The 113,947-nt window shown below is 62.8% G+C and carries 99 protein-coding genes and 11 tRNA genes (2 of these 110 cut by a window edge); 66 read left to right on the top strand and 44 right to left on the bottom strand.

All coding sequences use genetic code 11. The features are described 5' to 3' along the window. The 6 genes from CLU88_RS06885 to CLU88_RS06860 all read right to left on the bottom strand — a co-directional run. On the bottom strand, window positions 1-1,565 hold the 5' portion of the coding sequence (locus tag CLU88_RS06885; RefSeq protein ID WP_158235582.1) for an ATP-binding protein. 742 nt of this gene lie to the left of the window's left edge; 1,565 of the gene's 2,307 nt are visible here — the first part of the coding sequence; it begins with the start codon at window positions 1,563-1,565; its stop codon lies off the left edge, out of view. Window positions 1,566-1,645: 80 nt separating this feature from the next. After that, window positions 1,646-2,158 (bottom strand): hypothetical protein, encoded by a 513-nt coding sequence (locus CLU88_RS06880; protein WP_233205391.1) that lies wholly within the window; start codon window positions 2,156-2,158, stop codon window positions 1,646-1,648. Window positions 2,159-2,282: 124 nt separating this feature from the next. Further along, window positions 2,283-3,620, bottom strand: coding sequence for an argininosuccinate synthase (gene argG / locus CLU88_RS06875; protein ID WP_099655950.1), 1,338 nt, complete (start codon window positions 3,618-3,620; stop codon window positions 2,283-2,285). A gap of 27 nt (window positions 3,621-3,647) precedes the next feature. Continuing rightward, complete coding sequence (locus tag CLU88_RS06870; RefSeq protein ID WP_099655949.1) at window positions 3,648-3,965, bottom strand: pyrimidine/purine nucleoside phosphorylase; 318 nt, start codon at window positions 3,963-3,965, stop codon at window positions 3,648-3,650. Between the two features lie 146 nt (window positions 3,966-4,111). Then, the gene (locus tag CLU88_RS06865; protein WP_099655948.1) at window positions 4,112-4,774 is read right to left on the bottom strand and encodes a glycine zipper 2TM domain-containing protein; all 663 of its coding nucleotides are present in this window, start codon (window positions 4,772-4,774) and stop codon (window positions 4,112-4,114) included. 172 nt (window positions 4,775-4,946) lie between these two features. Beyond that, the gene (locus tag CLU88_RS06860) at window positions 4,947-5,330 is read right to left on the bottom strand and encodes an arsenate reductase (RefSeq protein WP_099655947.1); all 384 of its coding nucleotides are present in this window, start codon (window positions 5,328-5,330) and stop codon (window positions 4,947-4,949) included. A 46-nt stretch (window positions 5,331-5,376) separates the two neighbouring features. Here CLU88_RS06860 and folC point away from each other — a divergent pair, with 46 nt between their 5' ends. From folC to CLU88_RS06800, 12 genes are all read left to right on the top strand, one after another. Continuing rightward, window positions 5,377-6,702 (top strand): bifunctional tetrahydrofolate synthase/dihydrofolate synthase, encoded by a 1,326-nt coding sequence (gene folC / locus CLU88_RS06855; RefSeq protein WP_099658700.1) that lies wholly within the window; start codon window positions 5,377-5,379, stop codon window positions 6,700-6,702. Between the two features lie 23 nt (window positions 6,703-6,725). Beyond that, entirely contained in the window at window positions 6,726-7,517 is a 792-nt protein-coding gene (locus tag CLU88_RS06850) for an SPOR domain-containing protein (protein ID WP_099655946.1), read from the top strand. A 24-nt stretch (window positions 7,518-7,541) separates the two neighbouring features. Further along, complete coding sequence (locus CLU88_RS06845; RefSeq protein ID WP_099655945.1) at window positions 7,542-8,036, top strand: CvpA family protein; 495 nt, start codon at window positions 7,542-7,544, stop codon at window positions 8,034-8,036. Window positions 8,037-8,110: 74 nt separating this feature from the next. Continuing rightward, complete coding sequence (gene purF, locus CLU88_RS06840) at window positions 8,111-9,616, top strand: amidophosphoribosyltransferase (protein WP_099655944.1); 1,506 nt, start codon at window positions 8,111-8,113, stop codon at window positions 9,614-9,616. A 104-nt stretch (window positions 9,617-9,720) separates the two neighbouring features. Continuing rightward, complete coding sequence (gltX, locus tag CLU88_RS06835; RefSeq protein ID WP_099655943.1) at window positions 9,721-11,133, top strand: glutamate--tRNA ligase; 1,413 nt, start codon at window positions 9,721-9,723, stop codon at window positions 11,131-11,133. A gap of 61 nt (window positions 11,134-11,194) precedes the next feature. Continuing rightward, window positions 11,195-11,270, top strand: a tRNA-Ala gene (locus CLU88_RS06830). 37 nt (window positions 11,271-11,307) lie between these two features. Beyond that, window positions 11,308-11,383 (top strand) — tRNA-Glu (locus tag CLU88_RS06825). 50 nt (window positions 11,384-11,433) lie between these two features. Then, window positions 11,434-11,510, top strand: a tRNA-Asp gene (locus tag CLU88_RS06820). 53 nt (window positions 11,511-11,563) lie between these two features. Then, window positions 11,564-11,639, top strand: a tRNA-Ala gene (locus tag CLU88_RS06815). 37 nt (window positions 11,640-11,676) lie between these two features. Next, window positions 11,677-11,752, top strand: a tRNA-Glu gene (locus tag CLU88_RS06810). Between the two features lie 50 nt (window positions 11,753-11,802). Next, window positions 11,803-11,879: transfer RNA gene (locus CLU88_RS06805), tRNA-Asp, on the top strand. 198 nt (window positions 11,880-12,077) lie between these two features. Continuing rightward, on the top strand, window positions 12,078-14,960 hold the full coding sequence (locus tag CLU88_RS06800) for an EAL domain-containing protein (RefSeq protein ID WP_099655942.1): 2,883 nt from the start codon (window positions 12,078-12,080) through the stop codon (window positions 14,958-14,960). Between the two features lie 216 nt (window positions 14,961-15,176). Here CLU88_RS06800 and CLU88_RS06795 read toward each other — a convergent pair whose 3' ends face one another. The 5 genes from CLU88_RS06795 to CLU88_RS06775 form a co-directional block, all read right to left on the bottom strand. Further along, window positions 15,177-15,935: a 3-hydroxyacyl-CoA dehydrogenase gene (locus tag CLU88_RS06795; protein ID WP_099655941.1), complete on the bottom strand. Its 759-nt coding sequence runs from the start codon at window positions 15,933-15,935 to the stop codon at window positions 15,177-15,179. 160 nt (window positions 15,936-16,095) lie between these two features. Then, a complete protein-coding gene (locus CLU88_RS06790; RefSeq protein ID WP_099655940.1) occupies window positions 16,096-17,148 on the bottom strand; it encodes an extracellular solute-binding protein in 1,053 nt (350 codons plus the stop codon). A gap of 147 nt (window positions 17,149-17,295) precedes the next feature. Continuing rightward, window positions 17,296-17,715 carry an RNA-binding S4 domain-containing protein gene (locus CLU88_RS06785; protein WP_099655939.1) on the bottom strand — a complete coding sequence of 140 codons (420 nt, stop codon included), beginning with the start codon at window positions 17,713-17,715 and terminating at the stop codon, window positions 17,296-17,298. A gap of 24 nt (window positions 17,716-17,739) precedes the next feature. Next, on the bottom strand, window positions 17,740-19,197 hold the full coding sequence (locus CLU88_RS06780) for a sensor histidine kinase (protein ID WP_099655938.1): 1,458 nt from the start codon (window positions 19,195-19,197) through the stop codon (window positions 17,740-17,742). Between the two features lie 31 nt (window positions 19,198-19,228). After that, window positions 19,229-19,918, bottom strand: coding sequence for a response regulator transcription factor (locus tag CLU88_RS06775; protein ID WP_099658699.1), 690 nt, complete (start codon window positions 19,916-19,918; stop codon window positions 19,229-19,231). 190 nt (window positions 19,919-20,108) lie between these two features. Here CLU88_RS06775 and CLU88_RS06770 point away from each other — a divergent pair, with 190 nt between their 5' ends. From CLU88_RS06770 to CLU88_RS06715, 12 genes are all read left to right on the top strand, one after another. Beyond that, entirely contained in the window at window positions 20,109-21,065 is a 957-nt protein-coding gene (locus CLU88_RS06770) for a tripartite tricarboxylate transporter substrate binding protein (protein ID WP_099655937.1), read from the top strand. 86 nt (window positions 21,066-21,151) lie between these two features. After that, window positions 21,152-21,670 (top strand): tripartite tricarboxylate transporter TctB family protein, encoded by a 519-nt coding sequence (locus CLU88_RS06765; protein ID WP_099658698.1) that lies wholly within the window; start codon window positions 21,152-21,154, stop codon window positions 21,668-21,670. Window positions 21,671-21,682: 12 nt separating this feature from the next. Continuing rightward, window positions 21,683-23,197, top strand: a complete 1,515-nt coding sequence (locus tag CLU88_RS06760; protein ID WP_099655936.1) for a tripartite tricarboxylate transporter permease — start codon at window positions 21,683-21,685, stop codon at window positions 23,195-23,197. 405 nt (window positions 23,198-23,602) lie between these two features. Continuing rightward, the gene (locus tag CLU88_RS06755; RefSeq protein WP_099655935.1) at window positions 23,603-24,364 is read left to right on the top strand and encodes a DUF2325 domain-containing protein; all 762 of its coding nucleotides are present in this window, start codon (window positions 23,603-23,605) and stop codon (window positions 24,362-24,364) included. A 268-nt stretch (window positions 24,365-24,632) separates the two neighbouring features. Beyond that, window positions 24,633-26,171: a sigma-54-dependent Fis family transcriptional regulator gene (locus CLU88_RS06750; RefSeq protein ID WP_099655934.1), complete on the top strand. Its 1,539-nt coding sequence runs from the start codon at window positions 24,633-24,635 to the stop codon at window positions 26,169-26,171. 169 nt (window positions 26,172-26,340) lie between these two features. After that, window positions 26,341-27,543, top strand: a complete 1,203-nt coding sequence (locus tag CLU88_RS06745) for a substrate-binding domain-containing protein (RefSeq protein ID WP_099655933.1) — start codon at window positions 26,341-26,343, stop codon at window positions 27,541-27,543. A gap of 269 nt (window positions 27,544-27,812) precedes the next feature. Next, window positions 27,813-28,589: an ABC transporter ATP-binding protein gene (locus CLU88_RS06740; protein ID WP_099655932.1), complete on the top strand. Its 777-nt coding sequence runs from the start codon at window positions 27,813-27,815 to the stop codon at window positions 28,587-28,589. Further along, the gene (locus CLU88_RS06735; protein WP_099655931.1) at window positions 28,586-29,317 is read left to right on the top strand and encodes an ABC transporter ATP-binding protein; all 732 of its coding nucleotides are present in this window, start codon (window positions 28,586-28,588) and stop codon (window positions 29,315-29,317) included. The genes CLU88_RS06740 and CLU88_RS06735 overlap by 4 nt, the downstream gene beginning before the upstream one ends. 103 nt (window positions 29,318-29,420) lie before the next feature. Next, complete coding sequence (locus CLU88_RS06730; RefSeq protein ID WP_099658697.1) at window positions 29,421-30,404, top strand: branched-chain amino acid ABC transporter permease; 984 nt, start codon at window positions 29,421-29,423, stop codon at window positions 30,402-30,404. Between the two features lie 12 nt (window positions 30,405-30,416). Continuing rightward, window positions 30,417-31,490: a branched-chain amino acid ABC transporter permease gene (locus CLU88_RS06725; protein ID WP_099655930.1), complete on the top strand. Its 1,074-nt coding sequence runs from the start codon at window positions 30,417-30,419 to the stop codon at window positions 31,488-31,490. 88 nt (window positions 31,491-31,578) lie between these two features. Continuing rightward, window positions 31,579-33,711 carry a D-(-)-3-hydroxybutyrate oligomer hydrolase gene (locus CLU88_RS06720; protein WP_099655929.1) on the top strand — a complete coding sequence of 711 codons (2,133 nt, stop codon included), beginning with the start codon at window positions 31,579-31,581 and terminating at the stop codon, window positions 33,709-33,711. 69 nt (window positions 33,712-33,780) lie between these two features. After that, the gene (locus CLU88_RS06715; RefSeq protein WP_099655928.1) at window positions 33,781-34,656 is read left to right on the top strand and encodes an alpha/beta fold hydrolase; all 876 of its coding nucleotides are present in this window, start codon (window positions 33,781-33,783) and stop codon (window positions 34,654-34,656) included. Window positions 34,657-34,684: 28 nt separating this feature from the next. Here the strand turns inward: CLU88_RS06715 and CLU88_RS06710 are convergent, their stop codons facing one another. The 8 genes from CLU88_RS06710 to CLU88_RS22960 form a co-directional block, all read right to left on the bottom strand. After that, complete coding sequence (locus CLU88_RS06710; RefSeq protein ID WP_099655927.1) at window positions 34,685-34,939, bottom strand: DUF2789 family protein; 255 nt, start codon at window positions 34,937-34,939, stop codon at window positions 34,685-34,687. A 146-nt stretch (window positions 34,940-35,085) separates the two neighbouring features. Then, complete coding sequence (locus CLU88_RS06705; RefSeq protein ID WP_099655926.1) at window positions 35,086-36,732, bottom strand: MFS transporter; 1,647 nt, start codon at window positions 36,730-36,732, stop codon at window positions 35,086-35,088. After that, complete coding sequence (locus tag CLU88_RS06700; RefSeq protein WP_099655925.1) at window positions 36,719-37,123, bottom strand: DoxX family protein; 405 nt, start codon at window positions 37,121-37,123, stop codon at window positions 36,719-36,721. The genes CLU88_RS06705 and CLU88_RS06700 overlap by 14 nt, the downstream gene beginning before the upstream one ends. Before the next feature lie 149 nt (window positions 37,124-37,272). Then, the gene (locus CLU88_RS06695; protein WP_199173427.1) at window positions 37,273-39,171 is read right to left on the bottom strand and encodes an amidohydrolase; all 1,899 of its coding nucleotides are present in this window, start codon (window positions 39,169-39,171) and stop codon (window positions 37,273-37,275) included. Window positions 39,172-39,353: 182 nt separating this feature from the next. Next, a complete protein-coding gene (locus CLU88_RS06690; RefSeq protein ID WP_099655924.1) occupies window positions 39,354-39,626 on the bottom strand; it encodes a DUF1427 family protein in 273 nt (90 codons plus the stop codon). A gap of 14 nt (window positions 39,627-39,640) precedes the next feature. Beyond that, a complete protein-coding gene (locus CLU88_RS06685; RefSeq protein ID WP_099655923.1) occupies window positions 39,641-40,294 on the bottom strand; it encodes a hydrolase in 654 nt (217 codons plus the stop codon). Between the two features lie 167 nt (window positions 40,295-40,461). Continuing rightward, window positions 40,462-41,187, bottom strand: coding sequence for a pirin family protein (locus CLU88_RS06680; RefSeq protein WP_099655922.1), 726 nt, complete (start codon window positions 41,185-41,187; stop codon window positions 40,462-40,464). 16 nt (window positions 41,188-41,203) lie between these two features. Beyond that, entirely contained in the window at window positions 41,204-41,359 is a 156-nt protein-coding gene (locus CLU88_RS22960) for a hypothetical protein (protein WP_158235581.1), read from the bottom strand. Between the two features lie 10 nt (window positions 41,360-41,369). Between CLU88_RS22960 and CLU88_RS06675 the strand changes: the two genes are divergently transcribed. After that, the gene (locus tag CLU88_RS06675) at window positions 41,370-42,290 is read left to right on the top strand and encodes a LysR family transcriptional regulator (RefSeq protein WP_099655921.1); all 921 of its coding nucleotides are present in this window, start codon (window positions 41,370-41,372) and stop codon (window positions 42,288-42,290) included. Window positions 42,291-42,382: 92 nt separating this feature from the next. On the opposite strand, the gene CLU88_RS06670 is transcribed toward CLU88_RS06675, so the two are convergent. Then, a complete protein-coding gene (locus CLU88_RS06670; RefSeq protein WP_099655920.1) occupies window positions 42,383-42,625 on the bottom strand; it encodes a glutaredoxin in 243 nt (80 codons plus the stop codon). A gap of 131 nt (window positions 42,626-42,756) precedes the next feature. On the opposite strand from CLU88_RS06670, the gene CLU88_RS06665 reads away from it, so the two are divergent. The 6 genes from CLU88_RS06665 to CLU88_RS06640 all read left to right on the top strand — a co-directional run bounded on the left by CLU88_RS06665 (window position 42,757) and on the right by CLU88_RS06640 (window position 47,512). Continuing rightward, complete coding sequence (locus CLU88_RS06665; protein ID WP_099655919.1) at window positions 42,757-43,317, top strand: lipocalin family protein; 561 nt, start codon at window positions 42,757-42,759, stop codon at window positions 43,315-43,317. 101 nt (window positions 43,318-43,418) lie between these two features. Further along, window positions 43,419-43,592, top strand: a complete 174-nt coding sequence (locus CLU88_RS06660; RefSeq protein WP_099655918.1) for a DUF2256 domain-containing protein — start codon at window positions 43,419-43,421, stop codon at window positions 43,590-43,592. Then, entirely contained in the window at window positions 43,589-44,905 is a 1,317-nt protein-coding gene (locus CLU88_RS06655; RefSeq protein WP_099655917.1) for a DASH family cryptochrome, read from the top strand. Before CLU88_RS06660 ends, CLU88_RS06655 begins: the two co-directional genes overlap by 4 nt. After that, on the top strand, window positions 44,902-46,452 hold the full coding sequence (locus tag CLU88_RS06650; RefSeq protein ID WP_099655916.1) for a cryptochrome/photolyase family protein: 1,551 nt from the start codon (window positions 44,902-44,904) through the stop codon (window positions 46,450-46,452). The genes CLU88_RS06655 and CLU88_RS06650 overlap by 4 nt, the downstream gene beginning before the upstream one ends. Window positions 46,453-46,472: 20 nt before the next feature. Further along, entirely contained in the window at window positions 46,473-46,817 is a 345-nt protein-coding gene (locus CLU88_RS22715) for a hypothetical protein (RefSeq protein ID WP_143225954.1), read from the top strand. Then, a complete protein-coding gene (locus CLU88_RS06640; RefSeq protein ID WP_099655914.1) occupies window positions 46,814-47,512 on the top strand; it encodes an SDR family NAD(P)-dependent oxidoreductase in 699 nt (232 codons plus the stop codon). The genes CLU88_RS22715 and CLU88_RS06640 overlap by 4 nt, the downstream gene beginning before the upstream one ends. A gap of 111 nt (window positions 47,513-47,623) precedes the next feature. Here the strand turns inward: CLU88_RS06640 and map are convergent, their stop codons facing one another. Next, window positions 47,624-48,424: a type I methionyl aminopeptidase gene (gene map / locus CLU88_RS06635; protein ID WP_099655913.1), complete on the bottom strand. Its 801-nt coding sequence runs from the start codon at window positions 48,422-48,424 to the stop codon at window positions 47,624-47,626. Beyond that, complete coding sequence (locus CLU88_RS06630; RefSeq protein WP_099655912.1) at window positions 48,424-48,699, bottom strand: ParD-like family protein; 276 nt, start codon at window positions 48,697-48,699, stop codon at window positions 48,424-48,426. Before CLU88_RS06630 ends, map begins: the two co-directional genes overlap by 1 nt. Window positions 48,700-48,834: 135 nt before the next feature. Between CLU88_RS06630 and CLU88_RS06625 the strand changes: the two genes are divergently transcribed. Continuing rightward, complete coding sequence (locus CLU88_RS06625) at window positions 48,835-49,227, top strand: YkvA family protein (RefSeq protein WP_099655911.1); 393 nt, start codon at window positions 48,835-48,837, stop codon at window positions 49,225-49,227. A 102-nt stretch (window positions 49,228-49,329) separates the two neighbouring features. Next, entirely contained in the window at window positions 49,330-49,974 is a 645-nt protein-coding gene (locus CLU88_RS06620) for a glutathione S-transferase family protein (RefSeq protein WP_099658695.1), read from the top strand. 92 nt (window positions 49,975-50,066) lie between these two features. Here CLU88_RS06620 and CLU88_RS06615 read toward each other — a convergent pair whose 3' ends face one another. Further along, window positions 50,067-50,948 carry a LysR family transcriptional regulator gene (locus CLU88_RS06615; RefSeq protein ID WP_099655910.1) on the bottom strand — a complete coding sequence of 294 codons (882 nt, stop codon included), beginning with the start codon at window positions 50,946-50,948 and terminating at the stop codon, window positions 50,067-50,069. Between the two features lie 195 nt (window positions 50,949-51,143). Between CLU88_RS06615 and CLU88_RS06610 the strand changes: the two genes are divergently transcribed. The 4 genes from CLU88_RS06610 (at window position 51,144) to CLU88_RS06595 (ending at window position 53,948) form a co-directional block, all read left to right on the top strand. Continuing rightward, window positions 51,144-51,842, top strand: coding sequence for a class I SAM-dependent methyltransferase (locus CLU88_RS06610; RefSeq protein ID WP_099655909.1), 699 nt, complete (start codon window positions 51,144-51,146; stop codon window positions 51,840-51,842). A gap of 114 nt (window positions 51,843-51,956) precedes the next feature. Beyond that, a complete protein-coding gene (locus CLU88_RS06605; RefSeq protein WP_099655908.1) occupies window positions 51,957-52,526 on the top strand; it encodes a hypothetical protein in 570 nt (189 codons plus the stop codon). Between the two features lie 209 nt (window positions 52,527-52,735). Continuing rightward, on the top strand, window positions 52,736-53,074 hold the full coding sequence (locus CLU88_RS06600; RefSeq protein ID WP_233205390.1) for a hypothetical protein: 339 nt from the start codon (window positions 52,736-52,738) through the stop codon (window positions 53,072-53,074). Window positions 53,075-53,198: 124 nt separating this feature from the next. Further along, window positions 53,199-53,948 (top strand): alpha/beta fold hydrolase, encoded by a 750-nt coding sequence (locus tag CLU88_RS06595; RefSeq protein ID WP_233205389.1) that lies wholly within the window; start codon window positions 53,199-53,201, stop codon window positions 53,946-53,948. A 37-nt stretch (window positions 53,949-53,985) separates the two neighbouring features. On the opposite strand, the gene CLU88_RS06590 is transcribed toward CLU88_RS06595, so the two are convergent. Beyond that, complete coding sequence (locus CLU88_RS06590) at window positions 53,986-56,505, bottom strand: Lon protease family protein (RefSeq protein ID WP_099655907.1); 2,520 nt, start codon at window positions 56,503-56,505, stop codon at window positions 53,986-53,988. A gap of 169 nt (window positions 56,506-56,674) precedes the next feature. Next, entirely contained in the window at window positions 56,675-57,790 is a 1,116-nt protein-coding gene (gene hemH, locus CLU88_RS06585) for a ferrochelatase (protein ID WP_099655906.1), read from the bottom strand. A 60-nt stretch (window positions 57,791-57,850) separates the two neighbouring features. On the opposite strand from hemH, the gene CLU88_RS06580 reads away from it, so the two are divergent. From CLU88_RS06580 to CLU88_RS06565, 4 genes are all read left to right on the top strand, one after another. Next, window positions 57,851-58,591: an HAD family hydrolase gene (locus CLU88_RS06580; protein WP_099655905.1), complete on the top strand. Its 741-nt coding sequence runs from the start codon at window positions 57,851-57,853 to the stop codon at window positions 58,589-58,591. A gap of 81 nt (window positions 58,592-58,672) precedes the next feature. Beyond that, window positions 58,673-59,521, top strand: coding sequence for a DUF2189 domain-containing protein (locus CLU88_RS06575; protein ID WP_099658692.1), 849 nt, complete (start codon window positions 58,673-58,675; stop codon window positions 59,519-59,521). Continuing rightward, the gene (locus CLU88_RS06570) at window positions 59,518-59,730 is read left to right on the top strand and encodes a DUF2788 domain-containing protein (RefSeq protein ID WP_099655904.1); all 213 of its coding nucleotides are present in this window, start codon (window positions 59,518-59,520) and stop codon (window positions 59,728-59,730) included. The genes CLU88_RS06575 and CLU88_RS06570 overlap by 4 nt, the downstream gene beginning before the upstream one ends. Window positions 59,731-59,888: 158 nt before the next feature. Next, window positions 59,889-61,214: a hemolysin family protein gene (locus CLU88_RS06565; RefSeq protein ID WP_099655903.1), complete on the top strand. Its 1,326-nt coding sequence runs from the start codon at window positions 59,889-59,891 to the stop codon at window positions 61,212-61,214. Between the two features lie 34 nt (window positions 61,215-61,248). Here the strand turns inward: CLU88_RS06565 and CLU88_RS06560 are convergent, their stop codons facing one another. The 10 genes from CLU88_RS06560 to hpnC all read right to left on the bottom strand — a co-directional run bounded on the left by CLU88_RS06560 (window position 61,249) and on the right by hpnC (window position 75,417). After that, entirely contained in the window at window positions 61,249-62,283 is a 1,035-nt protein-coding gene (locus CLU88_RS06560) for a tripartite tricarboxylate transporter substrate-binding protein (RefSeq protein WP_099655902.1), read from the bottom strand. Window positions 62,284-62,313: 30 nt separating this feature from the next. After that, entirely contained in the window at window positions 62,314-63,765 is a 1,452-nt protein-coding gene (locus CLU88_RS06555) for a sensor histidine kinase (RefSeq protein WP_099655901.1), read from the bottom strand. A 9-nt stretch (window positions 63,766-63,774) separates the two neighbouring features. Next, complete coding sequence (locus CLU88_RS06550; RefSeq protein ID WP_099655900.1) at window positions 63,775-64,440, bottom strand: response regulator; 666 nt, start codon at window positions 64,438-64,440, stop codon at window positions 63,775-63,777. A 220-nt stretch (window positions 64,441-64,660) separates the two neighbouring features. Continuing rightward, on the bottom strand, window positions 64,661-65,665 hold the full coding sequence (locus CLU88_RS06545; RefSeq protein WP_099655899.1) for a tripartite tricarboxylate transporter substrate binding protein: 1,005 nt from the start codon (window positions 65,663-65,665) through the stop codon (window positions 64,661-64,663). Between the two features lie 134 nt (window positions 65,666-65,799). Continuing rightward, window positions 65,800-69,216, bottom strand: a complete 3,417-nt coding sequence (locus CLU88_RS06540; RefSeq protein ID WP_099655898.1) for a PAS domain-containing protein — start codon at window positions 69,214-69,216, stop codon at window positions 65,800-65,802. A gap of 268 nt (window positions 69,217-69,484) precedes the next feature. Next, window positions 69,485-70,846: a hydroxysqualene dehydroxylase HpnE gene (hpnE, locus tag CLU88_RS06535; RefSeq protein WP_099658691.1), complete on the bottom strand. Its 1,362-nt coding sequence runs from the start codon at window positions 70,844-70,846 to the stop codon at window positions 69,485-69,487. After that, the gene (gene hpnD / locus CLU88_RS06530; RefSeq protein ID WP_099658690.1) at window positions 70,846-71,685 is read right to left on the bottom strand and encodes a presqualene diphosphate synthase HpnD; all 840 of its coding nucleotides are present in this window, start codon (window positions 71,683-71,685) and stop codon (window positions 70,846-70,848) included. Before hpnD ends, hpnE begins: the two co-directional genes overlap by 1 nt. Before the next feature lie 110 nt (window positions 71,686-71,795). After that, window positions 71,796-72,692 (bottom strand): amino acid ABC transporter substrate-binding protein, encoded by an 897-nt coding sequence (locus tag CLU88_RS06525; protein ID WP_233205388.1) that lies wholly within the window; start codon window positions 72,690-72,692, stop codon window positions 71,796-71,798. Between the two features lie 105 nt (window positions 72,693-72,797). Then, on the bottom strand, window positions 72,798-74,198 hold the full coding sequence (locus CLU88_RS06520) for an L-serine ammonia-lyase (RefSeq protein ID WP_099655896.1): 1,401 nt from the start codon (window positions 74,196-74,198) through the stop codon (window positions 72,798-72,800). A gap of 316 nt (window positions 74,199-74,514) precedes the next feature. Then, a complete protein-coding gene (gene hpnC / locus CLU88_RS06515; RefSeq protein WP_099655895.1) occupies window positions 74,515-75,417 on the bottom strand; it encodes a squalene synthase HpnC in 903 nt (300 codons plus the stop codon). Between the two features lie 404 nt (window positions 75,418-75,821). On the opposite strand from hpnC, the gene CLU88_RS06510 reads away from it, so the two are divergent. The 13 genes from CLU88_RS06510 (at window position 75,822) to CLU88_RS06450 (ending at window position 88,482) form a co-directional block, all read left to right on the top strand. Then, window positions 75,822-77,039 (top strand): efflux RND transporter periplasmic adaptor subunit, encoded by a 1,218-nt coding sequence (locus CLU88_RS06510; protein ID WP_099655894.1) that lies wholly within the window; start codon window positions 75,822-75,824, stop codon window positions 77,037-77,039. Window positions 77,040-77,047: 8 nt separating this feature from the next. Next, window positions 77,048-80,221, top strand: coding sequence for an efflux RND transporter permease subunit (locus tag CLU88_RS06505; protein WP_099655893.1), 3,174 nt, complete (start codon window positions 77,048-77,050; stop codon window positions 80,219-80,221). Between the two features lie 105 nt (window positions 80,222-80,326). Then, window positions 80,327-80,413 (top strand) — tRNA-Leu (locus CLU88_RS06500). Between the two features lie 75 nt (window positions 80,414-80,488). Continuing rightward, entirely contained in the window at window positions 80,489-81,799 is a 1,311-nt protein-coding gene (gene tig, locus CLU88_RS06495; protein ID WP_099655892.1) for a trigger factor, read from the top strand. 120 nt (window positions 81,800-81,919) lie between these two features. Beyond that, on the top strand, window positions 81,920-82,528 hold the full coding sequence (gene clpP / locus CLU88_RS06490; protein WP_099655891.1) for an ATP-dependent Clp endopeptidase proteolytic subunit ClpP: 609 nt from the start codon (window positions 81,920-81,922) through the stop codon (window positions 82,526-82,528). 95 nt (window positions 82,529-82,623) lie between these two features. After that, on the top strand, window positions 82,624-83,889 hold the full coding sequence (clpX, locus tag CLU88_RS06485) for an ATP-dependent Clp protease ATP-binding subunit ClpX (RefSeq protein ID WP_099655890.1): 1,266 nt from the start codon (window positions 82,624-82,626) through the stop codon (window positions 83,887-83,889). 129 nt (window positions 83,890-84,018) lie between these two features. Beyond that, window positions 84,019-86,445 (top strand): endopeptidase La, encoded by a 2,427-nt coding sequence (gene lon, locus CLU88_RS06480; protein ID WP_099655889.1) that lies wholly within the window; start codon window positions 84,019-84,021, stop codon window positions 86,443-86,445. An 83-nt stretch (window positions 86,446-86,528) separates the two neighbouring features. After that, window positions 86,529-86,604: transfer RNA gene (locus CLU88_RS06475), tRNA-Gly, on the top strand. Between the two features lie 54 nt (window positions 86,605-86,658). Then, window positions 86,659-86,732 (top strand) — tRNA-Cys (locus CLU88_RS06470). Window positions 86,733-86,867: 135 nt separating this feature from the next. After that, window positions 86,868-86,943, top strand: a tRNA-Gly gene (locus tag CLU88_RS06465). A gap of 152 nt (window positions 86,944-87,095) precedes the next feature. After that, a tRNA-Leu gene (locus CLU88_RS06460) sits at window positions 87,096-87,188 on the top strand. A gap of 13 nt (window positions 87,189-87,201) precedes the next feature. Next, on the top strand, window positions 87,202-87,834 hold the full coding sequence (locus tag CLU88_RS06455) for a DUF6806 family protein (protein ID WP_099655888.1): 633 nt from the start codon (window positions 87,202-87,204) through the stop codon (window positions 87,832-87,834). A gap of 123 nt (window positions 87,835-87,957) precedes the next feature. Continuing rightward, complete coding sequence (locus tag CLU88_RS06450) at window positions 87,958-88,482, top strand: M48 family metallopeptidase (RefSeq protein WP_099655887.1); 525 nt, start codon at window positions 87,958-87,960, stop codon at window positions 88,480-88,482. An 87-nt stretch (window positions 88,483-88,569) separates the two neighbouring features. Here the strand turns inward: CLU88_RS06450 and murI are convergent, their stop codons facing one another. After that, the gene (gene murI, locus CLU88_RS06445; protein WP_099655886.1) at window positions 88,570-89,463 is read right to left on the bottom strand and encodes a glutamate racemase; all 894 of its coding nucleotides are present in this window, start codon (window positions 89,461-89,463) and stop codon (window positions 88,570-88,572) included. A gap of 185 nt (window positions 89,464-89,648) precedes the next feature. Continuing rightward, window positions 89,649-91,217 (bottom strand): fumarate hydratase, encoded by a 1,569-nt coding sequence (locus CLU88_RS06440; protein WP_099655885.1) that lies wholly within the window; start codon window positions 91,215-91,217, stop codon window positions 89,649-89,651. Between the two features lie 178 nt (window positions 91,218-91,395). Between CLU88_RS06440 and fumC the strand changes: the two genes are divergently transcribed. Then, entirely contained in the window at window positions 91,396-92,799 is a 1,404-nt protein-coding gene (fumC, locus tag CLU88_RS06435) for a class II fumarate hydratase (RefSeq protein ID WP_099655884.1), read from the top strand. Window positions 92,800-92,876: 77 nt separating this feature from the next. Here the strand turns inward: fumC and CLU88_RS06430 are convergent, their stop codons facing one another. Beyond that, window positions 92,877-93,476, bottom strand: coding sequence for a TIGR00645 family protein (locus tag CLU88_RS06430; RefSeq protein ID WP_099655883.1), 600 nt, complete (start codon window positions 93,474-93,476; stop codon window positions 92,877-92,879). A gap of 188 nt (window positions 93,477-93,664) precedes the next feature. Here CLU88_RS06430 and acs point away from each other — a divergent pair, with 188 nt between their 5' ends. Beyond that, window positions 93,665-95,659, top strand: coding sequence for an acetate--CoA ligase (acs, locus tag CLU88_RS06425; RefSeq protein WP_099655882.1), 1,995 nt, complete (start codon window positions 93,665-93,667; stop codon window positions 95,657-95,659). A gap of 552 nt (window positions 95,660-96,211) precedes the next feature. Then, complete coding sequence (locus CLU88_RS06420) at window positions 96,212-96,670, top strand: LapA family protein (RefSeq protein WP_369803875.1); 459 nt, start codon at window positions 96,212-96,214, stop codon at window positions 96,668-96,670. Between the two features lie 97 nt (window positions 96,671-96,767). On the opposite strand, the gene CLU88_RS06415 is transcribed toward CLU88_RS06420, so the two are convergent. Next, window positions 96,768-97,073 carry a c-type cytochrome gene (locus tag CLU88_RS06415; protein ID WP_099655880.1) on the bottom strand — a complete coding sequence of 102 codons (306 nt, stop codon included), beginning with the start codon at window positions 97,071-97,073 and terminating at the stop codon, window positions 96,768-96,770. A 116-nt stretch (window positions 97,074-97,189) separates the two neighbouring features. On the opposite strand from CLU88_RS06415, the gene CLU88_RS06410 reads away from it, so the two are divergent. The 3 genes from CLU88_RS06410 (at window position 97,190) to CLU88_RS06400 (ending at window position 100,780) form a co-directional block, all read left to right on the top strand. Next, window positions 97,190-97,432 carry a TIGR04438 family Trp-rich protein gene (locus tag CLU88_RS06410; protein WP_099655879.1) on the top strand — a complete coding sequence of 81 codons (243 nt, stop codon included), beginning with the start codon at window positions 97,190-97,192 and terminating at the stop codon, window positions 97,430-97,432. 168 nt (window positions 97,433-97,600) lie between these two features. After that, entirely contained in the window at window positions 97,601-99,460 is a 1,860-nt protein-coding gene (gene ilvD / locus CLU88_RS06405; RefSeq protein ID WP_099655878.1) for a dihydroxy-acid dehydratase, read from the top strand. A gap of 204 nt (window positions 99,461-99,664) precedes the next feature. Next, on the top strand, window positions 99,665-100,780 hold the full coding sequence (locus CLU88_RS06400) for an ISAs1 family transposase (RefSeq protein ID WP_099655172.1): 1,116 nt from the start codon (window positions 99,665-99,667) through the stop codon (window positions 100,778-100,780). A 131-nt stretch (window positions 100,781-100,911) separates the two neighbouring features. Here CLU88_RS06400 and bfr read toward each other — a convergent pair whose 3' ends face one another. The 4 genes from bfr to CLU88_RS06380 all read right to left on the bottom strand — a co-directional run bounded on the left by bfr (window position 100,912) and on the right by CLU88_RS06380 (window position 105,706). Further along, window positions 100,912-101,388, bottom strand: a complete 477-nt coding sequence (bfr, locus tag CLU88_RS06395) for a bacterioferritin (protein WP_099655877.1) — start codon at window positions 101,386-101,388, stop codon at window positions 100,912-100,914. Between the two features lie 183 nt (window positions 101,389-101,571). Next, window positions 101,572-104,016: a TonB-dependent receptor gene (locus CLU88_RS06390; protein ID WP_233205387.1), complete on the bottom strand. Its 2,445-nt coding sequence runs from the start codon at window positions 104,014-104,016 to the stop codon at window positions 101,572-101,574. A gap of 239 nt (window positions 104,017-104,255) precedes the next feature. Next, the gene (locus tag CLU88_RS06385) at window positions 104,256-105,215 is read right to left on the bottom strand and encodes a FecR domain-containing protein (protein ID WP_099655876.1); all 960 of its coding nucleotides are present in this window, start codon (window positions 105,213-105,215) and stop codon (window positions 104,256-104,258) included. 14 nt (window positions 105,216-105,229) lie between these two features. After that, the gene (locus CLU88_RS06380) at window positions 105,230-105,706 is read right to left on the bottom strand and encodes a sigma-70 family RNA polymerase sigma factor (protein ID WP_099655875.1); all 477 of its coding nucleotides are present in this window, start codon (window positions 105,704-105,706) and stop codon (window positions 105,230-105,232) included. A gap of 192 nt (window positions 105,707-105,898) precedes the next feature. Here CLU88_RS06380 and lgt point away from each other — a divergent pair, with 192 nt between their 5' ends. After that, window positions 105,899-106,720, top strand: coding sequence for a prolipoprotein diacylglyceryl transferase (lgt, locus tag CLU88_RS06375; protein WP_099655874.1), 822 nt, complete (start codon window positions 105,899-105,901; stop codon window positions 106,718-106,720). A gap of 212 nt (window positions 106,721-106,932) precedes the next feature. Here the strand turns inward: lgt and CLU88_RS06370 are convergent, their stop codons facing one another. Then, complete coding sequence (locus CLU88_RS06370) at window positions 106,933-107,379, bottom strand: hypothetical protein (protein ID WP_099655873.1); 447 nt, start codon at window positions 107,377-107,379, stop codon at window positions 106,933-106,935. Window positions 107,380-108,026: 647 nt separating this feature from the next. On the opposite strand from CLU88_RS06370, the gene CLU88_RS06365 reads away from it, so the two are divergent. The 5 genes from CLU88_RS06365 to CLU88_RS06345 form a co-directional block, all read left to right on the top strand. Continuing rightward, on the top strand, window positions 108,027-108,695 hold the full coding sequence (locus CLU88_RS06365) for a GntR family transcriptional regulator (RefSeq protein ID WP_099655872.1): 669 nt from the start codon (window positions 108,027-108,029) through the stop codon (window positions 108,693-108,695). After that, window positions 108,692-110,191, top strand: coding sequence for a malonyl-CoA decarboxylase (locus tag CLU88_RS06360; protein ID WP_099655871.1), 1,500 nt, complete (start codon window positions 108,692-108,694; stop codon window positions 110,189-110,191). Before CLU88_RS06365 ends, CLU88_RS06360 begins: the two co-directional genes overlap by 4 nt. 81 nt (window positions 110,192-110,272) lie before the next feature. Further along, window positions 110,273-111,286, top strand: a complete 1,014-nt coding sequence (locus CLU88_RS06355; protein WP_099655870.1) for a tripartite tricarboxylate transporter substrate binding protein — start codon at window positions 110,273-110,275, stop codon at window positions 111,284-111,286. A 286-nt stretch (window positions 111,287-111,572) separates the two neighbouring features. Then, window positions 111,573-112,379, top strand: coding sequence for an enoyl-CoA hydratase/isomerase family protein (locus CLU88_RS06350; RefSeq protein ID WP_099655869.1), 807 nt, complete (start codon window positions 111,573-111,575; stop codon window positions 112,377-112,379). 275 nt (window positions 112,380-112,654) lie between these two features. Continuing rightward, window positions 112,655-113,947, top strand: the 5' portion of a protein-coding gene (locus CLU88_RS06345) for a malonyl-CoA synthase (protein ID WP_099655868.1). Its footprint extends 261 nt past the window's final position; the window shows 1,293 of its 1,554 coding nt (coding positions 1-1,293); the start codon lies at window positions 112,655-112,657; its stop codon lies off the right edge, out of view.

The following is a 113,947-nucleotide window of genomic DNA, read 5'->3' as shown; positions in this document are numbered from 1 at the left end:
GGCATATGCAGATCCATCAGCACCAAGTCTGGCGGCTTTTTCTGAATCTCAAGACAGGCCTGTTCTCCGTTTTCTGCAAATCTTGGGTGGTGCCCCATGCTGATGAGCAGCGCTCCCATGTACTTTCGATTGACCATCTGGTCATCGGCTACCAGGATGTCCAGCCCCGTCAGCTCTGGTTGTAACGGTGCTGGCAGTTCGCTGGGCTGTGTGGCTGTATTGGGTGGGGCAGCCTCCTGCAAGGGGAGTGTGACGGTGAATGTGCTGCCATGGCCCTCCGCGCTCTGGACTGTGATGTCGCCCCCCATGCGCCGAGCCAGGTTGCGAGAAATTTCCAGCCCCAGGCCTGTTCCCCCGAAACGCCGGGATGTGCTTGCATCTCCTTGGGTGAACCGCTCGAATAAGCGGGCCAAGGTCGCTGCATCCATACCGATGCCCCGGTCAGCTACTTCCAGCTGAAACAGGTAAATACCTTCGGTGCCCGCTGTGGCTTGAGGGGCTCGTCCTATTTTCACCGTCACTGCGCCGCTGTCACTGAACTTGATGGCGTTGGTCACCAGGTTGAGAACAATCTGCTTGAGGCGGGTGCCGTCGGCTTCCACCCATGTGGGAAGGTCTGCCGCTGTGTGGATGGCAAAGCCCAGCCCTTTTTGGCTTGCCAGTGGGCGCATGAGTTGATCAATGCTGTCTACCAAGGGCTGCAGTGGGATGGCGATGGGGTGGATACCCATCTTGCCGGACTCCATGGCAGAGACGTCGAGAATGTCATTCAGCAGGGACAGCAGGTGATCTGCCGAGTTGCGGGCTGTGTAGACATATTCCCGCTGGCTGCCGTCCAGGCGCGTGCGCTCCAGCAGCGTCAACATGCCCAAAACGCCATTGAAGGGGGTGCGCAATTCATGGCTCATGTTGGCCAAAAACTGGCTTTTCCCTCGGTTGGCTTCTTCTGCTGCATTGTTCGCAGCCCGAAGGTTATCTGTCAGCGTCTGCAGGGCAATGCGTTCTTGCTCTTGCCTGGTCTGGCGCCACGCCAAGGCACCTGCAGCGAGTAGCAGAAGGACCAGCTGGGCAAAGATCAGAGCCATGATTTGCTGACCTTGGGTGAGCATGGTGGACTCTTGCTCTTCCAGTAGCCCTGCGATATGGCTCGTGGCCGCCATCGTCAATTCCTGCACATCCGGCCCCAGTTCATTGAGCTCGGCAAGCAGTGGGCGCAGCTCGTGCGGTTGAGGGCTATGACCGTTCTGTAGCAGCCGATCCACTTGCGTCACCAAAGCCTCAAGCCGGGGCATGACTTTGGTGTACTCCTCCCTCTCTTGCAAGGCCGTGGTACTTGGCGTGTCGTGCATCAGCTGAAAGCGACTGGCAAAAATATCGCTGCGCAGCCGCAACTCATCCAGGGCCAGGGGTGGTTTGCTCCGTGAAGCCAGCTCCATCGACTGCCGAAGGCGCAGAAACTCGCGTTCCAATTGGAACGTGAGTGCAGTGATCGAGTCGCTGCGCAAATCCCCACTTTTGCGAATGGCTTGCTGTTGCGTGAGCTGCAGCACAAGCAAAACAGCCATGGCTGCTGCCATCAATATGGTGCCCAGCGCAAGCCACAACAGGTAACGCTGGTTGGTGCGGCGAGCTGGCATCGATGGGATCAGTCGACTTTGATGGATTGCAGCTGCCAGGCAGAGCGGCCGTAGTATTTGGATGACTTCAGCTCTGGCTTGGAGTCAAACGGGTAGATGATGAACAGCGGCCCCTTGGTGCGAACAGAGATGGGCATGTCGTCGATGCGGTGGGCGATGATGACATCGAACAACGCCGCATCTTCAGCGGGGATGGTCGTTTTGTAGTCGTTCAAGGCCAAGGCTGTCAGCGTTTTTCCGCTGGACTTTACAGCTCCCAGTACATCGCGGAGGAGGGGGCCTGTGAACTTGGTGGGGTTTTTGTCCCAAGGCGTCTTGGTCACAAAAGTCTGCTGGGGCAGTTTTTGCAGCATGTCCAGGTCAAATACCGCTGTGTTCTCCCGGTTGGCATCGTCAATTTTTCCTGAAATGGTCAGAATGACTTCGCCGGAGGGAGGCTGTAGGGCCCAGACAGGCATCGCAATGAATGACGCCGCTGCAATTTTTATGAACCATCTAGACAGCAAAGAAATGGACTGCATGGCTGACCTCCAATGAGTGGAATGAAATGTGATCAATATTTTATGGCAAAAATGATTTAAATGATTATTTTGGGCAAAAAAACGCCCTCAAAATGAGGGCCGTTTTTTAGGTGCAATCACCGCGTTATTTTTGTCCCGAAGTCAGGGTCAGCAGATCGTTTTGTGAACCTGGCAGCAGCAGCCCTGCTCGAGAGTAAACGCCCAGCTTGTCGCGGGTGTCCGAAATGTCCAGATTGCGCATAGTCAACTGACCGATGCGGTCGAGTGGGGAGAACGGCGCATCTTCCACCTTTTCCATCGACAAACGTTCTGGAGCGTAGGTGAGGTTTGGGCTTTCGGTGTTGAGCAACGAATAGTCGTTGCCACGGCGCAGTTCCAGCGTCACCGTGCCGGTGACGGCGCGAGCCACCCAGCGCTGGGCTGTCTCACGCAGCATGATGGCTTGCGGGTCGAACCAGCGGCCTTGGTACAGCAGTCGGCCTAGCTTGAGGCCGTTCATGCGGTATTGCTCAATGGTGTCTTCGTTGTGAATGCCTGTGACCAGGCGCTCATAGGCAATGTGCAACAGTGCCAGGCCCGGGGCTTCGTAGATACCGCGACTCTTGGCTTCAATGATGCGGTTTTCGATCTGGTCACTCATGCCCAGGCCATGCCGTCCGCCGATGCGGTTGGCTTCCAGAATCAGATCGACAGGGTCGCTGAATTCCACACCGTTGAGAGCAACTGGCTGGCCTTCCTCAAAGCGCACCGAAACCTCTTCGCGCTTGACTTCGACTTCGTCTTTCCAGAAAGCAACCCCCATGATCGGGTTGACGATGCGGATGCCGCTGTTCAGGAACTCCAGATCCTTGGCTTCATGCGTGGCACCCAGCATGTTGCTGTCGGTGCTGTAGGCTTTTTCCGCGCTCATCTTGTAGCCAAAGCCAGCCTTGGTCATGAACGCGGACATTTCAGCACGACCGCCCAGTTCGTCGATGAACAGTTGGTCTAGCCAGGGCTTGTAGATTCTCAGAGACGGGTTGGTCAGCAGACCATAGCGATAGAAGCGCTCAATGTCATTGCCCTTGAAGGTGGAGCCATCTCCCCAAATGTTGACATCGTCTTCCTTCATGGCCGCCACCAGCATGGTGCCGGTGACGGCACGGCCCAAGGGGGTGGTGTTGAAGTAAGTCAGACCACCTGTGGAGATGTGGAACGCGCCAGCCTGGAGGGCTGCAATCCCCTCATGGGCCAATTGCAAGCGGCAATCGACCAAGCAGGCCTTTTCGGCGCCATATTCCATGGCTTTACGAGGAATAGCGTCGTAGTCCGGCTCATCGGGCTGTCCGAGGTTTGCGGTGTAGGCGTAAGGGACTGCGCCCTTAAGCTTCATCCAGTGCAGGGCCGCACTGGTATCGAGGCCGCCTGAAAAGGCGATGCCGACTTTTTGCCCTGTCGGCAGATTTTGAAGAATGGTGGCCATGTGCTGGGGGGGTTGCGGTTGCAGGATTTAGCCGAAGTGGCAGATGTAGTGGTACGACTCGGTGACGCGGATGTCAAACTTCGAGTTGCCAGGGATGCTGAATTTCTCGCCTGGATTGGATGGAATCCAAGTGTCCGTCCCGTCCAGCTTGTATTCGCAGGAGCCAGCGACGCATTCCATGATTTCTGGTGCGCCGGTATTGAACGTCAACGTGGCTGGCAGCACCACGCCCACCGATTTTTTGGTGCCATCTGCCAGGGTGATGCCGTGGCTCACGCACTTACCGTCAAAGTACACATTGGCCTGGGTGTTGACGGTCACACCGTCGATAGTTTGGGTGGTCATGGTCGTGTGTGCAAAAAGAATTCAACTTTTGATTTTAGGCCAGAGGGCCTATGGAGCGATTCGTTTCAGGTACCACCCAACTCAAACTCTCGTGAGGCCATGAAAAAAGAGCCCCTCAGGGCTCTTTGGTTTGTCCCAAATCGGAGTTATCTCCAATAAGGGTTGCCATGATGCGGCGGGTAGTAAGGGCGGCGGCCATCGATGTAGCCATACTCGATAACCGTGACGGGCGGCGTTACGTAGGCTGCTGGTGCGGGGTAGGTGGAAGTGACGACACCAGGCTGCACATAGGTGTTGCCTGATCCATATTGGCTGTAACCGCTGGGCTGTGTGGAATAGCTTTGACCGTTTTGCGGTTGCACACTCAAGGGAATCCAGGCACCGGGGTCATTTTGCGTACGGGTGGTGTACTGGCGGCCTGCGTACTCGTAGAGCACGTTGTAGCCCACAGTGCGGTTCTCGTAGTAGGTCTCAGTGGTGCAGCGCTGCACATTTTGGTATTGGGGTTGGCCGCTTCCCTCAATCTGGTTGCCAAGCACTGCGCCACCAATCACGCCCAATGCGGTGGCTGCCGTTCTGCCATGGCCCTTGCCGATGGCATTGCCTGCAGCCCCGCCTGCGATAGCGCCCATAACGGCACCCGCGCCCGTATTGCGTGAGCCGCTGTATACAGTCTCGTTGCCGCACACCTGTTGTGGTATGCCGACTTGCTGAACGATGGGGGTGGAAGAGAGGACGCGTCCCTGCTCTTGTGCGAACGCAGGGAGTGCGCAGATTACAAGTGCTGTAACGATGGCGGTTTTTTTCATGGGAAGCTCCTGTCTGTGAGCACATACAACGCACGATGCGCTCAAAAAGTTTAGTGCCGCCCCGTCGTTTTGAGGGCTAGAAATGTGAAGTTAGGTAAAAACCATGTGATTTTTCACATTTCACTACGCAATAGCCACCAGCCACGGCGCTTGCAAATGGCCGGGCCCCACTTCACTTGGCGCCGGGTTGAATGTGTTTCATCCAAGTCTCTGGCGAAAAACCGACTGTAAGTTGCGCCTCGGTTTCGCTACCCCATTCGACGATTGGGCGTTTGATCAGGCTGGTGTTTGCTTGCATCAGGGCCAGTGCATGCTCCAGTTGGCCAGCACTTTCCTGTTGGGTAGGAGTGAGTCCGCGCCAAGTGGTTCCCTTGCGGTTGAGTACCTTGTCCAGGCCAGCAGCGCTGCACCAAGTGGCAAGTCGCTCTGCGGATACCCCCTTCTTTTTGAAGTCGTGGAACTGGTGCTCAAGGCCATGGGTGGTCAGCCAAGCCCTGGCTTTTTTGACTGTGTCGCAGTTTGGAATGCCGTACAGGGTGATTTGAGGTTGTTTCATGGGTAAATCATGCCCCATGCACAGGCTGGGCGACAATTGGCTGCGTATGCACACCATTCCCCAAACACTGGAAGGCTGGCTCCGTCATTGCGAGCAGCTGCACCCCGTCGGTATCGATATGGGCCTGGAGCGCGTCCGTGAGGTTGCGCACCGGATGTCGTTGAAATTTGAGTGTCCTGTCATTACCGTGGCAGGCACCAATGGCAAGGGTTCCACCTGCGCCATGCTGGAGGCAGTTGCACTCCAGGCAGGCTACCGCACGGGGGTTTACACCTCACCCCACTTGGTTCATTTCCAGGAGCGGTGTCGTGTCCATGGGGAAATCGTGGGTGCCAATGATTTGCTGGCCCATTTTGAGGCGGTAGAAGCCGCTCGCACGATGGGCGGAAGTGAGATATCTCTCACCTACTTTGAATTCACGACCTTGGCGATTTTGCGGTTGATGAGCCATGCCCTGCTGGATGTTGCCATCCTGGAGGTAGGCCTGGGCGGGCGTCTGGATGCGACCAACATCATTGATGCCGACTGCGCCATCATCACCAGCATCGATATTGATCACATCGAGTACCTGGGGCCGGACAGGGAAACGATTGGTCGTGAAAAAGCCGGAATCATGCGCACCGGTCGCCCTGCCATCGTGAGTGACCCGATGGCTCCTCAGAGTGTGGTCGATCATGCGAGGGAGATTGGGGCTGATCTTTGGCGCGTCGGCCATGATTTCAACGTAGCCGGCGACAAGCAGCAATGGAGTTGGGCGGGAAGAGGGCGCCGGTATGCCGGGTTGGCCTACCCTGCCTTGAGAGGCGCCAATCAATTGGTCAATGCAGCGGGGGTGTTGGCTGCCTATGAGGCTCTCAGGGAGCGGCTTCCGGTGACTGCGCAAGCGGTGCGCAATGGCATGGCGATGGTTGATTTGCCGGGGCGTTTTCAAATTGTTCCTGGTCAGCCCACGTTGGTGTTGGATGTTGCTCACAATCCGCACTCTGTAGCGGCGCTCACGGCCAATTTGGATGCAATGGGTTACTTTCCTGTGACCCACGCGGTGTTTGGTGCCATGGCTGACAAAGACCTGGGTCCGATGCTGGCCAAAATTGGGCCATTGGTGGATCGCTGGTATTTCACAGGTCTTCCAACGCCCCGGGCATTGACGGGGGCGGAGCTGTTGCAAAAATGGAATGCCGTGCAGATGGTCGCGGGTGGTCGCAAGGATGTGTCATCTAGCGCGTTCGCGGATCCGCTGCATGCCCTGCAGGCCGCTGTCGATGCGGCAGACCCGGCTGATAGAATTGTGGTCTTTGGCTCGTTCTACACAGTGGGCGGGGTTCTTGTGAACGGAACTCCTCGCCTGAACGCCAAACATCTGGGCGCATAAGGTCCACACGAGTCTTTTTCCCCATGGCATTTTTCAAGTTTCGGTGGCCCGGTCAAAGTGATCCAGCCGACAAACCGACCAAACGCAGCCGTTCTCCCCAGGCCGAGAGCATCGAAGTGATGCGGCGCCGCGCCCGGCATCGCTTGATGGGGGCGGCTGTGCTGGTGTTACTCGGGGTTGTGGGTTTCCCCTTGTTGTTTGACACGCAGCCAAGGCCTATCCCTGTAGACGTTCCCATAGAAATTCCTGATCGCGGCAAAGTGGCGCCTTTGGTGGTGCCGGTGCGGCAAAGCGATGCCGATCAGGCGAAGCCCAGCAATGTTGCGGCGTCTAGCGGTGCTCAAAGCCGAGCAGGTGCGGAGCGGGTGGCCGCGAGTGCCACACTGGGCGATGGTGAGGAAATTGTTGCTTCCAGCCACAGCAGCCGTAGTGCACCCAAGGCTAGCTCTGCCGCCTCTCCTGCACCGAAGCCTGAGGCGAAGAGCGCGGGTGCTACGGCGGTCAAACCAGCCAAGACCGAAGACGGGGCGCGAAGCAAGCCTGCAGCAGAGGTGCGGCCGCCTGCAGCGCCCGATCGCACGGATGATGAGCGTTTCATTGTTCAGGTCGGTGCTTTTGCCGATGCCGACAAGGCGAAAGAGGTGCGCCTCAAGCTGGAGCGTGCGGGGCTCAAAACATACACCCAGGTCGTCGATGCCAAAGATGGAAAAAGAACCCGTGTCCGTGTAGGTCCTTACGCCAGCCGTGCGGAGGCGGACAAGGCTGCTGCGCGCATCAAGGGACTGGATTTGTCGGCCTCTGTGCTGACGTTGTAAGTCTGTTCGGTCGCTGATTGCTTCATGCATGCTCTGGATTGGATTTTTGTCGGCATATTGACGGCCTCGTTGCTGATCGGCGCGTGGCGTGGTCTGGTGTTTGAGTTGCTCTCCTTGGCAGGGTGGGTGGCAGCGTTTTTTGTGGCGCAGTGGTTTGCCGCGGATGTGGGGCGCATGCTGCCTATTGCAGATGCCGATAGCGCCCTGAGCTATGCCAGTGGGTTTGCCGTTGTGTTCATTGCTGCGGTGTTTGCTTGTGGATTTATTGCGTGGCTCGCCAAGAAGCTGGTGGAGGCGATTGGACTGCGCCCAGCAGACAGGGTTTTAGGGGCTGGATTCGGCTTGGCACGCGGCGGTGTGCTGCTGCTGGCCGTTGCTGTGTTGGTGGGCTTGACGCCTTTGCGTGATGAACCTTGGTGGGCTGCTTCTTTGTCGGCACCTGTGTTGAGTGAGGCGCTCGGTGTTTTAAAGCCTGTGCTGCCGCAGAAATTTGGAAGCCTGCTTCCTTTGTCGGAATGAGCGAGTGCGTGCCTGCAACTCGCCCATGAAAATTGCTTTGTGCAGAACCCTCTGCAATCGGATGGAATAAAACTATGTGTGGAATCGTTGGTGTTGTCAGTACTGCGCCGGTCAATCAACTGATCTATGACGCTTTGTTGCTTTTGCAGCACCGTGGGCAAGATGCTGCTGGCATCGTGACCCAGCAAGGCCGCAAATTTTTTATGCACAAAGCCAAGGGCATGGTGCGCGACGTATTCCGCACTCGCAACATGCGCGCCTTGCCTGGCAATGTGGGTTTGGGTCAGGTGCGCTATCCCACAGCGGGCAATGCCTACAGTGAAGAAGAGGCACAGCCCTTTTACGTCAATGCACCTTTCGGCATTGTGTTAGTGCACAACGGCAATTTGACCAATGCGCAGACCTTGCGCACAGAGCTGTTTCAGACGGACCATCGGCACACCAATACCGAGAGCGACTCCGAGGTGCTGCTCAATGTTTTTGCCCATGAGCTGGAGCGCGCGACTCGAGGTGTGCCACTGCAACCCGAGGATGTTTTTACCGCAGTACGTGCTGTGCACCAGCGTATCAAGGGCTCGTATGCCGTGATCGCGTTGATTGCAGGTCACGGATTGTTGGCGTTCCGAGATCCCCATGGCATTCGTCCCCTGGCGATGGGCCGAAGCCAGGACGGAACGGTGATGGTGGGCAGCGAGTCTGTGGCGCTGGAGGGCACCTCGCAGGTGTTCGAACGCAACATTGAACCTGGCGAGGCGGTTTTCATCACCCTGGACGGTACGGTGCACTCGCGTCAGTGCGCTCAGGCACCACAGTTGAATCCTTGTATTTTTGAGTTTGTCTATTTGGCCCGGCCTGACTCGGTGCTGGATGGAATTTCCGTCTACCAAGCGCGCCTGAATTTGGGTGAGGCTCTTGCCAAGCGGGTGGTCTCTACCGTGCCGCCCAATGAGATTGACGTGATCATTCCCATTCCTGAGTCGAGCCGCCCCAGCGCCACACAACTGGCCCATTTGCTGGGCATTCCGTACCGCGAAGGTTTTGTGAAAAATCGCTATGTGGGACGTACCTTCATCATGCCGGGGCAAGGTATCCGCAAAAAGTCAGTGCGCCAAAAGCTCAACGTGATCGGTAGCGAGTTCAAAGGCCGCAACGTGCTGTTGGTGGATGACTCTATCGTTCGTGGTACCACCTCGCGCGAAATCGTTCAAATGGCGCGCGATGCCGGCGCCCGCAAGGTGTATCTGGCCAGTGCAGCCCCCCCGGTGCGTTATCCCAACGTGTACGGCATCGATATGCCCACCAGCAAGGAGTTGGTGGCCCACGGTCGCACGGTCGAAGAGATTCGCCAGGCCATCGGCTGTGATGCGCTGATTTACCAGGATGTGGAAGCTATGAAGCGGGCCGTGGGGTCGCTCAATAGCGCCATCTCCGGCTTTGATGCATCTTGCTTTGATGGCGTATACGTCACAGGCGACATCACTGCAGAAGACATTGCGCGCCTCAATGAAGGTCGCGTGGGGGCTGAGGAGGGGGAGGAGGACACCTCTCGGCTTGCTTTGCCCAACGCCCAGGAAGCCTGATCTCCCTTTGGCCGCCCTTCCTTTATTGGGTGGCCGAGCCCTTTGATTTATTGATTTACCCCTGAGCTGCGCGGCACACTTCGCGTTGGCTCACCCCTATTGCCATGACAGAAACCAACGTTGCGCGCGTGCGCACCCGCTTTGCTCCTTCTCCCACTGGGTTTATCCATTTGGGAAATATTCGCTCTGCGCTGTACCCCTGGGCGTTTGCGCGCGCCACTGGTGGGGATTTCATTTTGCGCATCGAAGATACAGACGTGGAGCGCTCCAGCCAAGCGGCGGTGGACGTCATCCTGGAGGGCATGCAGTGGCTGGGTATGGAGCCCGACGAGGGGCCGTTCTATCAAATGCAGCGCATGGACCGTTACAAGGCCGTGCTGGCCCAAATGCTGGCGAAAGGGGATGTATACCCTTGCTACATGAGTGTGGCCGAGCTGGATGCACTGCGTGAGGGCCAGATGGCTGCCAAGGAAAAGCCCCGTTACGACGGTACGTGGCGCCCTGAGGAAGGCAAAACACTGCCTGCGATCCCTGAAGGTGTTCAGCCTGTGCTGCGGTTTCGCAATCCCAAAGATGGCGTGGTTGCTTGGGATGACAAGGTCAAAGGTCGCATCGAGATCCGCAACGACGAACTCGACGATTTGGTGATTGCACGCCCCGATGGCACCCCCACTTACAACTTTTGCGTCGTAGTGGACGATATCGACATGGCAATTACCCACGTGATCCGAGGCGATGACCACGTGAACAACACGCCGCGCCAGATCAATATCTTCCGTGCTTTGGGGGCTGAGCCGCCGGTGTATGCGCATTTGCCTACCGTGCTCAACGAGCAGGGCGAGAAGATGAGCAAGCGCAATGGCGCCAAGCCAGTGACGCAGTACCGCGACGAAGGGTATCTGCCCGAGGCCATGATCAATTACCTGGCCCGCCTGGGCTGGAGCCATGGCGACGATGAAATTTTCAGCCGTGAGCAGTTTTTGCAATGGTTCAACCTGGACCATCTGGGCCGCAGTGCAGCACAGTTTGACGATGCCAAGCTGCGCTGGGTGAACGCGCAGCACATCAAGACAACCGCAGACGAGGCGTTGGCCGTTTTGGTGGCAGAGCAGTTGGTTCAACGCGGCATTGATCGGTCGGCACTGGACGACGGTCGCTTGCCTCGCATTTGTGGTTTGTTCAAGGACCGTTGCGACACCACCGCGGCTCTGGCGGACTGGGCCTTTGTCTTTTATGGCGATGTCAAGCCGCAAGCTGCTGAAATGGAGCAGCATGTGACCCCCGCCATTTTTGCGGCCCTGGATTCCCTGGCTGCAGCCCTGGCTGCTTGTGCATGGGACAAGGCTTCCATCAGTGCTGCGTTCAAAGCCACGTTGGCAGAGCAGGGCCTCAAGATGCCTCAACTGGCCATGCCAGTGCGGGTGTTGACCGTGGGTACCGCCCATACGCCTTCTGTGGACGCCGTGCTTGAACTGGTTGGCCGCGAAAAAGTTCTCGCACGTTTGCAAAACCGCTAAATATCTGTATATAATTCAAGGCTGTGATGACGATGACTTAGATTTAAGTCAAAGCCATTAAGGGGGTATAGCTCAGCTGGGAGAGCGCTTGCATGGCATGCAAGAGGTCATCGGTTCGATCCCGTTTACCTCCACCAAATTTGTCAGTATCAGTTCGGTTAGTTCCAAGGTTTTGACCCCATCGTCTAGAGGCCTAGGACATCACCCTTTCACGGTGAGTACCGGGGTTCGAATCCCCGTGGGGTCGCCAAGTTGTAGCGCTTGGCTTGTGTCAGAGATACAAGCAAAAGCTATCTACCAGGAGTGGTAGTTCAGTTGGTTAGAATACCGGCCTGTCACGCCGGGGGTCGCGGGTTCGAGTCCCGTCCACTCCGCCAAATCCAGGGCCTGAAGTCATTCAGGCTGGGTCTTCAAGCAATTGAAGTTCCGTGGGGGTATAGCTCAGCTGGGAGAGCGCTTGCATGGCATGCAAGAGGTCATCGGTTCGATCCCGTTTACCTCCACCAAATTTGTCAGTATCAGTTCGGTTAGTTCCAAGGTTTTGACCCCATCGTCTAGAGGCCTAGGACATCACCCTTTCACGGTGAGTACCGGGGTTCGAATCCCCGTGGGGTCGCCAAGTTGTAGCGCTTGGCTTGTGTCAGAGATACAAGCAAAAGCTATCTACCAGGAGTGGTAGTTCAGTTGGTTAGAATACCGGCCTGTCACGCCGGGGGTCGCGGGTTCGAGTCCCGTCCACTCCGCCAAGCATAAACCGCTGTAGTCGAAAGGCTGCAGCGGTTTTTTTATGCCTTGATGAATGACTTAACTGACCCGCAGGCCACGAAAGCCGCGCTTGAACCGTATGGTTGTGGCCAGGTTTGTTACAAGTGGTGAGGCCTGTGCAAGAATCGTCTGCATGCCACCGCACCACTCAGGTGCCTCTCAGAGACCATCAGGCGCCCATGAACCTTCTTCGGTTGCAGATTCACCCACAACACTTGGCCAGCTTCAAAGCGGTAGCCCCGGTGCTCTACCTGTTGACGGGTGGAGTGATTGCAGCCTGGGCCTATTTTTCGGTGGCAACTCCACAGCGTGTGGGCCATTACCTCACATTGCACCAAGTGCTGGAGACGCTGTCCATTGCCGTGTCGGCGTTGGTGTTTGCGGTGGGGTGGAAGGCGCACAGCCTGAATCCCCAGCGGAACGTCCTTCTTCTGGCCTGCGGCTTTTTGGGGGTGGCGGTCTTGGATTTTTCGCACATGCTGTCCTTTGCCGGCATGCCGGACTACATCACGCCCAATTCGGTGGCCAAGGGGATCAATTTCTGGTTGCCCGCCCGGTATTTGGGGGCGTTGACGCTCCTGGGTGCAGTCGCGTTGCATTGGCGCGAGCCGGGTGATGTTGCCGATCCAGGCCCTGGCAGGTTTGCGGTGGTGGCCTTGGTCTTGGCCGTGGTGGCTGTTGTCCATGCCATCGTTTTCTGGTTTCCGCAGTGGTACCCGCAGACTTACGATGCCCAAGGGCTGACGCGGTTCAAGATCGCCTCCGAATACGGTGTGGTCGCCTTGTATGCAGTGTCGCTGCTGCTGTTGCTTCGCTGGGCGCGGGAGCGTGCCGCCTTTGATGTGGCCAGGTTGTTTGCTGCCGTGTGGGTGATGGCCCTGAGCGAGTTCTTTTTCACGTTCTACGTCATCGCGACCGACCCCTTCAATCTGCTGGGCCATTTGTACAAGGTGGTGGGGTACTACTACCTCTATCGGGCCATCTTTGTGGGCACCATCGAGGCGCCATACCGGGTGCTCAAGCAGTCCGACAAAGCCATGCGCGCCGTGCTGGATGCGGTGCCCGACCTGATGTTTGAAGTGACCCGCGATGGCCGTTACGTACAGATCCATACGCGCCAGCCCGAGTTGCTGCTGATGCCGGCCAGCGAGGTGGTGGGCCGGTCGATCCACGACATCCTGCCCCCAGCAGCGGCGGCCGTGGCGCAGGCTGCGATCGATGCGGCGGCTGAGCACGGCCTGGCCCGTGATTTTCAGTATGTGCTGGACTTGCCGGATGGCCCGCACTGGTTTGAGTTGTCCGTGGCGCGCAAGGTGATGGACGATGAAGCAGACGATCACTTTGTGGTGCTGTCGCGTGACATCTCCCAGCGGGTGCAGATGCTGGACACCTTGCGCAAGTTGCGCCATGCCGTGGAGCAGGCGCCCAACTCCATCTTCATTGCAGGCGCCGACGGCAACATCGAATACGTGAACCCTGCATTCACCGCCACGACGGGCTACAGCCCCGAGGAGGTGATTGGCCGCAACCCACGCCTGCTGAGCGCGGGCGCCACGCCTGCGAGTGTGTATGCCGACCTGTGGGCCCATTTGACCTCTGGCCGTCCGTGGCGCGGTGAGTTTGTAAACCGCCGCAAAGGTGGCGGCGAGTACAACGAGTCCGCCATCATCTCGCCCCTGCTGGACGAGCAGGGCCACATCACCCACTACCTGGCTGTGCAGGAGGACGTGACAGAACGCCGGCGTGACGAGGAGCGGATTCGCAAGCTGATCAACTTTGATGCGCTGACCGGCCTGCCCAACCGCACGATGTTCGCCTCTCGGTTCAGCCAGGCTCTTGCATTGACGCAGCGCAGCGGCCATCAGTTGGCCCTGTTGTACCTGGATCTGGACCACTTCAAGAACGTGAACGACTCGCTGGGCCACCAGGTGGGCGACGGGCTGCTGATCGAGATTGCGCAGCGCTTGCAGTCGGTGGTGCGCGACGAAGACACGGTGTCCCGGCAGGGTGGGGACGAGTTTGTCATCGTGCTGCCGCTCACCGATGCCCAGCAGGCCGCCCACGTGGCCGATGGGCTGCAAGCGCAGGTGCGGCGCATCTGTAAGCTGCAGCACCACGAGTTGGTGGTGACATCGTCGATAGGGATTGCGATGTACCCAGAGGACGGCAGCGACTTTGAAACCCTGGCCCAGCGTGCCGATGTCGCCATGTTCCGTGCCAAAGAATCTGGGCGCGATACCTACCGTTTTTTCTCGGCAGACATGCAGGCGCAGTCGCTCCGGGTGCTGAAGATCGAGAACGCCCTGCGCAGTGCCCTGGTGCACGGGCAACTGACGCTGCACTACCAGCCGCAAATCCGGCTGAAGGACCATCAACTGGTGGGGGTGGAGGCCTTGCTGCGGTGGACTCACCCTGAGTTGGGTGCCGTCGGCCCGGCCGAGTTCATCCCGGTGGCTGAAAGCAGCGGCCAGATTCTGGGCATGGGCGAGTGGGTACTGCGCACCGCGCTGGCCCAGGCGCGGCAATGGCGCGATGCGGGCCACACCGAGCTGGTGGTGGCGGTGAACCTGTCGATGGTGCAGTTCCGTCACCCGGGCCTGGTGGACGTGGTGAGCCGGGCATTGGTTGACAGCGAGGTGCCGCCGCAGATGCTGGAGCTGGAGCTGACCGAGGGCATTGCCATGGATGCGCCAGAACAGGTGATTGCCATCGTGCAGCAGCTGTATGACCTGGGCGTGCAGCTGTCCATCGACGACTTTGGGACCGGGTACTCGTCGTTCAGTTACATCCAGCGCCTCAAGGTGCACAAGCTCAAGATCGACCAGTCATTTGTGCGCCACCTGGGCGACGACCCTAGTGCGCCCCACATCGTGCGCGCCATCATTGGCCTGGCGCAAAGCCTGGGCCTCGAGACCATCGCCGAGGGCGTGGAAACGGCCGCGCAGAGCGACGTGCTTTTGGGCTTGGGTTGCGACACGGGGCAGGGTTACCACTTCAGCCGCCCCGTGCCAGCGGCCGCCTTGGAACAGCTTTTGGCGCGAGGCCACTCAGTCGTGGGGTAAGGGAGGCGGGGCATGGGCAAGCTCCTGGCCAAAATAGAACCGCCGCGTTGTCAGCGCGGCGGGCGGTGGTACCAGCCGAGTGTTCAGCGTGGCGCGAAGCCTCGCCAAGCAGCGTTTTGGCGGGTTTGATGCCAAATATGCCCCCTGCGCGCGAGGAATAAGCGTGAGGTGCTATTAAATATATAGCGTTTGTATGCCCTGATTCCTTGGCCTGGCTCAACGAGGGGCCAAGCGAATCGCACCATCCAGGCGGATCACTTCGCCGTTGAGCATGTCGTTTTCAAAGATGTGCAAAGCGAGTTTGGCGTAGTCTTCCGGCGTGCCCAGGCGGCTGGGGAAGGGGACGCCTGCGGCCAGCGCATCCTGCACTTCCTGGGGCATGCCGAACAGCATGGGGGTGCCAAAGATGCCGGGGGCGATGGTCATGTTGCGTATGCCGTTGCGCGCCAGGTCGCGGGCGATGGGCAGGGTCATGCCGACGATGCCGCCTTTGGATGCGGAGTAGGCGGCTTGGCCAATTTGGCCGTCGTAGGCTGCCACGCTCGCCGTGGAGATCATCGCGCCGCGCTCGCCAGTCACTTCGGGGGTGTTTTGGGACATGGCCTGGGCGGCCAGCCGGATCATGTTGAAGCTGCCCAGCAAATTCACCGTGATGGTCTTGCTGAACAAGGCCAGCGAGTGCGCGCCATTTTTGCCCACGGTTTTTTCCGCAGGGGCAATGCCGGCGCAGTTGACCAGCCCCATCAGCTTGCCCAAGGACACGGCTTTGTCCACCACGGCCTGGCCGTCGGCTTCGCTGCTGACATCGCAGCGCATGAAGGTGCCGCCAATGTCTCGCGCCACGGCTTCGCCTTTGTCCGCCTGCATGTCCGCAATCACCACGGTGCCGCCGCGCAGCGCCAGCATGCGTGCCGTGCCTTCACCCAGTCCCGAAGCGCCGCCGGTCACGATGAATACTTTGCCTTTGATCTCCATGAGCCATCTCCTTTGTGAATTACGTTAACGTAAACGTCAATTATCCTTCAGGCGCATTCTCAAACCCCAAAACTCTTTGTCTTTGGTGCTTGCATTGCGCTTGCGGGCACAAAAAAGCCCGGCAGAGCCGGGCTGATAGAACTGGGAGGATGCCCTCAGATCACTGGAAGCCGACGCGGTCCAGCATCTGTTGAACCTTGGTCACGTTCGCACCCACGGCGCTGATCGGGATGGTTTCGCTCTTGAATGGCGCGCCACCGGTCATGGCCTTGAGGGCGGGGTTGTCCAGCGTCACGCCCTTGACGGTAGGCCACTCGTTGTTGCCATTGGCAAAGTAGTTCTGGGCTTCTGGGCTGGCCAGGTATTCCAGGAACTTGACGGCGTTGGCCTGGTTCTTGGAGTAACGTGCCACGGCGCCGCCAGCGATGTTCATGTGCGTGCCCCAGGAGGATTGGTTGGGGAACACGACCCCCACCTTATTGACCACAGTCACGTCCTCGGGCTTGTTGGATCGCATCATGCGGGCCAGGTAGTAGGTGTTGGTCACGCCGATATCGCACTCACCAGCGGCCACGGCTTTGATCTGGTCGGTGTCACCACCCTTGGGGGGGCGTGCCAGGTTGGCCACCATGCCCTTGAGCCAGGCTTCGGCCTTTTGCTCGCCCATGTGCTCGGTGACGGCGCCGAACAGGCTCAGGTTGTAAGGGTGCGAGCCCGAGCGAATGCACAGCTTGCCCTTGTTCTTGGGGTCACCCAGAGACTCGTAGGTGTCCACATCGGTCTTTTGCACCTTGACCTTGTTGTAGACGATCACGCGTGCGCGGGTAGACAGGCCAAACCACGAAATGCCGCCGTCGGCTGCAGGCGTGCTGCGCAGGTTGGCAGGAATCGCGTCGTTGAGCAGCTTGGACTGGATGGGCTGGAACAGGCCATCCACTTCGCCCTTGTACAGGCGCGCAGCGTCCACCAGCAGGATGACGTCGGCTGGCGAGGCTGTGCCTTCGGCCTTCAGGCGCGCCAGGATGCCTGCATCGTCAGCATCCACACGGTTGATTTTGATGCCAGTGGCTTTGGTGAAGCCGGTGTACAGGGCCTCGTCGGTCGAGTAGTGGCGTGCGGAGTAGAGGTTCACCACTTGTTCTTGGGCCAATGCGGCGCCCGCAGTGGCGGCCAGTGCGCAGGCGGTCAGCAAGGCTTTCACGGTCTTCGACATGGAATGCTTCTTTCGGGGTTGTAACCCTCGGATGATAAAACAAACGCGAATTATTCTTAATAAAACCCGTGTGGCGCGAGGGTGTCAGGCAGCTTTGAACAGGTTCTTAGACGCTGCAGCTGCTTTGATCTGCGTGAGGCTGGGCGCTCACTCGTCGATGGATGCGCTCCAGCGGCTGCCCCAGTCCTGGGCACGCTCGATGTTGCGCCGGTCGCGTTTGGTGGGGCGCCCGTCTTGCAGGGTGGCAGCGGGCTCGGGCGCCAAGCGCCTTTGTTCTGCCGCCTGCTCGCGGGCCGCGATGCTTTCCACCGTCTCTTCGTACAGCAGCTGGGCCACAGGGGCAGGGCCCCGGGCACCGCTCAGCGCTCGCACCAGCACCGTGCGGGCCACGGGGCCTTGGCGCAAAGCCACGGTGTCGCCGCAGCGCAGGTCGCGCGCGGGCTTGGCCTGCTGGCCGTTCACGGTCACGCGGCCTTTGCTGATTTCTTCGGTCGCCAGGCTGCGGGTTTTGTAAAAGCGCGCGCACCAAAGCCATTTGTCCAGGCGCATCGTTTCGGTCACATTCATGGGGGTGGATTGTGCCGCGTTGCCTTATTCGCTGCCGTGGGGGATGGTGGGGTGGCCCGCGTCTGGCTGCGGCCGCGCCAGCGGCAGGCGCACCACGGCGTCCAGCCCCAGCACCCTGGTTCCCTGTTCGCGATTGGTCAGCGCAATGCTGCCTTCCAGCGCCTGCACGATCTCCTGGCAAATGGCCAGGCCCAGGCCACTGCCGCTGCGCACATCACCGGCAGAAAATGGCTGAAAGAGCCGTGATGCCAACTCCGGCTCAATCCCTGGGCCGTGGTCGCTGATGGTGAGTGCGGTGTGGTGTGCGTCGCTGCGCAGGTCCACCGTCAACTCGCTGCCGGGCGGCGCGTGGCGCACGGCGTTGTGCAGCAGGTTGCGGGTCAGCTCGCGCAGCATCCACTCATGGGCGCGCACGGGGGCCGCCTCGGTTTGGATGCCAAAGTCCAGGTCGCGTTGTGCGATCAGGGGCGAGATCTCCAGCGCTACGGTGCGCAGCACCTCGTCCAGCCGGGTGATGGGCGGCTCGCTTTGCTGGCGCAGTTGCTCCACCTTGGCCAGGGCCAGCATCTGGTTGGCCAGTTGGGTGGCGCGGTCCACGGTGTCGCTGATTTCATGCAGGGCCTGCTCGGCAGGCATGTCACCGCGCAGGGCCGATTGCACCTGGGTTTTGAGCACGGCCAAGGGGGTGCGCAGCTGGTGCGATGCATCGCGCACAAACCGCTTTTGGTGGCGCAGCAGGTGGCGCAGCCGCTGCATGACCTGGTTGGTGGCGGCAATCAGGGGCTGCAGTTCGCGTGGGGCTGTGGGCGCGGCGATGGGGCTCAGGTCACCTTCGCCACGGGCCTGCAGTTGCAGGCTCAGGTGCCGCACCGGGCGCGTGGCGCGTTGCACGACCCACAGCACGGTGAAGGCGATCACCGCAATCAGCAGGGCTTGCCGCAGCAGGGTCTTCCACAGAATCTGCAGCGCCAACGTCTCGCGCACTTCCAGCGTCTCGGCCACCTGGATCACGGCCATGCCGCGCCCTTCGGCGCTGGCCACAGGCTGCAGCAGCACGGCCACCCGCACGGGCTGGTCGCGAAAGACATCGTCGTAAAAATCCACCAGCGCGGCGTAGGGCGGCTTCAGAGGGATCTTGCCGCGCCACTCGGGCAGGTCGTCAAAGCCCGAGATCACCTCGCCGCTTTGGGTCGATACGCGGTAGAACATGTGGCTTTGGTTGTCGGCCTCAAACGCCTCCAGTGCAGAGTAGGGCACGATGGCCCGGATGTGGGCGTCGTCGTCAAAGCCCTCCACATCCAGCTGCTCGCTGATGCTTTTGGCCGATGCCAACAGCGTGCGGTCGTAAGCGGTGTTCAGCGAGGCCAGCGTCTGGTGGTAGAGGCTGTAGGTGTTGAAGCTGATGAACGCCACCACCGGCAGCAAAATGCCCAGCAGCAGCCTGCGGCGCAGCGAGTGGGTGGCTTGCAGCGGCTCGGTCATGCAGGGCGCTTTCTTTTCTTCTCTTGCCGTCTCAGGCCTGTGCATCGGTGCGCAGCAAATAGCCCAGCCCGCGCAGCGTCATCAGCGTCAGCCCCGTGCCCGCCAGCTTCTTGCGAAGCCGGTACACCACCACCTCAATGGCTTCGTACTGCACATCCAACTGGCCCGGGAAGACCAGCTCGTACAGCCGCTCCTTGGTCACGGCATGGCCGGGCTGGGCCAGCAGGGCGTGCATCAGGGCCAGCTCGCGCGGGGTCAGCTCCATCACCTCGCCATTCAGGTACAGCGCACCGCTGTCCTTGTCATAGCGGATGGCGCCGATTTGTGTGGTGTTGCCGCCCACCGGGGTGGCGCCTGGGTCGGCGCTGCGCCGCACCAGGGCGCGCAGGCGGGCCTCCAGCTCATCCAGGTCAAAGGGCTTGGGCAGGTAGTCGTCCGCCCCGGCATTGAGGCCCATGACGCGGTCGCCCACGGTGCCCCGGGCGGTGAGAATCAGCACCGGTGTGCGCAGGCCCAGGGCGCGGGCGCGTTGCAGCACTTGCAGCCCGTCCAGGCCGGGCAGCGTCAGGTCCAGGATCACGGCGTCCGGCACCCGGCCCACCCATTGGGTGAGAGCGGCTTTGCCGTCGCCCACCGCTGCCACCTCCATGCCGCGGCGCGTTAGCGCCCGCTGCAAGGTGGTCTGCATGGTGGGGTCGTCTTCTACAAGGAGCAATTGCATGCGCGGCACCATAGCACCGACTGGGCCGTGGTTTCCAGAGTTTTCAAGGGGAAATGCCGGATTGCGACACCCAGGCTGGGGCGCGGCAGCGCCATCGCCGTATGGGTGTTTTCCCTGAGTTCGCAGACAGCCTTTTGACAGGCAGCGCGCGCATCATCCCAGCATTCGCTAACCGTTCCAGGAGACACCGATGCGTCGCGATACTTTCCTCAAGTCTTTGGCCGCCCTGGCCGCCGCTGGCAGCCTGCCAGTGTCGGCGCAGACTGCCGCTTTGAAAATGATGATCCCCGCCAACCCCGGTGGCGGCTGGGACACCACGGGCCGTGCCCTGGGCAAGTCCATGCAAGAGGCGGGCGCTGCCTCCTCGGTCTCGTATGACAACAAGGGCGGCGCTGCGGGCGCCATCGGTCTGGCGCAGTTCGTCAACTCCAGCAAGGGTGATCCAAACGCCCTGATGGTGATGGGCGCTGTGATGCTGGGCGGCATCATCACCGGCAAGCCACCCGTGGGCCTGGACAAGGTCACCCCCCTGGCGCGCCTGACCAGTGAATACAACGTGTTTGTGCTGCCTGCCAACTCGCCCTTCAAGACCATGAAGGACGTGGTCGAGCAGCTCAAGAAAGACCCCGGCAGCGTGAAGTGGGGTGGTGGCTCGCGTGGCTCCACCGAGCACATTGCCGCCGCCATGATTGCGCGTGAAGTGGGCGTGGACCCCGCCAAGATCAACTACGTGGCCTTCCGTGGGGGTGGCGAGGCAACGGCCGCCATCCTGGGTGGCAACGTCACCGTCGGCGGCAGCGGCTACAGCGAGTTTGCCGAGTACATCTCGGCGGGCAAGATGCGCGCCGTGGGCGTCACATCGGCCACCCGCCTCAAGGGCGTCAATGTGCCTACGCTCAAGGAGCAAGGCATCAACGTGGACATCGGCAACTGGCGCGGCGTGTATGGCGCCCCTGGCATCACGGCCGAGCAGCGCAAGGCCCTGATCGATGCCCTGGCCAAGACCTTCAAGCACAAGGCCTGGCAAGACGCCATGGACAAGAACGGCTGGACCCCCGCGTGGCTGGCGGGCGACGAGTTCTCCAACTTCGTGGACGCTGAGTTTGCCAGCCTGCGCGCCACGATGGCCAAGTCCGGAATGATCTAAAGCGAGGTAGGGCTGCAGCGGCTTTGCGTCTGTCCTGATGGGGCGGGCGCAGCGCCGCTGTGCCAGTTGGTGCGAAGGAAAAAATCATGACACAACAACATTCATCGCGCTCCAAGCCGTTGCAGACCCTCATTGGCGTAGGCATTGTGGCGCTGGCGGGGTTGCTGGCCTGGGGGGCCAGTTCTGTCAGCTCCGAGGCAGGCTACGGCGGCGTGGGGCCCAACTTCTTTCCCTGGGTGGTGGCCATCGTGCTGCTGATCTGCGGGGTGCTGTGCGTGGTGCACGCGCAGACCGGCGGCTTTCGCGAGCTGGAAGACGGCTCGGGCGACGAGCGTGCGCACTGGAAGGGCTTCATCTGGGTGTCTGCCGGGTTGCTGCTCAATGCACTGCTCATCACCACCCTGGGCTTCATCCTGAGCTGCGCCCTGTGCTTCGTGCTGTCGGTGCGGGGCTTCAAAAGCTCGGAGGGCGAGTTGGACCTGCGCCTGCAAGCCTGGATCAAGGACTCGGCCATTGGCATCGCCGTAGCGGCGCCGGTGTACTGGATGTTTACGCAACTGCTGGCCATCAACCTGCCCGGCCTCACAAACACGGGGTGGCTGTAAAGCCAGCACGCTATGGATACGCTCAATCTCTTGATGCAGGGGTTCATCACCGCTGCCACTCCCATCAACCTGCTGTGGGCCTTTGTGGGCTGCATCATCGGCACCGCCGTGGGGGTGTTGCCAGGCATTGGTCCCGCAGTGGCCGTGGCCATGCTGCTGCCCATTACCGTCAAGGTCGAGGCCACGGCCTCCATGATCTTCTTTGGCGGCATTTACTACGGCGCCATGTATGGTGGCTCCACCACCTCCATCCTGCTGAACACGCCGGGTGAGGCGGGCTCCATGGTCACGGCCATGGAAGGCAACAAGATGGCCAAGCATGGCCGCGCCGGCGCCGCGCTGGCCACGGCAGCCATTGGCTCGTTTGTTGCGGGCACCATCGCCACCATCCTGGTTACCTTCTGCGCACCCCTGGTGGCCGAATACGCCATCCGCCTGGGCCCCCCTGAATACTTCATGCTGATGGTGCTGGCCTTCACCACCGTGAGCGCGGTGCTGGGCAAGAGCACGCTGCGTGGCATGGTGGCACTGTTTGTCGGCCTGGCCATGGGCCTCATCGGCATCGACCAGATTACAGGCCAGGCCCGCTACACCGGTGGCGTGCCTGAGCTGATGGACGGCATCGAGGTGGTGCTGATTGCGGTGGGCCTGTTTGCCGTGGGCGAGGCGCTGTACAACGTGATGTACGAAGGCAAGGCGGACGAAACCCAGAACCGCCTGACCAGCACCCACATGACCAAGGAAGAGTGGAAGCGCTCCTGGCCCGCCTGGCTGCGCGCCACGGCCATTGGCTTTCCTTTTGGTACTGTGCCTGCGGGCGGCAGCGAGATTCCGACCTTCCTGAGCTACGCCGCTGAAAAGAAGCTCAGCAAGCACAAGGAAGAGTTTGGCACCACCGGCGCCATCGAAGGCGTGGCAGGCCCCGAGGCTGCCAACAACGCGGCCATCACGGCCACGCTGATTCCGCTGCTCACGCTGGGCATTCCCACATCGAACACCACGGCCATCTTGCTGGGCGCGTTCCAGAACTACGGCATCCAGCCCGGCCCGCAGCTGTTTGATACCAACGGTGCGCTGGTGTGGGCGCTGATCGCGTCGATGTACATCGGCAACGTGATGCTGCTGATCCTGAACCTGCCCCTGGTGGGCTTGTGGGTCAAGCTGCTGAACATCCCGAAGTCGTACCTGTACGCGGGCATTCTGGTCTTCTCCACGCTGGGCGTGTACGGCATGCGCCAAAGCGCGTTCGACCTGGTGCTGCTGTACGCGATTGGCCTCTTGGGCGTGGTGATGCGCCGCTACGACTTCCCGGCCGCACCGGTGGTGGTGGGCATGATCCTGGGCCCCCTGGCCGAGGCACAAATGCGCAATGCCGTGTCGATTGGCGAAGGCAAGTGGACGATTTTCCTGGAGCGCCCAGGCTCGGTCACGCTGATCGTCATCGTGCTGGCCGTGCTGATCGTGCCGCGCCTGCTGCGCCGCTGGGCGGCCAAAAAAATCCAGGCGGTGGAGGCCAGCGCAGGCTGATCTTCCTTTCACTGCCGCTGCCCAGGTGCATCGGACGAGTGACCCCTGAGGGTGTGCGGCGATGTCTGCACACCCTTTTTTCATGGGCGCGGACAAAGTAGCAGAAGGACGGGAATAGGGCGGGTGCGCGTGGGTACAGCGCAGAGCAGGGCAATGGCCCGCGATTCGCTTTGCAAACATGCAGTACGAGTGGGCAGGCGCGGGGATGTGCCCTATGGGCTGAGCCGCAGTGCACAGCCAAGGTGCTGCGGGGTGGGAGGAGAACCGGGCCACCCACCCCCATCACGTTGGCTTCGCAAGCAGGCATCGGGGGGTGGTCCCCCGATGCCCTCCCACCAGGTACTTGCTTTCACGCCGCAGATTGTACTCTAAAATGCGAATCGTTCTTATTTGCAAGGATGGCGCATGCACTCACTATCGCAAGAGTTTCTGGCCCTGTGCCGCCAACTGGGCGAAGCGCAGACCCGTTGCAGCGCCGCCATGGCCGCGCAGGCTGCCGAGCTGGAGCGGCTGCAGCGCGACGTGGTGCGATTGCGCGCGGCCGTCATCGTGCGCGACACGCGGCTGGAGCAAGCCCGTGCTGCGCTGGAAGAGGCCCGGCAGGCCCAGCCACCCGGATTGCCCCGGCGCAAAGAGATAGCACGGCACATCCGCACCCTGGCCGAGCGGGTGGCCATGCTCTCACGCGAATGTTTGCGCTGGCGCTTGCAAGCCGTGGTGGGGGCAGGCGGGGAGAAGGGGGCAGGCTTGTTGGCCGATGCGCCTGTGGCGAGCCCGACAGCGGCAGCCACCCTTGCAGGCCGGCCCCAAGCAAGCCACAGCGCCGCGCCCGCGCAGCCTGATCTGGACGAAAGCCTGGCCGCCGCGGACCTGGTGATCTGCCAGACCGGCTGCATCAGCCACGACGAATACTGGCGCGTGCAAGACCATTGCCGCCGCACGGGCAAGCCCTGCATTCTGGTGGACCAGGCCAGCCCGGCGCCTGGTGTGCATGTGCTGCAGCAACCCGTGGTGGTGCTGCGCATGGCCCAGGGCCTGAGGGCTGTGCGCGGCGTGCCAGGCTGGGGGCCGCCCGGCGACCTGCCCGTGGGAGAGCACGCAGCGCTGCAAACCCCCCTCGACTCCAAGGCCACCTCTGCCGAGGTCTTGGAACGGGTTCATAAGTAAAAAGGCCTGATTGGCGACCTGCCTCAGACGCCTTCTCGTCCCCACCCGTTCGGGCTGAGCTTGTCGAAGCCTTGCACGCACGCGGCAAGCCCTGGCTTCGACGGGCTCAGCCCGAACGGATGGAGTGGTGTCTGAGGCAAGTAGCTAATCAGGTAAAAAGGCCCCTGGCGCTTATCCATAAAGCGCTAGCAGCTATATTTTTGGTAGCAAATCGCCATCCCATGCGCGGCATGGCAATGGCCCACGGGCCCCGCGCTACCATCGCCCCATGCCCCCGCTCAAAGACGACACCCCCGCACTGCCGCTCGATGCCCAAGGCATTCTGGAACTGGCGGCGCGCTCTATGTTCCAGCTGTTTTCCAGCGTCAGCCAGGGCATGCTGCTCATTGACCTGAGCGGGCGCATTGTGTGGATCAACGAGGGCTACCTGCGCTTTCTGCCTGACCTGGGGTTTTCGTCCGTCGACCAGTTTGTGGGCCGCATGGTGGAGGACGTGATCCCCAACACCCAGATGCACCGCGTGCTGGCCACCGGCCAGCCCGTGCTGGTGGATTTGCTCACCAACCATGCGGGCACTTTTGTGGTCAGCCGCATTCCGCTGCGCGACGAGGCCGATCGCGTGATCGGAGCCATCGGCATCGTGCTGTTTGACCACCCTGAGACCACGTTGCAGCCCCTCATCAGCAAGTTTGCGCTGCTGCAGCGCGACCTGGACGACGCCCGGCGCGAGCTGGCCAGCCAGCGCAGCCGCACGCTGGTGGGGGCGGGCCTGGGCGACGGGCAGCGCCGCGCCAAGTACACCTTTGCCAGCTTCATTGGCTCGAGCCCTGCGGCCGCCGAGGTCAAGCGCCAGGCACGGCGCGCGGCGCAGTCCAGCAGCCCGGTGCTGCTGCTGGGCGAGACGGGCACGGGCAAAGAGCTGCTGGCCCACGCCATCCATGCTGCATCGAGCCGTGCCAGTGGCCCCTTTGTCAGCGTCAACATCGCAGCCGTGCCCGACACGCTGCTCGAAGCCGAATTCTTTGGCGTGGCCCCCGGCGCCTACACCGGTGCCGATCGCAAGGGGCGCGACGGCAAGTTCAAGCTGGCCGATGGCGGCACGCTGTTCCTCGACGAAATTGGCGACATGCCGCAAAGCCTGCAGGCCAAGCTGCTGCGGGCGCTGCAAGAGGGCGAGATCGAGCCGCTGGGCAGCAACAAGCTCGTGCCCTTCAATGTGCGCATCCTCGCCGCCACCTCGCGCGATCTGGCCGCGCTGGTGCGCGAGGGCAAGTTCCGCGAAGACTTGTTCTACCGCCTGCATGTGCTGCCGGTGCGGGTGCCGCCCCTGCGCGTGCGGCGCAGTGACATCCCCGCGCTGGTCGAATCCCTGGGCGAAGACCTGGCCCTGCGCAACGGCACACCGCCGCCCGAGCTGCAGCCCGACGCCCTGGCCCTGCTGGCGGGCCAGCCCTGGCGCGGCAATATCCGCGAGCTGCGCAACGTGCTGGAGCAGGCGGTGATGCGCAGCGACTCCAGCACCGTCGACGCCGCCCAACTGGCCCGCGTGCTGCGCGAGGCGGGCGTGGAGCCCGCCGCCCCGGCGCCCGTGGCCGAGCTGAGCAGCGCCACCGCACTGGAGTCCGACGACGACGCCCGCTACCTGCGCCCCCTGGCCGAGCAGGTGGCAGAGCTGGAGCGCCGCGCCATTGCCGCCACGCTCAAGGCCAATGGCGGCAACAAACTGGCCACCGCACGGCAGCTGGGCATCTCGCGGGCCACGCTGTATGAACGTCTGGAAAACCCTGATCTAAAAACAGACAGTTGACTGAATTTCAGTCGTTGATTTGTCTGAATATTGATCATATGGGTGAAGTGATCGTGGCCACTCTGGTGCGGGCCCCAATCAAATCAACCACTTGCGCGCCCCTGTGCAATCCGCGCTCGCTGGCACGCCATGTGCACTACAGCCTGCATAACCACAGGAGACAACCGCCATGCAACGCCGCACCCTGGTCACTGCCGCCGCCACCGTTACCGTTCTCGCTGCCAGCCTGGCCGCCCCCGCCTGGGCCCAGTCGGGCGAAATCCGCATCGCCCACATCTACAGCAAAACCGGCCCGCTGGAGGCCTACGGCAAGCAGACGCAGACCGGCCTGCTGATGGGCCTGGACTACGCCACCGGCGGCACCATGCAGGTGGGCGGCAAGAAGATTGTGGTGATCGAGAAAGACGACCAGGGCAAGCCCGACCTGGGCAAGAGCCTGTTGGCCTCCGCCTACTCGGACGACAAGGCCGACATTGCCGTCGGCCCCACCTCCAGCGGCGTGGCGTTGGCGCTGCTGCCTGTGGCCGAGGAATACAAAAAGATCTTGCTGGTGGAGCCCGCTGTGGCCGACGCCATCACCGGCGACAAGTGGAACAAGTACATCTTCCGCACCGGCCGCAACAGCAGCCAGGACGCTATCAGTAACGCTGTGGCGGTGGACAAGGCGGGCACCACCATCGTCACCCTGGCGCAAGACTATGCCTTTGGTCGCGACGGCGTGAAGGCCTTCAAGGAAGCCATCAAGAACGCCAAGCTGGTGCACGAGGAATACCTGCCGCAAAGCACCACCGACTTCACCGCTGGCATCCAGCGCGTGGTCGACAAACTCAAGGACCAGCCCGGCCGCAAGGTGGTGATGGTGATCTGGGCTGGCGGCACGCCGCCCTATGCCGCGCTGGCCGCGCAAGAGCTGTCCAAGCGCTTTGGCATTGACGTGGCCACGGGTGGCAACATCCTGCCCGCCATGGCCAGCTACAAGGCCTTCCCTGGCATGGAAGGGGCCACGTACTACTACTTCGGCATCCCCAAGAACCCCGTGAACGAGGCGCTGGTCTCGGCCCACTACAAGCAGTTCAAGGCCCCGCCAGACTTCTTTACCGCCGGGGGCTTCTCCTCGGCCATGGCGCTGGTCACCGCCCTCAAGGCCACCAACGGCGAGACCAACACCAACAAGCTCATCCGGGCCATGGAAGGCATGAGCTTTGACACGCCCAAGGGCAAGATGACCTTCCGCAAGGAAGACCACCAGGCCCTGCAGAGCATGTACCACTTCAAGATCAAGGTGGACCCGGCCTTTGCCTGGGGCGTGCCCGAGCTGGTGCGCGAGATCAAGCCCGAAGAGATGAACGTTCCCATCCGGAACAAGAGGTGAGCATCCCCCTGAGCGGCTTTGCCGCTTCCCCCTTCTCTCGTTTCGCTGCGCGAAGCGGGAAGGGGGACGCCACCAGCGCGGCGGGGCGGTGCGGCCGGCTCAGGCCCTTGCGCGGTGGCCGCTGACATCGGCCGTGCTAAGTGCAGTCATCGTGCTCGATTGCTGCGAATTTGATAGCTGCTAGCGCTTATTAGATAGGCGCCACGGGCTGTTTTGACCTTGATTTTTGTGTTGGCCTGTCGTTTGCCACTCCACCACCTGCTGCCTTCATGCTTGCAACCCACAACCTGACCATCCGCTTTGGCGGCCATGTGGCGGTCAATGGCGTGACCTGTGCCTTTGCGCCGGGCACGCTCACCGCCATCGTCGGCCCCAATGGCGCGGGCAAGACCACGTACTTCAACCTCATCTCGGGCCAGCTCAAGGCCAGTGCGGGCAGCGTGCAATTGGGCGGGCGTGACCTGACGGCGCTCAGCCCCTCGGCTCGCACCCGGGCTGGGCTGGGCCGGGCGTTTCAGCTCACCAACCTGTTCCCCAGCCTGAGCGTGCTGGAGAACGTGCGCCTGGCCGTGCAGGCCACGCAGGCCGGCTCGCACCGCCGGGGGCTCAACCTGTGGAGCATCTGGAGCGACCACCGCCAGCTCACCGAGCGGGCGCAGCACATTCTGCAAACCGTGGCCCTGTTCGAGCGGCGCGAGACCCCCGTGGCCAGCCTGCCGCATGGCGATCAGCGCAAGCTGGAAGTGGCCTTGCTGATGGCGCTGGAGCCACAGGTCTACATGTTTGACGAGCCCACCGCAGGCATGAGCCACGACGAGGCCCCGGTGATCCTGAACCTGATCCGCGAGCTCAAAAAAGACAAGACCAAGATCATCTTGCTGGTGGAACACAAGATGGACGTGGTGCGCGAGCTGGCCGACCGCATCATTGTGCTGACCAACGGCACGCTGGTGGCCGACGGCGCTCCGGCCGAGGTGATCGCCTCGCCCGTGGTGCAGGAGGCGTACCTGGGCGTCTCCAAGGATGAGCAAAAGGAGGCCGCATGAGCAGCACCGCCAACCTCCTGGAACTCAAAGGCGTTCACACGCACATCGGGGCGTACCACATCCTGCACGGCGTGGACCTGGCCATCCCCAAGGGCCAGCTCACCATGCTGCTGGGCCGCAACGGCGCGGGCAAGACGACCACGCTGCGCACCATCATGGGCCTGTGGCAGGCCTCGCAGGGCAGCGTCCACTTCAATGGGCGTGACATCACCCGCCTGCACACGCCGCAGATAGCGGGGCTCAACATTGCCTACGTGCCCGAGAACATGGGCATCTTTGCCGACCTGACGGTGAAGGAAAACCTGCTGCTGGCCGCACGCAAGGCCAGCAACGCAGCGCAGATGGACGCCGCGCGGCTGCAATGGATCTTCCGGCTGTTCCCGGCCGTGGAGAAGTTCTGGAACCACCCCGCGGGCAAGCTCAGCGGCGGACAAAAGCAGATGGTGGCCGTGGCCCGCGCCATCATCGAGCCGCGTGACCTGCTCATCGTGGACGAGCCCAGCAAGGGCCTGGCCCCCGCCATCATCAACAACATGATCGAGGCGTTCGACCAGCTCAAAAAGAGCGGCGTGACCATCCTGCTCGTCGAGCAGAACATCCACTTTGCCAAACGCCTGGGCGACAACGTCGCCGTGATGGACAACGGCCGCGTGGTGCACGCAGGCAGCATGGCCGCGCTGGCGGCCGACGAGGCGTTGCAGCAGTCGCTGCTGGGGCTGTCGCTATGAATTACAAGCGAAATATGCCTCCAGCGCTTATGGATAAAGCGCAAGCAGCTATCAAAAAAATAGTGAATCAAAACCAACCCGGAGGCCACGCATGACCGCCCGCATGACTGCTAGCGATTTCGACTGGAAGCCCCTGGCGCTGGTGCCGCTGCTCGCGCTCGTCACGCTGCCGCTGGTGGGCTCGCCCAGCACCTGGCTCACGCTCACGGTGGCGGGGCTGGCCATGGGCATGATCATCTTCATCATCGCCTCGGGCCTCACGCTGGTGTTTGGGCTGATGGACGTGCTCAACTTTGGCCACGGCGTGTTCATTGCGCTGGGCGCTTTCGTAGCCACCAGCGTGCTGGGCGCGATGGGCGACTGGACGGGCTCTGACCAGCTGTGGCGCAACATGGTGGCGGTGCTGCCCGCCATGCTGGTGGCCATGGCAGTGGCCGGGGCGCTGGGCCTGGCGTTTGAGCGTTTCATCGTGCGGCCCGTGTATGGCCAGCACCTCAAGCAAATCCTCATCACCATGGGCGGCATGATCATTGGCGAGGAACTCATCAAGGTCATCTGGGGCCCCCAGCAAATCCCGCTGCCGCTGCCGGGCGGCATGCGCGGCTCGCTGCTGCTGGGCGATGCCGCCATCGAGAAATACCGCCTGGTCGCCGTGGCCGTGGGCCTGGTGGTGTTTGGCGTGCTGGCCTGGACGCTGTCGCGCACCAAGGTCGGCCTGCTCATCCGCGCCGGTGTGCAAGACCGCGAGATGGTCGAAAGCCTGGGCTACCGCATTCGCCGCCTGTTTGTGGCGGTGTTTGTGGTGGGCTCGGCCCTGGCGGGGCTGGGCGGCGTGATGTGGGGCCTGTACCAGCAAAACGTGGTGCCGCAGATGGGCGCGCAGGTCAACGTGCTGATCTTCATCGTCATCATCATCGGCGGCCTGGGCAGCACGGGCGGGGCGCTGATTGGCGCGCTGCTGGTAGGGCTCATGGCCAACTACACCGGCTTTCTGGCCCCCAAGGTGGCGCTGTTTTCCAACATCGCGCTCATGGTCGCCATCTTGCTGTGGCGTCCGCAGGGTGTCTATCCCGTCACGAACCGTTGAGGAGCCGCAAGCATGTTGAACCGACTTCTCTCTGGTGACTACCCCCGCAGCAAGGTGCTCGCAGCCATCTTGCTGGCCGTGCTGCTGGGCCTGGCGTTGGCGCCGTTTCTGTTTCCTGGCGTCAAGGCGCTGAACGTGGCGGCCAAGGTGCTGGTGTTTGTGGTGCTGGTCGCCAGCTTTGACTTGCTGCTGGGCTACACCGGCATCGTCAGCTTTGCGCACACCATGTTCTTTGGCATTGGCGCCTATGGCATTGCCGTGGCCACCACGCGCATGGGGCCCACCTGGTCGGCCCTGCTGGTGGGCGTGGGCGGGGCGCTGCTGCTGTCGCTGCTCTTGTCGCTGGCGGTGGGGCTGTTCTCGCTGCGGGTGCGGGCCATCTTCTTCGCCATGATCACGCTGGCCGTGGCTGCGGCGTTCCAGACGCTGGCCTCGCAGCTGTCCGACATCACCGGGGGCGAAGACGGCCTCACCTTCAAGGTGCCCGAGGTGCTGTCGCCCAGCTTCGAGCCGTTTGATGATCCGTTTCTGGGCGTGGCCATCGATGGCCGCCTGATCTGCTACTACCTGCTGTTTGTGGCCGCCGTGGTGCTGGTGCTGGCGCTGCTGCGCATCGTCAACTCGCCCTTTGGGCGGGTGCTGCAGGCCATCCGCGAGAACGAGTTCCGCGCCGAAGCCATTGGCTACCGCGTGGTGGTGTACCGCACCACGTCCAGCGTGCTGTCGGCCCTGTTTGCCACACTGGCGGGCTGCATGCTGGCGCTTTGGCTGCGCTACAACGGGCCAGACACCTCGCTCAGCTTCGAAATCATGATGGACTGCCTGCTCATCGTCGTCATCGGCGGCATGGGCACCATCTACGGCTCGGCCATTGGCGCCGTATTGTTTTTGGTGGCGCAAAGCTATCTGCAAGACCTGCTGCGCGTAGGCAGCGAGGCCGCCGCGGGCTGGCCCTGGCTGGCCGCCTTGCTCTCGCCAGACCGCTGGCTGCTGTGGCTGGGCGTGCTGTTTGTGCTTTCGGTCTATTACTTCCCCACCGGCGTGGTGGGGCGCTTGCGCGCTGCGGCGGCGCGCAGGCCGGGATGAGGGTGCGGAGTTTCTGACTTCGCGGCTCCATGACTTCTTGAATCGGTGTGATGGTCGTGCAACAAAAACCAACCCTGGAGACAAGCGCATGAAAACCTGTGTTCGCCCGTTCCTGCCTGCGGCTGTGGCCGCTGCTGTGTTGGCCGCCTGCGGCGGCGGTGGGGGAGATGGCAGCAACGCCATCCCCAACACCAAGCCCACGTACCTGGGGACCATCCAGGCCACGGCTTACGACGGCACCACCGACGACCTGCTCACCGCCGGCCTGGGTAAAACCGGCCTGGCCGCAGCGGCCGCTCCGGCGTATGCCGACCCCCTCAAGCCCACGGCGGCCGAGCTGCGCCGCACCACCATCCACACCAACTACCGCGCCTTGCTCGACATGACGGCGGCAGGTGGCTACGGCAGCCTGTATGGCCCCAATGTCGATGCGCAGGGCAACATCACCGCCAGCGAGGGCAAGGTGGCGGGCACCGAATACATCGCCTTTGCCGACGATGGCAGCGGGCGGCAAAACGTCACCCTCATGGTGCAGGTGCCCGCCAGCTTCAACCCGCAAAAGCCCTGCGTCATTACGGCCACGGCATCGGGCTCGCGTGGGGTGTATGGCGGCATCAGCACGGGCGAGTGGGGCCTCAAGCGCGGCTGCGCCGTAGCCTACTCAGACAAGGGCACAGGTGCGGCCCCGCACGACCTGCAAAACGACACCGTGCCGCTGATCGATGGCACCCGTGCCACGGCCACGGCGGCGGGCAAGAACGCCGCGTTCAACGCGGGCCTCTCGGCCAGTGAACTGGTCGCCTTCAACGCCGCCACGCCCAACCGCTTTGCCTTCAAGCACGCCCATTCGGGCCAGAACCCCGAGAAAGACTGGGGCCGCAGCACGCTGCAGGCGGTGGAGTTTGCGTACTACGTGCTCAACGAGCGCTTTGGCGCGCTGGACAACGGGGTGCGCATGAAAACGCTCACTCCCGCCAACACCATCGTCATCGCGTCCAGCATCTCCAACGGCGGGGGCGCGGCCATTGCGGCGGCAGAGCAAGACACCCAGGGCCTGATCAGCGGCGTGGCAGTGTCTGAGCCCGCCGTAGAGCTGCCCGCCAACCCCGGCGTGACGGTGCAGCGCGGCAGCAGCGCCGTGGCCGTGACCGGCAAGACGCTGGTGGACTTCACCACCTATGCCAACCTCTACCAATCCTGCGCGGCGCTGGCGCCTTCCATCAGCAGCTCGCCCTATGCAGTTGCCTTTGGCGCGGGCTTTGCGGCCAGCGCCTTGCCCATTGCGCCCAACCGGTGCTCCGCCTTGGTGGCGGCGGGCTTGCTGACGGGCAGCACCCCCGCCGCGCAGGCAGAGCAGGCGCTGCAAAAGCTGCGCGACTATGGGTGGGAGGCCGAGTCGAGCGACTTGCACGCATCCCTGGCTGCGTTTGAAGTGGCCCCGGCTGTGGCGGTCACCTTTGCCAACGCGCTCTCGCGCGCCAGCGTGAAGGATCACCTGTGCGGCTACAGCTATGCCGCCACCACATCCACCGGCGCCGTGGGGCCGCTGGCGCCCGCAGCGCTGGCGGGCATGTTTGCCACGGGCAATGGGGTGCCGCCTTCCAGCGGGGTGCAGCTCATCAACAACAACGGCAAGCTGGGGGCAGGGCGCGACTTTTTGTCGGTGTCTGCCAGCGGCCTGGCCGACTGGAACACCGCCGGTGCGCTGTGCCTGCGCAACCTGGTCACCGGCACCGATGCCGCCGCGCAAAAGCTGCAAGCCGGGGTGGATGAAACCCGCCGCAACGGCAACCTGCGCGGCAAGCCCGCCATCATCGTGCACGGCCGCGCCGATGCGCTGCTGCCCGTCAGCCACACCTCGCGGCCTTACGCTGCCCTCAACCGCAAGGTGGAGGGCAGCGCCAGCAAGCTGCGCTATGTGGAGGTGACCAACGCCCAGCACTTCGACAGCTTCATCGGCCTGCCCACCGTGCTGCCCGGCTACGACACCCGCTATGTGCCCCTGCATGTGTACCTGAACCGCGCCCTGGACGCCATGTACGACCACTTGGCCAGCGGCAAAACACTGCCAGCCAGCCAGGTGGTGCGCACGGTGCCACGCGGCGGCACGCCCGGCAGCGCCCCGGCCATCACCACGGCCAACCTGCCTCCTATGGCGGCCACACCGCTCGCCGGTGATGCCATTGCCATCACGGCGGGGGCCATCGCCATCCCCGACTAGGCGCCCACGCAGGGCACGGCTCCAGCAGGGCCGTGCCCGGCAGTTTGTCCCGTTTCACAGGCCATCACCATGTCTCCCATCTCCCGCTACGCCACCTGTGCTGGCTACGAAATCCACTACACCGAATGGGGCCCGCCGGGCGCCCCGGTGGTGATGGCCTGGCATGGCCTGGCGCGCACCGGGCGCGACATGGACGACCTGGCCGCGCACCTGGCAGACCGCTACCGCGTCATTTGCCCTGACACCATCGGCCGGGGCCTGAGCCAGTGGAGCCGCCAGCCGCTGCAGGAGTACCGCCTGGCGTTTTACGCCCGCATCGCTGCCGACCTGTTCGACCAGCTGGGCATTGAGCGTGCGCACTGGGTAGGCACCTCGATGGGCGGGGCCATTGGCACCGTGTGCGCTGCGGGCGTGTGGGAGCCCGCCTTGCGGGGCCGCATTGCCAGCCTGCTGCTCAACGACAACGCCCCCCGCCTGGCCGATGCCGCGCTCGAGCGCATCAAGGCCTATGCGGGCCAGCCGCCCGCGTTTGACACCGTGGCCGAGCTGGAGGCATTCTTTCGTCAGGTGTACCAGCCCTACGGCTGGCTCAGCGATGCGCAGTGGCGGCGGTTGACCGAAACATCGACCCGCCGCCTGCCCGATGGCCGCGTGACCCCGCACTACGACCCGGCCATGGTGCAGCAGTTCACCCACCATGAGAACGACTACCTGATCTGGGACCACTACGACCGGCTGGACATTCCGGTGCTGTGCCTGCGCGGCGCTGATTCAGACCTGGTGCTGCCCGATACGGTGGCAGAGATGCAGCACCGAGGCCCCGGCGCCAAGGGCCTGCTGCAGGTGGTGGAGGTGCCTGGCTGTGGGCATGCACCCGCTTTGAATGTGCCTGCACACTACGTGCTGGTCGATGGGTTTTTGGCGCGTGCAGAAGGTCAGCCTTAGCCCGCCTTCTGGACCCTCATCAACCTGTTTACCCCTTGGTTACGCCAAGCCCGCAGCCCAGAGCCTGGCTCAGCTGCTCGGCCGGAATGGCCCAGTCGGCGTCGGCCGCAATCGCTTCGCGCAGAAACTTGGCTTGAGCGGGCGTCCACACGGCGACGTCGGGCAATGTGAAGTTGACTGCCGTGGTGCGGTGTGTGGCGATGAAGGTGGTCATTGATGCCTCGTCCGACGGCAGGCCCAATTGGTCAAACAGGTCGGACATGGTGTGGATTCCGGTTTCCATGGAGGTTCTCAATCGCTGAAAAGAAGTGAATGGGGTGGTGCAAGCTCCTTGTCCCTTGCGGGCGGGCTTGCGGCAAAGCTTGCCCGTGCGTGCAGTGGGGCAGGGTGGTATTGCAGCACAGCCGTGCTGCGTGTTGTGTAGGACGGTCACGGTGTTGCGGCACTTGCGGCGTGCAGTGCCAGGTAGTGGTGCACCACCGGCCCGCCGGGGCCTTGGTGAAAGCGTTGGGCTGCCGCCTGCAGGTCTGCGTCGGCCTGCGAAACGCGGGTGTGCTGGCGCATGTGCTCGGCCCAGGACTCCACCAAAAACCATTCCATGACCCGGCCTGGCTCTCCCGTGTGCTCCGCGATGCCCCAGGCATAGGCGCCGTCGCGGCGGCGCTCTTCCCCCACCGCCTGCATGGCCTGTGCAAAGGCGGCCTTGTCGTGGGCCGCGATGCGGTACTCGATTTGCACCATCACCGGGCCCCGGTCATGGGGTACAGGTTCGGCCACCAAAGGCTCCGGCCAGTGGTTGGAGGGCTGCAAATCGGCCTCCCCCCTGGGCAGGCGCAAGCGGTGCGCGGCAAAGGCCACCACCACCAGCCCTGCAGCCCCCATCCACAGGGCAGTGGCCAGTCCTGCCTGGCCTGCCATCAGTCCCCAGCCCAGGCTGCCCGCTGCCATGGCACCGTTGAACACCATGAGGTAGATGGCCAGCCCCCGCCCGCGCACCCAGTTGGGCAGCACCGACTGGGCCACGCCATTGAGGGTCGTCAGCGCCACGATCCAGCCTGCGCCCAGCAGCAGCATGAGCCCAACGGCAGCCCACTGGGGCGGCGCAACAGCCAGCACCGCCATCACAGCGGCGGTCAGTGCCGATGCGCCCAGCAGCAGTTGGTCTGCATCCCAGCGCTGGCGCAATCTGGGCAGCAGCACGGCGCCTGCAATGGCACCTGCACCCACCGCGCCCAGCAGCACGCCATAAAACCCGGCGCCGCCGCCCAGCATGCGCCGCGCCACCAGGGGCAGCAGGGCCCACACTGCGCTGGCAAAGCCAAAGAACACGGCCGCACGCAGCAGCACCACATGCAGATCGCGGCTGGCACGGGCAAAGCGCAGCCCCGCACGGAAGGCCCCGAAGAAATGCTCGTCCAGCCCGCTGGATGCGGCGGGGGTGCGCTTCCACCACCACAGTGCACCGATCACAAACACATAGCTCAGCAAGTCCACCCCGTAGGCCATGGCCGCCCCAAAGCTGGCCAGCAGCAACCCGCCGGCGGCAGGGCCTATAGAGCGTGCAATGTTCACACCCAGCGAGTTCAGTGCCACGGCGCCTTTGAGCTCGCTGCGCGGGACCAACTCCGGCACGATGGACTGCCAGCTGGGTCCCATGAGTGCCGCGCCCATGCCGCCCACAAACGTCAGGGCCACCAGCCACTCCACGGTGAGTGTGTGGGTGGAGGCCAGCATCAGCAGCGTGCCGCTCACCGATGCCAGCAACACCTGCACCGCAATGAGAAAACGCCGCCGGTCCAGAATGTCAGACAACACCCCCGCAGGGATGGCCAGCAAAAACACGGGCAAGGTGGCGGCGGTCTGAATCAAGGCCACTGCTGCTGGGCTGGACGTCAGCTCCGTCACCATCCACGCGCTGGCCACGTCGCGCATGAAGCTGCCAATGTTGCCAAGCACCGTGGCAGTCCACAGCACGGCAAACACCGGAAAGCGCAGTGCCGCAAAGGCAGTGCCGGGTTGCTGTTGAGAGGTTGCTCCCGCGTGCGGCGGCGGCTTGTGGGAATCATGGGGTGGCATGGTTACCTCGCAGGTCTTGCCAGGCCACCAGCACAAAGCCACCGACCAGGCCCAGGTGCTCAAAAAAGGAATTGGTCGCCATGAAGCGCTCCTGCCCTGGGGGCAGTTCCCAGAAGCGCAGTGCCAGCATCGTGGCCAGCAAGGTGAAGCAGCCCAGGGCCAGCGCACCCAGCCAGCGCCACCGGCCAACCAGAATCAGCACCGAGGCACCCAGCTCCAGTGCTATCACCAGCACCGCGAACAGCGGCGCAGGCACCAGCCCGAAGTGCTGCATCTCAGCCATGGCACCGGAAAAGGAAGTGAGCTTGGTCAGGCCTCCCTGCAGATAGGCAGCGCACAGGCCCAGATAGCCCACAAAGCGCATGGCAGCGCTGCCGAAGACAGGGCGCATCACGGTCGCCAGACGTTCCTGAACGCCGTATGAGGATGTAGTCATTGCATTTCTCCTTGGAGTCTTGTGCCGTCATGCGCCGTCCTGCGTCCCCCGCTCAAAGAGCGTGAGGGGGACGCCGCGCCGTAGCTCAGGGAGGTCCTTTTGTTTTAGGCCATCCAGCAAGAGCAGCCCAGTGCCCCAAAGAAGCTCTTCGGATCAGAGGACGGCACGTTGGATGCCCACGCGTCGGCATGGTTGTGGCCGTGCATCCCGCAGCTGGTGCTGCAGCCGCAAGCCGCTGCCATGTTGCGATAGCGCACCGGGTTGAGCGAGTTCTTGCCCGCCCCTTCCGGATCACCCCAACCGGCATAGCCGCCGAACAGCCTGGTCGGCGACCAGTCGGGCATGGCCGGGGGCAGTGGGTTGTCGTCATGCCGGGCAAACTCGCCCTCGCCGTAGACCACTCGGCCACCGACCACTGTGAGGTGTGAGGTCAGGAACGAGATCTCGTCTTCCGACACCTTGAAGAAGTCCTTGCTGGGCACGATGAAGTCGGCCAGTTGGCCCACGGCAATGCGGCCACGCCTGCCCTCTTCGTTGCTGAACCAGGCCACGTTTTCGGTCCACATGCGCAGGGCCGTCTCGCGGTCCAGCAGGTTGCGCTGTGGATACAGCTGTGTGCCGCCCAGTGTCTTGCCGGTAATCATCCATGACAGCGAGACCCAGGGGCTGTAAGAGGCGACGCGCGTGGCATCGGTACCGGCCGAAACCTTGACACCCTTTTCCAGGATGCGCTTGACCGGGGGCGTGGCTTCTGCTGCCCGGGCGCCGTAGCGCTCGATGAAGTATTCGCCCTGGTATGCCATGCGGTGCTGCACTGCTATGCCGCCTCCCAGCGCCGCAATGCGGTCTATCGACTTGTCGGAGATGGTCTCTGCATGGTCGAAGAACCAGTTGATGCCTGTGAGTGGCGTATCGCGGTGCACCTTCTCGAACACATCCAGTGCCCGCGAGATGGTCTCGTCATACGTTGCATGCAGGCGCCAAGGCCATTTGTTCTGGACCAGTACGCGCACGACCTCCTCCAGCTCGCCTTCCATCTGCGGCGGCATGTCGGGGCGTTCCACGCGGAAGTCCTCAAAGTCGGCTGCCGAGTACACCAGCATCTCGCCCGCGCCGTTGTGGCGGAAATAGTCGTCACCCTGCTTGTACTTGACTGAAGACGTCCATTTGAGGAAGTCCTCTTTCTCCTGCTTGGGCTTTTGCGTGAACAGGTTGTAGGCCAGGCGCACGGTGATCTGGTTGGCGTCGGCCAGCTTCTGGATCACCTCGTAATCGTCGGGGTAGTTCTGGAAGCCGCCGCCCGCGTCGATCACGCCGGTCACGCCCAGGCGGTTGAGCTCGCGCATGAAGTGGCGTGTGGAATTGACCTGGTAGTCGAGTGGCAGCTTGGGGCCCTTGGCGAGGGTGGCATAGAGGATGGTGGCGTTGGGCTTGGCCAGCAACAGGCCGGTGGGGTTGCCGCTTGCGTCGCGCACGATCTCGCCGCCAGGAGGCGCCTGCGTGTCCTTGGTGTAGCCCACGGCACGCAGTGCCGCGGCGTTGAGCAGTGCGCGGTCGTACAGGTGCAGCAGAAACACCGGCGTGTCGGGTGCGATGGCGTTGATCTCCTGCAGCGTGGGCAGGCGCTTTTCAACGAACTGATGCTCGGTAAAGCCGCCCACCACGCGCACCCACTGCGGCGCCGGGGTGGCCGCCACCTGGCGCTTGAGCATGTCCAGCGCATCCGCCAGCGAGCGCACGCCGTCCCAGCGCAGCTCCATGTTGTAGTTGAGCCCGCCGCGCACCACATGGGTGTGGTTGTCGAACAGACCCGGCAGCGCGCTTTTGCGCTGGAGGTCGATGCGCCGGGTGCGGTCTCCGGCCAGCGCCAGAATTTCCTGGTCATCGCCCACGGCCACGAAGCGGCCCGCCTTGACTGCGACGGCGCTGGCCGTGGGTTTGCTGCGGTCCAGCGTGGTGATCTGGCCGTTAAAGAAGACGGCGTCTGGATAAGAATCGGACATGGCAGTGGCTCCTTGGTGTTCGGCTGCAGAGGCGTTGCGCCCCAATAGACTACCCAGTGCCACTGTCGTCGCGGCGCCCAGGATGTTTCGACGGGATGTCATGGGTTTCTTTCGTGGAATGCCGGTGCGCTGCTGCCGCTGCAGCAGCGCACGCAAGGCATGGCGTATGGATGACCAGGCGGTCAGGCCTGCTTGTCCTCGGTGGGTGTTGCTGGCGCTTGTCGGCCTGGCAGGTGGCCCAGCACGGAAGCCGTTGCCCTGGTCTCATGGCACGCGGTGCTGAAGGTGCTCCCGCCCAGCAACTTCTTGCCCACCGGAATCACCTGCTCACCCACCAGCATTCCCAGCAGCCCCAGCAGGGCGATGAGCGGTGGAGCAGGCGAGCGCACGTTCAAGAGGCTGTAGATGACGCCGACCAGCAGGCCGGCAGCGGCAGACAGGAGGTATGTCTTCACGGCCGGCCCTCTTATCAGCCTTCGTGGGCGTTGAACATGGTCTTGGCGTAGTTGATGCCAATGCCGTAGGCGCCGCCCACCTTCTTCGCAATGCCAGTCGTCAGGTCGTAGGTCTCGCCACGGGCCCAGTCGCGCTGCAGCTCCAGCAGGTATTGCAGCGATGTCATGGGCTGTGCACCCGCTTGCACCATGCGCTCCACGGCGCGGTTGTGGGCTTCCACAGACACGTCGCCACAAGCATCGGTGATCACATACACCTCAAAGCCCTGGTCTAGCGCGGAGAGGGCCGGGCCCACGATGCACACGCTGGTCCACAGGCCTGCCAGCACGATGCGTGGCTTGCCGATGCGATTGACTTCGGCGATGACAGCGGCATCTTCCCAGGTGTTCATGGACGTGCGGTCCAGCATTTTCTGGCCGGGGAAGGGTGCTGTGATCTCGTCAAACATGGGGCCCGAAAAACTCTTTTCTGCCACCGTGGTCAGGATGGTGGACACCCCAAAGCCTGCTGCAGCCTGGGCGACCAGCGAGGCATTGGTGCGCAGGTTTGCCGCGTCAATTGAATGAGTGGCAAAGGCCATTTGCGACTGGAAGTCGATCAGGATCAGCGTGTGGTCCTTGGGGCTGAGCAAGCGTGCGCCGGGGGTGGCTTGGGCGGTAATGGTCATGGTGAAACTCCCTGGTACAAATGAATGGAACGTGAAGAAAGAATGGCCTGGGCAGGACCGGGCTGAGCCCGGACTGTCGGCCGTATCGCCCCCCGGCATTCACTGATGCGGTGCCAGGGGCCGAATGGTGTTTTGTCGCGCTGCGAGGCTTGCCTCGCGGCGTGGCGTCAGTGCGGCATGGTGGGCAATTCCAGCGGGCGCAGGTCAAAGACAAGCACCTCTGCATCCTGGCCGTTGGCAAAGTGCAAGGCTTGGGCATTGCGAATGCGTGCCCCGTCGCCTTCCTCCAGGCGCTCACCGTTCACCTCCAGGCTGCCACGTGCCACATGCACATACACATTGCGGTCAGGGCCCACATCCAGGCTAGCGGCTTCTTCGCCATGGAGCAGCGCTGCGTACACCCTGGCGTCCTGGTGCACGGCCAGCGATCCTTGTTCGCCTTCGGGCGAGATGATCAGGCGCAGTTGGCCACGCTTTTCTGCTTCACTGAAGTGCACCTGCTGGTAGCGCGGTGCCACCCCGGTGGTTCCGGGAGCGATCCAGATCTGCAGAAAGTGCACGCCGTCTTGCTTGGAGTGGTTGAACTCGCTGTGGCGCACCCCGGTGCCTGCGCTCATCATTTGCACGTCGCCGGGGCGGATCACCGAGCCTGTGCCCATCGAGTCCTTGTGCTCCAGGGCCCCTTCCAGCACATATGAAAAGATTTCCATGTCGCGGTGGGGGTGGGTGCCAAAACCCTGGCCTGGCGCCACCCGGTCATCGTTGATTACCAGCAGGTCTGAAAAGCCCTGTTGCTGTGCATCGTGGTAGTGGCCAAACGAAAACGTGTGGCGTGAACGGAGCCAGCCGTGGTTGGCGTTGCCGCGTTGGTGGGATCTGCGGATGTCGAGCATGGTGCAATTCCTTTCTTCAGGTTCGATGAAATTCACACTGGCGTTCCAGTTGGCTTTGCGCCGTTTCAGCGTGTATTTCGTGTTGCGATGGAGAAAGTATCTGGCTTTTGATCCGGGTCAAGGTTGAAACGTTTTGGTATTCATCATCGATAATTTCGATGATGTAAATCAAGGAAATTTCCATGTTGAAACTGACGCTGGAAGCCATCGAATTGGTCGATGCCATCGCTCGCTACGGTTCGTTTGCGGGGGCCTCAGAGCACCTGCACAAGGTGCCCTCCACCATTTCTTACAGCGTGAGCAAGCTTGAGGATCAGTTAGGACTGGCGCTGTTTGTGCGCAATGGCCCGCGCGTCACCCTCACGGCTGCGGGGCAGGAGATGCTGAAAGAAGGGCGCTGGCTGCTGGTGTCGGCGCGGCAGCTGGAATCGCGCATGAGGCAGATCGCTACGGGGTTTGAATCGGAAGTACGCCTGGTGCATGACTCGCTCATCCCCACCAGCGCCTTCAATCAGGACATCTGCGCTTTTGAAGACCTGAACTGCGGCACCCGTTTGCGCATTGGCTGTGAGGCCATGACTGGCACCTGGGAGGCATTGAGAGATGGGCGTGCTGACCTCATCGTGGCTGCCGGCGAAGGCCCTGCAGGCGGTGGCTACAAAGCCGTGGCTGTGGGTACGCTGGCCTTTGTCTTTTGTGTGGCACCCACACACCCGTTGGCCCGTCCGGGCCGGCCAGACCGCCCGTTGCGCCGCAGTGATTTGCTGGAGCACACCGCCGTGGTGGTAGGCGATGGGGCCCGTTCGCTCACGGACCGCACGGTGGGATTGCTCTCAGGCCAGCGGCGAATCACGGTGCCATCGATGCAGGCCAAGATTGCCTGCCAGGTCGCAGGGCTGGGCCATGGCTTTGTGCCCAAAGCTTGCGTGCAAGCAGAGCTGGAAGAGGGGGTTTTGGTGGAGGTGGCGGTGGAAGAACCCCGCGCCGAGGAAACGTTTTGGCTGGCCTGGAAGTCTGGCACCCCCGGCGAGGCCTTCAAATGGTGGTGCCAGCGCCTGAGTCGCCCGTTGCTGCCCGGCATCTTGCCGCGCAGCCTGCGCTGAGGGCGATGCTGCGGGGCCACCAGGCCGTTTAAGGTGGAGAGCCCGGCACGCTCTGCGGCGTCTTTAGCGGCATCAAGGTGCCAGGCTGTCTGTCAATGCCCCAGTTGCTTGAGTGCCGCTTGCAGGCCGGTGAGCCCACCCACACGCTGGTCGTTGATGAAGACCTGCGGCATTTGCCGCACGGCGGGGCCGCACTTGGCGTAGAAGGCCAAGCGTTCGGCTTCGTCATCGATCTTGATTTCTTCATAGGGCAGCGAGCGCGCCTTCAGCAGGCTCTTGGCCGATTCGCACTGGGGGCAGGCGGACTTGGAGTAGACGGTGATCTTGAGGGTCATGGGCCTGATTTTAGGTGCTGGCCTGTGTTGGCGGCTGGCACGCTGGCAGTGCCCGTTGGCCCTTTGGGGACGCCTGCAGTGGATTGGGTATACCATTTGGTTTGTTTTGTGACTGATTGGTTTTTATACCCATGCACTCCCTTTTTCTACGGCGCACAGTCCTGGTGGCCGCGCTGGGCACCGCTGCTGTGCTGGCAGGTTGCGCATCCATTCTGCCGCCCCAGGGCATCAATCCCGTCACCCCGTTTGACTTGGCCCGCTACGAAGGCCGTTGGTACGAGGCAGCGCGGCTCGATCACTCATTTGAACGCGGCATGGCCGACGTGAGTGCGACCTACCAGCGCCAGGCCGACGGAAGCGTGCGTGTGATCAACCGGGGTTTTGACACTGCCAAGAACGACTGGCGTCAGGCCATAGGCAAGGCCCTGTTCACGGGCGATGCAAGCACCGCCTCGCTCAAGGTCTCTTTCTTTGGCCCGTTCTACGGCGGCTACCACGTGGCCGCGCTGGATGCTGACTACCAATGGGCGCTGGTGGTGGGGCCAGACCGCAGTTACTGCTGGATTCTGTCGCGCAGCAAACAGCTGGCCCCTGCTGTGCGTGAGCAGCTCATCGCCCAAGCGCAGGCGCTGGGCATTGATACGCAAGCCCTGATCTGGGTCACGCACGACCGCACCGATCCACAACCGTAGCGGCCAGGCCAGCGGCTGAGCGCTGCCAGCCACTGCAGCCCCCTATGCCCTGGTGCTCTCGGTGGCAGAGCGCCCCCCCGCCACCCTTTGGACTTTGACCCATGCGCATGCGCAAAAAATCAGACCTCCCGCAAAAGACCTGCCAACACTGCGGCTTGCCTTTCATGTGGCGCAAGAAGTGGGAGAAGGTGTGGGACGAGGTGAAATACTGCTCAGACCGCTGCCGCCGCGAACGCAAACGCACCGACAAGTCCGCAGGGGAGGGCGCTGCATGAGCTCCGTGCTGTTCTGGTTTCGCGACGACCTGCGTTTGCACGACCAGCCGGCGTTGCAAGCGGCACTTGCCAGCGGCGCCACCCACCTGCTGCCCGTGGTGTGCCGGCCTGCGCCCGACGAGGCCACGCCCTGGGGCTTTGCCCGCGTGGGCGCGCACCGCCGCGCCTTTACCGCTGCAGCGCTGCGCGGTCTGCAAGGGCAGATGCTTACATTGGGCAACCCACTGCTCGTCTGCCAGGCCCCGCCTACCACGGCTTTGCCGCCACTGGCCCAGGCCGTGGGGGCCACCACCGTGGTGTGCGAAGACATTGCTGCCCCTTACGAGCAGGCCGAGGTGGCCGCACTGCGCGCCGCTGGTTTGCAGGTGCGCACTGTGTGGCACAGCAGCCTATTGCCCCCTTCGCTTATGCCGTGGTCGGTCGATCAACTGCCGGGCGTGTTCACCACCTTTCGCCAAAAGGTCGAGAGCGCAGGCATCACCCCCGCCGCGCCATTGCCCGCACCCACCCAACTGCTGCCTCCGCCCGATGTTTCTGCATCGGTATTGCAAGCCATGGGGGCAGGGCAGGGCGCAGCAGCCATCCGGCAACCCGCGCCGCCACAGTGCAGCGATGCCCGCTCGTCCTTTCCCTACGGCACCCCCACCTGTGATGGCAGCGAGGCCGCTGCGCTGGCCCATCTGGCGCAGTACCTGGCCCGCAAGCTGCCCCACGGCTACAAGGCCACGCGCAACGGACTCACGGGGCTTCATTACTCCAGCAAGTTTTCGCCCTGGCTGGCCACGGGTGCGCTGTCTCCGCGCCAGATCTATGCCGATTTAAAAACCTTTGAGAGCGACCACGGCGCCAACGATGGCACCTACTGGCTGTGGTTTGAGCTGCTGTGGCGCGACTACTTTCGGCTGCTGCACCTGCAATACGGTGCAGCGCTGTACCGGGCGCGCGGCTTGTCAGAGCTACCACCCGCCCCACACAACCCGCGCGGCTTTGACCGCTGGTGCCGGGGCGAGACCGGCGAGCCCCTGGTCGATGCCGCCATGCGCGAGCTGGCTGCCACCGGGTATCTGAGCAACCGCCTGCGCCAGGTGGCGGCCAGCTATCTTCTGTACGACCTGCACAGCGACTGGCGCTCAGGCGCCGCGTGGTTTGAATCGCAACTGGTGGACTACGACGTGTACAGCAACCAGGCCAACTGGCTCTACATCGCCGGGCGCGGCACCGACCCGCGCGGGGGCCGCCGCTTCAACCCCACCAAGCAGGCGCAAGACCACGACGCCGACGGCAGCTACCGCCGCATGTGGGGCACGGCATGAGCACCCCGCAACCGCGCACCCACACGTTGCGCTTGCTGCTGGGTGATCAGCTCAACCCCGAGCATTCATGGTTTGCCACGCTGGACGAAGGCGTGGTCTACGTGCTGATGGAAGTGCGGCAAGAGACCGACTACGTGCTGCACCACGCGCAAAAAATCCTGGCCATCTTTGCGGCCATGCGCGACTTGGCGCGCCACCTGCGCGAGGCCGGGCACCGCGTGCGCTATGTGGCGATTGACGATGCGAGCAACCGCCAGTCGATGCCCGCCAACCTGGCCGCCCTCATGGCCCACTACGGCGCGCACACGCTGCAATACCAGCACCCCGATGAATGGCGGCTGGACGAGCAACTGCGCACCTGGGGTGCAGAGCAGCCCTTTGCCGTGCAGGCCGTCAGCAGCGAACACTTCTACACCACCCGCACCGAAATGGCCGAGGTGTTCAAGGGCCGCAAGCAGTGGCTCATGGAGCACTTTTACCGCCGCATGCGCCAGCGCCACAGCGTGCTGATCGACGCAGCGGGCGAGCCCGAAGGCGGGCAGTGGAACTACGACCATGACAACCGCAAGCCTTGGCCCGGCACACCGGCACTGCCGCTAGACGTGCGCCCCACGCACGACCATAGCGCCCTGTGGGCCACTATCCAGGCCGCAGGCGTGCAGAGCTTTGGCAACCCGCAGGCCCATGCACTGCGCTGGCCGCTGAACCGCGCCGAGGCTCTGGCGTGGCTTGATCACTTCGTCACCACCACACTGCCGCACTTTGGCGCGTATGAAGACGCCATGAGTACGAAGAGCGCGCGGCTCTTTCACTCCCTGCTGTCCTTCGCGCTCAATACCAAAATGCTGCGCCCGCACGAGGTGGTGCAACATGCCCAGGCCGCCTACCACGCAGGCGCTGCGCCCCTGCCAGCGGTGGAGGGCTTCATCCGCCAGATCCTTGGCTGGCGCGAATACGTGCGCGGCATCTACTGGGCCCACATGCCAGGCTACGACGAGCGCAACGCCCTGGGACACCACACGCCGCTGCCGGATTGGTTCTGGACGGGCGAGACCAAAATGCGTTGCATGCAGCACGCCGTGGGACAGTCGCTAGAGCATGCGTATGCCCACCACATTCAGCGCCTCATGGTCATCGGCAACTTTGCGCTGCTGGCGGGGCTCGACCCTGCCGCCGTGCACCGCTGGTACCTGGGCGTTTACATCGACGCCTTGGAATGGGTGGAAGTGCCCAACACCGTGGGCATGAGCCAGTTTGCCGACGGCGGTCTGCTGGCTACCAAACCCTATGTGAGCAGCGCCGCTTACATCGACCGCATGAGCGACTACTGCACCGGGTGCCACTACGACAAGAAGCTGAAGGTGGGTGAGCGTGCGTGCCCGTACAACGCTCTGTACTGGGACTTCTTTGCGCGCAACGAAGCAGTGCTGGGCAACAACTTTCGCCTCGGCATGGTGTACCGCCAGCTGCAAAAAATGCAGGGCCCGCAACTCGATGCGCTGCGCGAGCATGCGGCCAGCCTGCGCACTAGACTCGATATGCTTTGACTACACATTCCATACGCACCATGAGATTGCACGAATACCCCGTGCCACGCCTATCTGCCCAGATCATTCAGGAGTGGGCTCCTGAACTTGCGGCCCGATATGGCTGCACGGTGGAGGCGTTTTCGGATAAACCCAATCACACTATCTTTTTCCCATCCCAAACGCTTCGCATCGAACTCATGGACGGGTCTGCGGCCGATTTCAAGTATGCGTTTGCGCTGGTGAGCGAGGCACGCCGCACCATCGCGGTTTTCACCGAACACTGCGGTCACCATGTGTTCCCGCACTGCGAAACCAAAGTGTTTTGCGATGGCGCGCAGGTCTACACGCAGTCCACACACCAAGGCGATTGGTCTTCTCCATGAACTCGCTTCCTCACGGCTACCGCGCCCTGGTCATCGGTGTCACCGGCGCCATCGGCGGCGCCTTTCTGGCCCACTTGCAGGCCGACCCACACTGCGCTTTGGCCGTGGGCCTGGGCCGCCACACCCACCCGGCGGTCGATTTGGACGATGAAGCCACCATCGCCCACGCCGCCCAGCAGCTCAAGGCCCAGGGGCCATGGCACTGCATCATCCACGCCGCAGGTCTGCTGCACGGCCCCCACGGCATGCCTGAAAAGCGCCTGGGCCAGTTGAACTACGCGCAGATGGAAGCCACCTTCCGCACCAACACCTTTGGCCCCGCGCTCGTGCTGGCCCACTTTGCACCGCTGCTGCCCAAGCAGGGGCGCGGCCTGCTGGCGGTGCTTTCGGCCAAGGTGGGCAGCATTGGCGACAACCGCCTGGGCGGCTGGTATAGCTACCGCGCCAGCAAGGCGGCGCTCAACATGCTAGTCAAAACCGCTGCCATCGAAGTGGCCCGCACCCACCCCCAGGCCGTGCTGGTGGCGTTGCACCCGGGCACTGTCAATTCAGCCTTGTCAGCACCGTTCAATGGCGCAGAAATTGGCCGCCCAGCGACCGATGCGGCGGGGGACATGTTGCGGGTGTTGGATGGGTTGCCAGTGGAGGAAACAGGTGGCTTCTACGCGTATAGCGGCGATCAGCTGCCGTGGTAGCTGCGCTGGTTGCGAGAAGTGCGGTTTGCTATAGTTTTGATACCGCATGCACCCTTCCATCAAGCGCTAGCAGCCAATTTGACTTGAGTGAAAAGGCCGCGGTACAGCCAGTCAAATGGCAGGATACGCACCTGTGCCCCCTGGCCAAGCGGTCAACACCTCATAGCCGCTGTCCGTCACCGCCACCATGTGCTCCCACTGGGCGGAGAGCGAGCGGTCCTTGGTGACCACCGTCCAGCCATCGGCCAGCTCCTTGGTTTCGCGCTGGCCCGCGTTCAGCATGGGCTCGATGGTGAAGACCATGCCCGCCTCCAGCCGCAGCCCCTGGCCGCGCCGCCCGTAGTGCAGTACCTGCGGCTCATCGTGGTACACGGTGCCAATGCCGTGGCCGCAGTACTCGCGCACCACGCTGAAGTTCTCGCGCTGCGCCACCGTGGCAATGGCGTGGCCCACATCGCCCAGCGTGGCGCCGGGCTTCACCGTCCGGATGCCCGCGCACAGCGCCTCGTACGTGGTGCGCACCAGCCGCTGGGCCAGCACGCTGGGCGTGCCCACGCAGAACATGCGGCTGGTGTCGCCATACCAGCCGTCTTTTTCCACCGCCACGTCGATGTTCACGATGTCGCCCTTCTTCAGCATCTGCTGGGGCGAGGGGATGCCGTGGCACACCACGTGGTTCACCGAGGTCAGCACCGTCTTGGGGTAGCCCAGGTAGCCCACATTGGCAGGCCGTGCGCCCTGCACGTTCACGATGTGGTCGTGGCAGAGGCGGTCCAACGCGTCGGTGGTCACGCCCGGCACCACATGCGGCTCGATCATCGCTAGCACCTCGGTCGCCAGTTGTGCGGCCCGCCGCGCCATCACCAGTTCTTCCGCCGAGCGGATCGGCACCCCACAGTCAGCGCGGGCCATCAGTGCGGCTGCTTTCTGGTGCGTGCGGCACGGGCGTCTGCAGCAGGCTTGCTGTCCAGCTCACCCCGCGCCGCCAGCGCCACATCCAGCCCACCCGCCAGCTCGGCCCGCACCAGCATCTGGCAAATCTCGCGGTGGTCCAGGTCGGGGTACATCTCGGCCAGCATGCCGACACGCATCCAGTGCTCGGCCTGGGAGTTGATGGAACGGCTCAGCGCCGTGCTGGCCAGACGCAGGTTTTCATGCATTTGATCGGAAATTTTGACGATGCCCATGATTCAGTAATATGTAAAACGTATTTGAATTGTATATGTTTTGTATATTTGCGAACGCTGAGCTGATGCCCTGCATCGTGCGTCTGTTGTCACGGGCATCATCGGCATTGCATCCGGTGGCACTTCGAGGGTTTTATGGGCATAAGCGACACACTGAAGATTTGGGCCAAGCGCGTTAAGCGCGATGGAGTCACCCTGTGGTTTGCGGGCAAGCACCCCAAGACGCCTTGGTATGCCAAGGCGCTGGGGCTGTTTGTGGTGGCCTATGCGTTGAGCCCGATTGACCTGATCCCCGATTTCATTCCCGTGCTGGGTTATGTGGACGATGTGTTGCTGCTGCCCGGCCTGATTTGGCTGACCCTGCAGCTTTTGCCGCCCGAGGTGCTGGTCGAGTGCCGCAGCCAGGCCGATGCCTGGATGCAGGCGAAGGGCGCCAAGCCCCGCAGCATGGCCGGTGCGGTGTTGGTGGTGGCGTTGTGGCTGGCCGTGGGGGCTGCTTTGTGGATGGGGTTGCGGCCGCTGGGTTGAGGGTTAATGTCAGGTGCCCGGCACCTGCGGCGCTTTTTTGTGACACTGCTCAGCCCCGGGGCAGATGGCCTGCCCCTTTTAGATACCAAGGAGGAGTGTGCGATGTACCGTCTTCACAGCTTTTGCCAGTCTGGCAATTCGTACAAGGTGGCGTTCTTTTTGCGGGCACTGGGTGTGGCGTGGGAGCCCGTGTTTGTGGACTTCATGAACGGCATGACGCGCACGGCCGACTGGCGCGAGCAGACCAACCCCATGGGCGAGGCGCCGGTGCTGGAGGATGGTGAGCGCAGCCTGACGCAGTCGGGGGTGATCCTGACTTATCTGGCCCAAAAGCATGCGCCAGCGTATCTGGGGAAGACCGAAGACGACCAACTGGAGGTGCTGCGCTGGCTGCTGTTCGACAACCACAAGTTCACCAGCTACTTCGCCACGTTCCGCTTCATGAAAGCCTTTGGTGCCACACCGCCCGAGCCTGCGCTGATGGCCTGGCTGCAGGGGCGCATGGACAACGCGTTTGGCATTGTGGATAAGCACCTGGCAAACCGGGCCTTCATGGTGGGCGACCAGCCCACCATCGCAGACTTTTCTTTGTGCGGCTATATGTTTTACCCGCTAGAAGAAAGCGACTACGACGTGGCCGCGCAATACCCGCACATCGACGCTTGGCGGCAGCGGTTGCGTGCCTTGCCCGGCTGGGCAGACCCGTATGCGATCTTGCCTGGCGAGCGCATTGCGCCGCGTTGGTAATGGTTACGTTGCTGCCTCTTTCGCCTACGACGCGTTTGTGTCGCTTGCATTTGCGCAGCGACGGGCAAGTGTGTGCGTGGGTTAACTGCTGTTTAGCGGTGGCCCGATAAGCCTTCGGCGAGCGCGTCATACACGATGCGAATCCGCCGCGAGGTACGCAGCTCGCGGTGCGATGCGAGCCAGAACGGAAACCGCACTGGCGGCACATCGTCCAGCACGCGGACCATGTGGGGGCTTTGGGCCGCGATTTCATCCAGCGTGGCGCCTATGCCCATGCCTTGGCATACCAGTGCCCAGTGGCTCACGGTCTGGTCGGCATAGCAGGTGAAGTTGTCTTCGCTCAGATGCAGGCCGAACTGACGCAAGAACGCGAGGTAGCGGCCATTGCGGTCAGAGCCCACAAACCCAGCCCGCTGCGCATCTTCTCCCGTGCGTGGATGGCCGTGCGCTTGGACCCAGGCCGCCGAAGCATAAAAGCATGCCTGAGCTTCACGCGCCAAGCGGGCAATCAGGTCGGGTTGCTCAGGCTTGACGTGGCGGATGGCGATGTCGGCCTCGCGGCGCAACAGATCGCTGAATGCATTGGATGCAATCACTTCGACGACGATGCCGGGCTCTTGCACACGCAGCTGGCGCAGGATGGGCGGCAGTAGGTAGGCCGCCACCGAGTCACTGGCGGACACAGACACCACACCAGCCACAGCTTGAGACCGCCCGCTGGCGGCAAGGCCTAGGGCTTCTGCCGCGCTGCCCATGGCACGCGCGTACTCCAGCAGGTCCAGCCCCGTGGATGTGAGCACCATGGCCTTGCCAACGCGCTCGAACAGCGTCACCCCCATCTGTTGCTCGATGGCCGCGACCTGACGGCTCAGGGTGGGTTGGGTCAGTCCCAGTGTGCGCGCAGCCGCTGACAACGAGCCGGTTTGTGCCGTCTGCAAAAACGCCTTTAGCTGATTCCAGTCGAGGTTATCCATACGTAAATGTATATGTCCGCTGCAATTTATCGCAATTTCCTGCAAATCGATGCATGGATAGTATGAGGGCCTTGGGATGCAGTGCATACATCGACTCGTTTGCCCTCACGCAGGCCGCTGGATGTTTCGCTGGGTGTTCCTTGGGGATGCGCACCTGGGTGCGTTTTGCCATCGCAGCTTTTTTGGTGCTTATTTATGTCTTCTGTTCCCTCTGCCCAAGTCTGTGTGTCGTCGTCTGCTGCCACTGCGTTGGGTGTGGTCTCGTCCAAGGCGCACTTTTGGGATCGCATTGCCCCCAAGTACGCGGCAGACAGAATTGCCGACTATGCAGGGTACGAGACAACACTGCACCGCGTACAAAGCCTGCTGTCCGTGCAGCAAGATGTGATGGAAGTGGGCTGCGGCACCGGCAGCACCGCGCTGCGCCTGGCACCGTTCGCGCGCAGCTTGCTGGCAACCGATGTGTCGCCCCAGATGATCTCGATTGCCCGGCAACGCCTTGCCGCCCAGCCCACACCACAGTTGAGCTTTGCGGTGGCGGACGCAGAGGGCGAGGCGCAGGGGGCCGGTGTTTACCACGCAGTGCTGGCGTTTAACGTTTTGCACCTCATGACTGACTTGGACGGAGCGTTGCGGCAGCTGGTGCAAAGCCTGCGCCCTGGTGGACTGCTCATCACCAAGACCGCCTGCATTGCAGAAATGAATCCGCTGGTTCCGTATGTTGCTGTGCCGTTGATGCGGGCCCTGGGCAAGGTGCCTCCCGTGTTGATTCTGAAGGCACAGCACCTGCTGAGTGCCATGGTGCGCCAGCAACTGGAGATCGTCTGTTCCGAGCGGCATGGCACGCAGGGCAGGGATATCCGTGCCTTTGTGGTTGCCCGAAAGCCGGGCTGATCGCTCCCCCTCATTTCACCGTTGATGTAGCCCTGTGGGTGGGTTGCAGGGGCTTGCTTTGCCCCGCGTTTCCTGCCTAGCCGTTTTTGTCTTTGCGTTTCCAAGGAGTCCGTGATGCCGTTGTCTTTTCCGATACTGAAGTCTATTCATCGTGGCAGCTGCCTGGGTGCGGGCCTGTTGGCTGCGTCCGCCATATCACTGGTTGCTTGTGGCGGCGGCGGTGGCGATGACCCCGATGCGCCAGGCGGTGGTGGCGATGGCACAACACCTGTCGTTGCACTGACCGAGCTAGAGGCCGATTGGGTACAGAAGGGTTGTGTCAAGGCGGGCGCACAGTCTTACAAACGCACCTTGCGCGCGCGCATCACGGCGACGAATACGCTGGACTATTACGAGGGTGTGCTGACTTTTGCGGGCAGCGACTGCGCTGGCGCTTACCAAGCTGCAGGGCCTAGCAAAACAGGGACGGTGACGTTCACCCGATCTGAGGCCAACCCGACGCTGGCTGCACATTGGGGTGAACTGCGCACGGTGATTGGCACTCGTGCTGGCGCCATCTGGACCTTGCAGCCCAACCGTGTGCTGTGTCTTGTGGGCGATGAGATTCCGACGATTCAACCCACCTTGGGCTCCGTGGCGTCTACGGTGGCGACCATTCCCGCAGACACCTGCTACACCCGTTGAAGAACAAGCTGTCCATGACATTTCATCCATTCACCGTAAGCCGCTTGCGGCGGAAACCTCTGTCTTTCATCGCATCAGTGGTGCCTTGCGCTACCACTGGGGCTGCAGCCTTTGTCGCCACCAGAGCGCCGTTGGTATCAGCGGCATCTGCTGCATCCGTCGTGTGCATTGTTGTAAGCGCAGCGCTTTTAGGCGGCTGCGCTTCCACGATGGACCAGGCCGGACTGGAGCAGCGCACGGCCCAAGCCATTGGTCGCGCCCAAGGGCAGTTCACCGTGAGCGATCGCCAGGAAGAGACTGGCGGACGCATCAACTACACCGTCCATACCCGAGACGGTGCCCAATACCGCTGCTACGTCTACGGCGTAACGGGGTTTCAGAATGCCATGACGTTTGGGCAGACGCCGCATTCGGATGCCATCTGCACGGCCATGGTGAGCGGCCCATCGGGCAAGGGCCAGGCGGCCTCTGCCGGAGGAGGCGATGCTTCGGGCCGCAGTGCGGCAAAAGAATGCAATGCCCTGCTGCGCGCAGCAGCACGCTGCTGAAACCATCGTGTGTTCAGGATCCAAGATGTTGTGCGACAGACCTGTGCAGCCCGGCACGAAGACAAGGTGGCATGTCACTGTGGGGTTGCTGTGGCTGGCCCTGAGCCTGGGAGGTTGCGCCACCGTGTCAGGCGCGAACACCGAGATGGTGGATGAGCGCAAGGTGGAGTACGTGCTGGGCGGGCAGGGTACCCCCGCCGTGGTGCTGGAGAACGGCCTGGGGGCGACGCTGGACTGGTGGGCGAAAGTGTGGCCGGAGGTCGTGACCGAATCCCAGGTACTTGCCTACAACCGCGCGGGCTACGGGCGCAGTGATGAGGGCATGGCGCCGCGCGATGGCATGCAGGTGGTCGGCGAACTACGGGCTTTGTTGCATGCACGCGGCGTGTCTCCGCCGTACGTGCTGGTGGGGCATTCCTTGGGCGGGCTCTACATGCAGCTTTTTGCTCGCCAGCACCCTGACGAAGTGGCCGCGCTGGTGCTAGTGGACTCCACCCATCCTGATCAGGTGAAAGGCGCTGGCAGTCTTGAGCGATGGCCTGTATGGCTGAAGTGGCTCTTCAATGCAGTGACTTCGCCGACCGCCAAGCAGGAGCTGGAGCAGTTGGACGCAACAGGAACGCAGGTGTCTGCGCTGCCTGTGGATGGCGTGGTGCCCGTGTGGGTCTTAAGCGCAGCGCGCGCCTCGGGCTCAGCGACCGAACTGGGGCAGGATGTGGATCGAAAGCGGGCGGACATTGCGCGCCTGTATCCCGGCTCAGTGCAGGTGTGGGTGGACAGTGGCCACGGCATTCCACTGGAAAGGCCTGATGCGGTTGTTCAGGCCATTCGGGAGGCTTTGCGGGCGTCGCGCGGAGTGCAGAAGGTTCCCTGAACATGGCGTTGCCCGTGCAACCTGTCTCTTTGATCCATCAGGCAGGGCTTCGCGGTCCACCGCGTCTGCGCCGGGTGTGCCCAGCGCTTTGGCAGGCCCGGCGGTAGCCGCGAAGGGCTTGCTCGGCGCGGCTGAGCACGGTTTCTTCGAGTGCGCTGGCGTGGTCTGGAGGCAGGGCGCCGGGGGCCATGCCAGAGGCTTCGCCTGTGAGCAGAGCAATGCCCTCGCTCACATGCTGCACGGTGTAGACGTGGAACAGGCCACGCTGTACGGCCTCCAGCACCTCGCGTGGCAGCATCAGGTGGCGCTGGTTGCGTGAGGGGATGAGCACGCCCTGCGTTCCATCCAGCCCTGCGGTGGCGCAGGCGCGAAACCAGCCATCGATCTTTTCGTTGATGCCGCCCACGGGCAGCACCTCGCCGTGTTGGTTCAGTGCGCCGGTCACGGCAATGCCTTGGCGCAGGGGCAGGCCTGACAAGCTCGACAGCAGCGCGTACAGCTCTGCACACGAGGCCGAATCGCCTTCCACGCCGCTGTACTCCTGCTCGAACACGATGGACGCATTGAGTGCCAGCGGCGCAACGTGGCTGAACAGCGCCGTGAGGTAGCTGTGCAGGATGAGCACGCCCTTGTCGTGGATGGGCCCGGACATGTCCACCTCGCGCTCGATGTTGAGCAGGCCTTCCTGCCCCGCAAAGGTGCGGGCGGTGATGCGCACCGGAAAGCCGAAGCGGTAGTCGCCCAGGTCGATCTGGGTCAGGGCATTGATCTGGCCGGTGACGCTGCCGCTCAGGGTGATGAGGCGCTCGCCCTCTACGATGGATTCGTGCAGTTGCTCTTCCGGGTAGTTGTGGCGCAGTTGCTGGGCGTGTTGTGCGGCGTGCACGTCGGCAGGCTCCACCAGGGCGCCGTTGCGGGCTTGGCACAGGGTGGCGGCTTCCATCAGCAGGGCTTCGATGTGGGCGAACTGGGCGCTCTGGCGGCCTTGGTCGTCGGCTTCGCGGTGGGCTTGCTCCAGCAGCAAGGCCACGGCGGGGGCGCTGAAGTGGGGCAGGCCCCGGCGTTTGCAGCTGTGCGCCACAAAGATGGCGCTGGCCTGGCGGGTGGCGGGGCTGGCGGCAAAGCGCTCGACAAAGTCCACTTTGGCGCGAAAGCGCCGGGCGGTGTCGGGGTCGGCTTCTTGCAGGGCGTAGTACTCGTCCACCGATCCGATCAGCACGATCTTCACGTCCACCGCGACGGCTTCGGGTTGCAAGGCCACGGGCGCGCCGCCGCTGTTGCCGCCGCCAGATTCGTCGATGTGCAGGCGGTTGCAGCGCAGAAAGCGGCGCAGGCGGGCCCACAGGCCCTCTTCACTGGCCAGGTCGTGCAGGTGCAGCAGCAAGAAGCCGCCATGCGCACGCAGCAGGCTGCCCGCACGGATGCCGGTGTAGTCGGCGTGCGGGGTGTCGCTGTCGTTGTGCGCTTCGATGCTGCCAAACAGGCTGCGGTGCTGGGGGTTGTCTTCGACGATGACGGGGGCGTGGGCCTGACCGTGGTGGTCTACGGCCAAGTGCACCTGGCACAGGTGCAGCAGGCGGTTCAAGGCATTGTGGGCGTCGTCGTCTTCGTCGTCATGGGTGGCGGCTGCCGTGTTGGCTGCGCTGCTGCTTTTGTCGCTGCTGGGCTCTGCAGGGCCGTCTTTGGGCTCGATCAGTTCAAACCAGTGCAGGTGTTGCAGCAGTTCACGCTCGATGTGCTGCAGCCAGACGGGCAGGGGTTCGGGTTGCTCTGGCAAGGCCGCGCGCACTGCGTTCAAGGCCTGTTGCACCAGGGGGCGCACGGTGCGTTTGCGCAGGCTGTTCAGCGCTTCGTCCCGCACCCGCTCCAGTGGCCGCAGGGTGTGGGCAAAGGCCACGATTTCTGCGCGCAGGGCCTGCTCGGCGGCGTCGATGTGGGCGCGTTGCTCTGGGGGCAGGGCGCGGGCTTCGCTCTCGGTCAGGGGTTGGCCGTTGCTGCCGGTGAGTGTGAAGACCATGTGCCCGCCGTCTTCTTCAGAACGGGACAGGTGGAACTGCCGGGCCTGGGCAAAGGCCTCCAGCGTGGCAAAGGCCTGGGCCTCCTGGGCTTCGTAGGCTTGCTCGATGGTGCGGGCCTGGGCCCGAAAGTCGGGGCTGCTCAGGTGGCGGGGGATGTCGGTTTGCAGGGCCTTGGCCAGCTCGGCCATGGCACGGCGCAGCACGCGGCCCTGGCCTGCGGGCAGGCGCAGGGCGCGGGGGCGCTCGGGGGCGTCAAAGTTGTGCAGGTAGCACAGGTCGGGCGGGGCGGGGCGCTGGGCGGCGGCCGCGTGCATGGCCTGGCGCATGAGCGATGCGCGCCCGCTGCCCACTTCGCCCAGCACAAACAGGTGGTAGTCGGGCTGTGCCATGCCCAGCCCGAACTGCGCCGCAGCCTGGGCGCGTTCTTGCCCAATCCAGGGCAAGGGCAGGTCTTGCAACTCGGCCGTGCTGGCAAAACCCAGGGTGCTGGGGTCAATGGTCAGGCGCAGTTGCGAAGCGGGAAGGGCGGTGGCGGGCATGGCTGAAGTGGAGGGCCTGCAAGCGCCAGGCGCTGTGTGCAGAGAATTTCAATAAAAAAGGCTTCTAGCGCAATAGGAATAAGCGCAAGAAGCTATAAATTTGGTAGCAATTTGGCAGGTGGCCGGGGTGTGCGTGCATTGCGCGGGGCCGCGTTGCGCACACCGCTTGTCAGTGTGCCACCGGGCAGCGGCCCTGCGGTGCGCCGCCTGCATGGGCGTGCTGGCGGGCATCTTCCAGCGCGGCTGCGCTGGCCACTTCGGTGGGCCAACCTTGCAGGTGCTGCTGGGCCACGCGGCTTAGCGCGCCAATCCATGCATGGTTGTCGTTGAGGCAGGGGATGTAGTGGAACTCCTTGCCGCCGTGGTGCAGGAAGGCCTCGCGCACTTCCATGTTGATTTCTTCCAGCGTCTCCAGGCAGTCGCTGGTAAAGCCGGGGCAGATCACGTCCACACGGCGCATGCCTTTCTGGGCCAGGGCTTCGATGGTGGGCTGGGTGTAGGGCTCCAGCCACTTGGCCTTGCCAAAGCGCGACTGGAAGGTGATCTGGTAGCGGTCTTCGCGCAGGCCCAGGCGTTCGGCCAGCAGGCGGCCGGTTTTGCGGGCTTCGCAGTGGTAGGGGTCGCCCAGGTGCAGGGTGCGCTCGGGCACGCCGTGAAAGCTCATTACCAGCTGGTCGGGCTGGCCGTTGTGCCGCCAGTGGGTTTCCACGGTGCGGGCCAGGGCGTCGATGTAGCCGGTGTCGTCGTGGTAGTGATTCACAAAGCGCAGCTCGGGCACGTTGCGGGTGCGGGCGGCCCAGGCGTACACCGCATCAAACACGCTGGCGGTGGTGGTGCCGGAGTATTGGGGGTACAGGGGCAGGATGAGGATGCGCGTGGCCCCCTCGGCCTTGAGGGAATCGAGCTGGCTGGCAATGGAAGGGTTGCCGTAGCGCATGGCGTGGCGCACCAGCACGTTGTGCCCGGCTTCGCCCAGCCAGCCGCGCAGCAGGGTGGCTTGCTTGGCCGTCCACACCGCCAGGGGCGATCCCTCGGGCGTCCACACGCTGGCGTATTTGGCGGCCGACTTGGCGGGCCGCACCCGCAGGATGATGCCGTGCAGGATCAGCATCCACAGGGGTTTGGGAATCTCCACCACGCGGTGGTCCGACAGGAACTGGCCCAGGTAGCGCCGCAGCGCCGGGGCGGTGGGCTCATCGGGCGTGCCCAGGTTGCACAGCAGCACGGCGGTGCGTTCTGCCTGGCCGTGGGTGTAGGGGGCTTCTGGGGAGAATGGAGAGAGCATGAGGCGATTGTGGCAAATGCGCCGGAGGCCCGGCCGGTGGTGGAGTATTCTCAGCGTTCCATGCTGCCTTCATCTCTTGACACGCATCAATCCCCAGGCTCTGCCGCAACGCTGGACGTGGGCCGCATCCGCGCCATCTCCATCGACCTGGACGACACCCTGTGGCCCATCTGGCCCACCATTGCCAAGGCCGAAGAGGTGCTGCTGCAGTGGCTGACGCTGCACGCCCCCGCCACCGCCCGGCTGTTTGCCAACACCGAGGCGCTGCGCGCCATACGCAACCAGATGGTGACGCTGCGGCCTGACCTGGTGCATGACCTGAGTGCATTGCGGCTGGAGTCCATTCGCCTTGCGCTGATGCAGGCGGGTGACGAGCCCGCCCTGGCAGAGCCCGCGTTTGACGTGTTCTTTGACCAGCGCCAGCGCGTGGAGCTGTTTGACGATGCCCACGACACGCTGGCTTTTTTGTCGGCACGCTACCCGGTGGTGGCTTTGTCCAATGGCAATGCCGATGTGCAGCGGGTGGGCATTGGGCACTATTTCACGGCCAGCATCCATGCCAAGGAGTTTGGTGTGCCCAAGCCCGATGCGCGCATTTTTCACGAGGCCGCGCGCGCCGCGCAGGTGCAGCCGCACGAGGTGCTGCACGTGGGCGACGACGCTACGGCCGACGCCCTGGGCGCGCTGGGCGCGGGCATGCAGGCGGTGTGGTTGAACGCCGCCGGGCAGGCGTGGCCGCACGGCGCCCAGCCCCACGCCACCGTGAGCAGCCTCACCCACCTGTGCCGTTTGCTGGGTTGATGGCCGAAATGGCCCGGTTCAGCAGCCTGCCTTGCTCCTCTATTTGTTCGACTGTTTAGCTTGACGATTGGTGAAACCGCCATGCCCAAAACACCCCTTCCCTTGCCGCAGGTGCGCACCATTGGCCTCATGCAGCCCATGACGTGGCTGGTGCTGGCTTGGCGTGACATGGCCCGCGCTGGCTGGATCAGCTTTGCCCACGGCTTGGCATTGACGGCTTTGGGAGGCGTGATCCTGGCCCTGGCGCACAACCGCTTTTGGTTGCTGGCGGGGGCGTTGTCGGGCTTCATGGTGGTGGCGCCGGTGCTGGCCACCAGCCTGTATGCCCTGAGCCGAGCGCTGGAGCAGCGCCAGCCCGCAGGCATGGCTGTGGTGCTCAAGACCTGGTTCAACTGGCAAAACAGCCACATCAACAAATGGGGCAACGACTACTGGTGCATGGTGCAGTTTGGCTCGTTGCTGGCGCTGGCGGCCACGGGTTGGGTGCTGACCTCTGCGGCGTTCATCACGCTGCTGACGCCGGTGCCCGTGAACACACCCATGGACTTCATGCGCCATGTGGTGCTGGCCAACGATGGCTGGTTGTTTGAGTGGTGGCTGGCGCTGGGCAGCCTGCTGGCGGCGCCCATTTTTGCGTCGAGCGTGGTGGCCATGCCGCTGCTGCTGGACCGGCGGGCATCGCTGCGCCTGGCCGTGTTGACCAGCTGGCAGGTGGTGGTGGCCAACCCGCTGCCCATGGCGTTTTGGGCGGCTTTGATTCTGGGCTTTACGCTGCTGGGGCTGGGCTCCCTGCTGCTGGGGCTGATTTTTGTGATGCCCATGCTGGGCCATGCCAGCTGGCATGCCTATCGCGATCTGGTGGACGCTTCGAGCCTGCCGCTGCGTGATACCTCGGCACCCCAAGGGCAACGCAGTGGAGTGGCATCGTGATTTTTGGTTTTACCGAAGCGCAAATTTCGGGCTTCTTCCTCACCTACGGGGTGGGGGCTTTCATCCTGTACATGCTGTTCATCATTGGCCAGCTGGCGTGGGAGTCCAAGGCGGGGCGCTTTGGCACCTTCGTGCTGTTCCTCGGATTGGGCGTAGGGTTCATCGGCTTTTTGGCCAAGGTGGTCATTCAGTGGTGGCTGGAGCGGTAAGTCCTGTTCAGGGGGCTCGATATCGGTCGCAGGCCCAGCCAAGCATGTTTCTTGCGTGCCACAACGTGTATGCATCTGCAGGCTTTTCATAAGCTTTTTGCAGAGTTTCTTACAATCAACCGCTTCTTGGTACACAGGGTGCGTTCGGCACCCTTCTTATGGAAATAGCAATACTGTTCGCCCTCATCTGCCTCAATGGGGTATTTGCCATGTCGGAGATTGCGCTTGTCACAGCGCGCAAGGCCCGGCTGCAAAAGTTGATTGATGAGGGCGACAACGGCGCAGCCGCTGCCGTCAAACTGGGGGAAGACCCCACGCGTTTTCTCTCCACCATCCAGATCGGTATCACGTCGATTGGTGTGCTCAACGGTATCGTCGGCGAGGCCGCTTTGGCCGAGCCTTTGGCGATCTGGCTGGCTTCTGTCGGCGTGCCAGCGCCGTACGGCAGCTACGCTGCCACGGGCCTGGTGGTGTTGCTCATCACCTATTTCTCTATCGTGGTGGGCGAGTTGGTGCCCAAGCGCATCGGGCAGTCATACCCCGAAACCTTTGCCCGTTTGGTGGCGCGCCCCATCAATTTGCTGGCGTTGGCCACCAAGCCGTTTGTGTTGTTGCTGTCGGGTTCGACCCGCATGCTGCTGCGCTTGCTGGGCGTGAAGGAAACCAGCGGCAGCCCCGTGACGGAAGAAGAGATCCACGCCATGCTGGTGGAGGGCACCACGGCGGGGGTGATCGAATCGCACGAGCACACCATGGTGCGCAATGTATTTCGCCTGGACGACCGCCAAATTGGCTCGCTCATGGTGCCGCGCGGCGACGTGGTGTGCCTGGACCTGGACGCACCGTTTGAGGAAAACCTGCGTCGCATTGAAGACTCGGACCACGCCCGCTTTCCGGTGGTGCGTGGTGGCATGGATCACTTGCAGGGCGTGATCAATGCGCGGCAGTGGCTGTCTCGTGCGCTGCGCGACCCCAAGCACACCCTGACCGACCAACCCCTGCAGACCGCGCTGTATGTGCCTGAGACCATCACGGGCATGGAGTTGCTGGACAACTTTCGCCTGTCGGATGTGCACATGGCTTTCGTCATTGACGAATACGGCGAAGTGCAGGGCATTGTCACGCTGCAGGACTTGATCGAGGCCATCACTGGCGAGTTCCAGCCACGCGACCCTGAGACCTCGTGGGCGCTGCAGCGCGAAGATGGCAGCTGGCTGTTGGACGGACACATTCCCGTGCCAGAGTTGAAGGACCGCCTGAACCTGGACGCCGTGCCTGAGGAAGAGCGCGGCCGCTACCACACCCTCAGCGGCATGGTGATGCTGCTGACGGGCCGCCTGCCCAAGGTGACAGACACCGTGCAGTGGGAAAACTGGAAGCTTGAAGTGGTGGACATGGATGGCAAGACCATCGACAAGGTGCTGGCCACCCGCATGGAAACCACAGACGACACTCCCGCAGACAGCACCGAGCCTGCCGCCTGAGGTCTTTCAAGCCCAATGCGCCCCGTTGAACGGGTCAGGGCGCGGGGGCCTTCCACAACCGCAGCCCCAGTTCCTTGGCCAGCGCTCGGTAGTCCTCTACGCTTTTTTGCACAAATGCCTCCAGTGCCGCTCCCGTCAGGCGGTGGGGGGCCAGCCCATGCTCCTGGCACAGCGCGGCGTAACCTGGGGCGCTGTGGGCTTGTTCAAAGGCGGCCGTCCATGCGGCCACAGCGGCATCAGGCGTGCCTGCTGCCATATAAACGCCCCGCACGGTGGGCCACACCAGCGCCACGCCTTGCTCGGTGGCCGTGGGCACATCGCGCAGCCGCCCCGGGAGTCGGGCCGGGGCGAGCACCGCCAGCAGCTTGAACTGAGCGCCTTTGGACAGGGCCTTCATGGCTTCTGCCGCATCGCCGGTGAACACGCCCAAGTGGCCACTTTCCAGCGCCTTGATGGCTTCGCCACCACCTTCAAATGACACAAAGCGCATCTTGCGCGGGTCTTGATCTGCGGCCCGCACCAGCAGGGCGGCTTTCATCCAGTCCTGGCTGCCCAGGGTGCCACCAGCGCCAAACACCAGCTTGGAGGGCGCTTCGCGCAGGGCGCGTACCAGCTGCGGCAGGCTTTGGTGGGGGCTGTCGCGGTGCACGGCAACCACACCGTAGTCGGTGCCCAAGGTGGCAATCCAGCGCACGGCCTGCACTGGGTGCGGGCCAAAGCGGCCTTGCGCAATGTTGAGCAGCGACCCGCTGGAGAACGCCACCAGGGTGCCCGGTCCCCCCAGCCGCCCGCTGGCAGCCTGGTCAAATGCCACGGCCCCGATGCCCCCTGGCAGGTAGCGTGTGTGCAGGGCGTTGGCCTGGAGCCGTACCCTGGCGATGGCCTGCGATGCCACAGCACAAGTCAGATCAAAGCCGCCACCGGGCTTGGAGGGGGCAATGCATTCAGCGCCTGCGAATGGGGCCACGGCATCTGCGGCCCAACTGCCGCAGGGCAGCAGCGCGGCAGCGGCGGTTTGCAGGGCTTGGCGGCGCGATGGAGTGAGGGGCTGGTGGGTGGGCGCAAACATGGGGCGGGTGGGCTGGGGGCCTGATTATGGTCACGCCCCGTTGGGGGCCGGCGCGGGCCACCACACCAACACCCGCAGCCCCGGGCCATGCTCGCGCGCCTGCAACCGCAGTGTGCCCTGGTGCCGCTGCGCTATGGAGCGTGCGATGGCCAACCCCAGCCCTGAGCCGGGTGCCTTGGCTCGTGCTCCCCGCCGAAAGCGCTGGCCCAGTGTGGCGCGTTCTTCCTCGCTCAAACCAGGCCCGTCGTCTTCCACGCTCAGGCTCCAGCCCAGGTCGTCGCCAGCGGCTGCCAGTGTGACCGTGCCGCCCGCTGGTGTGTAGGCAATGGCATTGGCGGCGAGGTTAGTCAGGGCCTCGCGCATCAGGTGGGCGTCTGCCATCGCCATATTGCGCGATGGCGAGGGAGGGTGGATGCCAAAGTCAATGTGCTTGGCGCGGGCCTGGGGCAGCAGCTCCAGCGCCACGCTGCGCAGCAGGGCGGCCAAATCCATGGGGGTACAGTCCAGGGCCGCCGTATCGCTGCGGCCCAGGGCCAGCAGCTGCTGCGTGCTGCGCGTGGCGCGGGATATTTCTGCGCCCAGGGCTTCCAGCGTGCTCTGCACTGCGGCAGTGTCGGGTTCGCGCCGGGCGCAGTCGATCTGCATTTGCAAAGTGGTCAGGTGCGTGCGCAACTGGTGGGAGGCATCGTCCAAAAACTGGCGCTGCTGTGCAATCAGCGCCTGGCTGCGCGCCATGTGTTGGTTGACTGCCGAGACCAGCGGCAGGATGTCGGCGGGCAAGTCTTGGGGGGCGATCGGGTCCAGGTCTTCGGGGTTGCGGTCTTGCACCTCTTGCGCCAGACGGGCCAAGGGGCGCAGCGCCAAGGCCAGCGTGCCTGCAGAGCCCAGCACCATCAGCGCCAGGATCAATCCGTCGCGCAGTGCTGCGCGGCGCACAAACCGCTGGGTGAAATCCTGGCGCGACTGCGTGCTTTCCCCCACCTGCACCAAAACCCCTGGCGCAGCCTCTGCGGCGAAAGCTGTGGACGGCGTAGGGCGCTGGTAGGCCACCAGCCGCAGCGATTCGCCAAAATAGCTGGCGTCGTAAAAGCGCGGCACGCCGGGCGCCAATGGGTCCGGTGGCAGTGGCAAATCGGCGTTGCCCAGCTCAACCAGAGCATCGGAGGACGCCACGCGGAAATACACCGAGCCGCTGGCGGTCAGCTCAAAAAATTCGAGCATGCTGTAAGGCAGTTCGGCCGACAGCCCGCCCGACGCAGTCGATATGCCTGCATCAATGGCCTTGAGTGCCCCCAACAGCGAACGGTCATAGGCTGCATTGGCGGCTTCGAGGGCGTCGTGGCGTGTCATCCACAGCTCTAGCGCCGTGACCAGCGCCAAAAGAGGGAGCAGCACCAGTGCCAAGCGTTGCCACAGCCGGGTGCGGGGGCGCTGCCTGTGGGGCTGCGGCGGTGCCTTTTGCACCCCGGCGGCCTGTGGCATCGGCCGCATTCAGTCGCACTCCAGTGCGTAGCCCAACCCTCGCAGGGTGGTGATGCGCACGCCGCTGCCCTCCAGGCGTTTGCGCAGTCGGTGCACAAACACCTCCACGGCTTCGGGGTGCACGTCCTCGTCGTCCGAGAAGACGCGGTCCAGAATCTGTTGTTTGGAAAAAGGCTCGCCACTGCGCTGCACCAGCACCCGCAGCACCGCTTGCTCGCGGGGTGACAGGGGCAGGGGCGCGCCTTGCAGTGTGAACTGCTTGCGGGCGCTGTCGTACACCAGCGACCCGCAGGCTAGGCGTGGGTGCTCGGTGCCGCGCGCGCGGCGCACCAGGGCATGCAATCGCGCCTCCAGCTCGGCCAGCTCGAAGGGCTTGGCCAAAAAATCATCGGCCCCGGCGTTGAGCGAGCGCACGCGCTCTTCCAGTGAGCTGCGGGCCGTCAGGATCAGTGCGGGCAAGCGCTGATCGCGTTCGCGCAGGCGCTGCAACACGGTCTGCCCGTCCAGCCCTGGCAGCCCCAGGTCCAGCACCAGCGCGTCGTAGTCTGACTGCTGCAGTGCCCGGTCGGCCAGGCGCCCATCGGTCACCCACTCGACCTGAATGCCTGCGTGCTCCAGCGCACGGCTGAGCCAGGTGCCCAGGCTGTGTTCGTCTTCGGCCAAAAGGATGCGCATGATGGGGCGATGCTACCGTTTGTGCGGATGGCGTAGCTTGCATCCAGCGGTGGGCTATTCAACGCGGAGCGGCGCGCAAGCGCCAGCAGTCAGCCTGCGACCACGCGCTGCCCAGGCCAGGCAGCCGTGCAAGGGCCGCGCCGCCGCACTGGCTGCATCCCCCTTCCCGACTCGCGCAGCGGGGTGAGAGAAAGGGGGGAAACGCGAAGCGGCTCAGGGGTTAATCGGGTTTGACCTTGGCGCGCAGCAGCACTTTCTTCCAGCGCTCTTGCTCAGCGGCGATGAACTGCGCAAATTGTGCCGGTGTGCCGCCAATGGCCTCTGCCGCATCGGCGTTGAGCCGCTCCAGCGATGCGGGAGCCTTGACGGCTTTCATGGTCTCTGCCGAGAGCTTGTCGAGGTTGGCGGCCGGCATGTTGGCAGGCGCGAGCATGCCGTACCACTGTGTCATCTCAAACCCCGGAAAGCCTTGCTCTGCCACGGTTGGAACATCGGGCAACTGCGGCAACCGCTTGGCTGAGCCTGTGGCAATGCAGCGCACTTTGCCGGATTTGATGAACGGCAACATGGCGGCTGCGCCCACGGCCGAAGCCTCAAGGCGGCCCGACAGCAGGTCGGTCATCATGGGGCCGGTGCCGCGGTAGGGCACGTGCAACATGAACAGATCGGCCGTCATCTTCAGGTATTCAAACGCCAGGTGACCCGCACTGCCATTGCCCGCGGACCCGTAGCTGAGCTTGCCGGGGTTCTTCTTGGCGTAAGCAATGAATTCTTTGAGATTCTTCACCGGCACATCGGGGTGCACCACGTACAGGCTGGGCACCTTGGCCAGCAGACTCACGGGCTTGAAGTCCTTGTTGGCGTCGTAGGGCAGCTTGTCAAAGATGAACGGGTTGACCGCCAGGGTGCCGATGTGGCCCAGGATGAGGGTGTGCTGGTCTTCAGCGCGTGCCACTTCCGACATGGCAATGTTGCCTGCCGCGCCCGGCTTGTTGTCCACGAACACGCTCTGACCGAGGGTTTTGGACAGCTCGGCCGCCGTGGAGCGCGCCACGATTTCAGAGCTGCCGCCGGGCGCAAAGGGCACGACAAAGCGCACCGACTTGCTGGGCCAGGCTGCTTGTGCAGAGGCCAGTGACGGCAGCAGGCCGCCCAGGGCCAGGGCAGAGCCTGTGCCCAGCCACTGGCGTCTTGTGGGGTGAAGGGAAGGGGTGTTTTTCAACATGGTCTTGTCTCCTGGTGTTGTTGTGATGTGGTGGTGAATGATGGCGCGGCTTGCCTTGGTCGTCCATGATGGGCGGAGTTCAGCAACGCCTGAAATCCAGAGCATGTTGCCGTGCGCTAGCTTTCGGAATGCTGTCAGTGTGGCGACTTTGCCGGGCCGCCGTGGGGCAGCTCAGGCGCAGCCGTTCCAGACGCTGGTGCCTGTACGATGCGGTTGCGTCCGGTGTTCTTGGCTTCATAGAGCGCCGCATCGGCGCTGGCCAGCGTGCTGCCCGAGTGGGTGCCCACAGTGCAGGCGCCCACGCTCATGGTGACCCGAATGGTCTGGCCCGTGTCGCTCAGTATCTGGCTTTGCTCCAGCGCGGCGCGCAGGCGCTCCGCAATTCCCAGACCCTCTGGTACGGTGGTGTCAGGCAGCAGCACCGCAAACTCTTCACCACCCAGGCGCCCGGCCATGTCGTCCTTGCGCAGCAGGTTGCCGCGCAGCAGCTTGGCCAGGTGCATGAGCACCTGGTCGCCTGTGGCGTGGCCCCAGGTGTCGTTCACCCGTTTGAAGTGGTCCAGGTCCAGCATCAGCACCATGGCCGGTGGTGCACCATGGGCAATGTGGGTGATTTCTGCCTCCAGCCGGGCCATGAAGGCGCGCCGGTTGGGCAAGCTGGTGAGTGTGTCTGTGGTGGCCAGCCGCTCCAGCGTGCGTTCGTGGCGGCGGCGCTCGGTGATGTCTTGCGCCAGCCACAGCCTGCCTAGGTCGTCTCCCCGTCCGGTGCGCATCAGGATCAGGTCAATGCGTGTGGTGCGCCCGTCTTGCAAGGTGACTTCATAGCTCGCACTGGAGCCCTCGTTGTGCGGGTTGTCGCGGGAGGGAAGCACGGCCCTGGCTTCGGGGGGCACCAGTGCCAGCAGCGCCTCGCGATCGCAGCCAACCAGGTCCTTGGAGCGCGCGGGCACGTTGAATAGATCGCACATGGCCTGGTTGATGACCACGGCGTCGCCTGCCTGGTTTTGCACCAGCACGCCACCCGGAAAGTGCTGAATCACCTCCAGCAAATGGGCCTGGGCGGTTGCCAGCGCCTCTTCCGTTTCGCGCCGCTCGGTGGTGTCCACCAGCGTCCACACAATGTCACCTTCGGGGTGTTCTGGGTCCAGCGGCGTGCCGCGCATCGAGAACCAGCGCAGCGCGCCGCTGGCCGTGCGCAGCAGGTATTCCACCTGCACCGCGCCGTGCAGGCGCACGGTGTCCACATATTGGCGAAATTGTGCGTAAGACGCTTCGTGGCGGTGCAGGGCCTGCGTGCTTTTGCCTTGCAAGGGCAGGCCGTCTTCCGAGAAGGTTTCCACTGCGCGTTGATTAGCCAGCGCAATGGTGCGCTCGGGGGTGGTGATGAGCAGGGCTGCCGCTGCGTTGTCGAGCAGCGCACGGCGCAGGTGAGCCTCCTGCATGCGCTGGGTGATGTCTGTCTGTGTACCGATTACCAGCGCCGACCGCCCTGCGGCGTCGGGGGCGACCTGGCCTCTGATCTCCACCCATCGCCATGTGCCTTCTTGGGTGCGCAGGCGCACCTCCACGTCAAAAGGTTGTCCTAACGCGACTTGGCGTTGCAGCGTGGTGAGCACGGACGCGCGGTCGTCAGGGTGTACCAGGCGCTTCCAGGTGTTCACATGCAGGGGCGCTGGCAAAGTGGCATAGCCCAGCATTTCGTGGCAACGGGTGTCCATCAGGATGGTGTCGGAGTGCGTGTCCCACTCCCACAGCCCGTCTTGAACGGCCGCCATGGTCAGGCGCAGCCGGGCTTCGCTGCGGCGCAGCGTCTCTACCATGGCGTGCTGCTCGGTCACATCGTGGATGTAGCCGTGCCACAAGGTGCTGCCATCGGGCTCACGCTCGGGGTTGGCTCTGCCCGCCAGCCAGCGGACTTCGCCATCAGGCCGTATTTGGCGCCATTCAAAGGACCAGGCCTCCAGCGTGTCTGCAGACTGCCGGATGCTGGCCGCCAATCGATCCATGTCCTCTGGGTGCACACTGGCAAAGGCTTGGTGTGCATCGGTTTGCGCCAGTTCGGGCGTGATGCCGTAGATGTCCATGATGCCCGGACTCGCATAGGGAAAGCAGGCGCTGCCGTCCGTGCGCAGCCGGAACTGGTACACCGTGCCTGGCACCTGAGCCAGCAGTTTGGACAGGCGCATTTGCATCTCGGCGCGCGCGGCTTCCGCCTCATGCCGTTGGGTGACATCCAGGTAGGTGCCAGCGATGCGGGGCGTCGTCTCCATTGCATCTGGGTCCACCAGCTTTCCGCGCAGGTGCACCCAAATCCATTGGCCGCTTTGGTGCCGCAGCCGAGGTTCGGCTTCAAAGTAATCCGTCTCGCCCCTTGCATGGGCTTGCAGCGCCTCGCGCCATTTGACCCAGTCGCTGGGGTGCATGAAGGCCTGCAATTGCTGCTGATTCAGTTGCTGGGCTTGCGGCGGCAATCCGAGCAAGGTGGGCCAGCGCACATCAAACTGCATCTCGTCTGCGCCCAAGGGCCAGTACCAAGTGCCCAGCTTACCGCCCTCCAGCGCCAGGCTGCAGCGTTGCTTGTGGCGCTGCAGCTGCGTGCGGTCCTGCTTTTGCCGGGCAAACAGAATGGCAATCCAGATGGCAGCCAACAGCAGGGCTCCGGTACCCAGTGCATTGCGCCAGCGGCTTTCGCGCAGGGCAATGCGTGTAGTCGCAAAAGCTTGGTCGCGTCCCAGCCCTACGCTGACGACCAGGGGGTAGTTGGTCAGGCGCTGCCAGGCATACAGCCGCTCTATGCCGTCGACAGAGGCGGGGCTTTGGTACTGCCCGCTGCTGCGCTCGGGGTGGCTCAGAAACTCGCTCTCAGGCGGCATGTTCTGGTCCAGCACCTCGCTTTGCAGATGGGAGCGCGCCAAATAGGCCCCGTCGGCGCGAACCAGCAGCGCCACGTCTTTGCCTTGAGTGAACACCTCACGGAAGTTGCGTGAGAGGTACTCTGGATTGACCGACAGCACCACCACGCCACCAAAGCGTCCTTGGTGCTCCACCGGGTAAGACATTTGCACCGACCATTGGCCCGAGAGGCGCCCCAGGGTCGGACGGCTGATGTAGATGTGCTGCCCAGCGTTCAGCGTATGGACCTGAAAATGCGCACGGTCTTCGATCGAGACCGCATTGGTCTGTAGCCCGTCGGATGGGGTCAATGAGGAGTAGACGATCTGTCCATTGGCGGCTGCGACGGCAATCTGCAAGAGGCTGCCGGGCGGAAAAGTGGCCAACGCATTGCCTGCAGCCAACTGGAAGGCATGCTGCGGATCGCTTTCATACAGTACTGCCAAGTTGCGTGCAAGATATTCAAGGCCGCCCATCAGCGTGCCCACTTGCACTGCCAACGTGCGCGAGACCTGGCTGGCCCGCAGTTCGGTCTGCGCCTGTGCAAAGGCGAGCTGATCACGTTGTTGGCCCAGAAGCTGCCACCAATAAGCCGCACAGGCTAGCAGTAGCAATACCAGCGCGCCAACAATGCGCCAGTGGGCGAGGATTTTTTTCATGGCGCACTTCCGGTGGGCGGTATGGGAGGGTGGGCTGGAGGCCCCGCGGTGCAGCCAAGGGCTTGGGCCAGGTCGCCTGCGGTAGGCAGTCTGGCCGTGGGCGGTGTACCGATGCACGCCGCATTCTGGGAGAGGACCGGTAGGCGGTCATTGGGCTGCATTGCTACCCATTTTATCGTCGCGTAGCCGGTTGTAACGGGCCTTGATGTGAGATCAAGACAGCGATCCCTGCACATTCTTGGGGCGAATGCAGGGTGTTTGACGCGGCTCAAGAAACGGAGGCCGAGGCTCGAATGGGGCTGCGGCCCAGCAGGTGTTGAGCGGCCTGCAGGCCGCTCATGGTTGCGCCTTCCAGCGTGGCCGGGTAGGGGCCGTCCGTGTAGTCACCCGCTGCGCACAAGCTGGGCAGAAGCGCCACGGCAGGGCGTTGCAGGGCAGGGGTGCAGGCGAAGGTGGCGCGTTTTTCCACCACGGTTTGCAGGGGGATGAGCCCAGTCAGGCCCAGCTGGCGCTGTGCCTGTTGCAGCACTTGCTGCTCCAGCGTGGCGCGGTCTTGCTCGCTGGCACTCACGACAAAAGCCAGCAAGCCGGGTGGGCCACCCAGGTGGCTGCGGTCAAACACAAACTGTGCAGGCTCCTGCGGTGTTGGGCGCAGCGCCAGCATGGGCTGCGCCAAGGTGTGGCCCATGCCTGTCGTGTCTGCCGCGTGTGGAGCCAGGGCATACACGGTACCGATGGCCGTGAAGCGCAGTGCTTGGGCGGTGTCTGCCCACTGGGTCATCGGGGCTTGTGCTGCCTGAGGCATGCTGGGCAAGGCCGCGCGCATCAGGCGGGAGGATTCGGTGCTGTGCGTGGCCAGTACCACGGCGTCAAAAGGCACACCATCCACCAGCCAGCCTTCGGTGGCGCCGGTGTGGGTGTGCTGGAGTTGCTGCACACGCTGGCCTGTGTGCACGGTGGCGCCTTGCGTCGCCAGCCACCGGGCGGCAGCCTCGGGGAACAAGGCGCCCAGGTCCATGCGGGGTAGCAGCAGGTTGGAGCCCCCCCGGCCACTGAAGAGGCTGTCGCGCAGCACGCGCAAAAACACCTGTGCGCTGGCCTCGTGGGCCGGGGTGTTCAGGGCCGATACGCACAAGGGCTCAATGAACTCTTGCAGCAGGCGCGGCGTGAGGCCGTGGCACAGCTGCGCTACCGACCAGTGCGCGTCGCACTGAAACCCTCTGATTTGCCAGCCCGCACAGGCGCGCAGCAAGGCCAGCTTGTCGGCCCAGCGCCAGCCCCGGGCGCGGGCCACGCCGACCAGGGCGTCCCATGGGGGGGGTAGGTCAGGCAGTTGCAGGCCGGTCTGGTCAGCGTAGGTCAAGGCCAGCGGGGTGCGCAGCAGGGCGCTGGGCACATCAATGCCCACCGTGCGCATCAGGCCCAGGGTGTGGGTGTAGGCACCGATCAGGATGTGCTGGCCGTTGTCGAGCGACAGTTCGGCGCCGTCGGCCCTGGTCACAGGTATGCGCCGGGCCCGCCCGCCCAGGGTGCGCGCGGCTTCCAGCACGGTGACTTGGCTGCCGCTTTGCGCCAGCGCCACGGCGGCGGCCATGCCGGCCCAGCCACCGCCGATCACGGCCACGCGAATCACATGCGCCCCAGGGCCTGGACCTTCCATGCCAGCCAGAACTTGCGCAGTGGCGTGAGGCGAATGCGCTGGTGCAGCACCTGGAAGTGCTCGTGCTCGATTTCCCGCAGCAAGGTGCGGTAGATGCTGGCCATCATCAGCCCAGGCTTTTGGGTGCGCCGGTCTGCCGCAGGCAGCATGGCCAGGGCTTCGTCGTACAGGCTGTGTGCACGTTCGGCCTGAAAGCGCATCAGGGCCGTGAATTTGTCGGAGTACTGGCGCTTGAGGATTTCATGCGCTTTCACATCAAACTGCTGCAACTCACTCACGGGCAGGTAGATGCGGCCTAGCATGGCGTCTTCGCCCACGTCGCGGATGATGTTGGTGAGCTGGAATGCCAGGCCCAGGGTGTGGGCGTACTGCGTGGTGCGCTCGTCGGTCTGGCCAAAAATGCGCGCAGCAACCTCGCCCACAATGCCGGCCACCAAGTGGCAGTAGCCCTTGAGGCCCGCAAAATCAAGGTAGCGGGTTTGTTCCAGGTCCATCTGGCAGCCGTCGATGACGGCTTGCAGGTGCCGCTGCTCAATCCCGTAGTCTTGGGTGTGCGGCATCAGGGCCTGCATCACCGGGTGGGTGGGCTGGCCGCCAAAGGCCTTGGCCACTTCGGCTTGCCACCAGGCGAGCTTGGTGCGCGCAACGCCCGGGTCAGAGACTTCGTCAACGACGTCATCAACCTCGCGGCAAAAGGCGTAGAACGCCGTGATGGCGGCGCGCCGTGGCGCTGGCAGGAACAAGAAGGCGTAATAGAAGCTGCTGCCCGAGGCGGCGGCTTTTTGTTGGACGTACTGTTCCGGTGTCATGGGGCGGGATTGTCCCATGGGCTGCGGGGCCTGCATCCAAGATTTAGCGCTGTGCTGGCAGGCCCCACCCCTGGGGGGCAATTGCCAGCCACAGCGCAGCCGGGGCTTGTTTAGAAAGCGATTTGCTCTACGCCAATGTCACTGGGGCGGCGCAGAGCTTCCTTCATGAACATGCTGATGGGCAGGGTGCCTTGATCAGAGCTGAACCATTTTTTGTACAACGCGGTCATTTCGCCGTTTTGGATCATGCGGCGGGTGACGCGGTCCACCAGCTCCTTGAACTTGGGGTCGCCCTTGCGCAGCCCGATGCTGTAGGGCTCGACCGACAGGCGCTTTTCCAGGAACTGGTAGTCGTTCATGGACTTGCCCAGTCGGGTCAGCGGGATCCAGATGCCGGCATCGTCGGCAAAGGCGGCATCGGCCTCCCCCTTGGCCAGTGCGTTCACTGCGTCCAGGGTGCTTTCGACCAACACGTAGTTGAACTTGCGGGTGAAGGTGCGCTCGTTGGCGCGCAGCAGGTTTTCGTTGGTGGTTTTGCCTTGCACCGCGATCTTTTTGCCTTGCAGGTCGTCCAGCGTCTTGATGTTGGAGTTCTTGCGCACCAGGAAGGCTGACGACGCCACAAAGATGTGGTGGCTGAAGGAGATCTCTTTTTGCCGCGCCGCCGTGTTGGCGGTGCCGCCGCACTCGAGATCAACCACGTTGTCCTTCACATCAGAGATGCGGTTCTTGCCGTCCACCAGCAGGTAGTTCACGCGCAGGTCGGGGCGTTTCAGTTCTTTTTTGATCTCTTCAAAAATCTGCAGGCAGATATCGACCGTGTAGCCCTGGACCTTGCCGGAGCTTGGGTCCTTGTACGAAAACGGCAGAGACTTTTCGCGGTGCCCCAGGCGCAATTCGCCAGAGCTGGCGATGCGCGAGAGCGTGTCTTGGGCGAATGCGGGGACGCTGGCCACAGCCAGGGCTGCCATCAGAGCCCAGGGACGCAGTTTGGAAGAGAGTTGCATCTTGATGAATGGAGGTGAATAGTGCGGTGGGTGTGCCCTGTCACACCCTGTCCCCCCATTGTGATTCGACCCGTGCCCTGTGTGCGCATACTTGGTTGCGGCGCGTCAGCATTCCACAACGTTTACGGCCAGGCCGCCGCGCGAAGTCTCCTTGTATTTGCTTTTCATGTCGGCGCCGGTCTGCATCATGGTTTTGATGACCTTATCGAGTGAGACCACATGCTGCCCATCGCCGCGCAGGGCCATGCGCGCGGCGTTGATGGCTTTGATGGCCCCCATGGCGTTGCGCTCGATACAGGGAATCTGCACCTGCCCGCCTACCGGGTCACAGGTCATGCCCAGGTTGTGCTCCATGCCGATTTCTGCGGCGTTTTCCACCTGCTCAGGCGTGCCGCCCATCACGGCGGCGAGGGCGCCTGCGGCCATGGAGCAGGCCACGCCCACCTCGCCCTGGCAGCCCACCTCGGCCCCGGACAGGGAGGCGTTGATCTTGTAGATGATGCCTATGGCCCCGGCGGTGAGTAAAAAAGTGGCAATGCCCTCGTCGTTGGCGCCTGGCAAAAAGCGCACGTAGTAATGCAGCACGGCCGGAACCACCCCGGCGGCGCCATTGGTGGGGGCCGTGACCACGCGGCCACCGGCCGCGTTTTCCTCGTTCACCGCCATGGCGTACAGGTTCACCCAGTCCAGCATCGACAGCGGGTCGCGCAGCGCGGCCTCGGGGTGGCTGCTCAGGCTGCGGTGCAGCTCGGCCGCGCGGCGGCGCACGCGCATGGGGCCGGGCAACTGGCCGGTGGCTGCGCAGCCGCGCTGCACGGCCGCCACCATGGTTTGCCAGATGTGCTGGAGCTGGCGCTGTACTTCGGCCGGGCTGCGCCAGTGCTGCTCGTTGGCGGCGGTGATCTGGGCCATGCTCAGGCCCGTGGCGTGGCATTGCGCCAACAGCTCTGCGCCAGTGCTGAAGGGGTGGGGCAGCCCTTGGCCATGGCCCTGTACGTCACGCCCTGCGGCCGGGCCAGGGTTGGTTACGCGCTGGCCTTGCCCGTCCACCACAAAGCCGCCGCCCACAGAGTAGTACTCGCACACGGCAATCTCTTCACCTTGGGCATTGAAGGCGCGAAAGCGCAGCCCGTTGGGGTGGCGCGGCAGGCTTTTGCGGCGCAGCTGCAGGTGTTCTTTGTCGATCCAGGGCACCGCATGTTCGCCCAGCAGTGCCAGCGTTTGCTGGGTGCGGATCTGGGCCACAGCGGGGGCGATCTGGTCGGGGTCCATGGTGTCGGGTTCGTGGCCGGCCAGGCCCAGCAGCACCGCAGTGTCGGTGCCGTGGCCCACGCCTGTGGCGGCGAGCGAGCCGTACAGCTCTGCCGTGACGTGGTGCACAGCCGCCAGGCCGTGGCTGGCCCGCAGGTGGCAGGCAAATTGCCGCGCCGCAATCATGGGCCCCACGGTGTGGGAGCTGGAGGGGCCGATGCCGATTTTGAAAAGATCGAAGACGCTGACGGACATGGGGTGGGGCGTGTGGCGCAGTGCTTTTGGCGCTGCGCTGGCGTTGTGGGGCCGCAGGTTGGGTGGCTGCAGAGAGGCCCCTAGGCTAGCCGCTGCGCCGCAGCCGGGGCATGCGCACAATCCCTGCCCAGCCTGCGTTTGCCGTGGGGCCTGGCAGGTGGACAAGGTGGTGGGCTTGCATATCGCTTTGCTTATTTGCTATCGAAATAATAGCTGCTTGCGCTTGATGGATAAGCGCTAGAGTGCATTTTTGCTTAAATTGAGTGGCCGGTGTAGCGTGCGCGCTTCAGTGGCGCTTGCTGCCCATGAATGTTTCTTACATTGCGATGGCACGCCCCAGCATCACGCACCAATCCCACGCGTGCAGGCGGGGGCGGGTGTGCAGGCTGGCGCCATTGAGGGCCTCGACTTTGTCCAGAATGCGCAAGCCGCCTTGCACCACCAGCCGCAGCTCCCAGCCCATGCGGCCAGGCAGGCGGTGCACCAGGGGGGCGCCCCGCAGCATGGTGGCGCGGGCCCAGGCGGCGCTTTCCATGATCAGGCGCATGTTCTCCGGGGTGGGCTGGCGTGCCAGCAATTCGGACTGGCAGGCGCCATGCGCGGCGCAGTCGGCGCGAGGCAGGTAGTGGCGATTGCGTGGAATGTCCACGCTCAGGTCTTGCCAGAAGTTGGCCAACTGCAGCGCGGTGCAGATGGCGTCGCTTTCTTGCAGGGCCTGTGCGCTGTTCACACCATATAAGTGCAGCAGCAGCCGCCCCACGGGGTTGGCCGAGCGGCGGCAGTAGTCCAGCAGCTCTTGGCGGTCGGCGTAGCCTTCTGCGTCGCGGGTTTTTTCCACGTCCTGGGCAAAGGCGCTGAGCAGGTCTGTCAGCAACCCTAGCGGCAGCTGGTGGCGTTTGAGCATGGCCTGCAGCGGCAGGAACACCGAAGCCCAGCGTGCACTGGGGGGCTGGCCTTGGGCAATGGCCTGCAGATCGGCCTCAAACGCGGCCAGGTCCTGCAGGCGCTGTGTGGCCGGGGCATCGCCCTCGTCGGCAATGTCATCGGCGGTGCGTGCAAAGGCGTAGATCGCTCGGATGACGGGGCGCAGAGGGGCGGGGCACAGCAGCGAGGCGACCGGAAAGTTCTCGTAATGGGTCACGGCTGCGGGCGGCGGCGCTGCGGCGCTGGGCAGGGGCGCCGCAGCAGGGGCGGATGGGGTGCGTTGTTCAGGCTTCATTGCGGCGTGGATTGTCGCTTGACAAGGTCATGTGCATCCCATAGATTACTAACCAGTCAGTCAGTAGCTGATTGGCGGCTGGCTGTTCGGGGTCCGTTCACATCATTTTCCAGACAACGCGCGCCAGGGAACCTTTGTGCGAATCGAGCGGCAAGTGTGCGCTGCGGGTCGGGATGGGCTGTAACAAAGCAGGCCGCCCGAGACCGCAGAGGCGCACGGCGTGGCGATTCGTGCAGAGGGGCTCTAGGGTCTGAGCCTTCAGGCCTTGTGGGTGCAGCGGTGCGCGCGTGTTTGTGCGCGCGGATGGAAATCGTTGGCGGGCCCTTGGCTGTGGCGTCTCTGCAAAGCCTCGTTGGCAGTGTGGGGCGTCCCTGGTCGCTCTTTTTATCTTCATCGGATCTCCCATGCGTACACCTTCCGCTTCGCGGCCCGTTCACAGGTTCACCAGGTATCTACCGCTTTTGGGCGCAGTGGCGCTGCTGGCGGCATGCTCGCGCCCCGAGCCACCACAAGAGCCGGTGCGCTCTGTCAAGCTGATGACGGTGGGCCTGGGCGCGCTGCAGTCGCAGCTGGAATATGCCGGTGAAGTGCGCGCCCGCGTGGAGTCGCGCCTGGGCTTTCGGGTGGCGGGCAAGATCGTGCAGCGCCAGGCCGAGCTGGGCCAGCGCGTGAAAGCGGGCGATGTGCTGGCGCAGCTGGACCCCAAAGACTACCAATTGGCCGCCGATGCAGCCCGCGCCCAGCTGGCCGCAGCCACCACGCAGCGCGACCTGGCCGCCGCAGACTACAAGCGCTACGCCGCATTGAAAGACCAGAACTTCATCAGCGGTGCCGAGCTGGAGCGCCGCGACACGACGCTCAAGGCTGCGCAGGCCACGCTGGACCAGGCCCGCGCGCAATTGGCATCACAGGGCAACCAGACCACGTACACGAGGCTGGTGGCCGATGTGTCGGGTGTCATCACCGGCATTGATGCCGAGCCGGGCCAGGTGGTGACTGCGGGCACGCCAGTGGTGCGCATTGCGCAAGATGGTGCGCGCGACGTGGTGTTTGCCGTGCCGGAAGACAAAGTGGCCCTGATGGCTGCCGGGCAAGAGGTGTCAGTGCGTGGCTGGGCGGGTGGCAACACCATCGCAGGCAAGGTGCGCGAGGTGGCCGCCAGCGCCGACGCCAGCACCCGCACCTTCCAGGTAAAGGTGGCGATCGACCGGGCCGAATCCCCTGCGCTGGGCGCTACGGTGTATGTCACGCCCAAGGCCTTGAGCCATGCGGGCGCGCCGGCCATCAAGCTGCCCACCAGCGCCTTGCGCCAGGAGGGCCAGGCCACAGCCGTTTGGGTGTACGACCCTGCCACCAGCACCGTGAAGTCACAGGTCATCCAGATTGCGACGGCCGATGGCAACGACGCCGTGGTGTCGTCAGGCCTGACGCCGGGCATGCAGGTGGTGTCCACCGGCGTGCATGTGCTGTCTCCGGGCCAAAAAGTTATGGTTTATCAACAAAAATCGGCTCCAGCGCCCGTTGGTAAGGCGCAAGCAGCTACTAATTCAGTAGCGACTGATGCGGCTGCATCGGCCGCCGCGGCTTCGGCTGCCGCAGCATCCCAGCCCGCCGCCAAGTAAGGCAGACCATGAGCCAGAACCAACCAAAAGAGGGGTTCAACCTCTCCAAGTGGGCGCTCGACCATCCAGCGCTCACGCGCTACCTGATGGTCGTGCTGATGCTGCTGGGCTTTGCGGCCTATTTCCAGCTGGGGCAGGACGAAGACCCGCCTTTCACCTTCCGGGTGATGGTGGTGCGCACCTACTGGCCGGGCGCTACGGCGCAGCAGGTGGCCGAGCAGGTGACGGACAAGATCGAGCGCACGCTGCAGGAGGTGCCTTATGCGGACAAGATCCGCAGCTACTCCAAACCCGGCGAGTCGCAAATCATCTTTCAGATCAAGGACTCCTCGCGCCCTGCAGAGGTGGCCAACGTCTGGTACACGGTGCGCAAAAAGGTGGGCGACATGCGCTACACCTTGCCCACGGGCACGCAGGGCCCGTTCTTCAACGACGAGTTCGGCGATGTGTACGGCGTGATCTACGCGCTGGAATCCGAAGGCTTCAGCTACGCTGAACTCAAGACCTTTGCCGACGATGTGCGCCAGCAGCTGCTGCGCGTGCCCGATGTGGCCAAGGTCGAGCAGTTTGGCGTGCAGGACGAAAAGCTGTTTGTCGAAGTCTCGCAAAAGCGCTTGTCGCAATTGGGGCTCGACTTCAACCAGGTGCTGTCGCAGCTGGGCCAGCAAAACGCGGTGGAGCCTGCCGGCGCGGTGCAAACGCCGCTGGACCAGGTGCAGGTGCGTGTGGGTGGTCAATTCAACGCCATTGAAGACCTGCAGGCTATGCCCATTCGTGGCCCCTCTGGGGCGCAGTTCCGCCTGGGCGATATTGCCGAGGTCAAGCGCGGCTATGTGGACCCGGCCACGGTGAAGGTGCGCCACCAGGGGCGTGAAGTGGTGGCGCTGGGCATTTCCATGGCCAAGGGCGGCGACATCATTGCCCTGGGCAAGGCTTTGGAAAAGGTCACCCACAGCATCAGCACGTCACTGCCTGCGGGTGTGAAGCTGGTGAACGTGCAAGACCAGCCCAAGGCGGTGTCCACCTCGGTCAATGAGTTTGTGAAGGTGCTGATCGAGGCCGTGGTCATCGTGCTGGCCGTGAGCTTCATCAGCCTGGGCCTGCACAAGCGCCCCGGCAACCAGCCGCTGTGGAAGCGCTGGTACATCGACCCTCGCCCCGGGCTGGTGGTGGGCATCACCATCCCCATGGTGCTGGCCGTCACGTTCCTGGCCATGTGGTACTGGAACATTGGTCTGCACAAGATTTCGCTGGGCTCGCTCATCATCGCGCTGGGTCTGCTGGTGGACGACGCCATCATTGCCGTGGAGATGATGGTGCTGAAGTTGGAGGAGGGCTACGACAAGGTGCGCGCGGCCACCTTTGCCTATGAGCTGACGGCCATGCCCATGCTCACTGGCACGCTGATCACGGCGGCAGGTTTTCTGCCCATCGGCATCGCCAAGTCGATGACGGGCGAATACACCTTTGCGATTTTTGCCGTGACGGTGATTTCGCTGGTGCTGTCGTGGGTGGTGTCGGTGTACTTTGTGCCGTACCTGGGCACGCTGATCTTGAAGGTGCCACCGCATGTGCAAGCTGCGCAGGCGCAAAAAGGCATCACTGACGACCCACATGAAGTGTTTGACAGCCCGTTCTACACGGCCTTCCGGCGTCTGGTGAACTGGTGTGTGCAGTACCGCTGGATCACCATTGGCCTGACGGTGCTGACCTTTGCGCTGGGCATTGTGGGCATGGGCAAGGTGCAGCAGCAGTTCTTCCCTGACTCCAGCCGCCCGGAAATCATGGTGGAGGTCTGGTTCCCGGAGGGCACCTCGTTTGAGGGCAATGAAGAGGTGACCAAGCGCGTGGAGCAACGCCTGCTGACCGAAGCGGGGGTGAATTCGGTCACCACCTGGGTTGGCTCGGGTGTGCCACGGTTTTATTTGCCGCTGGACCAGGTGCTTCCGCAAACCAACGTGTCCCAGCTCATCGTGCTGCCCACCGACCTGAAGGTACGGGAGTCGCTGCGCATCAAGCTGCCTGCGCTGCTGGCGCAGGAGTTTCCGGAGGTGCGCGGGCGGGTGAAGCTGTTGCCCAACGGCCCGCCTGTGGCTTACCCAGTGCAGTTTCGTGTGATGGGGCCTGACCCGTTGGTGTTGCGTGAGCGCGCCGATGAAGTGAAGGCCGCCCTGCGCAAGAACGCCGACATGCGCGGCGTGAACGACAACTGGAATGAGTCTGTGAAGGTGCTGCGCCTGGAGGTGGACCAGGACAAGGCGCGGGCCCTGGGGGTGACCAGCCAGTCGATTGCGCAGGCTGCCAAGATCATTTTGGCGGGCTCGCAAATCGGGCAGTTCCGCGAGGGCGACAAGCTCATCGACATCATGCTGCGCCAGCCGCTGGACGAGCGCAACGCCATCACCGACATCGGCAGTGCGTACCTGCCCACGGCATCGGGCAAGGCCATTCCGCTGACCCAGATTGCCAAGCCGGTGTTCACCTGGGAGCCAGGTGTGATGTGGCGCGAAAACCGCGACTACGCCATCACGGTGCAGGGCGATGTGACGGAGGGCATCCAGGGTGCGACGGTGACCGGTGCCCTGCTGCCCGGCCTGCGCGAGATCGAGGCCCAATGGCATGCCGCAGGGCAGGGGGCTTATCGCATTGAAGTGGCGGGTGCTGTGGAAGAGAGTTCCAAGGGATCGGCCTCGATTGCTGCGGGCATCCCCATCATGCTGTTCATCACCTTCACGCTGTTGATGCTGCAACTGCACAGCTTCAGCCGTGCCATGCTGGTCTTCTTGACCGGCCCCCTGGGGCTGGCGGGGGTGGCGGGGGCGTTGTTGTTGCTCAATCGTCCGTTTGGCTTTGTGGCGTTGCTGGGCGTGATCGCGCTGATGGGGATGATCCAGCGCAACTCGGTGATCCTGATCGACCAGATCGAGCAAGACCGTGCGCGGGGTGTGCCTGCCTGGGATGCGATCGTGGAGTCGGCCGTGCGGCGTTTGCGCCCCATCGTGCTCACGGCGGCGGCGGCCGTGCTGGCGATGATCCCGCTGTCGCGCAGTGTCTTCTGGGGGCCGATGGCCGTGGCCATCATGGGTGGCCTGGTGGTGGCCACGGTGCTGACGCTGCTGGCTTTGCCCGCCATGTATGCCGCCTGGTTCCGGGTGCGTCGACCGACGGCGGAAGTGCTTTGAAACAGGTCTTCGTTTTAATTGCCCCGTACATCAGGGTAAAATAGAAGGTTGACCGATTTCACACAGGCGGCGAGCTGTGCTTGCCGCCTGTTTGTTTGTTAAACCGCGCGGGTGGCGAAATTGGTAGACGCACCAGGTTTAGGTCCTGACGCCAGCAATGGTGTGGGGGTTCGAGTCCCCCCCCGCGCACCATCCATGTGAGACTTTGCGGAACACGGCGCTGCTGCGCTGCAGCCAGCACGATCCACATTCATAAGAGGAATAGCCATGGCCGTTACTGTTGAAACCCTTGAAAAGCTCGAGCGCAAGATCACGCTGAGCGTGCCCGTCACCCTGATCCAGTCCGAAGTTGACACGCGCCTGAAGCGTCTGGCCCGCACTGTGAAGATGGACGGCTTCCGTCCCGGCAAGGTGCCCATGAATGTGGTCGCTCAGCGTTATGGTTACTCCGTCCAGTACGAAGTGCTCAACGACAAGGTCGGTGAGGCTTTTGCCGTGGCAGCCAACGAAGCCAACCTGCGTGTGGCTGGCCAGCCCCGCATTACTGAAAAAGAAGGCGCCCCAGAAGGCCAAGTCACTTTTGACGCCATCTTCGAAGTGTTCCCAGAAGTCAAGATTGCAGACCTGTCGGACGCTGAAGTCGAAAAGCTGTCGGCCGAAGTGACCGATGCCGCCATCGACAAGACCATCGACATCCTGCGCAAGCAGCGTCGCAGCTTCGCACAGCGCGCCCTGGACGCAGCTGCCCAAGACAGCGACCGCGTGACTGTGGACTTCGAAGGCAAGATCGACGGCGAGCCCTTTGACGGAGGCAAGGCCGAAGACTTCCAGTTCCTGGTCGGCGAAGGCCAGATGCTCAAGGAATTCGAAGACGCAGTGCGCGGCATGAAGTCTGGCGAAAGCAAGACTTTTCCCCTGGCATTCCCCGCCGACTACCACGGCAAGGATGTCGCAGGCAAGACTGCAGACTTCCTCGTCACCGTCAAGAAGATCGAAGCCGCCCACTTGCCAGAAGTGAACGACGCCCTGGCCAAGTCCCTGGGTATCGCTGACGGTTCCGTGGACGGTCTGCGCGCCGACATCAAGAAGAACCTGGAGCGTGAAGTCAAGTTCCGTCTGCTGGCCCGCAACAAGCAAGCCGTGATGGATGCTCTGGTGGCAAAGGCCGAACTGGATCTGCCCAACGCCAGCGTGCAAGCCGAAATCGGCCGCCTGCTGGAAGGCGCCCGCGCTGAGCTGAAGCAACGTGGCATCAAGGACGCTGACAAGGCTGAAATCCCTGAAGACGTGTTCCGCCCCCAAGCCGAGCGCCGCGTGCGCCTGGGTCTGGTGGTGGCCGAGCTGGTGCGTGCCAACGAACTGCATGCAAAGCCCGAGCAACTGAAGGCCCACATTGACGAGCTGGCTGCCAGCTACGAGAAGCCCGAAGATGTGGTGCGCTGGTACTTCGGTGACCGTCAGCGCCTGGCAGAAGTCGAAGCCGTTGTTATCGAAAACAACGTGACCGATTTCGTTCTGGGCAAGGCCAAGGTTGTGGACAAGGCCGTATCGTTCGATGAACTGATGGGCCAGGGCTAAAGCCCATACCGCCATTTGCCCTGTGGGTGAGGCGGCGGTAATGCGAACCAAGGGGCTTGTGCTTTCGTGCACAGGCCCCAATTCATTTCTGGGTACAGTACCTGCTTGACTGGAGAAAACATGAGCGCATTGGAAACACAAGGCCTGGGTATGGTCCCTATGGTCATCGAGCAGTCTGGCCGCGGTGAGCGGTCCTATGACATTTACTCTCGCCTGCTCAAGGAGCGCGTGATCTTCCTGGTGGGGCCGGTGAATGACCAGACCGCCAATTTGGTGGTGGCCCAGTTGCTGTTCCTTGAGAGCGAAAATCCTGACAAGGACATCTCGTTCTACATCAACTCGCCAGGCGGCTCTGTGAGCGCCGGTATGGCGATTTTTGACACCATGAACTTCATCAAGCCCGATGTGTCGACACTGTGCACAGGCATGGCGGCCAGTATGGGGGCCTTCTTGCTGGCTGCTGGCGCCAAGGGCAAGCGTTTTGCGTTGCCCAATTCCAAGGTCATGATCCACCAGCCGCTGGGTGGCATGCAAGGGCAGGCAACAGAAATTGAAATCCACGCCCGTGAGATTCTCAAGACCCGCGAGCAGCTCAACAGCATCCTGGCAGAGCGTACGGGCCAGTCGCTTGAGAAGATTCAGCGCGATACAGAGCGCGACTATTTCCTGTCGGCCGATGAGGCCAAGGAATACGGTCTGGTCGATCAGGTGATCAGCAAGCGCGCCTGAACCCGGTAGGACACTGGGCGGCGTTTTCCCTCGGGGAAGACGCCGTTTTTATTTGGTTATCATCCTGACAACTTTCCGTAACAAGGCGTTGCCCCATGGCCGAGAAAAAAGGCTCTTCCAGCGAAAAAACCCTTTACTGCTCCTTCTGCGGTAAAAGCCAGCACGAAGTCAAAAAGCTGATCGCTGGTCCGTCGGTCTTTATCTGTGACGAGTGCATTGACCTGTGCAATGAGATCATTCGTGATGAGCTGCCTGTGGGCGAGCTGTCCAAAGAGGCTCGCAGCGATCTGCCGACGCCCATCGAGATCAAGACCAATCTGGACAACTACGTGATTGGTCAGGACTTTGCCAAACGCACCTTGGCGGTGGCGGTCTATAACCACTACAAACGTTTGCGTCACAAGGACAAGGCTCTCAAAGACGATGTGGAGCTGTCCAAGAGCAATATCTTGTTGATTGGCCCCACCGGCTCAGGCAAGACTTTGCTGGCCCAAACCCTTGCACGCATGCTGGACGTGCCTTTTGTGATGGCCGATGCCACCACGTTGACAGAGGCTGGCTATGTGGGCGAAGACGTTGAGAACATTGTCCAAAAGCTGCTGCAGAGCTGCAACTATGACGTAGAGCGTGCCCAGCGCGGCATCGTGTACATCGACGAAATTGACAAGATCTCCCGCAAGTCTGACAACCCTTCTATCACCCGTGATGTGTCGGGTGAGGGTGTTCAACAGGCGCTTCTTAAGTTGATTGAAGGCACGATGGCCAGTGTGCCGCCGCAGGGGGGGCGCAAGCATCCGAACCAGGATTTCCTGCAAATCGATACCACCAACATCTTGTTCATCTGTGGCGGTGCGTTCGCTGGCCTTGAAAAGGTCATTGAAAATCGCACCGAGGCTTCGGGTATCGGTTTTGGTGCTGCGGTGCGCAGCAAAAAACAGCGCTCGCTCACCGATGTCTTCCAAGAGATCGAGCCCGAAGATTTGATCAAGTTCGGGATCATCCCTGAGCTGGTGGGGCGTATGCCCGTGGTCACTGCGCTGGCTGAGCTCAGCGAAGATGCGCTGGTTCAGATCCTGACCGAACCCAAGAATGCGTTGGTCAAGCAATACAGCAAGCTGCTGGGCATGGAGGGCGTTGATCTGGAGATTCGCCCTGCAGCGCTCAAGGCGATTGCCCGCAAGGCATTGGCACGCAAGACCGGTGCTCGTGGCCTGCGCTCCATCCTGGAGCAGTCGCTGATTGGCACCATGTTCGATTTGCCCAATGCGAGCAATGTTGAAAAGGTGGTCGTGGACGAATCCACGATTGAAGAAAACAAGCCACCGCTGCTCGTTTACCGCGAAGCGGCCAAGAAGGCCTGAAATGCCCGGTACGGGTCGCCCATTGGTCGCCCCTTCAACGATCACAACCCTTGTGCCAGCGCGGCTGCGCACAAGGGTTGAAAATCCCCAAATGTGGATCATCTTCCACAGAGTTAACTGAGGATTTCCATGTCCGGACATACCCCCCTTCCCGCCACACCCATTGAACTGCCGCTGTTGCCGTTGCGCGACGTGGTGGTCTTCCCTCACATGGTGATCCCCTTGTTTGTGGGGCGCCCCAAGAGCATCAAGGCGCTGGAGCTGGCCATGGAGGCCGAGCGCCGCATCATGCTGGTCGCGCAAAAAGCGGCAGCCAAAGATGAGCCTTCCGCCTCTGACATGTTTGATGTCGGCTGTGTCTCAACGATCTTGCAGATGCTCAAATTGCCTGATGGCACTGTCAAGGTGCTGGTGGAAGGCCAGCAGCGTGCTTTGGTCGCTTCGATTGAAGACGCGGACACCCACTTCACTGCCACCGTGACCCCGGTCGAAGCCGTGGCCGAGGCGAGCAAGCCCAGTGAAATTGAGGCTTTGCGCCGTGCAGTGATGCAGCAGTTTGACCAGTACGTCAAACTGAACAAGAAGATTCCTCCGGAAATCCTCACCTCCATTGCCAGTATCGATGACCCAGGTCGTCTGGCAGACACCATCGCTGCGCACTTGCCGCTGAAGTTGGAAAACAAGCAGGTAGTCCTGGACTTGTCGGATGTGAAGTCACGGCTGGAAAACCTGTTTGAGCAGCTGGACCGCGAAGTCGACATTCTGAATGTCGACAAAAAAATCCGTGGGCGCGTGAAGCGCCAGATGGAAAAGAACCAGCGCGATTTTTATCTCAACGAGCAAGTCAAAGCCATCCAGAAAGAACTGGGCGAGGGTGATGATGGCGCCGACATTGAAGAGATTGAGAAGAAGATCAAGCTCGCCAAGATGTCTGCCGAGGCTCGCAAAAAAGCCGATGCGGAACTCAAGAAGCTCAAACTGATGTCGCCCATGTCGGCTGAGGCGACGGTGGTGCGCAATTACATTGATGTGTTGACTGCGCTGCCATGGGCCAAAAAGACCAAGATCAAGCACGATCTGCTCAATGCCGAAGGTGTTTTGAACGAAGACCACTTTGGCCTGGACAAGGTCAAGGACCGCATTCTTGAATATCTTGCAGTGCAGCAGCGTGTGGACAAGGTGAAGGCCCCCATCCTTTGCCTGGTGGGGCCACCGGGTGTGGGCAAGACCTCGTTGGGCCAGTCGATTGCCAAGGCCACGGGGCGTAAATACGTCCGTATGGCCCTGGGCGGCATGCGTGACGAGGCCGAAATTCGTGGGCACCGCCGCACGTACATCGGCGCGCTGCCCGGCAAGGTGCTTCAGAGCCTTTCGAAGGTGGGAACGCGCAACCCATTGTTCCTGCTGGACGAAATCGACAAGCTGGGGACCGACTTCCGTGGCGATCCCTCCAGCGCGCTGTTGGAGGTGCTGGACCCTGAGCAAAACCATACCTTTGGCGATCACTATGTGGAGGTCGATTTCGATCTGAGCGACGTCATGTTTGTCGCTACGTCCAACTCGATGAACATCCCGCCAGCGTTGCTCGATCGCATGGAGGTCATTCGTTTGTCGGGGTACACCGAGGACGAAAAGACCAACATTGCAATGAAGTACCTGCTGCCCAAGCAGCTCAAGAACAACGGCGTCAAGGACGAAGAGTTGTTGATTACCGAGTCTGCTGTGCGCGACATGGTGCGCTACTACACCCGGGAGGCCGGTGTGCGCTCCTTGGAGCGTGAGCTGTCCAAGATTTGCCGCAAGGTGGTCAAAGGCCTGCAACTCAAAAAGCTCACGCCCCAGGTGGTAGTGAGCGAGGACAACCTTCCGGATTTTCTGGGCGTGCGCAAGTACAGCTACGGACGTGCTGAGCTACAAAACCAGGTGGGGCAGGTCGTTGGTTTGGCGTGGACCGAGGTCGGTGGTGATTTGCTCACCATTGAAGCGGCGACGATGCCAGGCAAAGGTGTGATCACACGCACTGGGTCGCTGGGTGATGTGATGAAAGAGTCCGTGGAAGCTGCGCGCACCGTAGTGCGTAGCCGAGCCAAATTGCTGGGCATCAAGGACGAGATGTTCGACAAGCGCGACATCCATATCCACGTGCCTGACGGTGCGACGCCAAAGGATGGCCCTAGCGCGGGGGCTGCCATGACCACTGCTTTTGTGTCTGCCTTGACCGGGATCCCCGTGCGCGGAGATGTCGCCATGACCGGTGAGATCACGCTGCGCGGTGAAGTCACGGCCATCGGTGGACTCAAGGAAAAGTTGCTGGCGGCATTGCGCGGGGGCATCAAGACCGTGCTGATTCCTGAAGAAAACGTGAAAGATCTCCAGGAGATTCCAGACAACGTGAAAAGCGGGCTGGAGATCGTGCCGGTTAAATGGATCGACAAGGTGCTTGAAGTGGCCTTGGAGCGCAAGCCTGTACCGCTGACGGATGAAGAAGCGGCTGTGGTCCCCGTATCGGCAGACAAGGGCACTGCGGCGGTTGGCAGTGATTCTTTGAAGCACTGAACATTTTTTCAAAAACAGCCAAAAAATGCGCTACAATTCATTCCATCGCAGCAAACGTTGTAGAATGTAAGGCTTCGGTAAATGCGGGAATAGCTCAGTTGGTAGAGCGCAACCTTGCCAAGGTTGAGGTCGAGAGTTCGAGACTCTTTTCCCGCTCCAATTTCCAAAAAAGGGAAGCAAAAGCTTCCCTTTTTTGCCAAGGCAGTAGTTTCTGGCGCGGTAGCAAAGCGGTTATGCCCCGGATTGCAAATCCGGTTAGTCCGGTTCGACTCCGGACCGCGCCTCCAGGATGCAGCTGACTTGCTGAAATAAGCAAAAGCTTGTTTTAGACGGTTGGAAAGTTTTTGATTTTCTTGTGTTGATCAAAAATTTTGTGTTATAATTTTAGTCTTGCTGATGCACTGTTGTGTTGAAGGCAAAATGCGGGAATAGCTCAGTTGGTAGAGCGCAACCTTGCCAAGGTTGAGGTCGAGAGTTCGAGACTCTTTTCCCGCTCCAAATTTAAAAGGGAAGCTTAGGCTTCCCTTTTTTCTTGGTGCAGCGTGGCAGCGCTGGTTTTGTAGTCGCTGCGTTGCTCTTGTTCGATGGGGCGTTGCTTAGCGGTGACGTCCGGGTTACGCTGCCATGCAATCGCGCATACGGTAGCTGGCGCCCCGATGGTGAAATTGGTAGACACTGCGGACTTAAAATCCGCCGCTTTCCTGAAAAGGGGCGTGCCGGTTCGACCCCGGCTCGGGGCACCATTACGATTCAATCATGTCAAGTTACAACGCTCCCTTCGAAATCCATGTCCACGGGCAGGTGCAGCTGCGTGCTGATGCCAGTTTTGACCAGCTCCAAGATGCCTTGAAACCATTGTGGAAATATGCCGGCGCTCGGTCTTTGGCCGACGGCGCCGCAAGTGCTTACGAAGAGGAGCCTGGCATCAAATTCGATGCCCAGGAGCATCTTCTGCAAATCTGCTGGACGGTGCGGGGCGATGACGACTTTCGCCAGACTTTGGACGAGATGTGCATGAGCCTGAACGAGCTCTGCGAGATGGGGGCCGCCTTGGAGGTGACCTTCTACGATGCTGAGTTTGAAGAAGACGAAGGCCAAGACGGTGCCGAGTCGCGCGATGACTTCGTGATGCTGTTTGTGGGGCCGACTCCAGCAGCCATCATGCAGGTGCAGCGTGATCTGCTGGTGCAAGATGTGGTGAACATGATGGAACGCCACTTTGACGGCGCTGAGCTTGGCGGCGTGGTGGCAGAGATCGATAAGTTGTTCACCCAGCGTTTCGATGCGCTGGTCAATTCGCTTGAAATTGGCAAGCCCCCTCGGGGCCCTGGTGGCTCTGGCAGCGGCCACGGCGGCGGTGGTGGCCGTCGCCCACGCCATTTGCACTGAGTCTTACCCGGGTGGGGGCTGTTCTGCTTCCTCCCGCAGCCCTTTGTCGGCCGATGGCTGCATGCGAACAAATGGTTGGCTTGCAACGTGCCCTTCAGCGGCCCTGTGGTCGCCATATTTCCAATGATCCCTGATTTGCCCTACCTGCGGTCTTACCCTGCTGCGCTCCAAGGCCAGGCGCGTGAGCTGTTGGCCCAAGGGCAATTGGGGCCGGTATTGCAGCGCAAGTATCCGCAGGCGCACTCGGTGCGCAGTGACAAGGCTTTGTACGACTATGTGCAAGAGCTCAAGTCCCGTTATCTACGCAACGCAGGCACGGTCAACAAGGTTCTCTTTGACAACAAGATTCACGTCGTGCGTCACGCCCTGGGCTTGCACACGGCGGTGTCGCGCGTACAGGGCAGCAAGCTGGCTGCCAAGCATGAGATCCGTATCGCGTCGATGTTCAAGCAGGCACCGGACGAGTTTTTACGCATGATCGTGGTCCATGAGTTGGCCCACCTGCGTGAAAAAGGGCACGACAAGGCTTTTTACCAGCTGTGCGCTCACATGGAGCCGCAATACCACCAGTACGAGTTTGATCTGCGCTTGTACCTCACGCACGTGGAGAGCACGGGCACACGGTTGTGGGGTGCTGAGTCCGCGTGAATTCTGCTCGGGGTCGGTTGTTTTGCTATTAATTTGATAGCTTCTTGCGCTTGTATTTCAAGCGCTACCCCCATTTTTGATCACAAATCAGGGAACTGATACGGTACTACAGCAACGTGCCGGGAGTTGGAGCCAACGCTGGGCGGCGGCTTCCAGCATGCTCACGGGGCCTGTGGTCAGTAGTTGTACCGGTGGGGCTGCATCTGTGGGGGCTTGTGGTTCGCCACTGTCGTTTGGTGGCTTTGTTTGGCGCAGCAAGCCTGCTGCCTCCAGCAGGCGCCGTGTCTGGCGCGCCACCGGCTCACCGGTCTCGATGAATCGGACATCGGGCCCCACTAGTGCGCGCAACTCGTGCTCCACAAAAATGTAGTGGGTGCAGCCCAGCACCAGGGTGTCCATCTGCCCGGCTGCTGTACCAAACGGGCCCATGGCATTCACATAGCGCTCGCAAAGTGCACCAGTTTCCGTACTGTTGACGGCATTGCTGGCCGTGGTCGGTGGCAGTGTCACACTGCGCTCGACAGCGTGCGCTAAGCCGTCGCAGGGTTGTACTACAAAGTGGGCCTGATCTGCCAGTGAGGCCATCAGCTTTCCGAACTTGGCGCTGCTGAGCGTACCTCGCGTGCCGATCACTCCCACATGCCCCGTCTTGGTGACTGCCAGTGCTGGCTTGATGGCGGGCTCCAGACCGACGAGGGGAAGATCAGGGTGGCTGCTGCGCACTTCATGAATGGCCGCTGCAGTGGCGGTATTGCAGGCCACCACCAGTGCTTTGATATCGTGTTTTTCGCGCAAATATTGGGTGATGGCATGGGTGCGTGCCGCCACAAATGCATCGCCTCGCTCGCCATAGGGGGCGTTGGCGCTGTCGGCCAGGTACACGAACCGCTCGTTGGGCATGGTTGCCAACAGCATGCGCAGCACGCTCAGCCCGCCGACGCCGCTGTCAAATACACCGATGGGGGAAGAGGACTGCGGCATCGTGGAATCAAGCTCTGGCAGTTAGACAAGCCGTGAATTGTAGGAAAGGCGGGGCTGCTGTGCTGGTGCGCGGCTTGCAGCCCACGAGTCCGTCGAAGGGATGTGAAAAAACCGCCCGAAGGCGGTTTTGTGGGGGCGTGCTCAGGGCTCGCAGTACAGCCGTGCCCCGGTGGTGACCCCAAGCATCAGGCGGCGGCTACTTCAATGCCTTTGAACTCGCCCGAGGCGATGCGCTTTTGCCATTCGGCTGGGCCCGTGATGTGGGCACTGGTGCCGCCGGCATCCACGGCCACGGTCACGGGCATGTCCACCACGTCAAATTCATAGATGGCTTCCATGCCCAGGTCGGCAAAGCCCACGACCTTGGCGGTCTTGATGGCCTTGCTGACCAAGTAGGCGGCGCCGCCCACGGCCATGAGGTAGGCGCTCTGGTGCTTCTTGATGGCCTCGATGGCGACCGGGCCGCGCTCGGCCTTGCCCACCATGGCGATCAGGCCGGTCTGGGCCAGCATCATCTCGGTGAAGCCGTCCATGCGCGTGGCGGTGGTGGGGCCTGCGGGGCCCACGGCCTCGTTCTTCACCGGGTCCACGGGGCCCACGTAGTAGATGATGCGGTTGGTGAAGTCCACGGGCAGCTTCTCGCCCTTGGCCAGCATGTCCTGGATGCGCTTGTGCGCAGCATCGCGACCGGTCAGCATCTTGCCGTTGAGCAGCAGCGTGTCACCGGGCTTCCAGCTGGCCACTTCTTCCTTGGTCAGTGTGTCCAGGTTGACCTTCTTACTCTTGTTGTAGTCAGGCGCCCAGTTCACGTTGGGCCACAAGTCCAGGCTGGGGGGTGTGAGGTACACGGGGCCCGAGCCGTCCATCACGAAGTGTGCGTGGCGTGTGGCGGCGCAGTTGGGGATCATCGCAATCGGCTTGCTGGCTGCGTGCGTGGGGTACATCTTGATCTTGACGTCCAGCACCGTGGTCAGGCCGCCCAGGCCTTGCGCGCCAATGCCCAGGGCGTTGACCTTTTCAAACAGCTCCAGGCGCAGCTCTTCAACCTTGTCGAGCGCGGGGCCGCCGGTCTTGGCGGCTTCGGCCTTGGCTTGCAGTTCGTACATGTCCAGGTCGTCCATCAGGCTTTCCTTGGCCATGAGCACGGCCTTTTCGGCCGTACCGCCAATGCCGATGCCCAGCATGCCGGGCGGGCACCAGCCAGCGCCCATGGTGGGCACGGTCTTGAGCACCCAGTCCACCACGTTGTCGCCGGGGTTGAGCATGTACATCTTGGACTTGTTCTCCGAGCCGCCGCCCTTGGCTGCCACGGTGATGTCCACAGTGTTGCCGGGCACGATCTCGGTGAAGATCACGGCAGGGGTGTTGTCCTTGGTGTTCTTGCGGGCGAACTGCGGGTCGGCCACGACCGAGGCACGCAGGGTGTTGTCGGGGTGGTTGTAGCCCCGGCGCACGCCTTCGTTGATGGCGTCGTCCAGGCTGCCCGTGAAGCCTTCCCAGCGCACGTCCATGCCCACTTTCAGGAACACGTTGACGATGCCGGTGTCTTGGCAGATGGGGCGCTGGCCAGTGGCGCTCATCTTGCTGTTGGTGAGGATCTGGGCGATCGCATCCTTGGCCGCCGGGCTCTTCTCGCGCTCGTAAGCGCGGGCCAGGTGGGCGATGTAGTCGGTGGGGTGGTAGTAGCTGATGTACTGCAGTGCGCCGGCAATGGATTCGATCAGGTCTTCTTGGCGAATGGATGTCGTGGTCATGGCGGGAAGTTTGTGGGGATGAAATCGACAGCCTTCGATTATCCCTCTGCGGGCTTGCGTGGTTCTGTCAGGGTTATCTGGCGGCTTGCGTGCCCGCTTTGAGGCACGGGCTTGTGCGCCATGCAATGGACTGGTTATGCTGGGTGCCGTCCTTTACTTGTAAGCCAGGATCACGCACATGACACTGCAAAACGGCAAAGCATCGGCCTACCGCACAGAGCGCGACACATTTGGCCCCATCGACGTGCCTGCGCGGCGGTTGTGGGGGGCGCAAACCCAACGCTCTTTGCAGCACTTTGCCATCTCGGGCGAGCGCATGGCCCCCGAGCTCATCCGGGCACTGGCCCAGGTCAAGCGTGCCAGTGCGTATGTGAACCACAGCCTGGGTTTGCTGGATGCCACCCGCACCACGGCCATCGTGGCCGCGTGCGATGAAGTGATGGCCGGTGCGCATGAAGAGGAGTTTCCTCTTGTGGTGTGGCAAACCGGGTCGGGCACCCAGACGAACATGAACATGAATGAGGTGCTGGCCAACCGGGCGAGTGAGTTGCTCAGCGGCCCGCGTGGGGAGGGGCGGCTGGTGCACCCCAACGACGATGTGAACAAGAGCCAGTCGAGCAACGATGTCTTTCCTACCGCCATGCACCTGGCGGCTGTGGATGCACTGACCCACAAACTGCTGCCGGCCCTGCATGCGTTGCGCATGACGTTGGCCGCCAAGGCCGAGGCGTTTGCGGACATCGTGAAAATTGGCCGCACGCACTTGCAGGATGCAACCCCGCTGACTTTGGGGCAAGAAGTCTCGGGCTGGGTGGCGCAGCTGGAGCATTCCGAGCACCATGTTCGCGCCGCCATGCCCCATTTGTGTGAGCTGGCCTTGGGCGGCACGGCCGTGGGCACGGGTTTGAATGCGCCTGCGGGCTATGCCCAGGCGGTGGCCAAAGAGCTGGCCGACCTGACCGGGTTGAACCTGGTGACGGCCCCGAACAAGTTCGAAGCCCTGGCCAGCTGCGATGCCTTGGTGCATGCCCATGGTGCGCTCAAGGGGCTTGCGGCCAGCCTGATGAAGATTGCCAACGACGTGCGTTGGCTGGCCAGTGGTCCGCGCAGCGGGCTGGGCGAGATCACCATCCCGGAAAACGAGCCGGGTTCGTCCATCATGCCGGGCAAGGTCAACCCGACCCAGTGCGAAGCCATGACCATGCTGTGCGCCCAGGTCATGGGCAACGATGTGGCGGTTGGGGTGGGCGGGGCCTCGGGCAATTTCGAGCTCAACGTGTTCCGCCCCATGGTGATCCACAACTTTTTGCAGAGTGTTCGCCTGCTGGCAGACGGCATGGTCAGTTTTGACAAGCACTGCGCCTCGGGCATTGAGCCCAACCATGACCGGATTGAAGCGCTGGTCGAGCAATCGCTGATGCTGGTGACCGCGCTCAACCCCCACATCGGTTACGACAAGGCCGCCGCCATTGCCAAGGCGGCGCACAAAGAGGGGATCAGTTTGCGAGAGGCCGCGCTGGCCTCTGGCCATGTGACGGCTCAGGAGTTTGATGCCTGGGTGGTGCCGCGCAGCATGGTCTGATGCCGCTACGCGGTGCGCAGTGCACTCCATCGCCCTGCCGGGCGCTGGGCTTGCGCGGCGGCGGGGGGGCTGGCGGCTCAGTGGGAGTCGCTGGGGTGGGACATCAGCCGGTCGGTCAGCGCAATCGCCAGGGCGCTCAGCAAGAAGACCACATGGATGATGGTCTGCCACATCAGCACCTTGAGGTCGTAGTTGGCCGCATTGATGAAGGTTTTGAGCAGGTGAATGGAGCTGATGCCGATGATCGCAGTGGCCAGCTTCACCTTGAGCACGGAGGCGTTCACGTGGCTCAGCCATTCAGGCTGGTCTGGGTGCTCTTCCAGGTGCAGGCGGGATACAAAAGTCTCGTAGCCACCCACAATCACCATGATGAGCAGGTTGGAGATCATCACCACGTCAATCAATGCCAGTACCACCAGCATGATGATGGTCTCGTTGAGTGCCATGACCTCAAAGTCACTCTTGTAGCCAATGCTGGTAACCAGCTGCTGCAGGGCCGCTTTGTTGCCGAAGGCGGCTTCTACCAAGTGGACCAGCTCCACCCAGAAGTGAAAGACATACACCGCTTGCGCCAGAATCAGCCCCAGGTACAGCGGCAGTTGCAGCCAGCGGCTGGCGAAAATGAGCGAGGGCAGGGGGCGCAGCGGAGCGCTGGTTTTGGGCTTGGGATGGGACATGCGTGCCTGCGATAGGTAATAGAAAAAGGGGCGACGGGAAAACGCGCGATTCTAGGGGCGAGCCGTGACAGCCTTCACAACCAAGGGCTAACCCCAAGCCGGATAGGCCCCGGCGAGTCAGTAGCATGTAAGTGCGGCAGAAGACAGTAGCTGCCAATTCCTATTCCAATGACCCAGGAGACAACACCATGAGTGCAACAACATCCGCGATCGAGTCTGTGTTGGTTGAAAACCGCGTGTTTCCACCGTCCGACGTGATCGTCAAGGCGGCGCGCATTTCCGGCATGGCCGGTTATGAGGCACTGTGCAAAGAGGCCGAAACCGATTTCGAAGGCTTCTGGGCCAAGCAGGCACGTGCCAACGTGCAATGGTCAAAGCCCTTCACCCGCACGCTGGACGAGTCCAACGCCCCGTTCTTCCGCTGGTTTGACGATGGCGAGCTGAACGCCAGCGCCAACTGCCTGGACAAGCACATCGGCACGCCCACGGAAAACAAGACGGCCATCGTCTTCGAAGCCGATGACGGCACCGTCACCAAGATCACCTACAAAGAGCTGCTGGCCCGCGTGAGCCAGTTCGCCAACGCGCTCAAGGCCCACGGCGTGGCCAAGGGTGACCGCTTGCTGATCTACATGCCCATGACCATTGAGGGCGTGATCGCCATGCAGGCCTGTGCCCGCATCGGCGCTACGCACAGCGTGGTGTTTGGCGGCTTCAGCGCCAAGGCCGTGCATGAGCGCATCATCGATGCCGGTGCTGTGGCCGTGATCACTGCCAACTACCAGATGCGCGGCGGCAAGGAGCTGCCTCTCAAATCCATCATTGACGAAGCCCTGTCCATGGGCGGCTGCGACACCATCCGCAATGTGTTCGTGTACCAGCGCACGGCCACGGCCTGCAACATGGTGGCGGGGCGCGACAAGACCTTTGCCGAAGCACTGGCGGGCCAAAGCACCGAATGCGCCCCCGTGGCTGTGGGGGCAGAGCACCCGCTGTTCATCCTCTACACCAGTGGCTCCACCGGCAAGCCCAAGGGCGTGCAGCACAGCACCGGCGGCTACCTGCTGTGGGCCAAGATGACCATGGACTGGACGTTTGACCTGCGCGCGGACGACGTGTTCTGGTGCACGGCCGACATCGGCTGGATCACAGGCCACACCTACGTCGCCTATGGCCCGCTGGCGGCAGGCGCCACGCAGATCATCTTTGAAGGCATTCCCACCTTCCCGAACGCGGGCCGCTTCTGGCAGATGATCGAGCGCCACAAGTGCACGATCTTCTACACTGCCCCCACCGCCATCCGCTCGCTCATCAAGGCGGCGGAAGCCGACGAGGCTGTGCACCCCGCGCGCTCTGATCTGTCGAGCCTGCGCATCCTGGGCAGCGTGGGCGAGCCCATCAACCCCGAAGCCTGGATGTGGTACCACAAGAACGTGGGCGGCGAGCGTTGCCCCATCGTGGACACCTTCTGGCAGACCGAAACGGGTGGCCACGTCATCACCCCGCTGCCTGGCGCCACGCCACTGGTGCCCGGTAGCTGCACGCTGCCCCTGCCTGGCATCACGGCCGCCATCGTGGACGAAATGGGCAACGATGTGCCCAATGGTGCTGGTGGCATCCTGGTCATCAAGCGCCCCTGGCCCAGCATGATCCGCACCATCTGGAACGACCCCGAGCGTTTCAAGAAGAGCTACTTCCCCGAAGAACTCAAGGGCTACTACTTGGCGGGCGATGGCGCGGTGCGCAGTGCTGACCGCGGCTACTTCCGCATCACTGGCCGCATCGACGACGTGCTCAACGTGTCGGGCCACCGCATGGGCACGATGGAGATCGAATCGGCCTTGGTGGCCAAGACCGACCTGGTGGCCGAGGCCGCCGTGGTGGGCCGCCCCGACGACGTGACCGGAGAGGCCATCTGCGCCTTCGTGGTGCTCAAGCGCTCGCGCCCCACCGGCGAAGAAGCCAAGCAGATTGCCAACGAACTGCGCAACTGGGTGGCCAAGGAAATCGGCCCCATTGCCAAGCCCAAGGACATCCGCTTTGGCGACAACCTGCCCAAGACCCGCAGCGGCAAGATCATGCGCCGCTTGCTGCGCAGCATCGCCAAGGGCGAGGCGATCACCCAGGACACCAGCACGCTGGAAAACCCCGCAATCCTCGATCAATTGGCCAAGGCCAATTGATCGAGGAGGCGCCGTGGAGCGGCGCCAGCGCGGAGCGCTTGCGGGGTTTGGGGACACTCATATCGCGCAGCGATGTGATGTGGCCACAAAACCTTGGTATCTCACCCGCCGCCCCCTTGATCGAAGCCGCAAGGCCAATTGATCAAGAAGAGCGCCGCAGCGCTTGCGGTGTTGGGGCACACGCATATCGCGCAGGCGATATGACGTGGCCTCAGAACCCGGCCTTCCTGGACCAACGGTCGCAGACCAACTGACCGTTGGGGCACACCCTTAAAAAGCGCCTGAGCATGAGGCGCTTTTTTTATGCCCTTGGCAGATACATTGCTTTGCCAAGACCTGCCCGCGGGCACGGTAGGATGCCGCGATAGAGCCCGCCCGCCAGCGTGGAGTCATCCGCGCAAGTAGTCGCAAATCCAGTCTTCGCATTGGCAAAAATCATGCGAAAGCGCTTTGCCCCTCTGTGCCGGGCGGCGTGCAACCATGCGCCATGGCTTGTCATGCCCACCGGGGGCGGCAGGCACACTTCTCGCATTGAAAGGACTTACCGTGAAAATGCTTTCTACCGTGCTGCTCTTCATCATCGTGGCCATTACCAGTCTGGCTGCGCTCAACTGGGAGGCTCTCTCGGTCGTTTCTGCTGTGTCTGTGGGGTTGGCCACTTTCGATGCCCCGCTGGGCTTGCTCATGCTGGGGCTGACCTCGTTGCTGGGTGTGCTGCTGGTGGCGTACGTGCTGTCGCTTCAGGGCTCGGTATTGCTGGAGACACGCCGCCACACCAAAGAGATGCAAGCGCAGCGCGAACTGGCAGACAAGGCGGAAGCCTCTCGGTTTACCGAGTTGCGTGCGTTTTTAGAAAACCAGCACGCACAAGGGCACACCACTGTGATGGCACGGCTCGACAGCCTGGAAACCCGCCTGGCTGCGCGTGCGCAAGAGTCGGACAACACCACTGCGGCCTACGTGGGACAACTGGAGCAGCGCTTGGTTGGCGGGCCAGGCGCGACGGAGTAAGCGGGCGCAGGCCAAAAGCGCACGGCCTGCAAAGCAAAAAGCCGCACAACCTTGACGGTGTGCGGCTTTTTGCTGCGTGGGGCAAGCCCCACGGGGCTTACTTCAGCGTCAGAACCCAGGCAGCCAGCTTCTTGGCTTCTGCTTCATTGACTTGGGCATTAGCAGGCATGGGCACGGGGCCCCACACGCCAGAGCCACCCTTGATGATCTTGGCGGCCAGCTTGTCTACAGCGTCTTTTTGGCCAGCGTACTTGGCAGCGACATCTTTGTAGGAAGGACCCACCAGCTTCTTGTCGACAGCATGGCAGGCCATGCAGTTCTTGGAAGTGGCCAGGGCTTGGTCGGCCATGGCGGGGGCTGCAACGGCAAGCGTCATGGCGATGGTGATCAGGGCACGTTTCATGGTGGGTTTTCCTGTGGTTGGGTTACAGTTCTTTCAACGCGATTGTAGTGACGTGGGTTGACCAAAATTTGTCCTCGGTCAAGGAACGCAAATCGCATCTTTTGGGGGAGCTTGCTATGTATCTTTTAGGCGTTTCGCTGCTGCTGCTGTTACTCAAGTATCTGGAGATCGGGCCCGTAGCCACCTGGTCCTGGTGGGTGATTGTGGGCTCTTTCGGCGCTACTGCCGCGTGGTGGTGGTGGGCCGATGCCACAGGCTACACCAAGCGCAAAGCCATGGAAAAAATGGACGAGCGCAAGAAAGAGCGCATCAATAAAAACAAAGAAGCCTTGGGCATGCGTCCGCGCAAGCCCAGGTAATCCGACAAGGGCAGGGGCTGGCTCGCTCAGCCCCTGCGCCTGAAACACCCAAAGGCTCAGGGTTAGCGATCGCCCCTGCCGCCGGTGCTGTTGGTTGTGCTGGAGGATAATTCGCCCGCCGCCTCCTGGCTTCGGCTTCCTTCTACCAACACTTCAACCGACATCACGATGCCCGCTTACCGCTCCAAAACCTCCACCGCTGGTCGCAACATGGCTGGTGCCCGCTCGCTGTGGCGTGCCACCGGCATGAAGGACGACGACTTCAGCAAGCCGATCATTGCGGTGGTCAACTCGTTCACGCAGTTTGTGCCCGGCCACGTCCACCTCAAGGACCTGGGCCAGCTGGTGGCGCGGGAGATCGAGGCAGCGGGCGGTGTGGCCAAAGAGTTCAACACCATCGCCGTGGACGATGGCATTGCGATGGGCCACGACGGCATGCTGTACTCGCTGCCCAGCCGCGACATCATTGCGGATTCGGTGGAATACATGGTCAACGCGCACTGCGCCGATGCCATGGTGTGCATCTCCAACTGCGACAAGATCACCCCCGGTATGCTGATGGCCGCCATGCGGTTGAATATTCCGGTGGTGTTCGTCTCGGGCGGCCCGATGGAGGCTGGCAAGGTCAAGTTGCTCAACCCCACGACCCAGAAGATCGAGTTCAAGAAGCTCGATTTGATCGATGCCATGGTGATGGCCGCCGACGACAAGGTCAGCGACGCCGATGTGGCCGAGGTAGAGCGCTCTGCGTGCCCCACCTGCGGTTCCTGCTCTGGCATGTTCACCGCCAACTCCATGAACTGCCTGACCGAAGCCTTGGGCTTGTCCCTGCCCGGCAATGGCACGGTGGTGGCCACGCATGCCGACCGCGAGCAACTGTTCAAGCGCGCCGGGCACCTGGTGGTGGAGCTGTGCAAGCGCTACTACGAAGAAGACGACAGCAGCATCCTGCCGCGCTCCATGGGCTTCAAGGCGTTTGAAAATGCGATTGCATTGGATATCGCCATGGGCGGCTCCACCAATACCATCCTGCACATTCTCGCCATTGCGCAAGAGGCCGAAATCGACTTCACGATGGCCGACATTGACCGCATGTCCAAGATCGTGCCGCAGCTGTGCAAGGTCGCGCCGAACACCAACAAGTACCACATTGAAGACGTCCACCGCGCGGGCGGCATCATGGGTATTTTGGGCGAGTTGGACCGCGCAGGCCGTTTGCACACCGACGTGCCCACCGTGCACAGCAAGACCATGAAAGACGCGTTGGACCAGTGGGACATTGCCCGCAACCCGTCCGACACGGTCAAGACCTTCTACATGGCTGGCCCTGGCGGCATTCCTACGCAAGTCGCATTCAGCCAAGCCGCACGCTGGCCCAGCCTGGACACAGACCGCTCTGAGGGCTGCATCCGCTCGATCGAGCATGCCTTCAGCAAAGAAGGCGGCTTGGCCGTGCTGGTCGGCAACATTGCCCTGAACGGCTGCGTGGTCAAGACCGCAGGCGTGGACGACAGCCTGCTGGTGTTTGAAGGCCCCGCCCATGTGGTCGAGTCGCAGGACGAAGCCGTGGCCAACATCCTGGCCGACAAGGTCAAGGCGGGTGATGTCGTCATCGTGCGCTACGAAGGCCCCAAGGGCGGCCCTGGCATGCAAGAGATGCTGTACCCCACGTCGTACATCAAGTCCAAGGGCCTGGGCAAAGCCTGTGCGCTGTTGACCGATGGCCGCTTCTCGGGTGGCACCTCGGGCCTGTCCATTGGCCACGCTTCGCCCGAAGCGGCAGCCGGTGGCGCCATTGGCTTGGTGAAGAACGGTGACCGCATCCGCATCGACATCCCCAACCGCAGCATCAACGTGCTGGTGTCTGACGAAGAACTGGCCCAGCGCCGCGTGGAGCAGGACGCCAAGGGCTGGAAGCCCGCGCAGCCCCGCCCCCGCAAGGTGTCTGCGGCGCTCAAGGCCTATGCCAAGCTGGTCATGTCGGCCGACAAGGGCGCGGTGCGCGATCTGTCTTTGCTCGACGATTGATTGGGGCGACTGAAAGGTCGATCCGCGCTGGCCATCGCCACCCGTGCTGCGGCACCCAGGTGGCGCTTTGGTTGAACGGGTGGCCCAGAAAAAAAGCCGCCAGGCAGTAATGCATGGCGGCTTTTTTATCAGGGCAATCGCATCTAAATAGATGCAGCTATTTGCGGCGAAACTGCAGCGTGTGATCACCCAACCAACGCTCCCGTGACCCTGCTGCAGCACCTGCAAGTCATCCCCGACCCGCGCCTAGAGCGCACGCGTCGCCATGAACTCCAATCCATCCTGGCCATAGCGCTGTGCGCAACCATCGCAGGCGCAGACAACTGGGTGGAAGTAGCCGAGTTCGGCGAGTTGCACCACGACTGGTTCATTCGTTTCGTTCCGCTGCCCTCAGGCATTGCCTCGCACGACACCTTCGCGCGAGTGTTTCGCCTGCTTGACGCCAAGCAACTAGAGCTGGCCTGCCAACAGTGGCTGGCCCAAGTGGCGGGCCGGGTATACGGCACAGTGGCGATTGACGGCAAAAGCGTGCGCGGCAGCAGCAAAGGGGAGGCTCGCAGGCCACTGCACATGGTCAGCGCCTGGGCTGCAGACATGGGATTGCTACTGGGCCAGTGCAAGGTTGATGGCAAGAGCAACGAGATCACCGCCATCCCCGAGTTGCTCAGGCTGCTGCACCTCAAAGGCTGCATCGTCACCATCGATGCCATCGGCTGCCAAAAGAGCATCGCCCAGCAGCTTCACGAGCATGGTGCGGCTTATGTTCTGTCCCTCAAAGGCAACCAGCGGCACATGCACGCAGTGGTTCAAAAGCACTTTGAAGTGCAGGCGAGCCAAGAGCCGCCCGATGAGAACACCTACACCGAGCGCTCAAGCGGCCATGGGCGCCAGGAGCTGCGCAGCTACCGGCTCAGCCCCGTGCCCGAGGCATTGCAGCGAGCGGCAGTGCACTGGCCGGGGCTGGCCAGCGTGGTGCAAGTCACGCGCCAGCGCCAACAAACGGGAGGCGAGGCTAGCGAAGAAGTCAGCTACTACCTGAGCAGCTTGCCAGTGCACACGCCTGCACGGGTGCTGGCGCACAGTATCCGTTCGCACTGGGCGGTGGAGAACCAGTTGCACTGGAGTCTGGATGTGGCGATGCGCGAGGATGCGGCGCAGTCCTATAAAGACCAGGGACCGCACAACCAGACGCTGCTGCGGCGCATGGCGCTGCAGTTGCTCAAGAGTGACACGTCGGTGAAGGTGGGTGTGCAGGCAAAGCGCAAGCGCGCTGGCTGGGATGTGGGCTATCTGGCACATGTCCTGGGCATCAGGGTTTAGATGCGATTGCCCTGGCTTTTTTATGGTTTTGCTATTTATTTAATAGCTGGTTGCGCTTGTTTGGATTGCGCTAGAGCCTGATTTGACCAAAACCTGCGGATGGGGCCGGGTGCCCCCTTTGCTCAGGCCATTCAGGCGGCAGGCTGCGACTGGCTTTGCAGGTAGTTCGGCAAGCCCATTTTTTCGATCAGGCCCAATTGCTTTTCCAGCCAGTAGGCGTGGTCTTCCTCGGTGTCGCGCAGTTGGGCCAGCAGCAGGTCGCGGCTCACGTAGTCGCGCACGCTCTCGCACAGCTGCATGCCTTTTTGCAGGGCATCGCGCACTTCGTATTCCACGGCCAGGTCTTTTTGCAGCATCTCCACCACCGTGGTGCCGGGGGTGAAGGGGTTGGGGCGCATGTCAGGCATGCCGCCCAAAAAGAGGATGCGGCGCAGCAGCGCGTCGGCGTGCTGGGTTTCTTCCTGCATTTCATGGTCCAGGCGGGTGTACATCTTCACTAGGCCTTGGTCTTCGTAAATACGCGAGTGGATGAAATACTGGTCACGCGCAGCCAGCTCGCCGCGCAGCAGGTTTTTGAAATATTCGATGACTTGTGGGTTTCCCTGCATGGTGCATTCCGTTCTTCTGAGGCGGCGAGTATCGCGCGCCTGGAACGGGTTCCGGGTCATAACCCCGTATGTCACTCTGCATGCGAACCGTCATCATTAGCGCTTGCGTTGAGCCCTTTGCCCATCCACCGGCTGTTTCTGGTGGATGGGTGGAGGCCGCTCGCGCAGACCTGCGTTACAGGCTTAGAAGTCGATGGCGGCCGACAGCATCAGAGTGCGCGGCGCCCCCACCGTCACGTAGCCCGATGCCGTCACCCAGTAGGCCTTGTCGGCCACGTTCTCCAGATTGGCGCGGAACACCACGGCCTTGCCTGCCACCTTGGTGGCGTAGCGCGCGCCAATGTCCACGCGCGTCCATGCGGGCATGCGCAGGGTGTTGGCGGCGTCGTAGTACATGGCCGAGGTGTTGATCACCCGGCCGTTCAGGCTCAGGCCCTGCACCCAGGGGGTGTCCCAGTCCAGGCCCAGGTTGAAGGTGTGGTCGGGCACGCCGGTGGCGTCCTTGCCTTGGTTCACGCCGCCCTGGGTTTTGGCCATCTTGGCATCGTTGAACGAGGCGCTGGCCATGGCCCGCAGGCCGCGCTGGATTTCGCCATACGCCGTCAGCTCCAGGCCCCGGTTGCGCTGCTCGCCGCCGTAGCTGTAGATGTTGGTGGTGGGGTCGGTCAACGCATTGGGCTTGGTGATTTGGTACAAGGCCGCCTGGGTGGTCAGGCTGCCCCAGTCGGCCTTCACGCCCACTTCGTATTGCTTGGTCTTTTGCGGTGCAAACACCTCGCCCTGGTTGGCGGTGCTGGCGCCCGCAATGCCCCCAGCAGCCAGGCCCGCCGTGTAGTTGCCATACACCGAGATGTTCTTTTGCGGCTTGAACACCAGCCCCACCAGTGGCGTGACCGTGCTGGCCTTGTAGGGTGTGGAGCCATTCACGCTCTTTTGGTGGATGGTCTGGTCGCGCAGGCCCAGCGTGGCCAAAAAGCGGTTGTTGAAGAACGCCAGGGTGTCGGCCACCGCAATGCTGGACTGCGACAGATCGGCCGTTTTGCTGGGTGCACCGCGTGCGAAGTCAATGGCGGGCAGCGGTGCGGGGTGGTAGATGTTGGAGGCCACCGCGGCCGAGGTCAGGCCATAAAAGTACCCGCTTTCACGCGCCATGGTGTTGGCCGACACCACCAGCGTGTGGCCCACATCGCCCGTTTTGAAGCGCGTGCGCAGGCCTACATCGGCCGACGTGGTCTTGTTGTATTCGTCGTAATAGCCATTGGCCACGGTGAAGTTGCCCAGCGCGTCGATGCGACGCATGGCGGTGGGGAAGTTCTGGTTGCTCGTCACATCGCTGTAGCCCACGGCGCCATAAGCCGTGGTGCGGTCGTTGATGTCGTATTCCAGGCGCGAGATCACGGTCTTGGCCTTGTCCGTCAGCTCGGTGCCGGGGTACAGCGTGGTGCGGTTGTCGGGCACGGCAGGCACCTGGGTGATGCCCGCCAGGAAGGCGCTTTGTGCGCGGAACTCGGTCGTCTTGCCGCTGCTGGTCAGCGCGTCCAGCGACCAGCGCAGGCCCGCGCCTGCGTAGTCCACCCCCAGCGAGCCCAGCCCCAGGCGCTGGCGGCCGCCGTCGATGTTGCCCTCGCCATTGCGCCACACACCGTTGGCGCGCACGCCCCACTGGTTGTCTTCGCCAAAGCGGCGACCTACGTCCAGGTGGGTGCCCAGCTGGGCCTTGCCCATGTAGGTGGTGGTCAGGCGCGTCAGCGGCACGTCGCTCGCGCGCTTGGTCACCACGTTGATGCTGCCGCCCACGCTGCCGCTGGGGCCGATGCCGTTGGTGAGCGAACCAGGGCCCTTGAGCACTTCCACGCGTTCGATCATCTCCAGCGGGATGCGGGTGGAGGGCGTCAGGCCAAACAGGCCATTCATGCTGATGTCGCGGGGCGATACGGCAAAGCCACGGATCTGAAAGTCATCGCCATAGCCGCCCCGGGCCTGCAGTGTGCGCACCGAGGCGTCGCTCATCACCACGTCCGACACCGTCAGGCCTTGCTGGTTTTCAATCAGCTCGGCCGTGTAGTTGGTGGTGCTGAAGGGCACGTTCATCAAATCGGTCTTGCCCAAAATGCCCAGGTCGCCCCCGCGCGCAAACTGGCCGCCCGAGTAGGTCTTTTGCAGGCCGCCAATGGCCTCGGCTTCTTCGGACACCACCACCTCTGCCAGCGCCGCCTTTTGGGTGGGGGCTGCGGTGCCGCGCAGCACGTAGGCGCCGTTGCCTTCGCGCACGGCGCGCCAGCCGGTGCCTTCCAGCGCCTTGGCAAAGCCCGCGTCCACGCCATAGCTGCCCTGCAGGCCGCCAGAGCGGGCGCCGCCCAGCTGCGCAGCATCAAAGGCCAGGGTCACACCTGCGGCGTGGGCGTATTGCGCCAGCACCTGGGCCAGGGGGCCTGCTTCAATCGCAAACGCCTTGGCAGCGGCCGGCACGCCCGTGGCTTCTGCCGAGGTGGCAGTGCCCTGCGCATAAGCCAGGGGCGTGAGCAGCGCGGCAGCACTCAGTGCCGCAATGCGGGCCGCGCGGGCCATGGGGTGCAGGGCAAAGTGGGGGTGGGCGGCGTGGCCGCCGTTCATTCGGGTGCGGGACATGGAGCTTCCTCGGTTCGGTGGGATGGAAAAAATTCGCTTCACTGGTATGCCGAACGAGGCGTTCCCATCATGCAAAGGCTGTTACAAATTGGTAGAAAAAATTCAGGCGGCTTGTGCCCATATTCAGTGCCATTTAGGCTCCTGGCGCTTATTCATAAAGCGCTGGAAGCTATAAAATTAATAGCAAATTTGGAGGGCGGGGCGATGGCGGGCTGCGTGGGGGTGGGGCAGGCCACTCCTCACGCTGCCTCTACCCGCACCCAGTAACGGGTGCGGTAGTGCACCTGCACGGCAAAGCTGGCGGCCAGTGCGGCCAGGGCCTGGTCGGTGTGGTCCAGCGCAAACGCGCCAGACACTTGCAGATGGGCCACCTCGGGCGCGCAGCCCAGGTAGCCGGGGCGGTAGCGGGCCAGCTCCTGCACCAGCTCGCCCAGGGGCATGTCCAGGGCGATGAGCCCGCCGTTGCGCCAGCTGGCCTGCGCCAGGTGGGCCGGTTGGGGTGGCAGGGCTTCGGTAGACGAAAAATCCAGCTGCTGCCCGGCCACCAGCAGGCGCGCCTCGCCATGGGTGGGCTGTACGCGCACCGATTTTTCTTGCACCGCCACGCGGGTGTGCCCCGCGTCCAGCACCTGCACGGTGAACTGCGTGCCCAGCGCCAGCACGGTGCCCTGCGGCGTTTGCACGCTGAAGGGGCGCTGGTGCAAGTCCGGCCGGGTGCTGATCTGGATGCGGCCAGAGCGCAGCTGCAGCCTGCGCTCGTGCGCGTCAAACTGCTCGTCCACCGCCGTGGCGGTGTCCAGCGCCAGCTCAGAGCCATCGGGCAGGCCCAGGTGCAGGCGCTCGCCCGTGGCGGTGTGGTACGTGGCGCCCAGTGCCTGCCAGGGGCTGGCTTGCCACGCCAGCCACGTTGCTGCGCACCCGCCCAGGCCCAGCGCCACGCCCCGCAGCGCCGCGCGCCGTGCCAGCGGGGGCTGGGCCAGGGCCTGCAGGGCCACCGGAGCGGGGATGCGTGCCAGCCGCTGGCTCACGGCTTGCACCGTTTGCCAAGCTTGCTGGTGGCTGGCGTGGGCGCTGTGCCAGTGCTGCCAGGCCTGCTGGTCCTCGGGCGTGGCGGCTTCGTCGTGCAGGCGGGTGTGCCAGCGGGCGGCCTCGTGCAGGGCCTGGCGCTCGGCTGGGGTGCGGGTGGCGGTGGATTTCATGCAGGCGGGCAGGGTCAGACCAGGGCCAGGCAGCAGTGCTCCATGGCGCGCGTCAGGTAGTTGCTCACCGTGCGGTGCGATATGCCCAGGCGCTGGGCGATTTCGGCATAGGGCAACTCTTCCAGCTGCGCCAGCAAAAACGCTTGCCGCACCTTGGTGGGCAGGGCGCGCAGCAGGGCGTCTACCTCCAGCAGGGCCTGCTGGGCTTGCGCCTGGTCCTCGGGGGAGGGGGCTTGCTCTTCGGGCAAGGCGGCCAGGTAGTCCAGGTAGGCCTGCTCCAGCGTGCGGCGCCTGAACAGGTCGGCCACCAGCCCACGCGCCACCGTTGCCAAAAAGCGCTGCGGCTCTCGCAGGTCTGCGGGCGACAGCTCTGAGCGCATCACCCGCACAAAGGTGTCGTGCGCCAGGTCCGCCGCGTCCTCCCGGTTGCCCAGACGCTTGCGCAGCAGGCTTTGCAGCCAGGGGTGGTGGTCTAGGTAAAGCTCTTGCACGGCAACGAACGGGCAAACTGGTAAATGGGCGAAAGCGGATGTGTGAATGCAAATAGGAATGCTTATCAATTATGCCAAAGTTGGCATGTAACCCCTCATTGGGGTGCCCAGGGCCGCACTGGGTTTTGGTGCGCAGGGCACTTTGGCCCCACGCCAAGCCCGTCATGGGTTGCGGGCACAATACCGCCCACCATGCTGACTTACCCCCACATCGACCCCGTTGCCCTGCAGTTGGGCCCCCTCGCCATTCACTGGTACGGCATCACCTACCTGGTGGCGTTTGGGCTGTTCATGTTTCTGGGCACGCGCCGCCTGCGGCACGAGCCCTTTGCCTCCATCACCGGCCCCAGCGCCTGGACGCGCCGGGATGTGGAGGACATCCTTTTCCTTGGCGTGGCCGGTGTCGTCATTGGCGGGCGCCTGGGGTACTGCCTGTTCTACAAGCCCGGCTACTACCTCACCCACCCACTGGAGATTTTTGCGGTGTGGCAGGGTGGCATGGCGTTTCACGGCGGCCTGCTGGGGGTGATTGCCGCCATGCTGTGGTTTGCCCATTCGCGCAAACGCCCCTGGCTGCAGGTGGCCGACTTTGTAGCGCCCTGCGTGCCCACCGGGTTGGCCGCCGGGCGCGTGGGTAACTTCATCAACGGCGAGTTGTGGGGCCGCTTTGCCAGCCCCGATCTGCCCTGGGGCATGGTGTTTGCGCACAGCGGCTCCATGCAGCCCCGCCACCCTTCGCAGGTGTACCAATTCTTGCTGGAAGGCTTGCTGCTCTTTGTGCTGCTGTGGCTGTATGCCCGGCGTGAGCGCAAACAGGGCCAAGTGGCCGCCGCCTTCTTGGTGGGCTACGGCAGCTTCCGCTTCATCGCCGAGTATTTCCGCGAGCCCGACGCCTTCCTGGGCCTCTTGTCACTGGGCATGAGCATGGGCCAGTGGCTGTGCGTGCCCATGGTGGCCGCAGGTGTGGCGCTGTGGGTGTGGGCGCAGCGCCAGCCGGTGGTGGTGCGCAAGTGAGTTGCATGCGGCGCTGATCGGCCCAACCGCAGCCGAGCGGCCCAGGCATCCTGGCGCCGTCGGCACGGTATTTGCGGCTGCTTTCCCCATCGACACCCTGAGCCGTAAGGGCTGGCAAGTGCAAATGCAAGCGGGCTTTACCAGCGCTTGGGCAAAACCGTCGTGCTGGCAGTCTGCAGCATGGTGCTGACGATTACATCGTCAACGAGGGATTAGCCCTCATCGCGCTGCCGCAGGAGCCACGACGAGAGCCCGAACCCGAGCCACGGTGCGAGTACTGTAGGTAGCGACCACCACGGAACAACGAACAACTGCTGCAAGCGGACCGACATTGGATACAGCTCAACTTCTGGCGAAAGGCCTGCGGGGAGAAAAGCCAGAAAGCTCACTGCCCAGTAAAGGTGACTGAGAAGCATGCCTACAAGAATGGCAGCCAGAAACGTCATGCTCCGGCTTCTGAGTGAGCGGCACACAGCTAGAACGCAGCCGGTCACAAGCAGGAAGACTGGAACCGCACTTGCAAGCTGAATGATGGCAAGGGCAAGTTCCTGTCGTTGCCTGCCGAACCACATGAAGTACTGTCTTGGCACTGCAATTGCAGCAAGGTAGCCGTTGAGAACAACGACAAAAAGCTGGTAGATCGCGATGCCGGCAAGCATGGCTGCACCGAGGTGCAGCCATCGCATTGGGGAGGTTTGATGTGCCACAGTAGTGTGTTCTGCTAGGTCTAACTCTGCAGCAAACTATAGCGTGCCCATAGGTGGAGCCGGGCCCGCCGACTGTGCGCTTCGGGTGCAGCACCATCTGTTTTGAATGAATGGCGGCTTGGAGGATGGGGGGCGCTGTTGGCTCGGGCCGCCAAGCTGTCTAGCGCTGGCCCCCACGGTCGTTGCCGTATCTCACTGCACGGTGCATGGCTCTTGCCCTTTGTGCATCACCAGCCGCAGTGCGCTCTGCGGTTTGCTATTTATTTTATAGCTTCTGGCGCTTATTACAGACGAGCTGGACGCTGTTTCGGATCAAATTCCACCGCTCCCGTTGGGTCACAGCAGTGCCTGCCACTCAGCCCAGCCACCCAGGTGTTGCCCCCAGGCCGCACACCTTAAATTTTGTGTATCCCCAACCCCCGAAACTCAGGGTTTTCCCCTTGTTATTTTGCGTAATTATGAGAAATTACAGTCACCTGCAACGCGATAAAAGCTTGCAGAGCAGTGAGTGATAAGCAGCTCAAAGGGCGGTGGTCCTAGCTGCAACAGCACTCCGCAGGCAAGGCGGTTTCGCATATTTTCAGGAGCGGTTTCACACCATGCGCCCGGTTCCCAATTCACTGCACGATGAAGTCGCCTCGCGGCTGCGCGAGCAGATTTTTGGTGGCGCACTGCCGCCAGGCAGCTTTCTGGACGAGGCTGCGCTGTGCGAGCGGCTGGAGATTTCGCGCACGCCGCTGCGCGAGGCGTTGAAGGTGCTGGTGGCCGAGGGGCTGCTGCGCCATGAGCCGCGCCGGGGCTGTTTTGTGGCCGAGGTCACAGAGCGCGATCTGGATGAAATCTTCCCCGTGATCGCCTTGCTGGAAGGGCGTGCCGCCCACGAGGCCACGCAAAAGGCCAGCAGTGCCGATGTGGCGGCGCTGGAGACCTTGCACCAGCGCCTGCAGCAGTGCGCCAGCGAAGGCCGCATCACCGACTACTACGTCACCAATCACGCGATCCATGAGGCCTTTATCACCCTGGCGGACAACCGCTGGCTGGCCCAGGTGATTGGTGATTTGCGCAAGATTTTGCGTCTGGCCCGTTTGCAGCAGTTGCATGCGCCAGGCCGCCTGCAACAAAGCCTGTCCGAGCACCTGGCCGTGTTTGCCGCCCTCAAGGCGGGCAACAGTGCCGCTGCCGAAGACGCCATGCGCTCCCATTTGTTGCGCCAGCGCGATGCGCTGCGCGATGTGGCCCGTAACCAGCAATCGAGGTTGACACCATGAACAGCACCGCCGAATGGATCTCCCGCAGTGTCTCCCGTCTGCGCGCTGCCGCCCCTGCAGCGGCCAAAGAGGGCGGCAAAGGCCCTGAAAAGCAGGTCCGCACCAGTACCGACAAATCCGGCGTGACCGACGTAGTGGCCAAGGTGGCTGTGCCGCGCTCTACCCACGAGCGGCTGCAGGCCACGCTGCGCCGGGGGCAAGAGGCCTTGTCGCCCCGTGCGCTGCGCCGCTTGCTGACCGACTTGCAGGAAGTGGTGGCCCCGCAGGTGAGCGAGCTCGAAGGTGGCCGCCGCGCCCAGGCCGTGGCCGAGTGGTATGCCACGGCCGAGGCTGAGGAGCGGCGCGACATGTGGCTGCTGCTGTGCGAGCAGTTTGCGCCCGATGCCACGCAGTTCAAATCGGCCCGCCAGCGCTACGAGGCCGCCGCAGGCACGGCCGAAGAGGGGCAGGCCGAAATCTCGCTGCGCCGCGCGCTGGTGTCACCGCGCACCCGGCTGCTGCAGCGGTTTGCGGTGTTCCCCGAAGGCATGCGCTTTTTGGTGGACATGCGCGCTGAGCTGCTGCCGCTGCTCAAAAGCGACAAGCGCTTGCTGGCGCTCGATGCCGAGCTGGAGCACCTGTTCTCGACCTGGTTTGACGTGGCATTTTTGGAGCTGCGCCGCCTGTCGTGGGACTCGCCCGCTTCGCTGATTGAAAAGCTCATCAAGTACGAGGCGGTGCACGACATTCGCAGTTGGGCCGACCTGAAAAACCGGCTGGACAGCGACCGCCGCTGCTACGGCTTCTTCCACCCCCGGCTGCCCAACGAGCCGCTGATTTTTGTGGAGGTGGCGCTGGTCGACAAAATCTCGTCCAGCATCACGCCGCTGCTGGACGAGGCCGCCGCCCCGGCCGACCTGGCCAAGGCCACCACGGCCATTTTTTATTCCATCAGCAACACGCAGACGGGGCTGCGGGGCGTGAGCTTTGGCGATTCGCTCATCAAGCATGTGGTGGAGACGCTGACGCAGGAGTTTCCACGGCTGCGCACCTTTGCCACGCTGTCGCCCATTCCGGGTTTTCGCGCCTGGCTGGGCAAGCATGCTGGTGCCATGCTCGAGCGCCTGGACGACAAGCGCCGCAGCGAGCTGGGCCGTGCGGTGGGGTTTGAGCCGCCACAGCCCACGCACTTTCTGGCTGCGCTGGACAAGCCACTGGAGCTGGATGCCAAATCCCCCGTGCGCCAGATGCTGCTGGAGTGCGCGGCGTACTATCTGGGCCGCGAGATGCAAGAGGGCAAGCCGGTGGACGCCGTGGCGCGCTTTCACCTGGGCAACGGGGCCCGCGTGGAGCGCCTGAACTGGGCGGGTGACCCCTCTGCCAAGGGGCTGAAACAATCGTATGGGTTGATGGTGAATTACCTGTACGACTTGAAGCGCATAGACAAGCACCGCGGCTTGTTGGCGCAGGGCAAAGTGCCAGTGTCGGGAGACATCGACAGCCTTTGCCGCAACTGATTGCCACGCCGCCTGGGCTTGCTGCGGCGGATGGCAAGGGACGGACTTTCCTATTTTTATAACGACGACAGGAGACAAGGAATGACGAGAGACAACAACCTGCAGCGCCAACACCTGCAGCGGCGCCAACTGCTGCGCGCAGCCGCTGGCACGGGCCTGGGTTTGCTGGGCACGGGCAGCCTGTGGGCGCAGGCATCGGCTTGGCCCTCCAAGCCAGTGAACCTGGTGGTGCCATTTCCGGCCGGGGGCGGCACCGACGCCTTTGCCAGGCCGCTGGCGGCGCAGTTTTCCAAGTCCACCGGCAAGATGCTGGTGATTGACAACCGGGGTGGCGCAGGTGGCACCGTGGGGGCCAGCTTTGCAGCCCGCGCGGCGGCCGATGGCTACACGCTGTTCATGGGCGGCGTGCACCACTCCATCGCACCCGCCATGTACCCCAAGCTCGACTACGACATCGAGAAAGACTTCATCCCGCTGGCCTTGCTGGCCCGCGTGCCCCAGGTGCTGGTGGTGAACCCCAAGATCCCCTCGACCAACTTCAAGCAGTTCCTCGACCACGTCAAGAAAAACCCCGCCAAGCTCAACTACGGCTCGGCCGGTGCGGGCACATCGCACCACCTGGCGGGCGAGTTGTTCAAGCAGCAAACCGGCACCTTCATTACGCACATTCCCTACCGTGGCGCAGGCCCGGCGCTGCAAGACCTGATTGGCGGCAATGTGGACATGATGTTTGACGGCCTGGGCTCGTCGGCCGCGCACATCAAGGGCGGGCGCATCAAGGCGCTGATGGTGTCGGGTGCCAAGCGCAACCCAGCCTTCCCCGACGTGCCCTGCGCCGCCGAAGTGGGCCTGCCCGACTACACCGTGACCACTTGGTACGGCCTGTGGGCCCCCAAGGGCACGCCCGCCGATGTGCAAGCGCGCATCGTGGAAGAAGCCAAGCGCCTGGGCACGTTCGATGAGCTCAAGACCATCTGGGCCGCTAACGGCGCTGACTACGGCGGCATGACGCAGCAGCAGTTTGGCGCGTTTGTGAGCAGCGAGGTCAAGCGCTGGGCGGAGGTGGTCAAGGCCTCTGGCGCGAAGCTGGATTAACCCCCTGAGGCGCTTTGCGCCTTCCCCCTGAAGGGGGACGCCACCGGTGGCCTGGCAGAGCCAGCTCCACGGTGGCCCTGGCGATGGCGCCGCGCGGGCTCTGAGGGCTGATACGGATTTGTGTTCAGTTCATCAGAACCCAAACCGTTCGGGCTGAGCCCTTCGACAGGCTCAGCACAGGCTTGTCGAAGCCTTACGCGGCGCTTTGACTGCGCTCAGTGAACGGATTTGTATTTTTGAATGCCTACGAATATGAGTAGCTTGCACAAGTGGATGGATTGCCAACATGTCGGGTGAAGTATTGATGGAAGTCGGTGAGGGCGGTGTGGTGCATGTCACGCTGCGCCACACCGGGCGGCTGAACGCCATGTCGCGGGCGATGTGGCGGCAACTGCGTGCGGTGTTTGAGGACGTGCAGCGCCGCACCGATGCGCGCTGTGTGCTCATCGCGGGCGAGGGCGGGGCGTTTTGCGCGGGGGGCGATATTTCGGAATACCCCGGCTTTCGCTTCGATGCCGCAGCACTGCGCGACTTTCATGAAAACGACGTGTGGGGCGGGTTGAATGCCATGCTCCAGTGCGATGTGCCCATCGTGGCCAGCATCAGCGGCGCCTGCATGGGCGCGGGGGTAGAGATTGCCAGCTGCTGCGATGTGCGCGTGGCTGGCGCATCGGCCCGCTTTGGCGCCCCCATTGCCAAGCTCGGCTTTCCCATGGCCCCGCGCGAGGCGCAATTGGTGGCAGGCGCTGTGGGCGATGCCACGGCCCGCCAGATGTTGCTGGAGGCCGCCACCTTCAACGCCGCAGACATGCAGGCGCGCGGCTTTTTGAGCCGCGTGGTGGCCGACGACATGGTCGCCACCGAAGCCCTGGGCAGCGCCCGCCGCATCGCCGCACTGGCCCCTGGCGCCGCCCGCATGAATAAGCAGGTGCTTAGGGCATTAAAAATGCCGCTAGCGCAGGACGGTAAAGCGCAAGCAGCTATTGAAATGATAGTAAATGGCCCGCAAGACCCCTACGCCTATGCCGACAGCCCCGAGCACCGCGAAGGCATCACCGCCTTTCTAGAAAAGCGTTCGCCCCAGTTTGATTGAGAGTGCCTTTGTGAACTTGAAATATCTGATCGGGCGGAGCCCGCAATAAGGGTGGGATGGCGAACACGCGCCTCTGTGAACCTCAAATATCCGTTCGGGTTGAGCTTGTCGAAACCTGGCGCGAGGTTTGCACAGGCTTGTCGCCGCCCCCTGTCCTGAGCCCGTCGAAAGAATCTGTTCGAACGCTTCCACCCAGTTTGCGCCGAATCCATCAACCGCTTCATTCAAAGCTCACCATTTCCTCAACCGCTCACCTCCGTTACTCCTGAATTGCCATGAGCCAACACAACCTCTTCAGCGCCTTGCGCGCAGCCTTCCCGTCTGACCTGGACAGCACCGCCGTCGAAACCACGGCCGCAGACGGCTCCCCGCTGTTCTACACCTGGCGCGACCTGGACCGCGCCAGCGCCCGCATCGCCAACCTGCTTGCCTCGCTCAAGCTGCCCGAGGGCAGCCGCGTGGCCGTGCAGGTCGAAAAGTCGGTCGAAGCCATGGCGCTGTACCTGGCCACGCTGCGCGCGGGCTACGTCTTCTTGCCCCTTAACACCGCCTACCAAAGCGCCGAGATCGAATACTTCATCGGCAACGCCGAGCCCGCCGTGGTGGTGTGCAGCCCCGGCAACTTCGGCTGGGTCAGCAAAATCGCCTTCACCCTGGGCACGCAGCATGTGTTCACCCTGGGCGATGACCGCACCGGCAGCCTGCTCGAGCGCGCCACCCACCACAGCGACGAGCACCAGGTCGTGGCCCGCAGTGCTGACGACCTGGCCGCCATCCTCTACACCAGCGGCACCACCGGCCGCAGCAAGGGCGCCATGCTCACGCACGGCAACATGCTCAGCAACGCCGTCATGCTCAAGGACTACTGGGGCTGGAAGAAGGGGGACGTGCTCATCCACGCACTGCCCATCTTCCACGTCCACGGCCTGTTCGTCGCCATCCACGGCGCGCTCATCAACGGCAGCAAGATGATCTGGATGGCCAAGTTCGACCCCAAGGCCGTCATCGCCGCCATGCCCCGCGCCACAGTGTTCATGGGCGTGCCCACGCTGTACGTGCGCATGCTGGCCGAGGCAGGTTTGAACAAAGAGGCTGTGAAGAACATGCGCCTGTTCATCGCAGGCTCTGCACCGCTGCTCATCGAGACCTTCAAAGACTGGCAGCAACGCACCGGCCACACCATCCTCGAGCGCTACGGCATGAGCGAGACCATCATGCTCACCAGCAACCCCTACGCCGCCGACAAGCGCTACAACGGCCAGGATGAACGCCGTGGCGGCACCGTGGGCTTCCCCCTGCCGGGCGTCAGCCTGCGCGTGCAGGGCGACGACGGCAAAGACCTGCCCGTGGGCGAGATCGGCGGCATCCAGGTCAAGGGCCCCAACGTGTTCAAGGGCTACTGGCGCATGCCTGAGAAGACGGCCGAAGAGTTCACGAAGGACGGCTACTTCAAGACCGGCGACGTGGGCAAAGTCGATGAGCGCGGCTATGCCCATATCGTTGGGCGCAGCAAAGACCTCATCATCAGCGGCGGCTACAACGTCTACCCCGCAGAGATCGAGGGCTAC

It is taken from the genome of Acidovorax sp. 56 (assembly GCF_002749705.1).
Lineage (GTDB): Bacteria > Pseudomonadota > Gammaproteobacteria > Burkholderiales > Burkholderiaceae_C > Acidovorax.
Note: the sequence above shows the minus strand (reverse complement) of the source record. Positions and strands in the feature narration are given on the sequence as shown.

Excerpts from the sequence above, each read along its gene's own strand:
- CLU88_RS06430 (WP_099655883.1), bottom strand. The coding sequence starts at position 93,476 with ATGTCCCATCCCAAGCCCAAAACCAGCGCTCCGCTGCGCCCCCTGCCC.
- CLU88_RS06780 (WP_099655938.1), bottom strand. The coding sequence starts at position 19,197 with ATGACCGAGCCGCTGCAAGCCACCCACTCGCTGCGCCGCAGGCTGCTG.
- CLU88_RS06420 (WP_369803875.1), top strand. The coding sequence starts at position 96,212 with ATGCTTTCTACCGTGCTGCTCTTCATCATCGTGGCCATTACCAGTCTG.
- CLU88_RS06710 (WP_099655927.1), bottom strand. The coding sequence starts at position 34,939 with ATGGAAACCGGAATCCACACCATGTCCGACCTGTTTGACCAATTGGGC.
- CLU88_RS06550 (WP_099655900.1), bottom strand. The coding sequence starts at position 64,440 with ATGCGCATCCTTTTGGCCGAAGACGAACACAGCCTGGGCACCTGGCTC.
- CLU88_RS06630 (WP_099655912.1), bottom strand. The coding sequence starts at position 48,699 with ATGGGCATCGTCAAAATTTCCGATCAAATGCATGAAAACCTGCGTCTG.
- argG (WP_099655950.1), bottom strand. The coding sequence starts at position 3,620 with ATGGCCACCATTCTTCAAAATCTGCCGACAGGGCAAAAAGTCGGCATC.
- murI (WP_099655886.1), bottom strand. The coding sequence starts at position 89,463 with ATGCCGCAGTCCTCTTCCCCCATCGGTGTATTTGACAGCGGCGTCGGC.
- CLU88_RS06370 (WP_099655873.1), bottom strand. The coding sequence starts at position 107,379 with ATGCTTGCCGGCATCGCGATCTACCAGCTTTTTGTCGTTGTTCTCAAC.
- fumC (WP_099655884.1), top strand. The coding sequence starts at position 91,396 with ATGACACTGCAAAACGGCAAAGCATCGGCCTACCGCACAGAGCGCGAC.
- CLU88_RS06770 (WP_099655937.1), top strand. The coding sequence starts at position 20,109 with ATGCGTCGCGATACTTTCCTCAAGTCTTTGGCCGCCCTGGCCGCCGCT.
- CLU88_RS06760 (WP_099655936.1), top strand. The coding sequence starts at position 21,683 with ATGGATACGCTCAATCTCTTGATGCAGGGGTTCATCACCGCTGCCACT.
- CLU88_RS06565 (WP_099655903.1), top strand. The coding sequence starts at position 59,889 with ATGGAAATAGCAATACTGTTCGCCCTCATCTGCCTCAATGGGGTATTT.
- CLU88_RS06735 (WP_099655931.1), top strand. The coding sequence starts at position 28,586 with ATGAGCAGCACCGCCAACCTCCTGGAACTCAAAGGCGTTCACACGCAC.
- CLU88_RS06700 (WP_099655925.1), bottom strand. The coding sequence starts at position 37,123 with ATGCGCCCTGTCTTCGGCAGCGCTGCCATGCGCTTTGTGGGCTATCTG.
- CLU88_RS06510 (WP_099655894.1), top strand. The coding sequence starts at position 75,822 with ATGCGTACACCTTCCGCTTCGCGGCCCGTTCACAGGTTCACCAGGTAT.
- CLU88_RS06755 (WP_099655935.1), top strand. The coding sequence starts at position 23,603 with ATGCACTCACTATCGCAAGAGTTTCTGGCCCTGTGCCGCCAACTGGGC.
- hpnC (WP_099655895.1), bottom strand. The coding sequence starts at position 75,417 with ATGAAGCCTGAACAACGCACCCCATCCGCCCCTGCTGCGGCGCCCCTG.
- CLU88_RS06440 (WP_099655885.1), bottom strand. The coding sequence starts at position 91,217 with ATGACCACGACATCCATTCGCCAAGAAGACCTGATCGAATCCATTGCC.
- CLU88_RS06670 (WP_099655920.1), bottom strand. The coding sequence starts at position 42,625 with ATGACCCTCAAGATCACCGTCTACTCCAAGTCCGCCTGCCCCCAGTGC.
- CLU88_RS06640 (WP_099655914.1), top strand. The coding sequence starts at position 46,814 with ATGAACTCGCTTCCTCACGGCTACCGCGCCCTGGTCATCGGTGTCACC.
- clpP (WP_099655891.1), top strand. The coding sequence starts at position 81,920 with ATGAGCGCATTGGAAACACAAGGCCTGGGTATGGTCCCTATGGTCATC.
- CLU88_RS06845 (WP_099655945.1), top strand. The coding sequence starts at position 7,542 with ATGCATGCTCTGGATTGGATTTTTGTCGGCATATTGACGGCCTCGTTG.
- CLU88_RS06785 (WP_099655939.1), bottom strand. The coding sequence starts at position 17,715 with ATGAATGTGACCGAAACGATGCGCCTGGACAAATGGCTTTGGTGCGCG.
- CLU88_RS06865 (WP_099655948.1), bottom strand. The coding sequence starts at position 4,774 with ATGAAAAAAACCGCCATCGTTACAGCACTTGTAATCTGCGCACTCCCT.
- CLU88_RS06685 (WP_099655923.1), bottom strand. The coding sequence starts at position 40,294 with ATGACCATTACCGCCCAAGCCACCCCCGGCGCACGCTTGCTCAGCCCC.
- CLU88_RS06725 (WP_099655930.1), top strand. The coding sequence starts at position 30,417 with ATGTTGAACCGACTTCTCTCTGGTGACTACCCCCGCAGCAAGGTGCTC.
- gltX (WP_099655943.1), top strand. The coding sequence starts at position 9,721 with ATGACAGAAACCAACGTTGCGCGCGTGCGCACCCGCTTTGCTCCTTCT.
- CLU88_RS06665 (WP_099655919.1), top strand. The coding sequence starts at position 42,757 with ATGCACTCCCTTTTTCTACGGCGCACAGTCCTGGTGGCCGCGCTGGGC.
- tig (WP_099655892.1), top strand. The coding sequence starts at position 80,489 with ATGGCCGTTACTGTTGAAACCCTTGAAAAGCTCGAGCGCAAGATCACG.
- CLU88_RS06610 (WP_099655909.1), top strand. The coding sequence starts at position 51,144 with ATGTCTTCTGTTCCCTCTGCCCAAGTCTGTGTGTCGTCGTCTGCTGCC.
- CLU88_RS22715 (WP_143225954.1), top strand. The coding sequence starts at position 46,473 with ATGAGATTGCACGAATACCCCGTGCCACGCCTATCTGCCCAGATCATT.
- CLU88_RS06385 (WP_099655876.1), bottom strand. The coding sequence starts at position 105,215 with ATGAAATCCACCGCCACCCGCACCCCAGCCGAGCGCCAGGCCCTGCAC.
- CLU88_RS06625 (WP_099655911.1), top strand. The coding sequence starts at position 48,835 with ATGGGCATAAGCGACACACTGAAGATTTGGGCCAAGCGCGTTAAGCGC.
- clpX (WP_099655890.1), top strand. The coding sequence starts at position 82,624 with ATGGCCGAGAAAAAAGGCTCTTCCAGCGAAAAAACCCTTTACTGCTCC.
- CLU88_RS06880 (WP_233205391.1), bottom strand. The coding sequence starts at position 2,158 with ATGCAGTCCATTTCTTTGCTGTCTAGATGGTTCATAAAAATTGCAGCG.
- hemH (WP_099655906.1), bottom strand. The coding sequence starts at position 57,790 with ATGCTCTCTCCATTCTCCCCAGAAGCCCCCTACACCCACGGCCAGGCA.
- CLU88_RS06555 (WP_099655901.1), bottom strand. The coding sequence starts at position 63,765 with ATGCCACAGGCCGCCGGGGTGCAAAAGGCACCGCCGCAGCCCCACAGG.
- CLU88_RS06740 (WP_099655932.1), top strand. The coding sequence starts at position 27,813 with ATGCTTGCAACCCACAACCTGACCATCCGCTTTGGCGGCCATGTGGCG.
- CLU88_RS06360 (WP_099655871.1), top strand. The coding sequence starts at position 108,692 with ATGAACAGCACCGCCGAATGGATCTCCCGCAGTGTCTCCCGTCTGCGC.
- CLU88_RS06800 (WP_099655942.1), top strand. The coding sequence starts at position 12,078 with ATGAACCTTCTTCGGTTGCAGATTCACCCACAACACTTGGCCAGCTTC.
- CLU88_RS06850 (WP_099655946.1), top strand. The coding sequence starts at position 6,726 with ATGGCATTTTTCAAGTTTCGGTGGCCCGGTCAAAGTGATCCAGCCGAC.
- lgt (WP_099655874.1), top strand. The coding sequence starts at position 105,899 with ATGCTGACTTACCCCCACATCGACCCCGTTGCCCTGCAGTTGGGCCCC.
- CLU88_RS06765 (WP_099658698.1), top strand. The coding sequence starts at position 21,152 with ATGACACAACAACATTCATCGCGCTCCAAGCCGTTGCAGACCCTCATT.
- hpnD (WP_099658690.1), bottom strand. The coding sequence starts at position 71,685 with ATGACACCGGAACAGTACGTCCAACAAAAAGCCGCCGCCTCGGGCAGC.
- CLU88_RS06525 (WP_233205388.1), bottom strand. The coding sequence starts at position 72,692 with ATGCAACTCTCTTCCAAACTGCGTCCCTGGGCTCTGATGGCAGCCCTG.
- CLU88_RS06415 (WP_099655880.1), bottom strand. The coding sequence starts at position 97,073 with ATGAAACGTGCCCTGATCACCATCGCCATGACGCTTGCCGTTGCAGCC.
- CLU88_RS06660 (WP_099655918.1), top strand. The coding sequence starts at position 43,419 with ATGCGCATGCGCAAAAAATCAGACCTCCCGCAAAAGACCTGCCAACAC.
- folC (WP_099658700.1), top strand. The coding sequence starts at position 5,377 with ATGCACACCATTCCCCAAACACTGGAAGGCTGGCTCCGTCATTGCGAG.
- CLU88_RS06615 (WP_099655910.1), bottom strand. The coding sequence starts at position 50,948 with ATGGATAACCTCGACTGGAATCAGCTAAAGGCGTTTTTGCAGACGGCA.
- CLU88_RS06745 (WP_099655933.1), top strand. The coding sequence starts at position 26,341 with ATGCAACGCCGCACCCTGGTCACTGCCGCCGCCACCGTTACCGTTCTC.
- acs (WP_099655882.1), top strand. The coding sequence starts at position 93,665 with ATGAGTGCAACAACATCCGCGATCGAGTCTGTGTTGGTTGAAAACCGC.
- CLU88_RS06750 (WP_099655934.1), top strand. The coding sequence starts at position 24,633 with ATGCCCCCGCTCAAAGACGACACCCCCGCACTGCCGCTCGATGCCCAA.
- CLU88_RS06390 (WP_233205387.1), bottom strand. The coding sequence starts at position 104,016 with ATGTCCCGCACCCGAATGAACGGCGGCCACGCCGCCCACCCCCACTTT.
- map (WP_099655913.1), bottom strand. The coding sequence starts at position 48,424 with ATGGCCCGCGCTGACTGTGGGGTGCCGATCCGCTCGGCGGAAGAACTG.
- CLU88_RS06650 (WP_099655916.1), top strand. The coding sequence starts at position 44,902 with ATGAGCACCCCGCAACCGCGCACCCACACGTTGCGCTTGCTGCTGGGT.
- CLU88_RS06730 (WP_099658697.1), top strand. The coding sequence starts at position 29,421 with ATGACTGCTAGCGATTTCGACTGGAAGCCCCTGGCGCTGGTGCCGCTG.
- CLU88_RS06680 (WP_099655922.1), bottom strand. The coding sequence starts at position 41,187 with ATGCTCGACATCCGCAGATCCCACCAACGCGGCAACGCCAACCACGGC.
- CLU88_RS06455 (WP_099655888.1), top strand. The coding sequence starts at position 87,202 with ATGTCAAGTTACAACGCTCCCTTCGAAATCCATGTCCACGGGCAGGTG.
- CLU88_RS06720 (WP_099655929.1), top strand. The coding sequence starts at position 31,579 with ATGAAAACCTGTGTTCGCCCGTTCCTGCCTGCGGCTGTGGCCGCTGCT.
- CLU88_RS06790 (WP_099655940.1), bottom strand. The coding sequence starts at position 17,148 with ATGTCGAAGACCGTGAAAGCCTTGCTGACCGCCTGCGCACTGGCCGCC.
- CLU88_RS06655 (WP_099655917.1), top strand. The coding sequence starts at position 43,589 with ATGAGCTCCGTGCTGTTCTGGTTTCGCGACGACCTGCGTTTGCACGAC.
- CLU88_RS06695 (WP_199173427.1), bottom strand. The coding sequence starts at position 39,171 with ATGTCCGATTCTTATCCAGACGCCGTCTTCTTTAACGGCCAGATCACC.
- CLU88_RS06675 (WP_099655921.1), top strand. The coding sequence starts at position 41,370 with ATGTTGAAACTGACGCTGGAAGCCATCGAATTGGTCGATGCCATCGCT.
- CLU88_RS06620 (WP_099658695.1), top strand. The coding sequence starts at position 49,330 with ATGTACCGTCTTCACAGCTTTTGCCAGTCTGGCAATTCGTACAAGGTG.
- CLU88_RS06365 (WP_099655872.1), top strand. The coding sequence starts at position 108,027 with ATGCGCCCGGTTCCCAATTCACTGCACGATGAAGTCGCCTCGCGGCTG.
- CLU88_RS06575 (WP_099658692.1), top strand. The coding sequence starts at position 58,673 with ATGCCCAAAACACCCCTTCCCTTGCCGCAGGTGCGCACCATTGGCCTC.
- CLU88_RS06560 (WP_099655902.1), bottom strand. The coding sequence starts at position 62,283 with ATGTTTGCGCCCACCCACCAGCCCCTCACTCCATCGCGCCGCCAAGCC.
- lon (WP_099655889.1), top strand. The coding sequence starts at position 84,019 with ATGTCCGGACATACCCCCCTTCCCGCCACACCCATTGAACTGCCGCTG.
- CLU88_RS06450 (WP_099655887.1), top strand. The coding sequence starts at position 87,958 with ATGATCCCTGATTTGCCCTACCTGCGGTCTTACCCTGCTGCGCTCCAA.
- CLU88_RS06540 (WP_099655898.1), bottom strand. The coding sequence starts at position 69,216 with ATGAAAAAAATCCTCGCCCACTGGCGCATTGTTGGCGCGCTGGTATTG.
- CLU88_RS06715 (WP_099655928.1), top strand. The coding sequence starts at position 33,781 with ATGTCTCCCATCTCCCGCTACGCCACCTGTGCTGGCTACGAAATCCAC.
- CLU88_RS06410 (WP_099655879.1), top strand. The coding sequence starts at position 97,190 with ATGTATCTTTTAGGCGTTTCGCTGCTGCTGCTGTTACTCAAGTATCTG.
- CLU88_RS06870 (WP_099655949.1), bottom strand. The coding sequence starts at position 3,965 with ATGACCACCCAAACTATCGACGGTGTGACCGTCAACACCCAGGCCAAT.
- CLU88_RS06505 (WP_099655893.1), top strand. The coding sequence starts at position 77,048 with ATGAGCCAGAACCAACCAAAAGAGGGGTTCAACCTCTCCAAGTGGGCG.
- CLU88_RS06705 (WP_099655926.1), bottom strand. The coding sequence starts at position 36,732 with ATGCCACCCCATGATTCCCACAAGCCGCCGCCGCACGCGGGAGCAACC.
- CLU88_RS06355 (WP_099655870.1), top strand. The coding sequence starts at position 110,273 with ATGACGAGAGACAACAACCTGCAGCGCCAACACCTGCAGCGGCGCCAA.
- CLU88_RS06795 (WP_099655941.1), bottom strand. The coding sequence starts at position 15,935 with ATGGAGATCAAAGGCAAAGTATTCATCGTGACCGGCGGCGCTTCGGGA.
- CLU88_RS06775 (WP_099658699.1), bottom strand. The coding sequence starts at position 19,918 with ATGCAATTGCTCCTTGTAGAAGACGACCCCACCATGCAGACCACCTTG.
- bfr (WP_099655877.1), bottom strand. The coding sequence starts at position 101,388 with ATGCAGGGAAACCCACAAGTCATCGAATATTTCAAAAACCTGCTGCGC.
- CLU88_RS06545 (WP_099655899.1), bottom strand. The coding sequence starts at position 65,665 with ATGTTGAAAAACACCCCTTCCCTTCACCCCACAAGACGCCAGTGGCTG.
- CLU88_RS06605 (WP_099655908.1), top strand. The coding sequence starts at position 51,957 with ATGCCGTTGTCTTTTCCGATACTGAAGTCTATTCATCGTGGCAGCTGC.
- ilvD (WP_099655878.1), top strand. The coding sequence starts at position 97,601 with ATGCCCGCTTACCGCTCCAAAACCTCCACCGCTGGTCGCAACATGGCT.
- CLU88_RS06590 (WP_099655907.1), bottom strand. The coding sequence starts at position 56,505 with ATGCCCGCCACCGCCCTTCCCGCTTCGCAACTGCGCCTGACCATTGAC.
- CLU88_RS06350 (WP_099655869.1), top strand. The coding sequence starts at position 111,573 with ATGTCGGGTGAAGTATTGATGGAAGTCGGTGAGGGCGGTGTGGTGCAT.
- purF (WP_099655944.1), top strand. The coding sequence starts at position 8,111 with ATGTGTGGAATCGTTGGTGTTGTCAGTACTGCGCCGGTCAATCAACTG.
- CLU88_RS06860 (WP_099655947.1), bottom strand. The coding sequence starts at position 5,330 with ATGAAACAACCTCAAATCACCCTGTACGGCATTCCAAACTGCGACACA.
- CLU88_RS06580 (WP_099655905.1), top strand. The coding sequence starts at position 57,851 with ATGCTGCCTTCATCTCTTGACACGCATCAATCCCCAGGCTCTGCCGCA.
- CLU88_RS06520 (WP_099655896.1), bottom strand. The coding sequence starts at position 74,198 with ATGTCCGTCAGCGTCTTCGATCTTTTCAAAATCGGCATCGGCCCCTCC.
- CLU88_RS06600 (WP_233205390.1), top strand. The coding sequence starts at position 52,736 with ATGGACCAGGCCGGACTGGAGCAGCGCACGGCCCAAGCCATTGGTCGC.